This window comes from Candidatus Protochlamydia naegleriophila, from assembly GCF_001499655.1.
GTDB classification, from domain to species: Bacteria; Chlamydiota; Chlamydiia; order Chlamydiales; family Parachlamydiaceae; genus Protochlamydia; species Protochlamydia naegleriophila.
Genome location: NZ_LN879502.1, coordinates 1,960,825 through 2,076,167, shown reverse-complemented (window position 1 = coordinate 2,076,167; position 115,343 = coordinate 1,960,825). Strand labels below are relative to the sequence as shown.

The following is a 115,343-nucleotide window of genomic DNA, read 5'->3' as shown; positions in this document are numbered from 1 at the left end:
TCATAAGTGCCATAGGCAGACATTAAACAGGGGTAATCTTAGGTTAAATCTTTTTTTATATAACAAATTTCAAAGACACAGTCAATGGATGAGGTGTCTTCGGCAGGTTACTGAAAATTTAGGGAGATCTAGTTAAAATTTTAAGTTTAAAAAAATTGACAGTGTGCCAGCGTTACTGATATGAATATGAAGCTTAGATTTCAGGTACGATCGAAATGGCTTCAGTATAAATTGAATCGAAATTTTTGAAATGTTCATATGGAAGAGGATTAAGTGTCTGATTTTTTTCCGGTTCACGTTTACTTCGTTCTAACCCTTATTGTGACATTAGTCGTTTTGGGATTGTCAGGTCTTTTTCCTTCTAAAAAAACGAGTAAGACAAAATTCATGCCGTACGAATCCGGCATTCAAACTGAGACGCATCTTTTACAAAAACGTTTTCCATTGCGCCACTATTTAGTGGCATTGATGTTCTTGGTTTTTGATATCGAAGTCATTTTCCTTTATCCTTGGGCGGTGGTCGCCAAGCAGATTGGAGTATTTGCTTTTTACGAAATGGCTTTCTTTTTATTGGCTCTTTTAGTGGGATTCGCCTACGTATGGCGCAAGAGAGGTCTAGAATGGGAATGACACACCAGGAAAAAACACCGTTTTTAATCGCCCCACTCGAAAAATTAATCAATTGGGGGCGCAGCAATTCTCTTTGGCCTGCTCAATTTGGACTTGCTTGCTGCGCAATTGAAATGATGTCGACAGCTGCCAGTCGCTATGATATGGCTCGATTTGGAATGGAGGTCTTTCGTGCGTCCCCGCGTCAAAGCGATGTCATGATTGTAGCAGGCCGTGTGAGTCAAAAAATGGCACCGGTCCTGAAAACGATTTATGAGCAAATGTTGGAGCCTAAATGGGTTATTGCGATGGGGGATTGCGCCTCGTGCGGCGGCGTTTACAATAATTATGCCATTGTTCAAGGGGTTGATAAAATCGTACCTGTCGATGTTTATTTAGCAGGTTGTCCTCCCCGTCCGGAAGCTTTACTTGATGCTCTTATCGCACTGCAGAAAAAAATTAAAGAGGGAAGCTCCTTTACAGGTGGATATAGATGATCATGACAACTGCACAAGTCGTTCAACAGCTAAAAGAAAAGTTCGAAGGCGCTATCTTGGATGAAATCGTATTCAAAGGAGAAACAACTGTTGAGGTACACAAAGAAGAATTAAAGGACATTCTTGGCTTTCTAAGAGCCGGGGTGGACTCTAAGTATGATGTCCTCATGGATTTGACGGCGGTTGATTATCTTTTTCCCATCAAGCGCACTCAGATTCATTACTTCTTACATAATCCCACGAGTTTAGAGAGAATTCGCATCATTGTGTCAATTGAGCGATCAGAGCGGATCCCGTCTGTGGCCGATCTTTGGCGTGGAGCGAATTGGTTTGAGCGCGAGCTGTTTGATATGTTTGGTGTACACTTTGAGGGGCATCCAGACCTGAGTCGCATCCTAATGCCAGATGATTGGCGCGGCCATCCCATGCTTCGCGACTATGCTTTGACGGAAGAGCCTGTTCAATTCAAACATGATGTAAAACCAAAAGTACCTTCACAGATTATTTCATATGACAAAAGTAGACAAAGAGTATCTTAGACAGCTCGAGGAAACAGGCGATGTGATGGAGCTTAACCTGGGGCCCCAGCATCCCTCTACCCACGGCGTATTGCGGCTTAAGCTCAGGCTCGAAGGTGAAGTTGTTTTGTCCTGCGATCCCGTCATCGGCTATTTACATACTGGCGTTGAAAAAGAGTGCGAATCAAGGACCTATCATCAGGTCTTTACGCTGGTCGATCGCCTAGATTATTTATCTGGTCCGGCTGAAGAGCAGGCTTTTGCAGGTGCCGTTGAACGTATGATGCAAGTTGAAGTTCCTGAAAGAGCTCAAACGATTCGCATCATCTTGCTAGAGTTATCAAGGATTGCGAGCCACTTGATATGGGCAGGAACGAGTGCTTTAGAGCTCAATATGTCCTCTGTCTTCATGTACAGCTTTGCTGAAAGGGAAAAAATTCTCGACTTGTTTGAAGAGTTTTCAGGCGCGCGCATGTTTCCCTCTGTCTGGCGCATTGGTGGGCTTTCGCGCGATTTAGATCCTAATTTTGAGGCGAATTTAAGAGAGTTTATTAAAGGTTTTCCAAAAATCTGGAAAGAATTGGATAATCTTTTGACCAACAATTACGTTTGGTGCGAGCGTTTAAAAGGCGTTGCAGTCATTGATGAAGAGCTTTGCAAGCAATACATGTGCACTGGACCTGTTCTACGGGGAGCTGGCGTTGCTTACGACATTCGCAAGGCATATCCCTATTTGGGATATGAAACGTATCAATTCGACATTCCAACTTATCACGAAGCCGATTCCTATGCACGCTACTTGGTTCGCATGGAAGAGATGAGGCAAAGTCTTTCTATCATTGAACAGGCCCTAGGTCGCTTAAAGCCTGGCCCGGTTTTAACTAACGACCGCAAAGTGGCCCTCCCTCCGCGCCGCGAGCTTGCCCGCAGCATGGAAGCTGTGATCCATCAATTTAAATTGGTTTCTGAAGGCATCCATCCACCAGTTGGCGGAATGTATAACTGTGTTGAATCTGCTAGAGGAGAGCTGGGCCATTACCTGATTAGTGACGGGTCTCCAAAGCCTTATCGCCTTCGCGTGCGTTCACCTTCTTTTTCCCACATCGAGGTGTTGAAAGAGGTGCTACCGGGACATGTTATTTCTGATGTTGTCGTTGCAATTGCTAGTGTAGACCCTATTTTAGGAGATGTTGATCGCTAATGCTAAGTGAAGAAACAAGAAAAGCTATATTGGACTTACAGGCCTTATATCCTGAAAAACGCTCGGCGCTTATTCCAGCGCTTCATTTGGCCCAGGCCGAAATGGGGTATCTGCCACGAGAAATACAAAATGAAGTGGCCTCACTTTTTGAAATTGATCCTAATGAAGTCAATGCTGTCGTGACATTTTACGACATGTTTTTTGAAGAACCGCTTGGAAAACATGTGATTCATGTCTGCAAGAATGTTTCTTGCATGCTTAGGGGATCCGACGGTTTGCTTGCCCGGCTGTGCCAAAAACTGCGGGTTTCTCCTGGAGAAACGACTCAAGATGGCGTGTTTACAGTCATTGCCTCTGAATGCCTAGCAGCTTGCGACCGCGCACCCATGATGATTGTCGATGATAAGGTTATGGGCCCTGTAGAAGTGGGCGATCTTGACCGCATTGTTGACGAAGCCAAAAAAGGGCATGGACATCCATCTCCTATCTCTATCAAAGAGGTTGAACATGCCTGAAATGCGCGTTTTAACAGCCTTTATGCAAGATCCTGAGCAGTGCTGCATTGATACATATGAGAAAAATGGAGGGTATCAAGCCATCCGAAAAGCGATTCCTGGCACTGCACCCGAACAGTTAACTGACATGGTTAAACAATCTTGGCTGAGAGGCCGAGGAGGGGCAGGTTTTCAGACTGGATTGAAATGGAGTTTTATTCCTAAAGACCCAGCTCTTCCCAAATATCTTGTTTGCAACTGCGACGAAAGCGAGCCCGGAACTTTTAAAGACCGCTACATTATTGAACACGATCCTCACCAGCTCATTGAGGGAATCATATTAGCCTGCTACGCAATTGGGGCCAAACAAGCTTTCATCTACTGCCGCGGAGAGTTCTATGAAGGCAACAAAAAGCTTCGCAGGGCAATTCAAGAAGCTAAAAGTCGCGGCTTTTTAGGCACCCCTCTTTTTGGGTCGGATTTTTCTTTAAATATTGTCGTTCACCCAGGTGCTGGTGCCTACATTGCCGGAGAAGAAACCGCTCAGTTAAACTCATTAGAGGGATACCGTGCAACGCCTCGCTTGAAGCCTCCTTTTCCTGCGGTCTCGGGTCTCTACGGAAAGCCCACCATCGTGAACAATGTGGAAACGCTCTGTAACGTCGTCCACATCGTGAATAGAGGAGTGGAATGGTTTCAAAGCATTGGTAAACCGAAAAATACCGGTACCAAGATTTTTCAGGTAAGCGGCATGGTCCAAAAGCCTGGCTGCTTTGAATTTCCACTTGGAGTGCCATTAAGAGAGGTATTGGAAACTGCCGGCTGGATGCTCCCTGGCCGGTCATTTAAAGCGTGTTATCCAGGAGGATCTTCCTGCTCCCTCTTGACGCAAAGAGATCTTGATATCTCTATGGATTTTGATAGCGTTGCCGCAAAAAAATCGATGCTTGGTACAGCCTCTATCATTGTCATGGATGATTCTGTCGATATGGTTAAGGTGGCGGCTCGTTTGATGGAATTTTATCAAAATGAGTCATGCGGAAAATGCACACCTTGCCGAGAAGGCACCCGCTGGACCAAGCAGATTCTTTCTAGAATATTGTCTGGTGGAGGAACGATAGGCGATTTAAAGGTCATTGAACAGGTGTGCCATCAGATGGAAATGAACTCCTTTTGCCCATTGGCGCCAGGAGCGGCCCCTCCGGTCGTTAGCGCGATTCGTGAATTTAGAGAAGAGTTTGAAACGTATATTCGAAGAAATAGCAATGCCGATAAACGTCCCGAAATGAAAATATCTTATCCCTATGTGTAGACTATGACAGTAGAAACCAGCATGATCAATCTAACAATCGATGGAAAAGCAATCAGCGTTCCAAAAGGCACGACCGTTTATCAGGCGGCGAAGTTAATGGGCATCGATATCCCCATTTTCTGCTACCAAGATCGAATGCCTCCTTTTGGAGCTTGCCGGATGTGCCTGGTCGAAGTGGAAAAGATGAACAAACCTCAAACGTCTTGTACGTTGGAAGCTGCTGAAGGAATGGTTGTCAAGACCCAAAGTTCAACGGCGGTCGAAGCGCGAGAAGGAATTTTAGAGCTTTTGCTTATCAACCATCCTCTTGATTGCCCCATTTGCGATCGAGGAGGGGAATGTCCTTTGCAAGATCAAACTTTGAAGCACGGCCCGGGCGAGAGTCAATTTTTTGAAGATAAAAGACGCTTTGTCAAGCCTCTTCCTTTAGGCCCTGTTCTAATGCTCGACCGCGAGCGCTGCATTGTTTGCGCACGCTGCACCCGTTTCGGAGATCTAGTTGCTGGAGATCATGCCCTCGAGATGAAAGAGCGCGGTTTTAAAACGGAAGTGGGAACACCAGACAATCTGCCAGCAGAATCAAAATTCATCGGTAATACGATTTCTTTATGCCCGGTTGGCGCCTTGACGAGTCAGGTTTATCGATTCCGCGCCAGGCCATGGGATAACGATCCTTCACCTAGTACTTGTACACTGTGTCCTGTTGGCTGCAGCCTAACCCTTGACTCGCGCGATGGAGAAATCGTACGTACACGCTCAAGAGAAAATCGAGCTGTCAATGATATCTGGTTATGCGATAAGGGGTGGTTTGGTTACGAATACGTGACTGATCCAAGCCGCTTGCAAACGCCTTTAATACGCAAGTCTGGCGAGCTTCAGCCTGCTAGCTGGGAAGAAGCGCTTTCTTTGATCGCATCTAAAATGCAGATTGCTAAAGCCAAGCAAAAAATTGCAGGAATTGGGGGCAATCCACTGACGACCGAAGAAAATTATCTTTTTCAAGAGCTAATTCGCAAAGGAGCTGGGGTCAATCATATCGATCACAGAGTAGGAATGCCGATCATTAATCTCGAAGAAGAAATATTAGCCCCTGGCATGGAGCAATCAATCGGGGAGTGTGAATCCCTTTCTTTTGCCATCTTATTGGGAGTAGATTTAACAGAAGAGTTTCCTGTCATTTGGCTACGCCTCAAGCAGGCGATTAATCATGGTACTAAAGTACTCTTCATGGGTAATTTCGCTCCTGAAATGGCTCGTCACTTGACTAAAACAGTTTTGCATGCCCCAGGAAGAGAGTTGGAAGCCTTGAACCAGCACCTTTCTACGCTTAATGAATGGGCTCAAGGGGGTAAAAAAGGTGCCATCTTTGTGGGAAGTCAATATTTGGCAAACCCTAACCGTGCAGTCATCTTGAATAAGCTCCTAAATATGCGCCAGGGGTATCCGCATCTCACCTTGAATATTTTAGAAGGTAAGGGAAATAGCATGGGGGCTCGCCTTGCTGGTATGCGCCCAGATCTTGGGCCTCTTGGAAGCAAGATAGCAAATCCTGGATTGAATGCAGTACAGGTGCTGGAAACAGCAGCAGAGTCTGGCTGGGATTTTCTTTATGTAGCCGGAGCCAATCCCGCAAAGCGCTATCCAGAAAAGCTCTGGCAGCCGGCTCGAAAAAAAATGGGCTTCTTAGTTGTACAAGATCTGTTTTTGACGGAAACGGCAAGCCAGGCCGATGTCGTACTGCCCACTCTTTCGAGTTTGGAAAAGGCGGGAAGCTTTATTAATATCGAGCAGCGCATCCAAGCTCTTCATCCTGGTAAAGAAATTCCCCCTGATCGCTATAGCGATGCTGCCATTTTTCTTGCGATTGCCGAAAAGTTGGGACTGTATTTGACATTTGAGCCTGCCTTTTCTGCATTTATGGAACATACTCATCTGGCCATCAAGCACCAGGATACGAGTGCTGAAAAAATAGGAATCAAAGCTTCTGTGCAATCGTCTGGTGGATTGAAGGCTGTCTTTTCTACAGCGCTTTTCGATAATGGGGTTCGCATGAAGCATGATCCTCATTTGATTCAATTAGCCAAGGCTTCCCGCCTTCGCATGCATCCTAAGGAAGCTGAGAAAAAAGGGCTTCAAAATGGCGACATGGTGCTGCTCACGGCTAATGGGCAATCGATACGAGCTAAGATAAAGTATGATTCACAAGTGGCTGAAGAGACGGTTGTCATACCTCTTGGGTTTGATGAGATTCCAGCTCATGAACTGGGAGTCAATTTAATGAATGGCATGTCAATCGACATACAAAAAGAAGTATAGTTATGTTAGATGACTTAATTGTGATTCTCATTAAGAGTGGGCTCGTGATGCTTGTGCTTTTCACAGCAGCTGCCTACATGACATTTTTAGAGCGCATTGTCATGGCGCGTTTACAGCTACGCATGGGGCCTGTACGAGTTGGTCCGCTTGGATTATTTCAACCGCTTGCGGACGGAATCAAACTTTTGTGTAAAGAACGTTTCCAGCCAGCAGATGTCGAAACGTTTGTCTACTGGCTTGCACCCGGCATCTCCCTTTTTACAGCACTTTTCATCTTTGTTTTAATTCCCTTTGGAGGAGTTGTAGAGATTGGAGGGCGGGCCGTTAGTCTGCAGATTGCCGACCTCAATGTTGGTATTGTTTTTTTATTAGCCTTTGCATCTTTGGCAGTTTATGGGGTTGTATTAGCTGGATGGGCATCCAATAATCGCTATTCCCTCCTTGGAGGTTTGCGCGGAACGGCTCAAATGATTAGTTATGAAATTCCAATGGGCCTTTCGCTCTTGACAGTGGTTTTATCGACTGGAACATTGAGCCTGCGCGAGATTGTGGATGCTCAGCAGCACCATTGGCTTATTTGGACCAATCCGGTCAGCTTTTTGATTTATTTTATTACGGCTTTTGCTGAAACAAATCGCGCTCCTTTTGATTTACCTGAAGCCGAGCAGGAGCTGACGGCGGGTTATCACACAGAATACGGTGGAATGAAATTTGCCATTTTTTTCTTAGGCGAATATATCAACATCTTGGCTGTATCGTCCATTGCAGCCACACTTTTCTTTGGCGGATGGCATGGCCCAGGCAATATTCCAGTCCTATGGCTTCTTGTTAAAGTGGCTGTTTTTGTATTTATCTTCATGTGGGTGCGAGCCACGATGCCTCGCTTCCGCTACGATCAACTCATGAGCTTTGGCTGGAAAGTCCTGATTCCGCTTGCAATCGTCAACTTAATCGTAACTGCTTACTTTACGCTGGTGTAATAATGAGAGATACAATCCATAAAGTAACGATAATGATTAAAGGGCTGTTTATCGTGTTAAAGCATGCTTTTCAACGCCCCGTTACGATTCGTTATCCGGAGGAAAAGCGCATTTTGCCCACGCGTTCCCGAGGGCGCCATTATTTGACTAAATGGAATGACGGCCTTGAAAGATGCGTCGGCTGTGAACTGTGTGCCATTGTTTGCCCTGCACAAGCCATTTACGTTAAACCTGCGCAAAATGAGCCGGGTGACATGCATTCCCATGGGGAACGCTATGCATCCGATTTTCAAATTAACATGCTGCGCTGCATCTTTTGCGGCTACTGTGAAGAGGCATGCCCGACAGGCGCCATCATTTTAAGCAATGAATACGAGCTCGCAGGTTATACCCGGGAATCTTTGATTTATACAAAAGAGATGCTAACAGAGAAAGCTCCTGGTGATTCGGGACGTGACCCAAATAGGGAGATTTGATTAGACATGACCTCCTTCGCCACCCTCGACCAATGGATATTCGGCATTTTACTCATTCTCTCTTCTTTGGGAATTATCCTGACCAGCAAGCCTGTTCATGCAAGCTTATGCTTTCTTTTGACACTCCTTTCTCTTGCGGCACTATATTTGGAGTTGTCAGCTCAATTTATTGCAGTGATGCAGATTCTGATTTATGCAGGCGCAATTTTGGTGATTTTTATGTTTGTGATCGTTCTTTTTCAAGACGTCCACCAACAAATTCACAAATACCAGCCGCAAAGCAAAAAGGCAATTTTAGTTGGGGCAGCAGCAGCGTTTGCAGCAGCTTTCTTATTTCTTGGATTCCACCTCACTTCCCTACCTACTGCAACTCAAGCATTGCCGGCGGAATTTGGCTCGGCTCATTCACTCGGGCGCTTACTCTACCTCGACTTCTTTTTCCCTTTTGAAGCTGTCATTTTAATTTTTTTAGTCGCCGTCGTCGGCGCACTCTACATCGGACGAAAGGAGAGATAAATGGACATTTTATTTAGTGTGTTCATCAGCATGATCATGTTTATTCTTGGGATTATAGGCGTGCTCGTCAAGCGCAATGCCTTAATTATTTTCATGTCGGTCGAGCTCATGCTCAATGCTGCCAATCTTCTCTTTGTCGCCTTTGCACACCACTGGGGCAATGAAATCGGACTCATTTGGGTTTTCTTTGTCTTAGTCGTCGCAGCAGCCGAAGCCGCTGTTGGATTGGCAATTATCATTAATATGTTCCGCGCTAAACAAGTCGTCGATGTCGATCAGTACAATCTGTTGAGAGGATAAAATGCTAAATGCCATCAGCCTCGGACTCACCCTGCCTTTGTTGGGTTTTTTAACGTTATTAATGGCCTCAAACCGCATAGGTCGCCGCTTAGCGGGATTAATAGGTTGCGGGACTGTTTTGCTAGCCTTTGCTTGCTTTGCGGGTGTCCTTCCTTTCTATGTTCAAGGAGGAATGATCCCTCAAACTCTCCACTTGTTCAACTGGCTTTCCCTTCCAGGGATTGAGGTCAACTTCAGCCTTCATCTTGATTCGCTCTCTCTCTTAATGACCCTGATTGTGACGGGAGTCGGTTTTTTAATTCACATCTATTCCATCGGCTACATGGATCATGAGAGCGATTTTGCCCGCTATTTTGCCTGCCTTAATTTCTTTATTTTTGCCATGCTGCTCCTTGTGCTTGCTGGCGACCTGATCCTCCTTTTTATTGGCTGGGAAAGTGTGGGCTTGGCTTCCTATCTTCTCATCGGATTTTGGTATACTCGTCCGGCAGCGGCTCAGGCGGCCACCAAAGCCTTCGTTGTGAACCGTATCGGGGATTTGGGACTGTTGCTCGGACTCTTGCTAACCTTGCAGACATTTGGGACAACAGATATTACAGCTGTTTCACAAATGGCAATGAAAGGCTTTGCCATTGGGGCTCCAGTTTTGACGGCTATTACTTTATTGTATTTTTGGGGCGCCACAGGAAAGTCGGCACAATTGCCGCTCTATAATTGGCTGCCAGATGCGATGGAAGGCCCAACTCCAGTGTCTGCTCTTATCCATGCGGCTACCATGGTAACGGCTGGCGTGTATTTAGTCGTCCGCATGCATACACTCTTCAGCCTATCTCCAGAGACATTGCATGTGATTGGTATTGTTGGGGGAGCGACGGCTCTCTTCGCCTCCTTTTGTGCCCTGGCTCAAACGGATCTCAAGCGTGTATTAGCCTATTCGACAGTCAGCCAGCTCGGCTTGATGTTTTTAGCATGTGGTGTTGGAGCTTATTATGCGGCCATGTTCCACTTGACTATCCATGCCTTTGTCAAGGCTCTTCTTTTCCTTTCAGCAGGTAATGTTGTGCATATGATGCATGACACGACTTCCATGGACAAAATGGGGGGATTATCTAAGATTTTTACTAAAACGCACTGGCTATTTTTGTTAGGAGCATTGGCCTTGGCAGGCGTTCCTCCCTTTGCTGCTTTCTTCAGTAAAGATTTGATTTTAGAGCTGGAGCACTTGCAAGGATCAGATAGTCTCTTTTTTGTAGGCCTGGCAGCTTCTATTCTTACGGGTATTTACATGATCCGGGCCTATTGCCTGACCTTTACTGGTGAGCCTCGTGCCAGCAGAGAGCTGCTGAGAAATGTTAAGGAAGCGCCGCCTGTGATGCTAATGCCTCTTTCGATCTTGGCCATTCTTACACTCATTGGCGGTTTTCTCGGATTTGCATTCACTTCTATTCCACCACTCGAGTATTTCCTCGAAGAACTTGGAATTAGCTCGCATGAAAGAGAATTGAGTACAGGCCTGCACTTATCGCTCCAAGTGTGGATGGCTCTTCTTGGCTCCTTTTTGGGGGTTGGAGCTTCTGCCCTTATTTATACACGCTATTATCAACGACTCGGACAGCCCTGGGCCTTACTGCGCCATTCTTTTTATGTTGAAGACCTTTACGGAAGGCTAGTCGTGCGCCCTCTTAAATCGCTTGCTTCGCTAATCGTTGAGTTTTTTGAAGCCCGTATCTTTGAAAAGTCGATGACATTTTCGGCTAGAGCTGTGCAAAGCTTATCAAAGTGGATGCAGTTGATTCAAAGCGGGCAAGTTCGCTCTTACATCGCTTGGATTGTGACAGGAAGCGCCTTTTTGATCGTTTATTTCATTACAGAGGGATTTCATGCCTAACTTGATGTGGTTGTTTTTGATACCATTTATTGCTTCAGCGCTCCTCTTCATTTTTCCAATCGAAGCAAAAAGATTGTTGAAGGGAATATCTGCGACGCTAAGCCTCATTCCTCTTCTATTATTGCTGAGTAAACATGCCAATTGGATTGGATCATCTGTCGATTATGCCTGGTTTCCAGCTCTTTCGATTGCTTTTCATTTGCAGGTTGATGCCCTATCGTTGGTTTTTTTATATCTAACAGCACTGGTTATCCCGATTGTCCTGTTGGCTGTCAATAGTCAAACGCTGATGTTTCCACGTGCGTTTTATGGGCTCGTTTTGCTTTTGCAAGGATTGGTCATAGGCTTTTTTACGGCCCGCGATTTAGTTTTCTTTACTATCTTTTGGGAAGCCATGCTCCTGCCTCTTTACTTCCTGATCAATATGTGGGGCGGGGCGCAGCGCCACTCGGCGGCGATCAAATTTATCCTTTACATGTTTGCGGGCTCTGTTTTAATGACCGCGGCTGTTTTAGCCCTCTATTTTATTGCGCAAGCGAATGGGGCAGCGACATTTAATATGGAGCAACTAGCCTCTGTTACTAAAACAACGCCTTATGCAAGTGCACTGGCTTTGATTTTTTTATTAGCTTTTGCCGTCAAAACGCCTCTTTTCCCCTTTCATGCTTGGTTGCCAGATACCTATTATCAGGCTTCAACGAGTGCAACCATTTTGCTTTCAGCCCTCTTGTCAAAAGCTGGAATCTATGGGATTTTACGCATTGGCCTTGGGCTTTTTCCAGAGGTTTTAAAGGCCTGGAGTCCGTGGTTGCTTGGATTGGCCATTGCCGGAGTGTTCTATGGAGGATTAGCTGCTTGGCGTCAGAGCGATTTTAAGCGCTTACTTGCTTATTCAAGCTTTTCCCACGTGAATTTCATTTTAGTCGGCCTTTTTATCTGGAACCCTTTGGCCAAGGAAGGGGCGATTTTACAAGCTTTGAATCATGGCATTACCATTACGGCTCTTTTCCTTGCTGCCGGTTGGTTAGAAAGCCGTCTGCAGTCAACGGCCATTGGTTCGGCAAGCGGGCTTGCCAGATATTTGCCAAAGCTGTGCTGGCTAACCCTTTTCTTTGTGCTTTCTTCGGCGGCCCTCCCCGGAACCAATAATTTTGTTGGCGAACTGCTGATCTTCTTTGCCCTTTTTAGCGAACACCCCTGGTTAACTGGGTTCCTCGGACTCACGATCGTCTTGTCCGTCATTTATATGCTTCGCTGGATGCAAAAGGTCTATTTTGATGAGCCAAGTCCCTTTCGAAGCAACTGGATCGATCTATCGAATAAAGAAATGGCGCTTGCTATGCCGCTTGTTGCCTTGATTCTATGGATTGGTCTATATCCAATGGCAGTGCTCCAACACCTTGAACCGACCGCTGAAAACAACACAACCGTTGCTATGCAAGCAATTGCTGAGGAGATGTAATGAATACCTCTTTGAGTCTCGTTGATCTGGCTGCTGTTAGCCCATTACTGATTGTGTTATTCACAGCGTTTATCATCATTGTCATTGAAAGCTTTGCAGAAGAGTTTTCTGCAAAGTATGCGTATCTCATCGCAACCGCTGGCTTTGCCTTAGGCATTTTTCTAACTTTTATGGCTCCTGCAAGCGACAATCGGCTCCTCACTCCATGGATTCGATTCGATTCGCTTGCTAAGTTTTTCACCATTTTCTTCATGTCAGTCGGCATTGGAGCAGCCTTCTTAGCGGCCTCTTTTTTCCAGCGCTTTAAGGCCACGCACGGGGAATTCTTTTTCCTTCTTTTGTCAGCCGTCTTTGGCTTGATCCTGATTGGAGCGGCTGCCGACTTTCTAACTCTGTTTCTTGGTATTGAAACCCTCTCCATCTCGCTTTACATTTTATGCGGCTACATGAAGAAATGGGAGATTTCGCATGAGTCGTCGTTTAAGTATTTTTTAATGGGATCGATCGCCGCGGCATTTCTACTCTATGGAATTGCTCTGGTGTATGGAGCACTTGGGACGACCCGTTTAGATGTCTTACTGATAGGCTACCAAAACCTGACTGATAGGGCCGATAAAATCCTTTTCTTCAGTGGCATTGCCATGATTACTCTTGGGCTTGCTTTTGAAGCAGCCCTAGTTCCATTCCACTTGTGGGCTCCGGATGTCTATGAAGGAGCTTCTACCCCGGTAACGGCATTTATGGCTGTTGGGACAAAGGCGGGCGCCTTTGCAGCGTTTGCTCGTCTCTTTTTTGAGGCATTGCCGCACTTCGATCCGGCTTGGAATCAGGTCATTGACACGCTGGCTTATGCGACTCTTATTTATGCCAACGTCGTCGCCTTGCGTCAGCTGCAATTGCGCCGATTCTTTGCCTACTCGGGCATTTCTCATGCGGGATTCTTAATGATCCCAGTTGTTGTGGGAACGCCAGAAGCCCTTACTTCACTGGCTTTTTATCTGACCGTTTATGCAATTGCAACACTTGGCTCTTTTGCGGTGCTTGCTTTTCTCGATCATGACAGCAAGGGAGTCATGCTTCAGGACCTGCATGGCCTTTTTAGACGCTCTCCATGGCTTGCAGGAATGTTGGCTGTTTGTCTTCTGACTTTAGCAGGCATTCCGCCAACGGCTGGATTTCTTGCAAAATTCTATATTTTTAAAGTGGCATTCCAGGCCGGGTATTATAGCTTAGTCATTGTTGCTCTATTGACGACCATTCTTTCAGCCTATTACTATTTGAGAATCATTGCAGTCATGCTTGCAGAAGCGCCTGCTGCTGAAGAAAAGCTTGCAAAGCCTTGGCAAGCAGTTTTAGTGGGTGCAACTTCTTTCGTAGCCATTTTAGTTCTTTCTTGCTATCCAGCGCCACTTATTGACCTATTAAGCTTGATACAAGGATAAAGCAATTGACTTGCACAATTTATGTCCAGGCCCCTCCCGATTTTAAACCGAGAGTAGAGGTAGCTAGTTGCTATTGCACGTGGGAAGAAAAACTTCTTTTGCTTCAGAGGCATCCACTTAAATCGCATGGGAATACATGGGGAGTCCCAGCTGGTAAACTGGAAGAGAATGAAGACCCTCCGTCAGCCTTGGTGAGGGAAATGTGGGAAGAAATCGGCGTCGCAATCGAAAAAGAGCATTTAGAAGCGATTAAAACGCTTTATATCCGAGATTCACAAGATTTTATCTATCATATGTTTTATCTTTCCCTGGACACGGAGCCTGCAATCAATTTGGGATTGATGGAACATCAAGATTTTAGATGGGCGACAGTCGATCAAGCCTTGCAGATGCATTTAATGCCAGGCGAGCACGAAACGTTGGAATTTTACCGATCTTTTTTGCAAGGAAAGCAGCTACGGCTTTAAGAGCTGGCTTACTTTACAAGTTGCCGTGATCTAATACTTCACATTGACGAGCTGGTCCGTTGCTAGGAGCCCAAAAATTAGACAGTCTGAGAATTGTCCATTGCGGAAAAACGCGCCCCTCAACGTTCCTTCGTGTTTGAATCCAAGCTGTTTGGGGATGCTTTGGCTGCGCAGATTTGAAGCCTGGCACCGAATTTCGACGCGATGCAATTGAAGGTCTTGAAAACAAAACTTAATGAGTCGCTGACAACACTTTGTGATGATGCCTTTTCCTTGATGCTCCTCAGAAATCCAGTAACCAATTTCTGTCTTGCGGTCTAATCGATCGATATAATGAAGCCCGATCAGCCCTACAAGGCACTCTTTTTCCCAAATGCATAAATGGAGACTCTTTCCTTTTTCTGCCTGCTCCAAGCTGTGCTTAATGAAATGCTCCGAATCTTTGGCGGACAGTGTGTGGTCGACCCAGGGTAAATATTCGCTGAGGTATGCTCGATTGTGATCGACGAGCTGAAACAGGGAACCTGCCCATTCAATCCTTGGCAGTTTAATCGAATAGACGGTATCAATCGCTAATTCGAAGAAAGGAGAAATCTTAAATGGGATGACATTTTCATTCATGAGGCTATGTTGCTCGCTAAAAGATTTTAAATGAATCATAGCTTAAACGTATGCTCTTTTCAACCCCTTCGAAATTTTTTTATTCGGTTTTCAGACGGTTAACCAGCAGGCCTATTTTTTTGTAAAATTGCTCTAATACAACTCATTTAGTTTGAAAGTCTGGTTTAAAAAACATTAAATTTCTTGTTTTTTTATAAAATCTTAATAATAATTTATTATTATTTTTTATCTAAATTGTGAGCTGAATTGATACTCACCATTAATAAGCTTTAACAAGAAATTTTATACAAGAAGATAATATCATGGTAACGTCTGGTCATTTAAGTTCGCTTGAAAATTTTAGTTGTACGTTAAAAGTGACGGAGTGGCTTGCGTCTGTCAATCAACGCAACTATTTATATGCCGGATCTATCGTCGCGCGTGTTTCCGGGGCTGTATCTATTCCTTTTTCCTCTCTAATCGATGCGAGTGTTCACACGGCTTTATGCGGCGGAAAAATTGTAACGGGAATCCTTATTTTCCCATACAACTCGGTTGCGGTGGTTTGCTTTCCACAATGGGCGGCTTCTAAGGACTTGGAATTATCTTCTGCTTTTATTCACTTAATATGCGTCATCGAATGCGTTGTGACGGGAGCGCTTCTTCCCTTTGTATGCTTAATTACCCCTGGGCGTGCTCATGAATTCATGAATAGCAGGTATGTGAATCAGGCTTTTCAAAATACTGCTGAGAATGAGTTAAGAGAGTTTGCAATAGAAAAAGTTGCCTTTGAAGAAAGAGAGCAGGCTTTAAGAACTCAAAATGAAACACTCCAGGCGCGATTGAATGAGTTGGAAGCCACATATGCCAATCAAGGTACAGACCTCGCGGGTAAAGATGAGCAGCTGCGAAGGGCTACAGAAGCCAGAGATCAACTTCAAGAAAATGCTCTTACGCTCCAAGCAGCACGCGACTTATCAGAGCAAAAATCGCAAGCTGCGCGTCAAAAAGTTGATGAATTAGAATTGGACTTACAAGATTTTCAAAATCAATTGAGATTGGCGGAAGAGAAGGCTGATGGATCTAATCAAGAAGTTGTGGCCCTCAAAGAGGCCATTCAAGAGAAGCTTGCTCAGCATGAAGAATTGATAAGAATTGTAGAAGAAGCTCAAAGTCAAAAGGAAGAATTAGAGCTCAGAACGCAAGAGCTTGTAAATCGATTAAATGCCGAAGAAAATAAGGTGCAGCAGTCTGATCGAGAAATCGTTGACCACAAAGAGACTATTCAAAAGCAACAGGCTCAGCTTAAAGAATTGGCTCGAACAGCTAAAGAGGCTTGCAGCCAGAAGCAGGAGTTAGAGCTCAGAATACAAGAGCTTGAAAGTCAATTAAGTGCTGAAGAAAAAAAAGCACGACATGTCAATCAGGAGGTCATTGGTCTCAAAAAGACCATTCATGAGCAGACTAAAGCACATGCGCTGCTAGAAGAAGCGGCGGCAGACATTACACATGTAAAGGTTCAACTTGAATCGAGAGTGCGAGAACTCGAAAGTCTATTGATTGGCGAAGGAAAAAAGGGCAATATCTCGGAACAGCAAGTTGGCTTTCTCGTAAAAGAGGTCGAAAGCCAGAAAAAGGCATGTGTTTTAGCCGAAGAAAAGGCTGAAAAGCTTGCCCTGGACATGGCTCAATTAGAAGAGAGCTTGAAAGAGCTTCAAGTAAAATTGATCGAGAAAGAGGTGAAGTTGCAGCAGATGGACCATGGGATGGTTATGCTTAAAAAAGCTCTTGAGAAAGAAGAAGAGATACGTACTCTAGCCGAACAACAGGCTAAAGATCTTGCCTTAGAGAAGACTCAATTAGAAGAGAGCTTGAAAGAGCATAAAACACGGCTGCAAGATTTTTCAGTTAAGTATACTTCCGAACTCCAGGAAGCTTCTATTAAACACCAGGTTATTGTTAAAGAACACGATACCGCTCACAAAAAGCAGGAAGAAGTTATTCAGAAACATTTGACTGATAAAATTAGGCTGGAAAAAAGAGTTGATGAACTCGAGTACCTGCTTAAAGAAGCACAGAAAGAAATGCTAGAGATATCTTTAGCAGAGGGCGTGCTTTCGGACGATGAAGAAATCGATTTGTTCGAGGGGAATAGCCGTGAATTCTTTGGCACAAAATCTGGCTTTACAAGTGTCATGGAAAATGGAGATGAAGTCGAAAGTATCCTCGATTATTTACCTGAAAAGGAAGCTGAGTTTAGTGAACTCTCATCTAAGCCTTCATCGTTGACCGATTCCATTACGGAGCACGTTGCGAATGGGAAAGTGAAGGATGTATGGGTTAAAACAAACCGAGATCCTTCCATGGTATACTATACGGGGAAAGGATCCAGAGCGGAGGCAGAATTGAAAGAAGAGGTCTTAACAGCTCAAGCCATTCGAACTGCGCTTCAAAAACTGCATCCTGAGCAAGAAGAGTTCTACTTAGCGGTAGATATCAAGGAAACAGAAAAGGGAATCAAAGATCCGCGTACGGGCGCAAGGATGTACACCGTTGAGTGTAAAAAGGCCGATGGCGATCTGGAAAAAATCTTGACGAAGCGTAAAGTCCCACTTAATTTCGACCAACGATTGGATCTAGGAAGGCAAGCGTTAACAGGATTGAGCTACTTGCAAGAAGCGGGTTATGTGCAAGGCGATTTAAAGCCGGAAAATATCTTAGTCTACCTTAAAGATAAGGGTGGGATCTCAATTGGCATTTCCGATTTCGGTAAGTCCAAGCAGATGGGGCCGAATGAGGCGGAAACTATACGTGGAAACCCCCGTTTTGCTCCCCCCGAATTCAAAACAAGCCACCAGGGAGAAGTGTTTGGCGGGGCGATGATTCTCATTCGGATTTTAGAAGAGGAATTTTTAAATGATGAAAAGACCTGTCTATTGACACCCTATAGAATCAAGGCGACGTCAACTGCTCTTCGCCGCGGAGTTGAAAAGTTCCTTCTTGAAAACGCGAAGTGTAAACAAGTCGAAAATTGGGTGACCAGGCAGGGTATAGGTGTCGCTGCAACAGAATACTTGAATCTTTGGAATACCCCTAATCCAAAGGCAGAAATAGAGATTCATAAGTATGTAGATGAGTTGACTCGTTTGATGGCGGAAAAAATAGGAAAGCAAAAAGCTGAAAGCCTAAATACCCTTCTAAAAGCGATGACAATGACTGATCCAAATGCTAGGCCAACGATGGCCGAGGCGGTTGTTAAGTATACTAAATGCTTGGAGACCCAATCAGTCTAATCTCTTAGTTTATTAGAGAAAGCAAATCTTCATTGAAGATTTGCTTTTTTTTGTTTCAATATGGTTCTGATTGCTTTATCAGCTCGCCAAACTTTTGGAGTGTCAAGTTGAAGCGTTCCAGACGATAGGCATGAGGTGGCCGATTGTGGGCGACGAGGGCTGGTGCAAAGAGGAGGGTCAGGGTGAGTTGCTCATCAGCTTCGCTCCACTTTTGCTTAGCATCATGAAGCCGGTTATAGGCATAGAAAAGGCTTAACATGCTCGGCCCTCTATCGATGCTATGCTTGCAGGAAATATTGCAATAGGTGGGATTCTCCCTTTCGATTAGTGCTTCAATGAGTTTGACAAGCATGATTTCAACGAATTGCTGCCTCTCTAGCCTGGAGAGAGCGGGGCGCTCGCCAAAATAGTCGATGTGGATTGCGTTGAGCAATCGATAGAGAGTTTGTTTCCATTCGTCTAAGGGTATCTTGTTCGGCCATTTAAAAACAGCTCCATTCGGCGTGAGGAGATAGCGGAAAAATACCTTCTTAAATTCACTGGCCTTGGAAAGTGAGACATACTCATTTTTCTGCCAGTAGAATGAAGAGTTTTTGTCCAATGTAGCCACCGCAATGACTGATCCAAGTTCCGGATCTTCTTCTAATCGTTCTAAGATCTTCGACAAATGGCTTTCTTTCCCTTGCCTGTGCATTAAATTGATGTAAAGGTGGGTTTGTTGCTTCGACTTGAGGTAGGTTAAATAGGCCTTAAACTCAGGGGAAATGGAAACAGTCTTTTGCTTTTTATTTTCAATTAAAGGCCTAGAAAGGTGAAGCAGCGTGGTTTGCCCGATGCGATAGATAGCAGAGGGAAGCTGTCCATTGTAATGAGGGTCGGTTTCAGAGGATGAAAGAGGATGATAGCCGCTCAGATGGCCATTCTTTTTTATTTGTTGGTAATAAGCATCAACCTTGGCTGGAAAATGGGCTAAAACTCCCTGAATGGGGGGCATTTGCGTTGGCAAGGTATGAAGAAATTGCCAATATTCATTCAGCAAATAGGGTTGGGTATACATCCAAAAACAGAGGTGATTGACTGATTCAAGCTCATCGCGGGGTTGAGAAAAAAGCAAGACCCTAAGGCGGGTTAAAAAGGCTGTGTGAAACCCTCGTTTAGACAGCCCATCTTGCGGAGCTTCTGCCATAAAGAGTTGTCTGAGAGTAAAAAGAGGATGGCTGCTGTGGTCCATTTGTTCCTCTTTAGGCAAATCAGAAAGAGGCTTATCTGTTTGTATGAATGAACGTAGCTGTTTGTAGTAGTGATCAAAAATAGTCGATCGAAAGGTAGGTTCATATTCGGCTAAAGAGGGGCGTTCTTTTTTGGAAAGCCGTAGAAAATCAGCCTCAAGCTCGGTCTGTAAACCAAGTAAAGAGAGTATTGCCAAAAATAAACACGTGAGCTTCAACATATTAATCTTCAAATTCATAGTGCCAATAAGACTTACTTCGAATGCCATTTGATTATTGAGGTTAACAATTAAAAGGCTTTCGAAAGCAATCTATTGTAGCACGAAGCGTTTATCTTATATACAAACGCGTTGACTAAGCGATGGTTATCACGTTCTTATGCCATTTTTTTTAATGCTAATGTGATCGATTTCATACAGAAGGTTTAAGGCAATTTCCCAGGCATTTCTGCCTGGGAAAGAGTATGTAATGTTTTTTTGCTAATAGCCATAAAAGGCAGAGCGTTTAAAAATGTCTTGCAGATTCCTTCCCTCTGTAAGGTTGGGTCCAGGAGGATTCTCTTTTAAGTAAGCTGAAATTTTAGCGATGCGGTGCTCCGGGTAGGGATGAGTGAGCAGCATTTCAGGCTGACTTCCGCCTGGAGAGGCTTTTTCTAAAATGCGCATGACTTCTATCATGGCTCGGGGATCATATCCAGCCTCTTCCATTAGATCGAGACCCCATTGGTCGGCCTCTAACTCGTCTTTGCGCCCATAGCGGAGTTGCATCATTTGATTGACAACGCTTGCAATCATGGCTGCCTGATAGCCGCTATTTGAATCGCTATTGCCTACCCCCATTCCTGTTGCCATGATCAAAAGCTGCCCCAATTGTCCTTTGGCCATTTGCTGTGCCGAATGGCGCTGAATGACATGCCCCATTTCATGGGCAAGGACACCTGCGAGTTGTGCCTCTGTCTGCAATTTATTTAATAAGCCGAGAGTAATAAAAATTTGTCCGCCAGGCAAAGCGAATGCATTGACCGTTTTTGAATCGGCCAGGAGGTGAAATTTAAATTTCCAAGGTCCACGATTGGCTTTGCTGCGAGAGAGAATCTCTTGTCCAATCTGCTGGACTTCGCGTGAACGGGGATCGCTTGATGGCACCTCGCCGCCCATTTTAGCTGCCATTTGGGGGGCTGATTGTAAACCAAGCCTAATTTCTTGATCAGGAGTCAAGGCAACACGCTGCTTTTCACCAGTAATTGGATTCTGTTCGGTTTGTGTGAAATACATGAAAAAGGCCACTGTCGCAATGATTAAGGCCATCAAGAGGGAACCACCCCGTCTTTGACCAGGTCCGCTTGTGCCGAAATCTCCCATAAAAACTCCCTGTTCTGTCTTATTTCTTTCTGGCTTATTGTCTACCGAGCAACTGTTGAAGACTCTTTGGTATATAGCAGCCAAGATAATTTGTGCACAAAATATTTGAAAGTTTACGGGCGCTTCCGAATCTTGGTTTCGAAGAAGAGGTTGATCAATCATTAAAAAAATATTACATAAAATAAGGAGATCCTTAATGATGCGAATCATCTAATCGATTTAATATCTCCCCAGATAGGGGAGGTCCATTTATGGAGGTCTAGATGAAGAGTGCTCTTTTTTTATTGAGTGGTTTGTTGTGCACCGCCGCAACTTTGCCAGGGGATGTAGGCGCAGGCTTTCAGCGTCCAGACAGTAGAGGTCCAAGATGTAAATGCGGGTGCATGGCTGCTACTGATTGCGGCTGTACGAATCATAAATCATGGGATTGTCCTCCTGCAAAAAAACGCTAATTAAGACTTCAAATCTTTTTCTTTAATCTATGTAAGGTGAGGGGAGTAGGGGCTTTTTCTAGTGATTGAGAAAGTTTTTTTCTCATTGCCTGTCAGCGCATTTTGCCTTTATTGATGGCCGGTTCGCAAGAGAGATGCCTGGCTAATTTAAATTTAAATTTTGTCTTTTCAGTCAGATCTACTTGCAGATTTCTCGCTATTTTGCTATCCCTTAATTCTTTTATAAAAAAAACTTTGGGGTCTCGACAACCAGATGACCTGTTTTATCTGATTGGCCTAAGCGACATCGGATAGAACATCAAAGTTTAAAGTGGGATTTGGCAAATACCAATTTTTCAAATTAGCCTGGATATGAACATTATCAAGCGATGTGAGAGTATATATGATGCGCTATGCCAAACATTTTTGGATCTTTGTATTTAGTTTTAATTCATTATTGTTCGCAGACAATTTTGATAAAGACGATGCGCCTGCATGCGCAGATACGGCCACTACTGTCGAAGCCTCTCAAGAACTGGATAATTATCGAAGTGCTCACCCAGAAATCTACAATGAAAACTGCTGGGCGTCGGTAGAACCAGAAACAGATTGCGAGTATGCACGTTCCCATAACCTTTGGGGAATTTGGTTGCCTGAAGGGCCTCCCATGTTTCGTCCTTTTCTGGCAGATCCTCGCCAGTTGACCTATTCTGTGGGTTGGCGCTTTAATGACCGTGCATTGGTACAAAATGTCATTGATGTTTCATTCGGTGATACTCTCCCCATTTTCCGTTGGTGCGATATCTGGAGTTTCCGTGGCGATTTGCAATTAGAATTGGAAGGCGGAGTATGGGCGATTTTCGATCCACTACACTACTCTTCTCCTTTGATCGATGCCGATTATTATGTCGGCGTGCCCATCACCTATGCCTTTGGTAACTGGGCCATCCGCTTAAGGGGCTATCATATCTCTACTCATATTGGTGATGAGTTTTTAATCAACCACCCCCACTTTGATCGTCGCAATCCTAGTATCGAAGCCTTGGATTTATCCGTTTCCTGGCAAAACAGACAAGTGCGTTTATATGGCGTACTCGGTAATGTATGTTGCCAAGATGACTCGTTTAGAGTGGGTGAATTTTATATGGAAGCGGGCTTAGAGTTGCGCTTTCCACAGCTCGGATACCGCGATTATTGTAATAGACTTTACGGTGAGCCCTTCTTTGGGATGCACTTCCGCTATCAATCTCATTTTAAAAACCACATTAACCAAACCTATGCGATCGGCTGGGAATGGGGAAAAGTGTCTGGTATTCGCCGCAAGCTCCGCTTTTTCTTGGAATATCATGATGGCTATTCTTTAGATGGACAATTCTGTAAAAAAGCAACCCACTATGTTAGCATCAGAGGTTCATACGGATTTTAATTATGAACCCAGAAAGTTCCGGTCCATTTGATAAAGATACGATAGAGTCAAAAGCACCAGCGGCTGATCAGCCGCTGTCTGAAAAAGACTTTATTCAAGAATCACCAAGCCTTGGGTCAAGAGCCTTTCCTCTTTGGCTTTGGATCTTCCTCGCAACAGCACTTGTTGCGATGGTTTGGGGGTCGATGGGATGGTACCAGGGAGTTGTGCAACACGAAAAGAAAGCGGAACCTTTCTTGGATGTGACAAATCGCCAATTTTCAGTCTTCTTGTGGCAGTTTCCCTCTTTCTTGCGCTCGAATGTGTCTAAAAAGGCGGGCTATTTACCGGGATTTCAAACTGCTAAAGAAACGCTGGAATTGGGCGAGGCGGATGCCATTGTGACGGCTCCGCCAGATCTTCTTTTTTTGTACCACACATGGCATCGCTTGCTAGTTCCAGAACAGGTCGTTCGTTCTATTAAGCCCATTGAATTCATAGAATTTTTGAATCAGGTCGAAGAGTGGCAACCAAAGAACTGGCCTACGGCACCGCAAGACTATGTTAAGCTCATGGAGTCCAAGCAATTCGAACAAATGAATGACTTGCAATCGTTGCCAGAATCAAGCCTGCCAGTTCTTGTGAGGCAAGCCTTTTTAGGGTGGAAAAACTACTATCGGGAAGGGGCGGAAATTAATGCGCTCAATCCGTCGATTGCGCAAGTGCAAGCCTTTTTAGAGGCTCATCCCCATTATAAGCGTAACTATTGGCGCAATATTCAAGAAATAGCTGGCCAGCAAATCCTCAATGACGATTACCTTTATCTTTTGACTCAACGTGCTTTTAATCCTGAAGAGTCATTCCCAGCCAATCAGCTTGCACCTTTTTTAAAGGTAGCCCTTTTCAATGCCGAGCAGGCCGAGAAAGAGACGCGTGAACCTGCCAGAGGCTCTCAACAAGAGCCTTTACAAGACGATGGTCTAAATAATCGCTGATGTTAACGCTATAGGTTGCGATTCGATCAGCCGCTCTTCCGAGCATATAATAAAGCGCTTCATAGATGGATAGAGCAGGGGAGTCAATGGCTTATCATTTCCTCTGCGTCTCTCCGCCGTTCCATCTCCTTTGCGTTAAAATCTTGTTCTCTTCCTTGAGGATAACATAACGGCTCTTTGAATTTTGCCTAATCGACGACCTTAAATCCCTCTTCGTAGATCGGGCCATTCTTGCCGATCGGCAATTTGCCCATGAAATAGTCGCGGTATACTTTGATTCCTTGCTCCGCTTTTTGAATGCAATAGAAGCAATTGCTAATCCATTCAGATCCCTTGATCGTTCCTGAATGAAGATTGCATTCAAAGCGCGAAGTGATTTTTTTGCGCCAATAATCAGCCTCTCCAAACAATAGGATGGGTGTCGACTCGACAGAACCGACTTTGCGCCTAACCTCTTCTAAACAATATTCAAAATCTGTTCCAATGCCGCCCATCAAAAGGATGGGGAAATCGAGATGAAACTCGGCTTGCCTTTCAACAAGCTTGTCAAGGCGATAAGTCATTTTGGCTTCAACAAAAGGATTTTGTAATTGCTCATTGACCATGGCCCCGTCTTTGGCAGTAAAATCGACAATATTGGCACATGATAAGATGTGAAGATCTTTTGCAACGCGGTTGCCCACTTCCATGGCTCCTGGTCCGCCGCCTGTAACCAGGGCTAAGGGGGTATTTTTGCTAAGAAGCGGATGCTGCATTTCGCTGCGCATATCTAAGACACCCTGCAGTAAAACGCGCATTTCGTGCTCAAAATCCCCAGCCAGCAAATTGGATCCATAAATGCCAAAAACGGTCGACTTTAAAAAGGTGTCCACGCTATTAAGCGGAACAAAAAAGCCGGAATCTCTATCAGGCTTTTGAATGTATTGTAGGATTTGACGCGTCGCCTCATCCACCCAATAAACAGGAATGGCAAACTTTTCTAAGTCATGCAATAAAGCCCGGTCTTCCGCCGAGAAAAAATTCATGTGGGAAAGAGAGGGGTATTGGAAGTAAATGCCTTTTAGGCAACGCTGTACCTGATCGCTCAAAAGCATCCGCTTCATCAAAGGCGATGGGAAATAACGAGTCAGTAAAATCCCCTGGCTTGTGATCACACCGCTATCGATAGCTTTTAAGAATGGATAAGAGGGCTGCTGTTCAATATAGCGCTCGACCATGAGAGCTTGCCGGGTTCCATGGAAGGGACCTGGAAACTCATGAAGGCGCGTTTCACGCGTAATCCAATCATCTGGTTTCAATGACTTTAGCTGCTGTCCTTTAACGATAAAAACAGCTGCGCGATTTTCCGAAGGAAGCGGGGCTGTAGCAAAGGCTTCAAACAATGTTTTACTGTCTTCTAGGCATGTTTGCAATTGATCGCGATCCGAGAAAAAGACGTGTTCGCGATAAGGTTCCAAAGTGTAAAATTCGAGAGGAATATCTGTGATTTCGCGCTTGCTTTGACCGTACAGCTCGTAAATATCTCCTGAGGCAAATGTATCGGGTTGCAGGATTGATGCCGACGTGTGATGGTAACCAGGAGATAATAAGCTGTCGACAACGCGTCCAAAAACTGTTCGAATGTGGAGAGGAAGGGTTCGGACAAGCAGGATTTCATCTTCAGAGACATTGCGCGTCATCATGGGCTTCCATTCCTGATGCAGTCGCAAAATGTCGCGCATTTTGGTGTCTTTAACCAAAGCCTTCGCCAAAGTAGGTAAAAAACCATAAATGGATGAATCGTAAACGACGCGCCCATTTTGAAGAGTCAGGTAAGCAATGGTCCTGCCATCGACTCGGTCTAATATGAGATCATTGCTGCCGTGAAGCCCGCCAAGCGACAAAAGTGGTTTGCCCCAACGGTCGGAGCGCCCAAACATGCGGCTGAGATAATCAGGATCGCGCACGCGCCGGCGCTCATCGGCAGCAAAGAGCTTGCCAAGCGAGCTGCCAACTTGCAGGTATTTTAACATCTCAACGGCTATGGGTCCAATGGCATTAAGCTGGACTTGAACCTGAGCACATAGATTCTTCTGATCTAGTTCAAAGCTCAAGCCAATGCCGTCCAGCCCCAGCTGCGCTAACGTACTCTTAATATTAAATAAGACAAGTTGGGGATCAATTTGAAAACCGACAAAATAAGGGGAAATGTTTTGAATAAAAACGGTGGCCTCCGCTCTTTTGTCGTTCATACGCGTTAAATTAGTGACAGAGCCATCGGGAGTGGCTAGGTCGTAGTGGTAGAAATCGAGATGGCTTTCCATAATATCATTCCGTTTCGTTCGTAGAGATCAAATGATCCAACCGCTAATGCAATAAGCAGTCCAATGTGAAAAAAAGCAAAATACTTTATTCAATGTTTTTCAGCTAGCCCATAAATATTCTACCATCTTCAAAACTTGCCCTTTGCTTAGGCTGAATAGCTTCTTTTTTCTCTCTTTTTCATCACCCCTTTACAGAGGAAAAGGGAACCATTCCTTTCTGATGTACTCTTTTTGTTCGCCTATTTGAGGTTAAAGCCTTCACTTGAGCCATTAAAAATGTGGAAATGTTGTAGATACATTGTTCATAGATGGAGGATTTGGGGCTAGAAATGGCCAGATAGGAGGGGAGTCGAAAAAAAATGATGCTGTGTTCTATTTTCTTAACAAGTTGATTGTCAATTCATTGCGTTTCTGTGTGCGAGAGCTGAAGCGCTTCATGCGGGAGAAAAGTGGAGGGGGAAGAACAGAGTAGGAATTTGTTCATAAATCTGAACTATGAGGGAAAAAGTGGAGTAACATAGCGAAAACGATTATTCTTTAGCTAGGAAAAAAATGTTGGATTCAAAAAGAGGGAAAGAGAGGGTAAGAAGTTTAAATTTTAAATGCGCTTAAGTGATTGTAGATCAAACGTGAAGTTTGGTCAGGGTTATTTGTCACGAAAAGCTCTCTGGAAAATTAGGCCTTTTTCGTAAAAGATCATTCTGCCATAATTGCTTTTTATTATATTTTTGCTAGGGTCTTTATCTGTGTGAATTTGGCTTAATAATGAGTAAATTCTCTGAAGGGACGGGCTTATCGAGATGAATATAGACAAAACTCCGCGGAGCTGCGGAACCCACGATGGGACGTTTCATGCTGACGAGGTCACAGCATGTGCGCTGCTCATGCTTTTTGATTTGATTGACGAGGAAAGAATCGTCCGTACGCGCGATCTGCACGTTTTAGCCACGTGCGAATATGTATGCGATGTAGGCGGTGTTTACGATCCATCCCAAAAATTATTCGACCACCATCAAGTAGATTATCAAGGTCCCTTGAGTAGTGCTGGAATGATTCTTAAGTATCTTCAGACAATAGGGAAGTTGAAACCCAACGAGTATGAATTTTTCAATTCTTCTTTGGTCATGGGAATCGATGCGCACGACAACGGTAGGGATCCTCTCATTCCCGGTTATTGCTCATTTTCTCACGTCGTCTCCAACTACACTCCCATCCACTACGACTGTGCACCTGAAGAGCAAAACCAAGCCTTTCACCAAGCGCTGACGTTCGTCTTTGAGCATTTGCAAAGATTGTGGGATAGATTTAAATATACGCAGTCATGCCGAGAGATTGTGGCCGAATGCATGGCCAAGTCTCAAGAGTGTTTGCTCTTTGATCAGAATTTGCCTTGGCTAGAAATTTTCTTTGAGCTTAAAGGGGATGAACACCCGGCCTTATTTGTTATTATGCCTTCTGGTAACCACTGGAAGTTGCGTGGAATCCCTCCTTCTTACCAGGACCGTATGAAGGTTAGATTGCCGCAACCACAAGAATGGGCAGGATTGTTAGATGAAGATTTAAAGCGCATTTCTGGGATTTCTGGGGCCATTTTTTGCCACAAGGGACGCTTTATATCAGTTTGGGAAACACGCGAAGATGCGTTAAAAGCTTTAGAATATACTCTTAAACATGCGAAGGAGGCAGCATTTAATGGCGACGGTATTTGGAAAAATTATCAGGGGCGAGCTTCCATCTGAAAAAGTATTCGAGAATGAACGCATTCTTGCCATTAAAGATATCCACCCTGTGGCTCCCGTTCATCTTTTGATCATTCCTAAAAAAGAGATCGCCGATCTCCAATCGCTACAATCGGAAGACTTTGCTCTGTTGAGTGAAATCATCTCCGTTGCTCAGCAACTAGCCAAGCAATTTAAGATCGAAAAAGGATATCGCCTTTTGACGAATAATGGTTCGGAAGCGGGGCAAACGATTTTTCACCTGCACTTTCACTTGATTGGGGGACGTCAACTGGGGCCAATGGCTTAAAAAAGATCTGTGTCATGGCTTCTCGAAGTTTGATTCTCGAGTAGAGTTTTTAAAAATTAAATGTTTGAAAAGACTTTGCAATTACATCTCAGACTGCTTTCGAAACCTGCTTCAATTCTTTTAGTCAAAGCAAGTGCCGAAAGAGGTCTAATGACTCATTTAATGCTAAATTTCGAAAGGAGTGTGATGGCATGTTGCCCTTTACCTTAGAGCGTTCTCATACAGGTTTACTCATTATCGATGTACAAGATAAGGTATTTGCTTCGGTTGAGCGTGGTGCAGAAGTTTTGCAAGCCATTTTTAAGGTGGTGAAAGGATTTGAAACACTCCAACTTCCCATCTTTCTGTCCGAGCAGTATCCGCAAGGGTTGGGAGAAACATTAATTCCTTTAAAAACTCTTTTGGGAGATACCTACTGCCCTTGGACTAAAACGACTTTTTCCTGCATGGATGACAAAGCCTTGCGTGAACATATCCTCGCATTGCCTATTCAACAGTGGGTTTTGGTGGGTATCGAAGCTCATATTTGCGTATTGCAAACGGCAAAGGGGCTCGTCCAGGCTGGAAAGCAGGTAACTGTTTTGAATGATGCAATTGCTTCACGCTCAATATATGAGTTCTCAACAGGTATAGCTGAGATGCGCGATAGTGGCATCCGCATTAGCTGCGTTGAAACCATTTTATTTGAGCTCGTGAAGGATTCGCGTGCACAAGAATTTAAGTCCATTAGCCAACTGATTAAATCATGTTGCTGCGAATGTTGAAAATGCGTGCTGCCTTTAGCTGCTTAGCCTTCATTCTACCTCTTGCTGCCTGCGCCGAAGAGCAAGAGATTAACAAAAAAGCTAGGCATGTACAGGCGCATTTTTGCATCAAAGATTTTCAAACCGCTCATGAAGAAGCAAAAAATGCTCTTGCTCTCTATCCCCATTCTGCATCCCTGCATGAGGCTTACATACGCTCTTTAGCTCGTTTAGGGCGTGAAAAAGAGATGTTGAAGGCTTGGAAAAACTATCTCGCACTTTTTCCCGAACAAAATCAAAACCGAGAATTGATTGAAGAAATGGCTTGGGGAGTATTGGGAAAGGCCTCTCAGTCTCATTCCCTGATTACGAGGCAGCTGGCCCTTTTGGCTGCGTTTTTTTGCCAGGAAGGACGGGGAGTGGACATTATCTACCAGGCTATGCGCGATTCAAATTACGCCATCCGAGCGTTTGCGGTTAAATTGGGCGGGCACTTGCATGATGAAAAGTTAATTGTTGAAGTCAAGCGCCTCTTCCGCGAAGAGAAAATGCGTCCTGTCAGACACGAGGTGATCAAGGCAATTGGACAGATGAAAATCTTAGAATTGCAAGGAGATCTGGAGGCTTTGATCAGCTCTGAAAAAAGTTTGGCAGAAGAAAAAGCCTTAGCAATTGAATCTTTGCTCGCTCTGCTCGACTCGATTCAACGCAATGAGGTTGTGAGACTCGCTTCAAGCAATCGAGCTGGATTGCGCCTTCTGGCCTGTCAAGCAATTGCCCATTTCCACTCATTGCGTGACTTGGACCAGCTTTTGGATTTAACGCGTGATTACCGGCCCGATGTGAGGGCCGCGGCTTATCAGGCCATTGGCTTGATACGTCCGAAAGAATCCCAGGAAGCGGTTTTGGAAGCGGCCAGGAAAGGAGTGCAAGACGGCAATTTTAAAGCGGCGCTTTCAGCCGCCTGGCTCTTGACGCTGTATGTTCCGGATGAGGGTGCGGCGATCATTGAGCGCTATCTAATGAGCGACAAGCAAGACGTGCGCCTTGTGGCCTCGAGCGCTCTTGCTGCAACGGGACGCTATGGCGCAAGCGTGGCTTTGACTTTATTTGAAAGGCATGGAGATCCTTACGTTCGTCTTAACTTGGCTTTGGGATTAATTGGACAACGCCTAGCCACTGAGCGTGCTGCGCAAGTTGTCAAACAGGTCATGGTGTCTGAAAAAGATAAGTGGTGCGAAGTCGAATGCGGCATTTTTAATGCGCTCTCCAACCACCACTTCAACCGAGAAGAAGAGCCTTCATCTACTCCTGAGATGGATAACCAGCTCATTCGCTTGAAACTCTTCAATATTTTAGCGGTGTTAAAAGAGCCTGATACTCAAGGCGCTGTGCGCGAATTTTTGGCCGAACGGGTATGGGGAATTTCCGGAGCGGCCGCGGCCTTATTGTTGACTGAAGGGGATGAAGAAGCCGTAGACCTTGTTCAGCAACTGTTGCAAGATGAGCACCCAAAAGTGCGGATTCAAGCAGCGCTTGTGCTTTCTTTATGGTCTCATGAAGAGGCTCCGATTCAGGTTCTGGAACAAGGCTATGCAAATGGGGATAAGGAAACGAGAACAAAGATTTTAGAGGGGCTTGGGCGAATCGGTTCTATGACTTCCGTTCCTTTTTTAATTGAAACTTTAAATGAACCTTCACAAACGTTGCGTTTGATTGCTGCCATGGCATTGATCCAATGTTTAAATCACTAAAAGTATTGCATGAAAAATACGCTGTTAACTGTTTTGCTTCTGATGGGGCTCTTACTAGGTTGGGAATTATTCAGTTTCTTTAATCGCGACTACATATTTGTCTTGCCAGCCCCTTCTCAAGTGTTGATTCGCCTATGGCAAAAAGCAGATCGTTTCTGGTTTCATACGAGTGTGACGTTAAAAGAGATGATGTGCGGATTTGCCTTGGCAATCAGCGTCGCCTTTCCTCTAGCGTGGGTCATGGATCGCTTTTTAATGGCCCGTTCGCTTTTACAGCCCTTTTTCATTGTTATTCAATGCATCCCCATGTTTACCTTGGCTCCTATCATGATCGTCTGGTTTGGCTGGTCTTTTACGGCAATCGTGATCCCAACGGCGCTTATGATTTTCTTTCCTCTGACTATCACCATCTATCAAGGCCTCCGCTCGGTTCCTAAAGAACTTCAAGAATACTTTTTATTCAATCAGGCCACTGCTTGGCAGCTGTTTTATAAGCTGAAGCTGCCATGGGCTTTGCCTCATCTTTTTAGTGGATTTAGGCTCGCCGCAGCTCTTGCAGGGGTGGCAGCAGTCGCTGGTGAGTGGGCTGGGGGGCAGTCCGGGCTTGGAGTCTTAATGGTGGAAAGCCGCCGCGATACCGATTTGGAAACTAATTTTGCGGCTCTTCTGTGCCTGACACTGATCAGTTATACCCTGTACTGGATCACGTTGTATGGAGAGCGGCTTGTTTTGGAGCGAAGGCCCCTCAAAGTTTTAGTACGCAAATGGCTTCACTCAAGAGTTGTGTGGTCGCTTATTTGCTTTGTCACATTGGGAAGCGCAGTTTTGGGATGCCAGCGTAAGACAGATCAGGTGCGGTTAGTTTTGGATTGGCTGCCGAATCCCAATCATATTCCCTTATATGTAGGAATACATAAGGGATTTTTCCAGGACGAGGGGATCGATCTTTCCATACAAAAACTGCAAGAGCCCTGCCATGCGACTTCCTATTTGCTTTTAGATCAATGTGAATTGGCCGTGGCCTATATGCCCCATACCATCCGCGCCTTTCAAAAAAGTGGGCAGATCGAGCCTATCGGAATATTGATCCAGGAGCCTTTGAATGCCTTCATTTTTCGTGAAGGAGAAGGGATTGAGGAGCCAAAGGATTTAAATGGAAAGCATTTTGGATTTTGCACAGGTGGAAAAGAAGCTGTCTTTCTCAATGCCTTATTAAAGAGCAATCGGCTGATTTCTAAAGAGCAAGTGAATGTCGCTTGCGATCCTGTGACGGCACTCGCTACCAAAAAAGTCGATGTCCTCTATGGGGCTTATTGGAATATTGAGACGGAGCACATGCGCAGCCTTGGATTACCCACGCGTTTTTTTAAACTCTCGCAGTTTGGTATCCCGACTTACTATGAGCTCATCATCTTAGCTAAAAAGCAAACTCCGTACGTTGAAGAGGTGTTTGTTAGAAAGTTTAAAAAGGCCTTACAAAAAAGTATTGATTATTCTAGAGTGCATCCAGATGAGGCTTTTGCGTTATACACTCTTTATCAGCCAGATAAGAGTGACAAAACCAGAACGTGGGAGCAGGCGGCTTGGATGCAAACGTTGCCTGTTTTAGCCGATCAGCAAACGCTTTCACAAGAGGTTTGGCAAACATTTGAAGCGTGGATGAAAGCTCATCACTTGCTTTGAAACCCATGCCTTCATAGGCTAAGCTCAGTTTAAAATGACTTTTGTATCAGCCAAGGACATATATGGAATTCGAAAAGAAATTAAGCGAAGTTCAAAGCCTTTTAAAAGAACAGCGAATCGAAGGATGGCTTCTTTACGATTTTCGACGCAGCAATCCTTTAGTTTATACTTTTTTGGACATTCCTCCCGGTAAAATGCTCTCGCGCCGCTTTTTCTACTGGATTCCTCAAAAAGGAGAACCCATTAAAATTCTGCCTCAAATTGAGCCTCATACCTTAGATCATCTACCAGGAGTCAAATGGCTCTACAAGAGCTGGCAGGAATTAGAAAAACTTTTATTCTCTATTACAGTTGAAAATGCCAAAATTGCCATGGAGTATTCGCCCTACAATGCTCTGCCCATTATTTCTAAGGTTGATGCCGGCACAATTGAACTCATGCGGAAAAATGGGGCTGAGGTGGTCAGCTCAGCGAATCTGTTGCAGCGCTACACAAGTGTTTGGTCTGAAAGCCAACTGCAAGGACATTTAGCCGCTGCCGATGTGCTTAATGAGATCGTGGATCGTACCTGGGCATTTATCGAACTGTCGCTTCAAAAACAGCATTCGATTGATGAATACCAAGTGCAGCAATTTATGCTGGACCTCATGCATCAAAATAAATGCGTCACAGCAGACCCTCCAACCTGCGCTGTCAACGCTCATTCAGCCGATCCTCACTACGGTCCAACAAAGGACCATTCATCCCGCATTCATCCGGGTGATTTTATTTTACTAGACTTGTGGTGCAAGCAATATGTGCAAGGCTCTGTGTATGCCGATATCACGCGTGTTGGCGTGGCAGCACAGCAGGCTACTCCTCACCAGATTGAGATTTTCAATCATGTCAAGGCAGCACGCGACCGGGCGACTTTTTTTATTAAGGAAAATTATGAGAAAGGCCGGCCCATTCAAGGATGGGAAGTCGATCAAACGTGCCGAGATGTGATCATTGAAGCCGGCTATGGGGACTATTTTATTCATCGGACAGGGCATAACATTGGGGAAGATGTGCATGGCCCGGGAGCCAATTTAGATAATTTAGAGACGCATGACTTTCGAGAACTCATTCCGGGAACCTGTTTTTCGGTCGAACCTGGGATCTATTTGCCCCAGCAATTTGGGGTGCGCTTGGAGTACGATATCTATTTGCATCCTGCAGGCCGCATTGAAATTACAGGGGGGATTCAAGAAGAATTGGTCTGTTTAAATGTGTTTTAGCTTTTTCTTAAGTTGTTAATCTTTAGTTTTAATGCCTATCTTTAATGAACCAGCTCTTATAAAATCCAAGAGCCATTCACAACTATAATCGCATATCTTTTAATCAAAAAAAGAGTTGAAAGTTTGCTTACATGTAAGTTTTTTCTTGAATAGATAGTTGTTTTTCGAGAATGATCCTTAACCATGCGTCTCGTTGACTTTGTTTTTAATCTTAAAAAAAAGAGGCGAGCATGTCGTTTGATGAAAAAATGCTAAACTCTAAAAAAGCCGCATAAAAGGCTCCAGTGCCATTTCGAAGATCCATATTTTGGAAGGGGGTTGCAAAACACATATTTTTACCTGCTGCTAATTTATATATATAGAATGACCGAACCTAACGAAGGATTTTATTATGGATATACAGCCACGCCAATTGCCAAGTCCTCAGCCTTTAAATTGGATGGAGCTTAATCAGGAAAGAAAAGTCATAAAAGGCTTTTTAAAATCTTTGAGTCACGAGCTCATTCAGTCATCGATGGCTTTCAATGAAAAATTGTTTGTTTTGGAACCTCGTGGGTGGATTAAGCAAAAAGGGGGGCGCTTTACGGCAATTCAATCGGGATTTATTCAATTAGGCAAGAAAATCGAATCCCTCACTGTAGCGATCGAATCTTTTAATCCTACCTCTCTTCAAGAATGCCCTCGCGCTGTGTTAGCTTTCTTTCATGGTTTGCGAAAAATTCAAGTGATTGCCAAGCAAAAGGCCCGGCTTGGATTGGGCTCATTATGCACAAATTATAAAGACCAAAGTAAAGCTGACAAGGCGGAGTCATTAAAGGAATTGGGGGAGAGCGCATTTATGAAGCTCAATGCTGCCACTCAGCTTTTAAGAGGCAAGATTGCTCCCTATTTCAAAGAAGAATTGGCAATCGACAGCGAATTGCAAAAGCTTCTTTTACCTGTAGCGAGCCATATGAGAAAAAGTGGCGATTGCCTCATCCATTTAGACGAGGTGACCTGGAGCTTTGACACAGGTGTTTGTATTCCACGAGCATTAATTAAAGAGTGGTACCGGGATGCGCGCCTCAAGAGTAAATATCCGGAAGTTGTTACAGGAGCAGCCTATCTAAATGCTGCTAATCTCATTCAAGTCTCTGCAAGTGCACTGCCTATGCCAGTTCAAAATGGCACTGCGAGCTGGGTCCCTTTAAGGCCGTCTCGTCAAAATGGAGTGATTGTTTTGGCCGAAGAGAATGATGGAGTGACAGGGACCTATGAGAGGAAACTGGGTGCGAAGGATTTGTGCAATGTCTATTTCAGAACAACGGATGGTTGCATTAGTACAAGCGCGATCGATACTCCGTTGAAAGCAGCACAAATCAGCGCCGTTATTAAACACATACTAGACACGGTGGAGCATCCAAATGGAAGATGGATTTTGCACCAACTCAATTCTTTTTTTACAGAAACCCAGCTCATCAAGGATGTTCACGCGCAAATTCCCCATATCGAAGAGGAGTTAAGGCAAAAACAGCCTAATGTCACTCTTATGCATATTAACACCCCTTTTAATGCCGCTACTGCGCTTCCTTGGGAAAACGCTAAATCTGTCACTAAAATTAACATCGACAGTTTAGCACAAATGGCTCACTTTGTGATGGGGGATATTGACCAGTTATTAGATTTGAGCGGTAAACTTTTGCCTGAATGGGAAACATTTCAGGAAAGTGTTGCCGTGGTTTTAAAATTAGCCTTAAAAATTAAAGAGCTGAAGAGGGTGAAAGATGCCAGCCTCAATTCGCCTCAGAGTACGAGTCGATCAACGACTGGCTCAAGCTGCGAAGAAAGCATCCTCATAGAAGAAGATGCACAGCCAGAGGAGGAAATCAATGGATTGCCTCTTGTTGATGAAGAGTCCATAGAGGATAAAGAGCCTCCTTCTGATTTATCCAAGATGCAAGTTGAACTCAATGCAGCCCTTTGCACATTCCTCAAGCGTGTTGGAGGTTTAATAACGGCTTTGTCAATTGCAGAAGAAGACTTTATTGCAATGCATGCGGAAAGAACTCATTTAATCTTAGAAGTCTTTCAGGCGATCCTCGCTCTTCAGCTCGATGCTAAAGACAAGCCTACCTTATCTCGCTGTAGTGAAGTGGAGCTCTTTTTGCTGCTCGATCGCTTGCTGAATATTAAGCGCATCATCAGTTGCTACAGCGGCTTGGATCGAACCAATACAGTAGTAGCCATGGATGATTCTTTGGAATGTTTATTTGAAAGTTTTAAACATTTTCATTCAACGCAATTAATTGGCAATAAAAGAAGTAATAGTAAGTTGCTTGGCAGTAAAATAAATGAGGATGAAGTAAATACCGTTGCAGAAACAAGGGCTTATAGAAATCTCTTTCAGTTGATAGTCAATATCGATGGAAATCGCGCAAAATTAATTGAATTGGGAGATGCAAGCCTTAAGCAAGTCCCGGCTAATAGCGTCATGTCAACAATAGAAAAGAAAGAGATCGAAGAAATAAAGGATGGAGCCGATCTTCGCGAGATAATTATTCAAAAAATCGATCAGCTGCAGCTCCCCGATCATCAAGCTCTCAATCCCGATATCTTGAAATATACGCTTATCTACTTGGAATTAATGACTAAGCATCTTATTACAACGCAGAGAAAAACCTTTTCGAGTACGGGATTACTGGGTTATCGTTGGCATTGGGAAAATTGGGTGGTAGGAGCCAATCCACATCCTAAGCAACGATTGGTTCAGTTTATTGGTGCACAAGGACATTATCTGCAGTTAACGTACCGTGAAACATATTTTTACGATTCGGTGACAGCTGCTGCAATACAAATTTTTAGCCGTTTAAGTTATATGCGCAGTGTTTAGTTTACTGTTCTTTTAGGGTGACTAAGGGCTTAAATTCCGTTTTTTAGAGACAGAAGCTCAGATTTAAGTGTTTTAGTTTTTATTTTAAAATAGTAGGATGCTGATGACTGGCTAGCCATGTCGCATGGCTAGCCTTAGTTGCTTAAGTTGTTGAAGAGGTGTTAAATAAGAGTTCCTAAAGCAATTGGGAGCAATAAAATAGTTCATAGGAGTCGTATGCCAAGTCCAGCTTTTTTTAAGACAACTTATCGAAAGCTCATCCTGTTTTGGCTAGCTATTTTACTTACCTTTCTTGTCATTTACTTTTTCTTTCCTTCCTTATTCAATCAAATGAGAGAATCTTCGTATCAAGACACTCCCTATATCAACTTGCCAGGCAGCCCGGCTTAAACTAGGTGGCTGGAAAATTAATTGTTGGAAGAATAATTGAGAAGTTCTTGCATTTCTTGTTGTAGCAGGCCGACGTAGTTAAAGTCGGCTCTGGATAGATTTGAAAGCGTCCACTCTTTGTGGATACTCTGTTGGGCAAGAAGGAAGAGCCGGTCAGAAAGGGAAATGGCGTCGCGAAAATCATGCGTGACTAGAAGAATCGTTGTGCCGTACTTGTCCCGAATGCGATGCAGGAGGCGATAGAGATGCTCTCTTAACCCTACATCCAAGGCTCCGAAAGGCTCGTCTAATAGCAGGGCGGGTTTTTTAAGGAGAAGTGCGCGGGCAAGGGAAACGCGCTGCCTCATTCCTCCAGATAGTTCATCTGGATAGTAATTGACATAGCGGCTCAGTCCAATATCCTCCAAGAGCAAACAGGCCTCTTCTTTCACTTGGATCATGTCGACCATTTGTGGTCCGAGTTCAGCAATCAAAAGAACGTTATCCAAAACCGTACGCCATGGCAAAAGAAGGTCTTGTTGCGTCATATAGGCCAGATGCTGATAGGCTAAAGGGACAGAGTGATTCATGACTTGAACTGTGCCTTGCTGCAGGGGCAATAAGCCTGCAATCAGTTTGAAGAGCGTGGACTTTCCCGACCCCGATGATCCGATTAACGTCCCTATTTCACCCGATTCAAGGGTCAAAGAGACGCGACTCAAGATCGTATGGCCTGGATAAGAAAAGGATAGATTGTCAAGCCGTAATGACATGCATCGCTTGTATTTGAATGTTTTAGAAATCTAATGAAAAAAGTTTACCCTAAACCTGTGATTGTGCGCAAATCTAGTCTCTGGAGTTAAATAGTAATAAAATCAAACAACGGCTCTCTTCTTCGGAAAAAGCATTAAAGATGTTTGGGATAAGCGGCCATAATTAAATAAAAAACAGTCAGTTGTTTTTTGCGAATTAGCGGGCTTGTGCCCCACTTCCTGTCGAACTTGAGATAGCCATCCTTTGCATTCTATCTGAAATAGGGTAATGTATTCAATATGAGCTTTTTAAGATGTTTATTTTCATGCTCTTGTTAAAAGCTGCTTGCTCTTCAAAATCAAATCGTGAAATCAATTCGTTGGTTCTTCAATTTACTCTTTTCGCTTAACAGATAAAATTCTATAATTATACGGTATTTGATTTACAGAGTTTCACAAATCTTGAAAGAAGCTCTAAGCATTTGTTTAATGTATTCACGCTGGAGGACAAAAGGTGGAGGAAAAGGAGACAGCTTCCCAAAATGGAAGCTTAATATCTGCAATGTTTTTGGTTGCAGGAACCTGTACTGGCGGGGGAATGCTAGCATTACCTGTGGCCACAGGGATTAGTGGATTTGTTCCTTCTGCAGTAGTGATGGCGTGTTGCTGGTTCGCAATGACTGTGTCGGCTCTTTTATTGCTAGAGGTCAACCTTTGGATGAAAGAGGGTGCTCATGTCATTACAATGTCTTCCACCATTTTGGGCCCTATAGGACGAATCGTCAGCTGGATTGTTTATTTATTCATTTCTTATGCCTCTATTGTGGCTTATACGGCTGCTGGCGGCTCCTTGGTAGTAAATGGAGCAGCCAATTTAATGGGGTTTGAGTTGACCAAGGAATTGGGATGCTTACTTTTCATCGTTTGCTTTGGCAGTATTATCTACATAGGCAGTCGATTTGTTGGACGAGTTAACACAATCTTGTTTGTAGCCATGATCGTGGCCTATTTTGCACTGGTGAGCACGGGAGTATCTGAGGTTAAAACGGAATTGCTTAGTCACCGCCGCTGGACGACTTCCTTTCTTGCCATTCCATTGCTTTTAACTACATTCAGCTTTCAAACAATGCTGCCGAGCTTGACTCCTTATTTAAAGCGCAATGCAAATGCACTCCGTTGGGCGATCGTTGGCGGAACGACAATTACATTTGCTGTTTATCTGATTTGGCAATATATGGTTCTTGGGATCGTTCCAGTCGCTGGCCCAAATAGCTTATTGCACGCTTTAGAAGTGGGCGAGCCTGTCACTCAGTTTTTAAGAGAGCATGTCAAGAGTGAATGGGTCTCTCATTTTGCAGAGTATTTTGCTTTTTTTGCCTTGGTCACATCGTTTTTGGGTATGGCGCTTGGATTGATTGACTTTTTGTCGGATGGATTGAATATTAAAAAGACAGGGCTTGGCAAAGCCTTTTTAGGGTTCTTGATTGTGGTCCCGACCTACATTTTTGCAGCTTACTTCGAGAGGGTCTTTTTAGTGGCTCTGGATACATCAGGCGGTTTTGGCGATTCTATTTTAAATGGAATCATGCCTGTTTTAATGGTATGGGTTGGCCGCTATTACCTCAAATTTCCCAATGAAAATCGGGTTCCCGGTGGAAAGCCTCTTTTATTGATTGTGCTTGCATTCTTTGCCCTCTCTCTTGTTTTAGAGACGCTGATTCATACAGGATATATATGTTCAATCTTTGAAGCTTGCCAAATTATTTTGAATGAAAAGCAGCCAGATATTAGTTTTTAACATAGAAATGAAGGATTGATTAATGGGACTTGGATTAGCATTCAAAGCTTTTATGAAAGCGTTTAAAGATCCTCAAAAAGCCGAGGAATTTTTAAAGGACGAGGCTCCAAAACAAATCGAAGCGGTCGATCAATCACATTTGCGCATGTTGTATTACCTCCAGCAAGGCGGCCGTTTAATTGACTTTTTGAAAGAAGACATTAGTGCCTTCTCAGATGCGCAAGTGGGTGCAGCGGTGCGTAAAATCCATCAGGATTGCGCGCAGTCTATTGAGGATTTGGTGACCATTCGCCCTTTAAGAGAAGAACAAGAAGGGACGACCGTGCAAATTCCGAAGGGCTACAACCCATCTGAAATCAAGGTCGTTGGTAAAGTGAAAGGAGAACCTCCTTTTTCTGGCACATTGATTCATCGAGGATGGAAAGCACATAAGCGCTCTCTTCCTAAAAAAACAGGTGAGTTGGCAACCGACGTGATTTGCCCGGCTGAAATTGAAATTAAATAGGTTTGTTAATGAAAAATAAAGCCTCTTACATTATTGGAATCGATCTTGGAACGACCAATTGCACCTTAGCCTATACTCCTATTCAGGCGGAGGGGCATGCAGTCCCTTCTATTACTCAAGCTGAGCTGCCCCAGATTATTGGTGCCAATACTCAAGGGGCTCCTTTGTCGCTCCCTTCTTTTATTTATTATCCCTTAGAAGAAGAACTGTCAGCGCGCGTAGCCGCCATTGAGTGGGATTTAAGCCGTCCCTATGCGATTGGAGCCTTTGCACGCGACCGCGGTAGCGAGCTGCCGGCGCGTTTAGTGGCATCGGCTAAATCTTGGCTATGCCATACAGGTATTGACAGGCGTCAAGCGATTCTTCCTTTTGAATCTGAAGAGATTGCTAGTAAAATAAGCCCCTTAGAGGCTTGCTCAGAGATTTTACGGCACTTGCGCGAAGCATGGGACTTTAATAAATCCGAGGCTCCTTTTGTCGATCAGCACATTTTGATCACCGTTCCTGCTTCATTTGATCCAAATGCCCGCCAATTGGTTCAAGAGGCAGCTGAAAAGGCCGGATATCCTGAGATTGTCTTACTAGAAGAGCCGCAGGCTGCCTTTTATGCTTGGCTGCATGCCCATGCCAAGAATTGGCGGGAGGTGTTGAAAGTCGGAGACTGCGTCTTGGTGGTGGATATCGGAGGAGGCACAACCGATTTTAGCTTGATCGGCGTAGAAGAAATAGAAGGGAATTTGACGCTGAAACGCCTCGCTGTGGGCTCGCATCTGTTGCTTGGTGGAGACAACATCGACCTTGGACTTGCCTACTTAGCGAAGCAAAAACTAGAAGAGCAGGGTCACCTCATTGATGCTTGGCAGCTCCAGGCCCTTGTTCACCAGTGTCGCCAGGCAAAGGAAATGTTGATGGGCGAAAAGCCGCCTGCAAAGATTGACATAACAGTCCTAGGCAGGGGGAGCAAGCTCATCGGCAATACACTCAAGACTGAATTGACGCAAAAAGAAGCGCATCAATTTGTACTGGACGGCTTTATTCCGCTCATTGGTCCAGATGAGCGCTCTCCGGTTGAGAGAAGAACGGGGATTCAGCAAATTGGCCTGCCTTACGTTCAAGATCCGCGCATTTCTTGCCAATTAGCCAAATTTCTTTCGATGACGGGCGAGAGCGAAACGGCTGGCATGGATCAATTTATCATGCCAACGGCCGTCTTGTTCAATGGGGGAACGCTTAAAGCTGCAGCCTTGCGCAAACAGCTGATGGCACTGCTCAATCGCTGGGCGAAAGAGTTAAAAAAGCCGGCTGTGCAAGAGCTTCCAGACGCCGATTATGACTATGCAGTCAGCAGAGGCGCGGTCTATTATGGCGTGGCAAGGCTTGGACAAGCCATCCGCATTCGCGGCGGAACGAGCCGCAGCTATTTTGTCGGAGTAGAAGAAGCTGCGCCTGCCGTTCCAGGCATCAGCCCTCCCCTAAGAGCCATTTGCATCGTTCCATTTGGCATGGAAGAGGGGGAGGAGCGCGAGCTCGATAACCAGGAGTTTGCGTTGATTCTTGGCGAACAAGCAACTTTTCGCTTTTTCAGCCATGCAACGCCTAAGTTGTCAAATGGAGTCGAGCCAGAAGCCGGCACGATTGTGCGCAACTGGAAGCAAGAGCTGACGGAGCTTCATCCAATCGAAACGCTTTTGGATAAAAAAGAAGGGGATGGCAAAACGACCCGCGTTAAACTCAAGGCCAAAGTAACCGAACTCGGGGTCTTGGAACTGTGGTGTGTGGCTCCCGATGAAAGAAAGTGGAAGCTCGAGTTTGATACACGCGAAGATCGCTCCCTTGCAGCTAAGCCTTGAGCAAAGTTTTCTTGTGTATTGTTGAAAAATGCCTTTCTCTTTGGAGAAAGGCATTTTTTTTAAACTGCGAATGAAGTTAACTCGCGGATTAAAAATCAGTCAACTCTGATTCTGTCAGGCTCTTCAGGGTGCAAACTTGGTTAATGTGGTCATTAATAGACAATTGATGAGCTCGATGGGAAACGGTTTTAACGATTTCAGAATAGCAAGTGATGACGTGCGAAAGTTTCTGGATCGCCCTGGACGTTTTATGCATTTTGAATTGCTTGTAATCCTCTCGTGGCAATTCATCTTGCAAAAACATATCCCAGCAGGCAACAGAGCAAATGCCTTGATTTGGAAGCTTGAACCACTTTGTTGAAGGAGCTATTTTTCCATTGTGATTGTGAATCAGATGGTCTTGAACGGCTTGGTAAAACTCGACCATTTCTTCAGACTGGATGCTTACATTAAGTAACACCGATAGGAAGACAGGATTGTTCACAGCCTCTAGGGATAGCTCAGAGAGTTTGTAGGCTTGGGCGTAAACAGCCTCTTCTGTTGCGCGAGTCTTGTGAAATTTTTCGACATAGTCTCCAGGATTGTAAAGTGTAAAGGAGAAGTGCTCATTTGTTTCTTTCTTGATTTTGCATAACACGAGGTGATTAGAAGAGCCCATGGGATACAGAACCTGCTCACCTTCCTGTAAGTGCGAAATGTCGTGTCGCATGCCATGAAGAATATCTAAAAGAATCACACCTGGCGGAATCCAATTGTTGCGCGCGGCATGGGCATCCTGGCAAAGCATTAATAGAAAAGGCCAGTTAAAATCAGGAAACTTCTCCTTAGCCTTTGCTAAAAGCTCTTCATCATCTAGAAAGGCAAGATCGGTGAAGCCCGCCTCTTCCAATTGCAGAAGACAGGGAAATGCCTGTCCGATATGCCCATAATAGCTATTAATGCCCATTTGCTTTTGCTCTGAAGATTGATTGAGAAATAGCTCGTTGGCTCTATGATGTTTTTGCGCAAAAGTCAAAGAACGTTGAATAGCGGCTTCTAATTTGGGATAGTTAAAATCGGATTTGCTTTGCTGAGCATGATTCTCAAGCGCTTTTAAAATGCTGAAAGTTGCTCTTGGATTATTCCAGCCGGTTACATATTCGATAAAGTCTTCGGAAAAGCTGTCTGTTTCTCTAATAGAAAGATGGTGAAAGGCTTCTGTTAATTCTGTATGAAGCGACTTTTTGCTCGGATGATTGACTTCTTCTTCCCACTTTTGAATCGTTGCTGAGAACTGATTGCCGTGGCTAACTGGTAGCTTACCGTCGACTTGAAGTGCAATATAGGCAGCTATTTCATGCTTGTGGATATGAGCAAAAACTTTAGAAAATGTGTCGGATGTAATGCGGGCAGTGGAGAGCCCTAGTTGGGTTTGATTTAATACACGTTTCACTTGTTCTAATGTGTAAAAATACCCAGCATAATTAAAGTGCGAGCCATTCTTCTGAATCTCCTCTTTTTGAAGGTTCAAGAAGCCGGCTAGGTTTCTAAATGAGCTACGTATGGGAGTAAAAGAAACGGAATTTCTATCTTCTATTTGATAGTATTGAACAAGATTTTGCTCGAAAGAATTACTAAAACTTAAAAAGTTCATTATTAAACCAAATGTGTTAATTTAGTTTATATTTTAAATATTTTATTTAATGTTCTTTTTAAGAGTTTATAAAGTTTGTTTAAATAATTGAGTTGTAGTAAATAAATGGGTAGCACTGGCAGGATGAAGGCGTAGCAGCCAGTATGTTGTGCTCGATCTTAACAGCGAATAAGAGTTTAACGCAGAGATGGGGAGATAGAGAGGCGCAGAAGGAATGATTTTAAAGCCCACAGTGAGCGTCTAGCGAACTGTGGATAATGGAATAAAAAGGAGAGTAATATCCTCGATCAGCAGAATCGAGGGTTAAAAGGACTAGGCAGATTTATGACCTTCCATGAGCCACTTGAGTGCATCTTGTTTCATGCGCAAGTGAAGACTGTAAAGACCATTGGCGCGGCTTGGAGTTAAGCTCGCACTTATGCCGAGCTCATCTAAATAAGAGGGAGGGCATTTCAAGATGGTTTCAGGAGATTCTCCGCTATAAACCTGAACTAAGAGGGCGGCTAATCCGGCCGAAATAAGCGCATCAGCTTCGGTGCGAAATAGGACGTGTCCGCTCTCGTATTGCGAACATAGATACATTTGGCTCTGGCATCCCTTCACCAAATTTGCCGGGATTTTTTCAAGCTCTGATAGGGAGGATTGCTGGCGTCCTAGTTCAATAATTTTTTGATAGCGCGCTTCTTCTGAAGAACAGGTCGAAAATAACTCTTTAATTAAACGTTGCTTGTCTAGGCAGGATTCAAACATAATCTTCTAATTTTTAAGTAGTTGTGTTGTTATACTTCTATTTTAAAGGATTAAAACTTTTAAGAGGAGCAATAAATGGCTTCACTGAGGAAATTTTTGATCGATGGATTATGTTATGAATGAGAGCGCAAAAACTGTGAACCAGAGTTGGGGATCTGATTCACAGTAGAAGATGATAACCCTTGGTCTAAACAGTCCTTGGTCGAAGGTTGTCGAAATGAGTTAAGTCGTTGTCAATTTTTTTGAAGGCCGCAAGCAAGTTGGCGACGCTGAATTGGCCCAGATTGGGAACGGTTGGAATAGGGAGCTTATTGGAGTCGTTTGTCGTAAAGGTTAAGCCTTCTGCTCTTTGCTTCAAGTTGGCGATTTTATCGCGTAAAGCTTGTTGGGCATCCCTAATTTCAGGTGTCGTGGTCGTTTCTGGTTTAATGATGGGGCCATTGACTGTCCCTTGCGTTGCAGGTCCAAAGGTTTTACTGGCTTCTTCTAAGGCGCTGTGAAGCTCTTGGAAAATGGAGACGAGCTCTTGGTAACTTGCTTTATTGGCAGGATCTCGTTCCATGAGCCCTTGGTGGCCAATGATCAAGTTGGCAGGCTCTTCTGGTTTCCTGAAAGGATATTTTTCTGACCAGGCAGCTGTATAACCACTGACAATGCCTGATTGGAAATCGGATATGGTTTTATACTTCTCAATGTAGGCTAAGCTAGCAGCGTGGGGATCTGATGCATTGACCAAGGATTCTAAGTCGGGAAGTTGTTTCTCGATATTGGCTTTCAAATCTTTATTCTTTTTTAAATTGTAACCGGATAATTCCTCATGCAGAGCCTTCATATTCTGCATGTGATTCTTGATTGCTGCTTCTTTTTTCTCAATAGCTTTCTTAGATCCAATTTGCTGGTCAGGGGTGAGTTTATCAAGCCCGTCACGCGTTTTCTGGAGCATAGCCATTTCTTTTGTGTATTGTTTCATTTCGAAATTTGCTAAGTTAAGCTTCTTGTTAAGTTCTTCGTCAGGTATGAGTTTATGTTTTTGCATATAGGCTAAGCTGGCAGCATGGGGATCTGATGCTTTGACGAGAGAGTCTAAGTCAGGAAGATGTTTGTCGACCTTGGTTTTCAAATCTCCGTTTTCTTCCAAATTGTAGCGAGATAATTCTTTATGCAAGGCTTTCAAATTCGACATGTGATTTTTGACTGCTTTTTCCCTTTCTTTAATGGCTTCTTTAGCCTCTTTTTGTTTCTCACGAGGAAGTTTCGTAAGCCCATCACGTGCACTTTGAAGCATGGCCATTTTTGTTGTGTATTGCTTCATTTCCGAGCTTGCGAGCTTGAGTTTCTCGCTAAGTACTTCATTGGAAACGGTGTGTTTGCTCGACTTAATTCTTGCGGTCTCTATTTTATTGGTTTGTGTTAATCTGGATAAAAAGCCTTTCAATCTTGTGTTGAGTGAAGTTTTTGGATTGTGCTGCGCCTGAATCGTGCGTTGCTCAGCCTTCTCGAGTGCTTCGAACCTTTCTTGGCTAAATGCACCGTCGACTATGACCTTGCTGACTCCATACTTGTTAATGGCATTTAATACGTGTTGGTCTAGGCCTGTGGCATGGATAAATTGTTTTTCGAGGGCTTCCGCTTTACCTAGCGACTTTGGTTCTGTTTGCTGAATGGTTTTGGGCTCTGTTTGCTGAACGGGTTCGTCTGAAGAGGTAGGCGTCAGCCGCTCTTGCATAATGGTTTTCATGTCCTGATAGAGTTCTTTCGTTTGTGCCTGCTCGTGCGAAATGGAGCGCCCATCCTTGAGTTGAATGCCCTGATCGCCAACTTTGGCCCCTTGAAATTTTGGGTCTAAGAGGTCTTTGGAAAATAGCATATAGGCAAGCCTGGTAGCTACCTGAGTCATGGTGTCGGCATCGAGAGGGTGCTCGCCGTTCACGTTGACAAGTTTAACGGAGAATTGGCGTCCATTGGCCTCAATCATGCCCGCTTTGGATTCATGATTAACGCTGACCTTAATTCCCTGTTCGGCAAGCTTGCCTAACATCTCACTTTGACTTAAAGTCGCGCCCTGAGAAGTTAATGGAGAAAGATTGGGATTCATAAAAACCGATTTAATTGTTAATGAATAATATCTAAAATCAATTATTTATTTAATCTAACATTATTATAGCATTAGTTTTAGTTTTTAAATATTAAGAAGATATTAATTAAACAAGTTTGGAAAAGGTTTTTGGATTTTGGATAAGGGTAGTGAAGGTGTGAAAGGAAAAGTTTGGAGTAAAGAGCTTTTTTCTTGTATTTTTCCTTGACATTTATCTATAAAATGTTAACTTATTAGTCACTATTTCGAAGAGACTTCTTTTCTCATTTTTAAATGAGGAAAGGTGGGTTGGCTTCAAATTTTCGAGTAATTATTATAAGAGCAACATGGCTAAAGAAGATACAATAAAGATTGAAGGGACTGTGGAAGAATTGCTTCCTAATATGCATTTTCGCGTTTCTCTTCAAAATGGATTAAATGTAATTGCACATCTTTGCGGAAAGATGCGAATGAAGAATATTCGCGTTTTGGTGGGGGATGTGGTTACCGTAGAAATGTCGCCTTATGACTTGAGCAAGGCAAGAATTATTTTTCGACAGCGCTAGCGATAGATCGGCACAAAGAGTGTTGATTTTATTTAAGAGACTCTCTACACTCATTAACTTTTTGATCGCGATGTAGAAAGCGCTTAGGCAAGATTAGCTTGCCCAGATAGCTCAGTGGTAGAGCATTTGCATGGTAAGCAAAAGGTCGTAGGTTCAATTCCTATTCTGGGCAGACTTAACAATAACAAACAATGTGTTTCCATTTACTGGAGCTTAACGGAGGAATTAAAATGGCTAAAGAAACTTTTCAGCGGAAGAAGCCACACGTCAACGTTGGAACCATTGGTCACGTCGACCACGGTAAAACCACGTTAACTGCTGCTATCACGAAAGTACTTGCAGAAGCAGGTGGAGCTGAGTTTAGAGATTACGCTTCTATTGACAATACACCAGAAGAAAAAGCGCGTGGTATTACGATCAACTCAAGCCACGTTGAATATGAAACAGATGCTCGCCACTATGCACACGTAGACTGCCCAGGTCACGCCGACTACGTAAAGAACATGATTACTGGTGCTGCTCAGATGGACGGAGCAATCCTCGTCGTGGCTGCAACAGACGGTGCGATGCCTCAAACACGCGAACACATTTTGCTCGCTCGTCAGATGCAAGTTCCTGCAATCGTCGTCTTCCTAAACAAAGTCGACATGCTCGGTGAAGCTGATGCAGAACTTCTCGACCTAGTTGAGATGGAATTGCATGAATTGCTCGAGTCAAAAGGTTACAAAGATTGCCCAATCATCCGTGGTTCTGGCCTCCGTGCTTTGGAAGGAGATCCAAAATACGTCGAAGCTATTAAGCAATTGATGAAGACTGTTGACGAGCAGATCCCAACTCCACAGCGCGATACTGATAAGCCTTTCTTAATGCCTGTGGAAGACGTTTTCTCTATTTCTGGCCGCGGTACAGTAGCGACAGGTCGTGTAGAGCGTGGTGTTGTTAAGATCAACGATAAACTACAGCTCGTCGGTTTGGGTGATACACGTGATACAGTTGCAACTGGTCTCGAGATGTTCAACAAAGTGTTGGATGAAGCTCGTGCTGGTGAAAACGTTGGTATCCTTTTAAGAGGTTTGACAAAGAATGACATCGAGCGCGGAATGTGCCTCGTTGCTCCAGGAACTTGCACACCTCACACTGAGTTTAAAGGGCCTGTTTACGTGTTGACAAAAGAAGAAGGTGGACGTCATAAGCCATTCTTCACAGGATACCGTCCACAGCTTTATTTCCGTACAACTGACGTGACTGGAACTATCGAGCTACCAGCTGGAGTTGAGATGGTTATGCCTGGCGATAACGTAGAAATCACTGTTAAGTTGATTGCTCCTATCGCGATGGAAAAAGGTATGCGTTTCGCGATTCGTGAAGGCGGCCGTACGATCGGTGCTGGAACTGTTTCCGAGATCTTGAAGTAACCATCTTTCTGTAAGTGAATGACAAGGGTAGGGGGAAACCCCTACCCTTTTATAGTGCAAGTTTATAGTGCAAGTGTAATAGACCTTTATTTTTTGGGTGTGTAGCTCAGCCGGTAGAGCAACGGTCTCCAAAGCCGTCGGTCGGGGGTTCGAATCCCTCCGCACTCGATTCGAGAAGTTTTGCTTCTCATGACTGTTAAGCTGCTAATGGATTAGCAGCGATTTGTAAGCCTTAACTAGTGTATCATCGAATTTTTCTTGAAGGGTTACCAAGACTCTATAAAGTTGACGTAGGCAAGAGAGGTACAAACGTGGGTGCAGAAGTAAAGTCCATGGAAATGAAAAAACCACAATCATCATCTATAGAAAGTGCTTTGACAGCTAAAAAAGCGCGCCATTTTGTAGCTGATATTAAGAGTGAAATTCAGAAGATTAGTTGGACAAGCCGTGAAGAGCTGATTGTCTACACAAAGATTGTCGTTTTGGCGACTTTTCTATTCGGGATGTCTATCTATTTCTTAGATCTCCTGATTCAAGGAACATTGAGTGGGTTAGGCCTTTTGCTCCGCTTGATTAGCGGGTAATCGCCTTATAGGGTAAGAGAGCCAGCCAAACTCTTGGAATTTAAAGTTTCCTGAAATTGATTTTGGGATCTCTTGTCTATAATTCGTGATTCAGCGAGTGATGTGCAGGAATCGGACAAGTATAAGGTAATACATGTATAAATGGTATGTTGTACAAGTGCTATCCACGCACGAGAAAAAAGTTAAGAAAGCCTTAGAGGAACACCTCGAAGTTAAGGGGATGTCTGGCGAAATTGAGCAAATCTTACTTCCTACTGAAAATGTGTCTGAAGTGAAAAAAGGGCAGCAGCATATTGTTGAAAAGCGCCTTTGGCCCGGTTATTTGCTCATTAAAATGAACCTCAACGATGAATCTTGGCAATATGTCAAAAACACGAACGGGGTCATCGACTTTTTGGGTGGGGATAAGCCTACGCCTTTGACAGATGCGGAAGTGAATGAGATTTTAAGAGATCTGGAAGATAAGAAACAGAAGGTCACTCAAAAGCATAAGTTCGAGGTAGGCGACCGCGTCAAAATTACTGATGGTGTTTTCGTTAACTTCATTGGAACGGTTACCGAAGTGTTCCATGACAAAGGACGTTTAAGCGTATTGGTTTCCATCTTTGGACGCGATACGCGGGTAGATGATTTGGAATTCGTGCAAGTCGAAGAGATTTCGGAAGAAGCAGAAGCGACCTAATTTTCTACCGAATAAACAAGAATTGCAAGAAAATGTCTGTTAAGCAAGAAAACTCTAGAGTTTTCTTGTTTTTTCTTGTATACTCGATTTCCATTTCAAACGAGTGGAAAAGAAACAGATAAGACCTGTGAACAGATAGCACTGAGTGCCTCTATCCAAGTGTGAGTCGAAGACCAGGGTTTATCTCTAGATAAAACGTATAGAGGACAATATGTCAAAAAAAGTTGTAAAGGTTATCAAGCTGCAGATTCCTGCAGGTAAGGCCAATCCAGCTCCTCCAATCGGACCAGCATTGGGTGCCGCTGGCGTCAATATCATGGCTTTCTGTAAGGATTTTAACGCAAAAACACAGGCAATGGCTGGGGATATTCTTCCTACTGTCATTACCGTGTACCACGATAAATCATTTTCATTTATAACCAAAGCCCCTCCTGTTTCTGAATTGCTTAAGAAAGAAGTGGGTGTAGCTAAAGGTTCTGGCGTTCCAAACCGTGATAAAGTTGCTAAGATTACACGTGCGCAAGCGCGCAAAGTCGCTGAGAAAAAGATTCAGGACATGAATGCTGCGGACTTGGAAATGGCGACTAATATCGTATTAGGTACAGCTCGTTCAATGGGAATTGAACTCGTAACAGAGTAGTGAATAAATAAGGGTAGAATAATATATGGGTCGTCCAAGTAAGAGAACTCGGGAGATAGCCAAATCGGTGGATGCTACAAAGGCATACAGCGTTAAAGAGGCTGTCGATATTTTAAAGAAATGTCTGCCTGTCAAATTTGACCAGACAGTTGAAGTTTCTTTAAAGCTCGGCGTTGACCCTCGCAGATCGGATCAAAGCGTTCGCGGAACAGTTTCATTACCGAATGGAACTGGTAAAACGATGAAAATTCTCGTTTTCGCGAAAGGTGACAAGGTGCAAGAAGCCTTGAGTGCTGGAGCCGATTATGCAGGTCACGATGAACTTTTAGAGAAAGTTAACGGGGGTTGGACAGATTTCGATGCTGTCGTTGCAACGCCTGATATGATGCGTGAAGTAGGTAAATTGGGTAAGGTTCTCGGACCTCGCGGATTAATGCCGACTCCTAAAGCTGGAACAGTGACAACTGACATTGCAAAAGCAATTGAAGAGCTCAAAGCTGGTAAAATCGAGTTTAAGCTTGATCGTCACGGAGTGATCAATAACGGCGTAGGAAAGATTTCTTTCACTGATGAAAAACTGGTGGAGAATATCCGTGCCTTTTTGTTAGCTATTCAGCGCGCAAAGCCCGCTTCTGCTAAAGGTCACTATATGAAATCGCTGGTCATCTCTTCTACAATGGGACCTGGCCTAAAAATTGACCTACGCGAATCAGATTTAGCAGCTAAGGAGTCATAAGCTTATGAGAGAGGAAAAACAACTCCTTAAACAAGAGATTATTGATAAGATTCAGCGTTACCCTGCTTTTGTCATCATGCACTATGCCGGTTTGACAGCTAATCAAGCAAACGATTTTCGCCGCCAGATGGGTAAAATGGGTGGAGATGTCGAAGTCGTGCGCAAGCGCGTTTTGCTCAAAGCTGCTGATGATGCTGGAATTGAATTAGATCTCTCTTCTTTAAATGGCCATATTGGATTGGTGTTTTTAGGAGAAGATCCGATTGAAGCAACCAAAACGGTTTTCAAATTTAGCCAAGAACGTGAAAAAGTGATCCAGGTCCTCGGTGGCCGTTTTGAAGGAAAGCTTTATAGCGGTAGCGACGTTGAAAAACTCTCTAAGTTGCCAAGCAAAGACGAAATGCGAGCTCAATTCCTCAGTACTCTGGAAGCTCCAATGGCTCAAACCTTGGCCGTTGTTGAAGCCCTCCTTGCTAGTGTGGCATACTGTTTGGATAATAAAAGCAAGCAAGGAAGTGAACAACCCGAAAGTAGCGAAAGCGAAGGTTAGTCCATTCCGTTAAAATTATTAACAGAAGTTTAGAAAATTAAGAGGTAATACCGTGAGTAACAAAAAAACAGAAGATCTAGTCAATGCTCTGAGTGAATTGACAGTTTTAGAGATGGCTGAACTCAAGACTCTTCTCGAAGATAAGTGGGGCGTTAAAGCTGCTGCTCCTGTAGCTGTGGCTGCCGGCCCTGCTGCTGGTCCTGCTGCTGAGGCTGCTGTTGAGTCTACAGATTTCCTAGTAACTTTAACTGAAGCTCCAGCTGACAAGAAGATTGGAATCATTAAAGTTGTACGCGAAATCACAGGTCTTGGCTTGAAAGAAGCGAAAGAACTCGTAGAAGCTGCACCAAAAGAGTTAAAGCCAACAGCTCCTAAGGCTGAAGCTGAAGACATCAAGAAGAAAGTCGAAGCTGCCGGTGGAAAAGTCACATTGAAAGGACTTTAATCCTCTCTCAACTTTGAGTGATGTGAACCAAGAACAAGAGATTTTATCTCTTGTTCTTGGTATTGTATTATTTGAGACTTGATTTTTTTTAACTTTTAAGATATATTTACTATTAGGGTTCTAATAGATGCAGGTAGCGCCTTACAAATCAGTCCAATCCGTTTTTCTTCCGATTACTTTTTGTTTTTTTATTCGTTCTGTCACCCTTCTAGTGCGGTACAGAGACAGGCTTTTGGCTATTGAAAGTCCGACTGGTTCAGTCTTACTCTCAAAATTCAAAATCCTGAGTTTTATTAACCTGTGAATTTTTGCTGATAGAGTCTGCAGTCAACATATGTTGATGGATAGACGGTTGAAGACTTGGCAAAAATTTAACTAACGTCGGTATTTTTTATGAATCAAGCGCATAGCCATCTAGAAAAATATCGAGTCAATTATATCTATTCGTCTCAAGTAAAGCCATAGTAGGAGTCCTTCATAATGTTGCAAAGGCCGCCACAACGCGTGAGTTTTATTGATAAGGAAGAAATTATCGATCTTCCCAATCTGATAGAAATTCAGATTAAGTCATATAATCAATTTCTGCAAGCCGACAAGTTTCCTGATGAAAGGGAAAATATTGGTCTGCAAGAAGTTTTCACCGAAATTTTTCCAATTAAATCTTATGACGAAAAAACGATCTTGGAGTTTCTGTCATACAATTTAGGCGTTCCCAAATATAGTCCCGAAGAGTGTATTCGTCGCGGGATTACCTATAACGTAACCCTAAAAGTTAAATTCCGTCTAACAGACGAGACTGGAATTAAGGAAGAAGAAGTCTACATGGGGACTATCCCTGTGATGACGGACAAAGGAACATTTATCGTCAATGGAGCCGAGCGCGTTGTCGTATCTCAGCTTCATAGATCTCCTGGAATCTGCTTCGAACAAGAACGCCATTCACGTGGTAACGTCATCTACTCTTTCCGCATCATTCCTTACCGCGGTAGCTGGTTAGAGGGAGCTTTCGATACTAACGATTTGATTCACATCTATATCGATCGCAAAAAACGCCGCCGTAAAATTTTGGCGACAACGTTTATTCGTGCATTGGGTTATTCATCTAATAGCGACATTATCGAAGAGTTCTTTACCACACGTAAGTATAAGATTAAGAATGAAAAAGAATTTGCTAAATTAGTAGGTAAAATTCTTGCTCAAGATGTCATCGATGAAGAGTCTGGCTTAGTATTTGGTAAGGCTTCTGAAAAACTGACAACAGCGATGCTCAAGCGCATCATGGATGCTGGTATCGATGTCATCCGCATTGCCGAAGATGCTGACGAGACAAGCCCGATCATTAAGATGCTGGCGAAAGACGCAACCGATTCTTACGAATCTGCTCTTAAAGACTTCTATCGCAAAATTAGACCGGGTGAGCCTGCAACGCTTTCAAATGCGCGTTCAGCTATCATGCGTCTATTTTTCGATCCAAAGCGCTACAACTTGGGCCGCGTGGGCCGCTATAAACTCAATAGCAAATTGGGTTTTGATATCAATGACGAGACTCTCCAGACGGTTACATTGGACAAAGAAGATGTCATCGGCGCTCTCAAGTACCTGATCCAATTGAAAGGCGGCAGGGGGGAAGCTAATATCGATGATATTGATCACTTGGGCAATCGCCGCGTTCGTTCAGTGGGTGAATTGATCCAAAACCAATGCCGCATTGGCTTGGCTCGCATGGAGAAAATCATTCGTGAAAGAATGAACCTGTTCGACTTCTCTTCTGACACATTGACTCCAGGTAAGATTGTTTCTGCTAAAGGTTTGTCAGGCGTCTTAAAAGACTTCTTCGGAAGATCGCAGCTCTCTCAATTTATGGACCAAACGAACCCGATTGCGGAGCTGACTCACAAACGTCGCCTCTCATCTCTCGGACCTGGCGGTTTGAACAGAGATCGTGCCGGCTTCGAAGTTCGTGACGTTCATACAAGCCATTACGGACGTATTTGCCCGATTGAAACGCCTGAAGGACCAAACATCGGTTTGATCTCTTCTCTCTCTTCTTTTGCGAAGATCAACGAATTTGGCTTTATCGAAACGCCTTATCGCATTGTTCGCGAGGGAGTCGTCACAGATGAAATCGAATACATGACAGCCGATCAAGAAGAGCTTTGCGTCATCGCTCAGGCATCTGCTCCGCTCGACGAATTTAACATGTTCCAAGAGCCGATTTGCTGGGCCCGCTACAAGGGTGAGCAATTCGAAACCGATACGAAAAATGTCACGCACATGGACGTATCGCCAAAGCAGCTCGTTTCGATTGTAACGGGATTGATTCCGTTCTTGGAGCACGACGATGCGAACCGCGCTTTGATGGGTTCAAACATGCAGCGTCAAGGGGTTCCTCTGTTGAAGCCGACGGCTCCAATCGTTGGTACAGGACTGGAAGCTAGAGCTGCGCGCGACTCAGGAGCTGTTTTAATCGCTCATGAAGATGGCGTTGTCGACTACGTTGATGGCTTAAAAATTGTCATTTCTCCAGACGACAACCGTTTGGAAAAGAAAACCTACCTGTTGAAAAAGTTCATTCGCTCAAACGCTGGAACGTGTATCAACCAAAGACCGCTTTGCAATGTAGGTGATAAGATTAAAGCGGGTGATGTCATTGCGGATGGTCCTGCAACGGATAAAGGGGAAGTCGCTCTTGGACGTAACGTCCTCGTAGCCTTCATGCCTTGGTTCGGTTACAACTACGAAGATGCGATCATCATCTCCGAGAAGCTGCTACGCGAAGACTATTACACATCGCTTTACATCGAAGAGTTTGAACTGACAGCACGTGATACGAAGCTTGGAAAAGAAGAAATCACACGCGATATTCCAAATGTATCGGAAGAAACTCTACGCAACTTAGGCGATGATGGTATTATCCGCATCGGTGCCGAAGTCAAGCCTGGCGATACCTTAGTCGGTAAGATTACGCCTAAGTCTGAGACAGAACTTGCCCCTGAAGAGCGCTTACTCCGCGCCATCTTCGGTGACAAAGCCTCGGATGTGAAAGATGCCTCCTTGATTGCACCTCCAGGTACTGAAGGGGTTGTCATGGACGTTAAAGTCTTTAGCCGCCGCGACCGCCTGTCTAAGACCGATGATGAACTTGTTGAAGAAGCGTCGAAGTTGAAAGACATTCAGCGCGAATACAAGTCCAACCAAGCTGAACTGCGTACTGAAAAGCATGAGCGCGTAGGTGCCCTCCTCCTTAACGAGATGGCTCCTGGCAACATCATTCACCGCCGTACTGCTGAGATCATCATTGAAGAAGGCAGCTTGATTACTCAAGATCTCATCGAAGCATTGGAAAAAGAGAATGTTGAAGATCTCTTAATGCCAGAAAATGAAATCTACGACACATTGAAGCAAACGTTGCATGATTACGAAATTGCTTTGCAAACGGTTGAAACACAGTATAGAACTCAACTCGAGTTTATGCGTAAAGGAGACACAGACTTAGATCCAGGCGTCATTCGTCAGGTAAAAGTCTATGTCGCTTCCAAGCGTAAATTGCAAGTTGGGGATAAAATGGCTGGTCGCCACGGTAACAAAGGGGTTGTCTCCAAGATTGTACCAGAAGCCGATATGCCATTCCTTTCAACGGGGCAAACAATTGAAATCATCCTCAATCCATTGGGCGTACCTTCACGTATGAACATGGGTCAGCTATTTGAAACGCATTTGGGCATTGCCGCTAAACACACTGGAATCAATGTAAAGAGCCCTGTATTCGAAGGTTTCCCAGAAGATAAGATTTGGGAAATGATGAAGAAGGCCGGCCTTCCAGAAGACGGAAAATTCTTCCTTTACGATGGTTGCACAGGCGAACGCTTCGATAACAGCGTCGTGGTGGGCTACATCTACATGTTGAAGTTGAGCCACTTAGTTGCTGATAAGATCCACGCCCGCGCGGTTGGACCTTACTCGCTCGTGACTCAGCAGCCATTGGGTGGTAAGGCTCAAATGGGTGGTCAGCGTTTCGGGGAGATGGAAGTATGGGCAGCCGAAGCATACGGTGCTGCACACCTCCTGCAAGAATTGCTCACTGTTAAGTCGGACGACGTTGCCGGCCGTACACGCATCTACGAATCGATCGTTAAAGGGGAGAACCTGCTCAAGTCAGGAACGCCTGAATCCTTTAACGTCTTGATTAAAGAGATGCAAGGCCTCGGCTTGAACGTCTACACTTCAGCTGTTGACGACTCTTTGATTAAATAGACAACAGATCATCGAAATTGAAAGGAGAAGAAACAGATCCACTGGCTTAACTGCTTGAGGGCTGTTTCTTCTTTTCTGACCCTGAAATCGATGTCTATTTAATTTCTTAAAAATTTAAACAAATTGGTTAGGAGACATACATGTCTGAAAGAAATCAGCAAGATGGGCAATTTGATAAATTGACCATTAAAATTGCCTCTGACGATGTCATACGTAATGAGTGGTCCCGCGGAGAGATCAAAAAGCCGGAAACGATTAACTACCGAACCTTCAAGCCTGAAAAAGGCGGCCTTTTCTGCGAAAAAATCTTTGGACCAACGCGTGACTGGGAATGTGCTTGCGGTAAATACAAGAAAATCAAGCACAAAGGTATTGTGTGCGATCGCTGTGGCGTCGAAGTCACTTTATCTAAGGTTCGTCGCGAGCGCATGGCTCACATCGACCTCGCTGTACCTGTCGTCCACATTTGGTTCTTCAAAACAATGCCTTCTCGTATCGGTAATGTCCTCGGAATGACATCTGCCGACCTCGAGCGCGTCATCTATTATGAAGAATACGTGGTGATCAATGCGGGTCAAACAGATTTAGAAAGAAAACAACTCCTCAATGATACTGAATACCGCGAAGCCCAAGAGAAATGGGGCCGCGATGCTTTCGTTGCTAAAATGGGTGGTGAAGCGATTCGCGACCTGTTAGCCAGCGAAGACCTTCAGTCTCAGTTGGTCGAGTTAAAAGACAAATTGCGCAAAACAAAGTCTCAGCAAGCTCGTATGAAGCTGGCTAAGCGCTTAAAGATTATCGAAAGCTTTGTGTCGTCTGACAACAAGCCTGACTGGATGGTCATGTCTTGCGTTCCTGTCATTCCACCAGACCTTCGTCCTTTAGTGCCTCTCGATGGCGGCCGCTTTGCAACCTCTGACTTAAACGACCTCTACCGTCGCGTTATCAATCGTAACAATCGTTTGAAGGCGATCTTAAAGCTGAAGACTCCTGAAGTCATCGTCCGCAACGAAAAGCGCATGCTTCAAGAAGCGGTGGATGCCTTATTTGATAACGGCCGTCATGGCCATCCAGTCATGGGTGCCGGAAACCGTCCTCTCAAGTCGCTTTCTGAAATGCTGAAAGGTAAGCAAGGCCGCTTCCGTCAGAACTTGCTCGGTAAGCGTGTGGACTACTCGGGTCGTTCGGTCATCATCGTCGGTCCTGAATTGAAGTTTAATCAGTGCGGTCTGCCAAAATTAATGGCCCTTGAGCTATTCGAGCCATTTATTGTTAAGCGCCTTAAAGACTTGGGATACGTCTATACGATTCGTTCGGCGAAGAAGATGATTCAGCGCCATGCACCGGAAGTATGGGACGTCTTGGAAGACATCATTAAAGGCCACCCTGTCTTGCTAAACCGTGCGCCTACGTTGCACCGTTTGGGTATCCAGGCGTTCGAGCCTGTCTTGATTGAAGGTAAAGCGATCCGTATCCACCCGCTCGTTTGCTCGGCGTTCAACGCGGACTTCGACGGTGACCAGATGGCGGTTTACGTTCCTCTTTCAATCGAAGCTCAGCTCGAAGCGAAGCTCTTGATGATGGCGCCAGACAACATCTTCTTGCCATCGTCTGGTAAGCCTGTTGCTGTGCCTTCTCAGGATATGACCCTTGGATTGTACTACCTGATGCTCGATCCTCTCCACATTCGCGAAGATCATGGTCAAAAGACACGCGTCTTCCGCGACAGCCAAGAGGTTCTCTTAGCGTTGCAGGCGAGTGGTAGCTATAACTGGTTTGAACAAGGCTGTAAGAGTCCGAATGGGGAAAACCGTTGCGACTATGCGCGCGGCGTTCGCATTCACGAGAAGATCAAGTTGCGTACCGAGAACGGTATTATCGAAACAACACCTGGCCGTGTCGTCTTCAACCTGATCGTGCCAAAAGAATTGGGCTTCCAAAACTATAGTCTCCCTAAAAAGAAAATGGGCGAGCTTATCATGCAGTGCTACAAAAAAGCCGGCTTGGAAGCAACCGTTCGTTTCTTGGATAACTTGAAGAGCCTCGGATTCGCAGAAGCCACGAAGTCAGCCCTTTCCATGGGTGTTTGCGACGTGAAGATTCCTGCAATCAAGCAAAAGATCTTGCACGATGCGCATGAAAGAGTGGCCTTAGTTAAGAAGCAGTACGAAGATGGTATCATCACAGAGGGTGAGCGCTACTCTAAGACGATCAGCATTTGGACAGAAGTTTCTGACGTTCTTTCTGAACAGTTGTTTAAGCTCATCAGCGAAGTCAAAGATAGTGCGATGAATCCGCTCTACTTGATGATGGACTCTGGAGCGCGCGGTAACAAGTCTCAGATCAGACAGCTCGGTGCATTGCGCGGCTTGATGGCGAAACCGTCGGGAGATATTATCGAATCGCCGATTACCTCTAACTTTAGAGAAGGCTTATCGGTTATTGAATTCTCTATCTCTTCCCACGGTGCGCGTAAAGGTTTGGCGGATACGGCGCTTAAAACAGCTGACTCCGGTTACTTGACACGCCGTCTCGTTGACGTTGCCCAAGACGTGATCATTACAGAAGAAGATTGCGGAACCTTGAATGGTATCGACGTTTCTGCCATTAAGCAGGGTCAAGAAGAGCTTCTTCCTCTGAAAGATCGTATTTTCGGACGCACTGTGTGCGAAGATATCTATCAGCCAGGCGACAGCACGAAATTGCTTGCTAAGAGCGGCGATACGTTGACAGTGCTCCAAGCCGAAGCAATTGATGACTCGGGTATTGAAAGCATCCGTATCCGTTCGGTCTTGACTTGCGAAACACGTCGCGGTGTTTGCGCGAAGTGTTATGGAATCAACCTTGCCAATAGCCGTGCGGTCAGCATGGGTGAGGCGGTTGGTATCATCGCGGCTCAGTCGATTGGTGAACCGGGTACACAGTTAACGATGCGTACGTTCCACTTGGGCGGTATCGCGTCTGCAAGCTTGACACCTGAAATCGTTGCTGACGACAATGGTATCCTGGTTTACTCAGACCTCCGTACCGTGAAAACGGAAGAGGGCAACTGGGTTGCCTTGAACAAGAACGGCAGATTGAACATCGTTCGCGATGAAGGACGTTCATTAGACGAATATAAGAAGCTTCTGTCGACAAAATCGATCGAACCGCTTCAGTCTTTCAATGTCGAATTGGGAACGAAGATCTTGCTCCAAGATGGCACGAAAGTGAAGCCAGGCGTCCGTGTTGCAGAATGGGAACAGCACAGCATTCCTATTATTTGCGATCGCCCAGGTTATGTTCGCTACGAAGATCTGGTCGAAGGATTGTCCACTGAGCGCGATGTGAACAAGCAGACGGGCCAGGCCGAGCTCATCGTTAAGCAGCACCGTGGTGAATTGCATCCGCAAATCGCCATTTATGCAGACCAGGCTTGCGAAGAATTGGTTGGTACCTATCCATTGCCAGCAGGAGCGATCATCTCTGTTGAAGAGGGTGAATATGCGACGGCCGGTAAGATGCTTGCACGTCTTCCAAGAAGCGCGATCAAGACAAAGGATATCACTGGGGGTCTTCCACGCGTTGCCGAGTTATTCGAAGCGCGTAAGCCAAAAGATTCGGCAGAAATTGCCAAGATCGACGGCGTTGTGGACTTCCGCGGCGTTCAGAAGAACAAGCGTATTCTTGCCGTGCGTGACGAGATGACAGGCATGGAAGAGGAACACTTAATTCCTCATACTAAGCACTTAATCATTCAGCGCGGTGACCACGTTGTGAAAGGTCAGCAGTTGACAGACGGTTTGGTCATCCCGCACGAAATTCTCGACATTTGCGGTGTGCGCGAGCTTCAGAAGTACTTAGTTAACCAGGTACAAGAAGTATACCGTCTGCAGGGTGTGGACATCAATGACAAGCACATTGAAATCATCGTGCGCCAGATGCTGAAGAAAGTCCGCGTCATCGACCCAGGTGATACGAGCTTGCTCTACGGTGAAGAAGTGGATAAGAAAGAATTCGAACTCGAGAACGCGAAAGTGACGAAAGAGGGTGGTAAAGCGGCTCAAGCGACACCAGTCCTGCTTGGTATCACGAAAGCTTCCTTGAGCACTGAATCATTCATTTCGGCAGCTTCGTTCCAAGATACGACACGCGTCTTGACAGAAGCGGCTTGCGCTGGTAAGACCGACTACTTGGTTGGCTTTAAGGAGAACGTCATCATGGGACACATCATCCCTGGTGGTACGGGCTTCGAGCGGCATAAGCGCGTCAAGAAGTTCGTCGACAGCGAGCAAGAAGAAGAATTGGTATTCGACTTCGAAGAAGAATCGGCTGTTTCTGAATAAGTATTCTGATAAAAGCCCAGGCTGTACTAGCCTGGGCTTTTTTTATAGAAAGGTTTTTTATGACATCTCTTTCCATCCAATCATGTTCCGAATGCGGCAAGCCAAAAGATAAAGAAGAATGGCCGCCGAAGCATATTTAAGCTATCTAAGGCCTGTACGATGGCATAGAGCCAGCGCTATAGGATGACCTAATTTATTAACACAGGCTTAAGCGTAGGCTCAATCAGCTGGTGATAGCTGATAGATGCTCTTAAAGCCATCTAAGCGCTTACACTCTATTTTTTTTTGCTAGCCTCTTATTATATGCTTCGTAAGAACTGGATAAGCAATTCGGTATCTCCTCAAAGCATAACACCGAGATCGCAAGAGGGTAGTTGTTTTTCACTCTCATTTAGCCTTTGATGAATTGTTTTACCAATCTGGATCAGTTGCTCTCCGAGCTCTCATTATTTTTATCCCATTTATCTTCCTGGAGTCACAGTGGCCTTTAAAATAGGCCTCTAACCCGCGTTCGCTTTATTTTATAGACGTTAACAAAAAGAGCCGGTTTGAAGAATCAGATTCGACTGATTTCCATCCAGGAGCCCTAGCGTGGCTGCGAATGTTGTGAGGGGCCTTTAGGTCGACTGATTTTAAAGCCTATAGTGAGCGATTAGCGAGCTATGGGTATCGAACTAAAAAACAAATAAGAGCTCGGAGAGCAACTGATTAAGTACTGGTACATAACCATACAGAAAAAAGGCGGTTAAATCACTTGACCTACAAGCATGCTCTTCGAGTTTTTTACCAACTTCTAATGACCCGCTCATTGCTTTAAACGTTTTACGGCAGGCCCTGCAATCAGCCGGCCTGAGCAGGCTCAAGAATAAAAAATCACAGTTCAAAAAACTCTCCAAAGGCCTCAGTACTAGTGCTCTGTATTTTGGCAATGTGCTGATTCAGCAACTCATTTTGGGTCGTTAAACTGATGAGCGTTTTTTTTAATTCTTGATTGTCAACTTCGAGTTGATTCATACGCTCAACTAAGTAAATGTTCAATTCGAGTAATTTCTGAATGAAAGGTGCTGTATTCGGAGGTTCAGGGTAAAAGTGTTGGTGCACGATCAATGGTTTTTCTGCGGCTCTAGTATAGGCTGAATCGACAGATTGAGGGGGAGTGGAATTGACTTGAAAAGCGAGATGTTGTTCTGCTGTAAAATGAGGATAGGAGCTTGAATTTGAAGGCATACCATTCATAATATTTTTCTCTTGTTAATGGTTTATTTTTTGAATAAATAAATTGTTAAACGCTTTAACCATTATAAAACTTGGATCGAACGATCAGATGCTCAAACGAGTAAGGGAAATGAGGAAAATGAATACATGGTTGGGATATATCGTAAAAAAAGGAGTAAAGCAAGCAGATCTGTTAAAAAAATAATTTAACAGAGTGAAGAATCACGTTCTCTGTGGTGAATATTTTGTACGTTAAAACACAAGAGAATAGTCGCAAGGGATCTAGTGCAAAACTGGTTATTAAGGGCTTAAGAATCTTTTTAGTTTCAGTTGAGTTTATTAAGCATCATTGCTAATTTACCTCCCTCATTTAAATCATTAAATTTAAAGAAATAAGAGGAAAACATGCGTGTTACAAAGTCCTGTATGACCGTTATTGTAAAAGAGTTGGGAAAATCTTCCCCCCTATCGGCCCAAAAATCCTTTTTTAATTCTTTTCAGGCAAAATATTTGCAAGCCATGGCGACAGAATATGAAGGCGATGAACTCATGAATGCGGTTATTTCAAAAATTAATTCGATCGACCCAGCCATTCGAGCAAAGGTAGGGGATAATCAAAAGAGGTTAAAAATTGTTTTCGATAAAAAGCAAGTCGAATACAACCTATCGACTTGTTCTTGTGCGAATGTCGAAACTTTAGGTGATAATACCCGTTGCCAACTCAACCAGATTTTTAACCATTTTAGAGAGCTAAACCACAAACTGCATTCATAGGCATTTAGATTTGGGAGAAGAGGCATGCTCTTCTCTCTCGAATAATTAATAGTCAGCAGCTTGATAATCTTGCTCTAAATTTCCTTGGATAGCTCTTCTAAGCATTTTGTTGTTGTATTCAATTTTAGCGTATTCAAAAGCCTCTCGCTCAGAAGCGTTTGGATTGCTTCGCTTATAATTTTCTTCAAAGTGTTTGAACATCGTTTTTTTCGAGAACTCTTCAAATTTTTTTGTTACTACTGCACCGCTAATTACCCCAGTCAAGGTAGTAAGTGCGACTGCAGGTAAAGTTGTAAAACCAAATCCTGCAGCTGCGCCAAGACCAAGTGTCATGCCCATCCATCCACCGTAAGCACCTGATTCGGCTTCGCTCTGAAAGAATTCTTGGCGAAGTATTTCCACTCTCGCAACATCTTCCATTAGCTCTACTCGTCGGAGCAAGCCTTCATTTTCAGTTTGCAGTTGGTTAACGCGTTCAGTCAACACAAGATTATTATATCGTAATCCCTCTATTATTCTTGCTCCAAAAAAAACAGCTCGGCCTACAAGGCCCATTCGCTCATTAAGTGGTATGTCTGGATTTTCTATATGGTTGGCAATAAGAGCCAATTGATTTTCTTGAACACGTTGGCCATTGTCTGGTGCAAGTTGTTGAGGTTGGTAAGGTTGCGGAACGATTTGCATAATTATGCTCTCTTATAGTTAAGGATGATTTGATTGAGCTAAACTAATACTAATGAATTGTCAGTAAAAGTTTTGTAAATCTAATAAAATATTTACACTAAGCTTTTTTCACCTTGCTATATAAAATATTCATGGGAAAAGAAAATTTTTATGCTTTTTCTTAAATTACATGATGGATAAACTTATGACTCATCAAAGGAAAAATAATGCCTATATCCGTTAGCATTGATTCATTTGCCAGACTTTCAGTTCCCTTTTTTAAGGAACGAGTATTACCTTTTATAGCAGAACGTCAGCAAAAAATAATAACTATTGCAGTAGCGATTTTTGCCTGCTTGGCTGCCACATTCTTGGCTTATCAAATAATTAAAAAAATATTTAAAGCTACTGAAAGTCAACCTGAGAGAAATAATAGAAGTCGAGTCTTTGGAGGGGAGGTATATAAGGAAACCTTAAGCTCAGAAGCATCTAGATTGCACCTGGTTAATTTTTTTGGATTGCCAATCAATTTGTGCGTTGAAAATGAGGAAGTTGTTCTTGATCAAACAAGATTCGATTATAGCACGATTAACCTAAATTCCGAAATACTCTCAAATCATGCGGTGATTAATTATAAGAACACGTCTTGTGTAGAAGATGCCAGAGTCATTCTCATGGGCGAAGTCCACAGAATGCCAAAGCATCTAGATTTAGAAGTTGCAATTGTCAGCAATTTTGGAAAAGATGGAGATATTTTTCTCGTTGAGGGGGCAACACATGAAGAGTTTATTCCAAGCCCTGATAGTATTTATAATATTTATCAATCTATTTCAAAAAATGTCCGAATGTTGGGATGGGAAGAGAGTTTAAAAATAAATGAAGAAATGGGCGAGATTGGTTGGGAATTAGAAAAAAGGGGGGCACCTGAAATTCTCGAAAGGGTAAAAAATTTGGAAAAGAACTTCCCTCAACTAGCACAGAAATTATTCGATGAGACATTGGAATTATTTTATACGTATATAGAAAAAGGAAAGCAACGCAACGAATACCTTATTTCGTCCATTAAACGTGCACTAGAAGAATACCCCGAAAGTAAAATTTTTGCCATGGCAGGTCAACTTCATATCCAATTGCCTGGAGAATTTAATATACTCGATCATATGCCAGACGATGTAAAATGCGCCACTTTACTGTTTAAAGCCTAACGAATCTAAGTGTAATCGATTTGAAAATCTATTTATTCCATATCTTATCAATATCTTACCAATTCGTAAAATTTTATTAAAAAATTATACAATCTAGAATTAAACCACAAACTACATTCATAGGCATTTAGATTTACGCGAGGAGAAAGTTTCTATTCTCCCTCAAAGAATGGCTAATCTGTTACTCAGCGCATTGATTGCTAGGACTGAGGACATTGTAAGGAGGGAAAGTTAAAGTGAATGAGACTCTTTCAAAAGACGTTATTCGATGAGATCGATGAATTCTTCTATCCAACAGGGGATAAGTATCCATTGGAATTTCTTCAGCTTTGAGCTGATTTCTATTCTTTATTTACATTCATGATTCGACTTGTGAATAGATAAAAATGAAAAAACCAAGAAAGCCAGGTCTGCTGCTATCAAGAGATGTAATCATATGCTCGATCAATCGCTTCTCGAGCCCCATTTTTTCTCACAGCTCTAAAGCCCACCGTGAAAACGGTGGGTAAAAGAATTAAAAAATACAAGAGCTCGGAAGAGCGACTGATTGAGCATGACCAAGATTACCTATGTGTTTGTTTGGGATAGGCACTGGCTCTACCCCCGTTTGAAGGTAGAGTCAAGCAGGCTCAAGACTGTGAAAGGATCGCATGAGATGGCATCTTAATGGTGAGTCCCATCGTTTGTGCAATCATCAGAATTTCTTCTAATTGCTGGGCTGCTTCTGGTATTAATGGGTGATCGGGTAGGTCAACGACTAGTTCATAAGAGATGCTTAAGCAAGCTAGGTGGTCGATGGGCGCTTGAAAGCGGGAAATTGTCGTGAGCCTGCAGCCAGGATCGAGCTCTAAATTGCCAATCCTTTTAGCCATAAAAAATAGGCAGTGTTCTTTGAATTCAATCCGAATTTTTTTAGATAAGTGGTCTTCCAAGGTGCTGGACTTGATTGGGCACGATGAATGGTTATTTGTTAAATGCTTATGGAGTTCAATGATTTTACCCGTGATTCCTTTAAGGAATTCTTGATTGAATAAACCCAGTACGATACCTATTTTATACATGGGAAACTGATTGAGAAGGGTATCAAAGGCCTCAGGTTCCAACTCTGGAGCCATTTTTTCGCCCCATTCCTGATGCAAAGCCGCGTACTGTGCCGCAAATTCCTTCATCACACGCTCTTTGGTCAATGGCATTTGACTAGAGAGGGTGCCTGTGAACCAATTCTGATAGCCTGTTTTAACATCAACATCGGGGGTTAAGTGCCGACTAAAAAACCTGAGAAGGCTTCTAAGTTTTTTTCTTAGCAAGAGCGCATTTTGCCTCTGAATCGCGCTTCTTTGATCCCCTGTTTCTTTTAGATAGGCGGGAGTCAAAAGGATGCTCTTTTTCTTTTTAATGAGATGCAAATACTTCCCTTCAATGGCCCGTATCAAATTCGCTTCAAAGTGGCGGTCTGGTCTTTTGAATAGAATGTCATAGGCTTGATGGCAAAGTTGGGGATGGAGTCCTTGCATGGACTCCACAAAGGAGTAAAAATGAGTTTGAATTGCCTTGTCAAGGGCTTCAATGCTTTTATAGAGCAGTTGAATGCTATCTTGACGGTATTCAGTCATTAGGCTCTCCTTCTCTCCATTGGCCAGTTTGACCTCCTTAGACTGGCGTAGGCTGCCTAAAAAAGTGGCGACTAATTGTTGCTGACCCTTGGGAACATGGGTTGCGATGTCATGTGAAGGATGACTTAAAATGGCGACTAATTGCACTAGACTCTGCCGATATTTCACGAGAACGATAAAATCGGAGTCAGGCTTGGAAAGATCCAGTATTTTTAGCATCTGCTTCATGTTCGGCTTATCAGTCAGAGGCTTGCTCAAATCAATGAGACAGGCGCTCAATAAGGGATGAATGGCAGAACGGATGGCAGATTGCTTGGAGAGTGAGATTCCATCTTGTTTAAGCGACTCCTGCAAAGAGATTGAATAGGGGTCATGCAAATACTCTCCAAACATCGGTAAGCTAACGCTTCTTGGACGTGAAGTTAACTCATCACTCGAGCGGCTCGATAGTGTGGGAGAAAAGGGTTGTTCATCAAACAAGGCATTGACTTTGTCTACAACAATTAGCCACTGCTCTCGGCATTTGGATTTTAATGTCTGGATGAAGATTTCACTAATGCGCACTGTTTCTACAAGCGAGGTCTCTGGATCAAAACCAATCTCTTTTCTTCTCCAGGCGTTGATTGTTTGATAAAGGGCTTCAAAAGAAGCTAGAACTTCTTCAGACTGTTTCAAGAAAAGCTTTTTGTTTGATTGGATACTTCTATCTCTTGTGGAGGATGGTTCCGAATGGGGAGAGTTGATAGAACTAGGCTTTGGAGCGTAAAAAGAGGGTTGAGCTTCTAGACTCGTTTTATTCGTTTTGGAACTGTTCAATCTTGTTGCGACCTTTCTTTTAGAAGGTATCAGATCCTCCCTCAAAGGCAAATGGAAAGGCCTAGGAGAAGTGGGGCTTGTATGGTCATTTGTTGACAATTGAGGCGCTGAAAGTGCACTTAATTTTAGGAGAGGAAGAAGGTTATGTCCTGACTTGGAATTGGGTGAATATCCATTAGACGAAGAATGGTTAGGAGAGGCTAAAGCTTGTTTTTGAATTTGAGTGACTTGTAAGTGGATGGAACTAGCTTTGGAACTTTTTTTGGGCGAACTTAGTTTGCTTTCCTCCTCCGATAAAGCGAGATCTTCGAAATTGAGCTGAACGTATTCTTCTGAACCTGAATGTGAACAATCCAGTTGCATAAATTACCCATAAAAAATGTTGAAAATGTGGCTATCTTAAACTGCGGGACTTAAGGGTCGCTTTAATAAAATTGGCTTGGGCATAGTTGAAAGCTCGATCGGTTCAAATATATTGTATAAGAGCATCCTTCTGCTGATTTTGCTTAAAACTGATAAGACTCCAATGGTGAAATGAGCTTTCAATGAGTGGTTAGAAAATATTTTAAAATTGGAGCGACAAAAGACTTTGAAAACTTTATAGGGGTAGCTCTTTTTTGACAACGAAGTGTTGAAATTTATTTTTTATTTATTTTTAATAAGGCTTCATGACCATATGAAAGTGGTTTTTTTTGGTGCTTTTATATTGGTTTAAAAAAAAGGCTTATTGGTGTAGAAAAAGATTTTGCTATGTTCATTTTCAAAACGAAGAGGTGCAAACCTTGACTGGCAAAATTCTTTTTGACAGAGATGAAAGATAAAGAGGAACGTATGACTGTGGGTAAATGTGAGAGATCGGGATTTAAGCAAAGAGTGATCTATGTTTGTTTATTGGCATTAGCTTTTTCTTTCGAGCAGCCCGCGCCTCTTTATGCTTCTTGTGGGTGTGAATGCGATGAACAGGAGGTGCAGTATAATCGCGCTGCAGTTGCCGTAGCGGGAATCACCGTTGTCGGACTCATCGTCGGAGTGGGATGTCTAGCCTTTGGCACGCGTCACAAAAATCATCTATCGTCTCATCACCATCATCATTCCAGTGACTATTCTTATTCGTATTCGGATTATACTAATTATTCGTATGACAGTGATTCCTATTCATCCGACTACTCTCGTTCCAGCGACTATTCGAGTGATTATTCAGACTATCCTTTTTCGGATGAATCTGTCTTTCCGACAACAAGAAATACTCTCTCGGGGGTCTTCACGTTGAATGACAAGCTCAATCTGTTGGGAGAAGGAAGCGTCACTCCGATTATTGAGCTACCAGATGGCACTGTCAATCTGCTCGATCCTCTCTTTTTTTCGAATTCGGGCTCATCGACACCTTTTGGGCCATTTAATCAAAAAGGAAAGTATCGGTTTAGTATCCGCGTTGAGCCTGGCACGACCTTATCTAGCAAAACAGACGTTTGCGTGGTTCAGGTCAACGTCAATGGCGTGACGGACGAAGTGATCAAGCTTGAGCTCCCAGCTAGTCCACAAGCTAATTTTTCACCTTCGCCGGTCTCATTCAGATTGCGCTAATAGCTTAAAGTTTGCGTAATTTGTCAGTTTAGATTGCTGCATGACTGCTATTAGGCATCCGAAGGCCCGAAAGAAGGGGTGAGTAGGTATAAAACAAGAGAGAGTACTTTAGTGGTAAGTACACTCTCTCTTGTGAAAAGACTGGTTTAAAGGCAGGCCTGTTTCTTCAAAGCTGTCATGGAAGAATTAACCATTCAAAGAAGAATTTGAATTGTTTAAGACTTGCTTGGCCATGCGTAGAATGGCATCTCCCGTCAAAGGTTTATCATTTGAATGGCTTACAGGAGTTAAATTCAGCTGGAAGATAGAAGGCAAGCGCGGAGGTGGAATTGAAAAGTCTGGAACAGAATGCAAACGCTCCTCTCTATGACTATTGTCTCTTTCAATTGGCTGAAAAGAATGAGGAGCCTCTTCAGCGTGGCTATTAAAATAGCTTGTGGAAGAGTTTGCCATAGGAATGCGATTATCATAAATCTGGTTGCGTTGGCTAGCGCTAGAAGATGGCGCGGCGGATGCTGGCAAAATGAGCCCGTGTTTTAAGCCCTGCTCTTCCGTTTTAAAAGTTTTAAATTGTCTTGATAGTGAAAAACGAGATGGCCATCTTTTAATACCATTTTCTCTACAGAATTGTCGGAGTTTGCGCATACTGATCTTCAAAGTTTCTGCAGCCTCGTCTAAACTCAGGTGAAAAAGGGCTTCAATTTCACTCTTAGATGGAGCTGGAAAGCTATAATGCTGTCTTTTTTTCTTTGGTAAAACAGACTGGCTGTTAACTTGCTGGGTTTTTTGAGTGCTTGCTCTTGTCTTTATCTGCTTCTGAATTTTGTTGGTTGTCTGCACAGGAGATAGCCTGCCACTTAAATTGACATAAGGTATTTGAGCATTTGTCTGCCCAGGAAAATATTCTGGTCCAATTTGGCCAACTTTTGCGACGATAGATTGGGGGCTGGGGCCTGGAATTGCAGACGTAGAAGAAGAGGCGTTGTTTCCAGCTGGAAGTGCAGTATAGGAGCTATTAAATGGCTCTCTATAATTTAATGGAGTAAAGTCATGATTCATAATAGGTCTCAGTTAAGTTAATAATGTAATCAATTTATTAAACAAGGTGATTGTCAAGGCGCTGTAATTACAGCACCTTGACTTTTTTTATTTCAAAGGCAAGCCATTTATTTATTCTAAACATTGAGAATTTAATTTAATTCTTACAAAGAATCAAGCAAGAGAGAATGTGCTTGCAAGTACATTCTCTCTTGTGAAGAGGCGGGTTTAGGTTTGCTTATTCAAAGTTGTCATAGAAGGATTAACCATTTAAAGAAGGGTTTGAATGGTTTAATGCTTGCCTGGCCATGCGTAGGATGGCATCTCCCGTCAAAGACTTAGCATTTGATTGGCTTATTGGAGTTAAATTCAGTTGGGAGATAGAAGGCAAGCGCGGAGGTGGAATTGGAAAGTCTGGGACAGAATGCAAATGCTCCAGACCATGCGTATTGTCTCTTTCAATTGGGCGAAAAGAGTGAGAAGGTTCTTCGGCATGCCTGCCGGTGGAGGCGCCTTCAAAATTTGCCATACGAAATAGGCTATTTACTCTATAGTCCTGCCTGTCTTCTGTAGAAACAATGGAAGATGGCTGGGCAATGGCTGGCGAAACTAGACTATTTGCATAGTGGTTAATTAGTTTTCGCTTTATTGCGGATTGGGCTTTGTAAGGCCATTTTTTTAATCCGTAGTTTCTACACAGGTTTTGGAGTTTGCTATCACAGATATCTAAAGTTTTTGCTGCCTTTCGTAAAGGTAGGTGATAAAGGGCTTCAATTTCACTTTGAGATGGGATTGCACGGTTATACTTTCGTTTTCCTTTTGGTAAAGGGGATTGGCTAGAGACTTGCTGGGTTTTTTGAGCGCTTGCTCTTGTCTTTATCTGCTTCTGAATTTTGGTAGTTGTCTGCACAGGAGATAGCCTACCACTTAAATTGACGTAAGGCATTTGAGCATTTGCCTGTACGGGAAAATTTTCTTTTTCAATTCGTCCCACTCTCGAAAATGCAGATGGGCCAGGACCTGGAATTGAAGAAGCCGAAGAGGAAGCATTATTTTCCGTTTGAATTACAATAGGCTCGTTATTAAACGGTTGCCAATTAATTTGCGAATTAAATTGATTATTCATAGTACATATTAGATAAGGTTAATAATATAACAAATCAGCTAAAAAGCGCGATTACTATAACAGTGAAATGCAATCTTAGCAACATTAAAAACTTCATTATTAAAACAAATTTTATTGAGTTATTTTTGTTTTGTTGAATGTTTTTTTTTGTTTAAATTTTAATCAAACTGATAGGGATAAAAATAAAGACGTGTACGGTTAACAACGCATACTTTTGTTCGGTTTTTTACAAAGAATTGAGCAAGAGAGAATGGGCTTGCAAGCCCATTCTCTCTTGTGAAGAGGCGGGTTTAGGCCTGCTTCTTCAAAGTTTTTTTAATGCTTGCCTGGCCATGCGTAGAATGGCATCTCCTGTCAATGGCTTAGCATTTGATTTGGTTTTATTGGGGATAAATTTAGCTGGGAGATAGAAGGTAAAAGCGAATAAGTTAAAGGTTGAATTTGAAAGTCAGGGAAATAAGAATACAAACGCTCCTGGCTCTCTTCTCTTTCAGTTGGCCGAAAGGAATGAGGCTCTTCAGCATAGCTGTCAAAATGGCCAATAGAGGAATCTTCTACATTTATCTCAGAGGTTTGGTGATCTTCAGCATAGACCTGATTGTCTGCATTAGATCCACTGGAAGATGGCTGGTTAATAGCTGGCGAAACTAAACTATTTGAATGTTGGTCGAATGAGCGCTGCCCCAGCTCTTTCTCAATTTTCTCCCACAGCTGGTTTTGTGCGAATTGAGATGGCCATCTTCGAATTCCATATTCTCTACAATGCTTTTTGAGTTTGCTCACACTAATGTCAAACGTTGCTGCTGCGTCTTTTAAACTCAAGTAAAAAAGAGATTCAATTTCACTTTTGGCCGGGACTTTATGACTATTACTTTTTTGGTCTTTTTCTTTGATAAAACAGACTGGCTTACTTGCTGAGTTTGTTGAGCGGTTACTCGTGTTTTTCCCTGCTTCTGAATTTTATTGTTTGCCTCAGCAGAAGCCATTCCACCACTTAAATTGACATAAGGCATTTGAGCGTTTGCGTGCACAGGAAAATTTTCTTTTCCTATTTGGTCAGCTCTCGAGACCGCAGATTGTGGTCTAGGATCAAAAGTTGAAAATGCTGAAGAGGAAGCAGTGTTTTGCGCTTGAATTGCAATAGACTGGTTATTAAAAGGTTGCCAATTAATTCGCGAATTAAATTGATTATTCATAGTAAATATTATTTAAGGTTGGTAATATAACAAAAGCGTTAAAACGCACGATTACTATAACAATGTAGTGCAATTGGCACAATATTAAAAACATTCTTAAAACAAATAAGGCGACTATTTCTTTCACGCAAAATATTTTATTTGTTGTGAGTGTTAAAAAATTAAGGTGGTATGGATTGAAACGAAGCTCGACATTTCAAATTAACTTCAGGTACTGATTCTTGTTCGATTTTTACAAATAATCAAGCAAGAGAGAATGGGCTTGCAGGAAGTGACAAGTACATTCTCTCTTGTGAAGAGAGGGGCTAAAGAAAGGGCTATTTCTTCAAATTTGTCATGGAAGAATTAACCATTTAAAGAAGGATTTGAATGTTCTAGCGCTTGCCTGGCCCTACGTAGAATCGCATCACCTGTCAAAGGTTTATCATTTGATTGGCTTAGTGGAGTTAAGTTCAGCTGGGAGATAGAAGGTAACCGCGGAGACGATGCCTGATTCATACCTGGCGAAGCTAAATCATTTGAATGTTGGTCAAATAAGCGTTGCTCTACTTGTTTTAAAATGTCCTTATAGTGCTTGTCTAATGTAAAACGGTATGGCCACTTTTTAATTCCATATTTTCTGCAGTGTTTTCTAAATGCGTTTTCACTGATGTTCAAAGTTTCTGCCGCCTCTTTTGAACTCAGGTGATACAGAGCTTCAATTGCACTTTTAGACGGGACTTTACTACTATACTTTCGCTTTTCTTTTTGTACTGGCCAATGACTTGCTGAGTGTTTTGAGCACTAGCTCTTGTTTTGTCCTGCTTCTGAATACTATCGTTTAGTTTAGCCAGGAACATTCCACGGCTTAAATTGACATAAGGAATTTGAGCATTTGCATGCTCAGGAAAGTGTTCTTTTCCAATTCGATCAACTCTCGAGTCTGCAGAGTGGGAGCTAGGAGTAGTCATTGAAGAAGCTGAAGAGGAAGCATTGTTTTGTGTTTGAATTGCGAGTTGATGGTTATTAACCGGTTGATAATTGAGTATTAAATTAAAATGATTGTTCATAGTTTGTGCCGGGTAAAGTTGATAATATAAGTAATTTGCTATAGCTGCGTAATTGCAATTAAATTGTAATATGATTGTTGTGTCTTATTTTTGATTTTTACAAATCGCAGGAGAGAATTCACTTGCAGTAAATGACAAGTCTACTCTCTCTCTTGCGAATCAGTTAATTCAAGAAGGCTTGCTTCTTCAAAGTTGTCAGGAAAGGATTAACCATGCAAAGAAGGGGTGGAATTTTTTAATGCCTGCCTGGCCATGCGTAGAATGGCATCTCCCGTCAAAGGTTTATCCTCATTTGATAGTCTTAATGGAGTTAAATTCAGCTGGGATATAGGAGGCAAAAGTGGAGTTAAAGGTGAAATTTGAAACTCAGGGACATGAGAATACAAAAACCTCTGGCTGTCTTCACTTTCAATAATGGGTCGAAATGTATGAGGAGGCTCTTGAGCATCGCAGTTAGCATATTCGCTGGAGGAATCTTCAACATCGGCCTGATTGCCTGCACTAGATCCACTGGAAGATGACTGATGAATAGTTGATGAAACGGAACTATTTGAATTCTGGGCAAACGAGCAACGCAGCTCTTGCTCAATTCTGTTTAGTTGTTTTCGCGTTGACCGATAGGGCCATTTTTCAATCCCATGTTCTCTGCAGTGTTTTTTGAGTTTACTCTGACTCATTTCCAAAACTGCTGCCGCATCTTTTAAACTCATGTGATAAAGGGCTTCAATTTCACTTTGAGAAGGGGCAGTACGGTTATAATTTTTTTTTACTTCTCTTAAAACAGACTGGCATGAGACTTGGGTTTTTTGAGCGCTTGCTCTTGTTTTTTTCTGCTTTTGAATGCTAGAGTTTGCCTGAGCAGGAGATATTTCCCAGCTTAAATTGACATAAGGCATTTGAGCATTTGCGTGCATAGGAAAATTTTCTTTTCCAATTTGGTCAACTCTCGAAAATGCAGATTGTGGGTTAGAATTAAGAGCTGAAGATGCTGAAGAGGAAGCATTGTTTTGCACTTGAATTGCAAGTTGATGGTTATTAAAAGGTTGCCAATTAATTTGTGGATTAAAATGATGATTCATAGTACGTGTCAGTTAAAGTTAATAATACAAAAGTTGTTAAAAACAACGCAGTTAAGATAACGCAATAATATGATTGCAGCAACATTAATTTCTTAATTTTTTAAAGGGGTTTTACTGCAATATTTATTGTGAGGGCGAATGTTTTATTTAACCGTCACGCATTTATGGGTAGTTTTAAATCTTATTACCACCTTCAACAGTTAATTTAATTGTGTTAATTTCTAATCACCTGCCTTAAAGGCAGGTAGCAAATAAGCCTTTGGGTACTGCGCTTCTATTGCATTGACTGCTTTGCAACAGGCAATTTTAGCACGCATCAACCTAACGGACTTGGTAATTTCAACTTTTAATTAAAAATGATAACACCTTGATTTTGATCAAATTGATATTTAAGTGTTTGTTTAGTTTTAGGTTTGCATTCAATTATAAACCCAGATGCTTAACCGCATTCGGGAAGAAAAATTAAATCCACTAAATTGGTCACTTTTTGGACGAGATTCTATATTTAATGATGGCTCTGATAAAATCCTTACATATTGATTTGGGCAAGAGTGTGTTGGGATGGGTTATAACTCCAACATCAGGCTACACGAATTCATCAGATTAAAAATATCCAGTATCGATACAATTATAGTTTAAGATCTTACTGCTAGATAAGGCACAGTTTTAGTTGCGCTGGAATTGGGGGCATATCCAATTTCAGCTAGAAGGGTATCTCGCATAAGGATTGAGGTATCTTGGCATGAAACTTAATGTTTAGAAGATTGCTTGCTGCATCAGTTTAAGTTGATGAGAGTCGTTCCTTGAATCTGATCTGATAGCTCTTCTATGAAATGATGGGCTATGATTAATTGTGCCGGTTCATGAGGAAGTTTTTGAATTCTTTTCATGATTTCGATTTGATCTTTGATGCTATGTTGACCCAAATGAGCCAAGGGCTCATCGTGAATGACTAGTTGTAAGTTAGGGTGTGTTCTAGCGTGCTCAAAAGCTAAAAGGCATGTCATTCTTCTTTTTTCTCCGGCAGAGAGAGAAGCAAAATTCCTTGCAGGATATACCTGCAGCGCGGATAGATTTCCTTGAGCTTCTTTAAGCTAATTGGTAATAAGTTCATTTCGTTTCTGACGCATGTCCAGCAGTAAAGGCTCCATCTTTTTTGGGACAATCGGATGCAGGCCTTCGATAGCAAATTTGGTGTCTTGTCATAACATTTAATCGACGTTTAGGGTGCTGGTAAGGACCTAAACAGGCCATGCTGATCAGCCGTTCTTCCGAGCTCTGTTCATTCTTCACTTGATCGTGGGAAAAAACAAGTCGATTTATTCTGTTAATTTTTTAACTTCTAAGTTGGCCACCGATGCGCTATTAAAAATAACCAATATTAGTGGTATTATGACCAAAAAAGGTGGTTAATATGTTAGAGTGTCTATTTGGCAATGCTGTTATTGAAAAAATATTATTCTATCTTGTGGTCAATGAGGAGTGCTATCCATCGCAGCTTAAAGAAGTTTTTCAGATGCCACTATTCAGTTTTCAAAGGGGATTAGCAAGACTGGAAAAGGGGGGTATCATAGTAAGTCAACGAAAAGGCAAGACCTTGTTATACCAATTAAATCCACGCTATCCCTTCATCAAAGAATTAAAACTATTTTTAGAAAAAGCCTATGATGGATTTCCTCAAGATATCCGCGATAAATACTATGAGCAGATAATCAGAAAGTGCCCAAGATACAAAGGAAAGCCATTATGATTGGGAAAATATTAGCCTCAAAGCATTCGCCGGTTATGTATCAGAGGAGCTGAGAAAGCGAGGTATTGACGTTATTCTTGTTGGCGGAGCTTGCGTGACCATTTATTCAGAAAACCGCTATCAATCGTACGACTTGGATTGTGTAACGTATGAAGACATGAAGAAAGTCAAGAAAGCCTTATTAGATATAGGATTCATTGAAAAAGTGCGGTATTTTCAATATCCGAAGTGTCCTTGGTTTGTTGAATTTGTGTCTCCGCCGGCAGCTGTAGGAAATGAGTATGTGCGTGATTTCGGAAGTGTCGAAACACGCTTTGGTAAATTAAATTGTTGCGCCCTGTAGATAGCGTGAAAGATCGATTAGGAGCATTCTATCATTGGGATGATCGACAAGGATTAGAACAGACTATCAATATATGTTTGGAACAAGCTATTAATCTTTCTGAAGTTGAGCGTTGGTCCGATTCTGAAGGCTTTTCAGAAGAATACGAGATATTTTTAAAGCGCCTCAAGAACGCTAAATAAGAAGATTAAGATGTTAAACAATTTATTTTGGCGATATTCGTCTTTGTCTGGCCACGAATTGAACATGTAGACATCTTGCAAGAATACCTTGCAAAGTGGGATAGTTTTCTAAAAACTCTTTAAGAGCTTTTGTGAAGTGCTTAGAGAATGTGGGTCTTAGAACGAATGCCCTCTTAAAGGGTCTTTTGTAAAAATGTGTTCGAACAGATTTTTAAATCGTAGATAGCCCTTCTCATCTAGCTGTCCCGCTTCGCAGAGTTATTTCCAGCGCGTTTCAAAAAATGAAATGGCCTTAATTTGACTCAAGGCTAATCTTGGGGTTACCTGAATCTAGTGCGATCGCTTTCCTTAAAGTCAATAAGCAGCTTTGAATCACACCCATGTCAAGGCATGTGATGCCATGTGATGTATTGATAAGCTCTAAAGACAGGATGCAAGCTAAGCTCCAGAGTGAAAAATAAGCAGCCTTTTTTGCCTTCTCCAATGGCAAGTGAGCATGTTTTCATACTAATTGGCGAATTTCTTATAGGAAACAAACAGCAAATCACGAATGCATTCTGATAGATAGAGGCATCTGTCTGAGCCCTCTCCAATTCTAAAATGCGGTCCCAAAGTATCCCTGCAACTTTATAGAGATTTTCTCAGATATGTCAGAGGGAACAAGGGAGAAATGAAGGTATTTGCCTTTGAAACGTTTTCAGGTGGCTATTTTCGTGATTGTTTTTGTTTGAAGCGAAGAAAAAAGGGGAAAACCGCTTCCATAATAACCTGAGGAAGGGGGGGGCTTTTCTGGCAGATTCTTACGATTTTAATTGGATGGTTCATTTGTTGGATTTGAACCCTTCCTTGTATTCACAACCACTTTTCTTTGTGCTTTATAGATTCTTAAAAAGCAGCAAACTTTAATTTTAGCTTGTTTTTTGTGAGAGTTTTTTTGACATAGGGTTGATATAAATTAAATAGCTTAAAAGTATTTGTGAGTTATTAGGATGCTCGAAATAAGCTAATTAGATTTGGGTTTTTAGAGTTTATTAAGAGCGATTTATTTCTTCGTTTTCACTGTATAATAAGCGATGCAATTTGGTTTTGGCTTGTTTTTAATGTTGCGTTTTTTTAGAGATTGTATAAGAAAAACCTAAACAGCTAATTGTTAATTAAGCGCGGCTTCATGGACTCTAGTTTTAAAAGAATTTATAGCAATTTAAGTTGTGTGGCAAATGAGTGAATTTAAGGTAAGATAAAATTTTATTTTTAAGGCGTTTGTTTTGTTAATCAGACCTGCATTTAAAATTTTACTGTTGATAATTATTTTTTCTTGACTTCTATCAAGAATTTCTCAAAATGTATAAGCAAAATTAAAATTTAACTCTTACTAAGGTGAACTAAAATGATGGCTGTACAGCTAATTACTTCGGCATGGGCTTGGTTATCTTCTAATGCATCGACATGCACTCAGTCGCAAGCAAAAGATCCACAGGTGAATTTTGACAACTCATCCACAGAAACGGTTAAAAGCCAGTCGCTAGTGGTACAGTTATTTAAACAGAGTGTTTCTCATACGCTTATGCTTTTGGGAGATGAAGCAGAGGTGAAAGGCGCTAAAGCATGGATGGTACTTAGAAGGAGTGCAGTCCGTGAATGTTACGACTTTGCATTACGCTTTTTTACTTTTCATTTCACACAGGATTCGACTTTAGTGACAAATGAAAAGAAATGGTCGGAAATTTTTAGTAAAATTGAAGGCATTATTGATAGGAGTATTAAGGAGATTGTGACGTGTAGCGACGATGTCTTTCGAGGCTATTACGTTACAGAAGGCATGCCTCTAAGCTTGGCTAAAGAAAAGGGAGAATCTCCTATTCCTTTTGTCAATATGAGTGAAAATGTAGCTATTAGTAAGGCAGGAAATTATACAGAGTTTTTATGCGAGGTGTCTTGTGATAGAACCCCATATTTTTCCAAGATGAAAGATCTTGATAGTACAATCATGTGCACAATAGTTAAGAATGGGGTATTTTATGAACTCCCAGATCAAGTAGAAGAGTTTATCCAAGGTAAAATGAAGAAAATTTGCGATAAATATTGAAGAACACTTGAAGTCTTAGAAAAAACTTGAAAAATATCCATTACAACGATTAAAAAAAATAGTCGATAAAAAAATATGGTGGCTTTGTGATTTCTTTAGAAAGGTACGACTTTAATTTAAACATCCTTCCTCCTTTAAACTTTGATGAAAATAAAGATGTAGTTTCAAGTGAAGAGAAAGAGGAATTTCATTTCATTCATCAGCAAAATGTAGAGATAAACACCCCTACTCCTTCCGATTTAAATCAACCGTCTTTAAACTCGGGTGAAGGCGGCGACGTTTTCTTTAGTGAAGAAGAACAATTTGAGATAACCAGAAGCTACCATTTTGATCCCTCTCCATCTTTAAGCGTCATTGAAAAGTACGATGCAATTTTAAACCAAAAGAAAAAACTTTTTATTTTAAATCACAAAAAAGAATTTGAAGATACTACTTTTTCCTTGGAACTTGCCAGGCTTGGCATCAATTTTGATGTAGATGAGTGGATAAATAACATGTTTGATCGCAAAAAAAGGATTCGATTGATAGATGTGGAAAAGATGGTAGACTCTGAGAGAATGTCTGAGAGAAGGAGGAAGGAATCTGAGTATGAAAGGTGGCTGTCTGAACAAAAAGAAAAATTTCCTAATCCACTCAGCATGCGGCTTCCAGCGCTTAAATGTATTAAAATTTATAAAAATTATGTGAAAGAGAAGCGGATTAACCGATTAATGGATATGTGTTCTTCTTTATTAGATATAAGGAAGCTTATTTCTACTGGTTTGAAAATAAAAAAACGCTGGAAGGAATTTGTTGAAATGCTTACTAGCTGTAAGCCTTTTTTATACGGAGCTGCTGGTTTTATTTTGAAAGGGTGCAAAGGGTACAGTTTTGGATTAATTAATCCTACTCTTAATTTGAGTGGAACATTAAACATTGGGGCAAATGAAGCTAAAATAAAGGAAATCTTTCAATCCCTCACACAAGCTATAAACACTCTTCACGAAAAAGTTTCTAAGCTCAATGAAAAAAATCAGACAGGTCTTCAAGAGGATGCTGAAAGTTACAGAGATAAGTATTTTGCTGCTTTGGAAGAGAATAATGCGCTTTTGAAGAAGACTAATGCTGCGCAAGACAAGCTTATTGCCGAACAAGAAGAAGGAAAAGCATTAAGAGATAGAAATATTGAACTATTAGAAGATGCAAAAAAAAAATAAAGACTATTTTAGAAAAGCACATTGAACTTCAGGCTCAGAAGGCAAATGCCATTAAAGAGAAGCTTCTCTCAGCTGCCTCATCTGTCGTTTCCAACACGGGATATGAAAGAGAAAAAACTTTCAGAGGAAGAAAACGGGCTTATTCCCATCCTCACTTAGGAACGCCTATATTAGCTTACTAGATCGTTCTCCTACCTTCCTCACAGGATAGGTTTTAAGGTTATTTCAGCCTAGTAGTTTAATACATGGGATAAAGCTAACTTTCGTAAGAAATTTGCAATCAGTCGCTTTCCGAGCTCTGATTATTTTTTTATTCCGTTACCCATAGTTCGCTCGAACACTCACTATGAGCTTTAAAATCAGTCGGCCTAAAGGCCTCTCACAACATTCCGTATCCAAAGCACGGGCTGCTAGTTTCAATCGAATCTGATTCTTTTTATCCAAGCCCACCTTTTTGTTACGTCTATAAACTAAAGCGAACGCGCGCGTTAGAGGTCGGTAGACCGACTGATTTCAGAGTCAACAGTGACGTGATGGACATAATGAGTTGGAGATAAATGGGATAAAAACAATCAGAGCTCGGAGAGCGAGGATCAGATTGGTCACACAATAAAGGCCGAATGAGAGTGAACAACAAAAACTGTATGTGATTATGGAAACTCTTAAAACAAGCCATGAGGCACTATCTGTTTCTCATAGCTTGTTTTAAATAGAGAAAAATTTATTTTCCGTCTTGTTTGCTTTGTTGTGTGGTTGAGACGGAGGCAGGCCTTTCGGTTTCTTGATGGTGGATCGTTTCATTCAGAATGTCATGCTGCCGCTTGCCTTGCTTGATTTCATCGTGTTTGTAACCTTCATGTCTAATTTCTCGGCGCTCTTCTTGTTCATCGATGAGTTTTTTCTTCGCCTCTTGAGCGCGTTCTTGATTCATTTTCTTGGCTTCTAACAGGGATTCGGCTTCAAGAACGTTTTTGAGGATGACTTTGGGGTTTTCGGATAAAAGCTTGCTCGTATCGTTGGATTGCTCATCCTTGTTCTTGTTTTCGACGATTTTTGGGTTGTATTCATATCTTGTAGGTTGAGGAGGGGTATGGGATGTAGGTTTTTCATCCACTTCTTTTTTCTCGTGTTCTTTTTCTTTTTCCCTTGGAGCTAAATTGGGGGTGATATGGGTCGCAACAAAATCGTCTAAAATGTTTTTCAATTGATCACTGATTTCAGGATCAATAATTACGATACCGTACTGTTGAATTTGCCCGTTAGCATCTGTATAAGTGTGGGCTTGATTACGCACATGTTCAGCTTGATCTGCTTCAACGGCTAATGCAAGTCTTCCATCTTCTTGTTCAAAGATTGCATATACAGGCCCAATTTCGCTTGGATCCGCATTTATCAATTCAGGAGAGTTTGCTGGAACAAGTTTATCAATATACATGACCCCAGTTCTCTCTTTCGATATCCCAAATTGTCTCATGCGCTCGAATTGTTCATTCATGTGAGGATTGCTAAGAATCGTTTGAGTCTTAACTGAAGCTATGGCGGGATTGGTTTTTAAGGAGGTTGCTTTTAGAGATTCTGCTTCAATTGAAGATTGATTTTTAGAGGGGATTTTAACTACTTGATTGTTTGTAGAATTAGCGGATTTGGCTAAATCTGTATTATGCGTTGCCACATCAATTACAAAGGCTGTCCTACCTTGGATTGTGCCTTGCTCGTTCTGTTTAGCACCTTGTTGGAGTGGCTTTAAATCGTACGAACTTGTTGGGATATGTTTGTCATTAACATGCATATATCCTCGAATTTTTAGATTGAATATGTTTTACATGTTAGCCTAATTATAAAATATATTTGATAATTTAGTCGATAACTAATTTCTAATGATTGTTCGTTTAGTTATGAATTTGATATGTATCGAGATTGGAAATAATCGATATAAGAATTTATTTGTTAAGTCTGGGATATGAATAAATACCCCAGGCTCAATGTAAATTTTATTTTCTTATAAATGGATCTTGTGGATCAATCTTGTAACAATAGACAGGCTCACTGCGGCCTGTAACAACTCCTTTAGCAAACATCAAGGCACCTTTGCCATTAACCAATGTCTTATCTTCAAGGAAGGCTTTTGCTAGCTCGGATCCATCGGCTTCGTCACTAAGATAAACTTGCACTTTGGGATGTTTAAGCATAAAATCTTTGATAAGCTTGGCTGCTGTGGAAGTAATAACAGGCTCTTCTACGAGAAGATTAATGCTCTGTGTTAAAGGGCTCGCTTCAGCATCAGATAATGTTAATTTTAAATTTTGAAGATTATAAGTCCCATCCCTTAAGCGAATAGTTCCAGCTTCAGGATACCTAGAAAGGAAGTCATTTACAGAGGCGAGGTGGGGGTATTTTTTTAGTAAGATCTCAGGAGCATCCTTAACTTTTTTAAAGAGTTCAGGATTCTTCATGAATTCATCCTTGAAGGGCTCCTCAGTCAAGACTTGCTTTAGATTTTGATTGAGGAGGTTATACATTTCTTCATCGATTTGTCCTTCCTCTTTTAGCTCTTTCCAGCGCATTGCAAAGAACTCAGCGGCTTGGTCTAACTCTATGCTTAGCTTTTGGTTATCAGGAGTGAGTGCAATAGCTCTTCTTAAAGAAAGTAAATTGTCTCTAATCACGTTCATGTCTAAACAGGTGATGCCGTGATATCCATCCAATAAATACTTGGCAAAGTGAGAGCCGGAATGAAAGTACTTACTGAGTAGAAAACTATCGACGGCTGTTTTTACGGAGTCAATTAGTTTTCCTTCTTCTTCAAGCTGCTTTGTCTGGTGGCAAATTCTGGCTAATGCAAGAGAGTGAAGAGTATATAATGTGCGCGGGTTCATATCGAGGGGTTTTTCTTCTATCTCTGACCAACAGCGCTTTCTTGATGTGACAACCTTTGTGATAATAGTCTGTAAAGGTTTTGAGTTTGGCGGAAAATAGGGAAGCTTGGGTGAAAAAAATGTATTGGGGCTTTCAGGTTTTTTAAGGGAATCTGTTTTAGAAACTTTCTTGGTTTCGAGTGGAGAGGAAGGTGTCGGCTGGTTTTCTAAAACTTTTTTAGCTAAGTGAGAGTTTCCACCATTTGTGGGTAGCTCTCCGTGGCTTGATGGCCAATTGGGCTGCAGTGGGACACTGATGGGTCCATGAATGCTCATTGTATAACCTCTATTTAATGTTAACTTTATGAAAGTTTAACAAAAGATTAATTTCTCATGGTTTTTTTGACAAGTTTTTACTCAGTCTGAATAAGTTATACTATCTTCTAAGATCATTTTAACGTTGATTTTATTTAAACTTCAAATTTATTTTAGTGTTTTAAGAAAGATTGGTTTGCATATTGCCTGTTCTTCACTATGTAATTCTATTATTATAGATATAAAATTTCTTCTTAATGAATACATACAAGGAACTTTCTATTTAAGGCAAGATTTTTTGTTTTACACGCACTAACTTTGCTTTTTAACTCTTAAGCATTTGAGTATGCCCGGCTAAGGGGTTCACTTAACGCCGAAAAAGAGATATAAATCATTAGTTCTAAAACGATAATTTCAAACTCTTCTTCTTTACTTTTTGATTTTCCAAAAAGGTAGATGTTTTTGACGATAATTTCCTGTAATTTTATCGACTTTTTCGTGTACTTCTCGATCAATGATAATGATGTCATACTCCTGAGCTGTACTATTTTCATCTATAGCTGCGGTCTATATTCATAACGGCTTCAAAATCACACTCTTTAACGCCTAATGCTTTTTTGCCATTTTCTCTATCGAAAATCATAAATATGTGGCCATCGGTCAATTTGGGAGTGCCTTTTAAAGAGCCTGAAACAGATCCTGGTTGCCCTTGTAGTAATGGTTGGCTTTGTAAGGGAGTCGTTTTTGTACTTTCTAGAATTTGCTTTTTTATTTGGCTTTTAGAATTAATGCCAAATAGAATAAGGCCTTCAATTTCTATTTGATTGCGCCTTGCAAGAAATGTCTTTTCATCAAAAGCTATTGTTTTATCGTCATGAAAAGCTAATGTTAGAGTAACTAGATCATCTGCATTTCCCAACAACACTCTTAGATCCTGTCTTTCGACAATAAGATTTTTTATTAGGTAAACATTGAATATGAATAGATACCCCAGTCCCAATGGAAATTTTATTTTCTTATAAATGGATCTTGAGGATCAATCTGGTAACAATAGACTGGTCTATTATGGCCTGTAACAACTTCTTGGCAAACATCAAGGCACCTTTGCCATTAACCAAAGTCTTATCTTCAAGGAAGCTTTTACTAGCTTTTGAAAAAAAATAACTCTTTATAGCTTTTTTGCCAAATTTTGGCACAACAAAAGCAAACTGCAGTTTTAATATTGATTTTATTTGAATGCTGAATTTGATTTTTGTAATATTTATTTGTGTTTTGTTATATTGTTAATATATAATTATATTAGGAAATATAAAGATTATTTATTCTCTCGAGGGGGATATATGTCATTAGTAGGAAGTCATCAACCTATTCAGCCGCAACCTTTCATAGAAATAACGGAAGTGAGTCAGCCGATATCGACTACTCAACCGATATCGACGGAAGGCCTCCTAAATAATCATACGATTGTCATAACGGAAGAACCTAACCGTACAGATGCTAATGCAAGCCTTATTTCAAGTCAGCTACTTGGAACTGAAATGGGTGAGAGTCTGGTTGAAATGAGCGATATTCATGCCACTACTTTAGATGGTGGGAGCCACCTTGTTGATAAAAGAATGGATCAAATTGTAAGTGGACGTTTTCAAGGCACCTTTGTAGTCGATGAAGAATTTGATTACCGTTCTGATGATGATGGGTATGAATCAGATGTTGATAGTTACGAACACCTTTCTTATTCTAGCGACTCTGAAGATACCGATGTGGATAATCCAGAAAATGTAGATAATCTGTCATTTAGTTTTGTGGATCCAAATAGCATTTATGATCGCCACGGGGAGAGTGGAGAAGGAAATCTACTTGAAGGAGGAAATCGACTCGAAGGTGAAAATCCAAAGCCTGAAAGCAATGAACGCCTGGAAGGTGGAGGAGAGCGAGTTCAAGAACGAAATCTGGATGAAGTGAATCCAGGTCAGGTTGAATTGGGCTTAAGACAGGCGAATGCGGTGCCTTTGAAAGTAGGTGAAGGCGAAGTTAATGATATTGGCCAGCGAAATGATATTGATAGTGATGTAAAGGTACCTCCACAAAAAATTTTAAGAAACGCGATTGCTTTAGCCAAGCAGACACCAGGCTTTGAGAATGCAACCGTTAAGGTTAAATCGAGCTTGGATCAAGAACTGCGTAGCGATGATGCAACCTTTAAGGTAGAAACTGCAGTAAACGATAAGGGGGTCTTGCTCTATAAGGTCAGCGTCGACTATACGATTGAATTGAAGGGAGACAATGACGAAGTCATGACCATGACTTTAAACCGCGTCTTTTATAGCAACGCCGCCAATGAAAAAGAGGCTCTTTTGGCGATCTATAACGTTGCCAAGTCAGTTAAGCAGCAAGCTACAGCCGACAATTTGCCCGATGGCTCTTTGGAACAAGGAGTCTTTAACATTTCCCTGGCGCGCGATCCTAAAACCAAGGCGATAACAGGTATAAGAAGCATTAAGAGTGAGAACGGCATTGATTTCACACCACGTACCTCTGGAAAGACAACTTTTGGTCGCGACATCGATGAAAGGGGACAAGTGAGACTGAGATCGGCTAAGGAAGGCGAAGTAGAAGAGGGACATGCTTTGTCAAAGCAGACTCGCTTACTCAGAGCAAACATTCAATTCACCGATGTACCTATCCTTGATCGCCTCAAAAAACAAAAAATAGACACTAAGAGATATATCGACGATCAAGCCGATCGTACACGTCATTTAAACGATCAATTCAGTACATTAAAAGAACAGTTAGTCAAAGATGACCTTTTAAAATGGATTGTGAAGAATAAAAAGAATTTCAATACGCAAGTCGACAATATCCTGGCTGGAAAGGTTGATCCAAAAGGCCTGCCTCTTTCTGAAAAGATGCAGGAGTATCTCTCGCTAAGACAGCAGCATGTTAAAATTAAGCCCCTTGTCGAAGAGTTTACTGGCAATCGCGAAGCGCAAGAATCGTTGAAGCAGATGAGAGAAGATTTAAGGGCAGGCCGTGAATTAAAGCCTGAAGACAGGGATCTCATTAACTCTATCAAGAATAAGTTGGGTGTGAGTTTGGAGACTCCTTCCGATGCCGCTGCAATCAGGGCCTTGATGGATGGTGTAGAGGCCAAACAAAACGCTCTTCGCCGACAAATTGGAAGCCCTAATCCTGAAGGCAAGCTTGTGGAACTCGAGGCGGCTTATGCGGAGGCGAGGGTAGGGGCTCTTAAAGAGCATCAAGGCTTATTTGCGAACTTGGGTCAAATGCAAGATATTCAAAGAGAGTTGAAGGACAAAAAAAGTAAACTCGAAGAGCTGCGTGCAGCCATCAAGGCTGATGGTAACATGCCTACAGATGTTGCTCAATGGAGATTGGCGATGATTGAGGAGACGGTGGGCAAAATTGATGAGCAACTCGAGGCCAATGCGAAAGTTCTCAATGTAGAGAGCCATTTAGGCAAGCTCTTTGAGCAGGAAGTTGTTTCTACCCCGGTGCGTCAAACAGTCGTATCGTCCGCGCCAGATCAGATTGAATAGGTCTGGTCGCCTAACCGTTGGTTTGAAGATCGTTCTGTAAGGAATACGAGTGTTCAGGCTAACGGTTTTTTCATGCGTTAAAATGGGCTATCAATCAACAAGACTAGATGCCGATGGAAGGGGGCGCCAAAAGAAACCTTGGCAAAAAGCTGAAAAAGCCTATAGGATTGATCCGGCTAATCAAATTTGATCCTGAAAAATCATTCACATAAAACTAAGGGCTACAATGATATCATTAGAGAGGACAGATATTTTTTCTTTTTTTGGCAATTCGTATGAAGCTCTCACACAAGAATTACCTATTCCGCTACCGCGTGAAATATTCACAATCTGCCTTTCTTTTTTAGAAAAAGATTTAAATAATGTTAAATTATCTTGTCGCTCTTTCTATGTTCTTGCCCAAAATCCCCACTTACCCTTTTACAGTTGGATCCTGACTTCTCAGACGATTCGTCAAAAGGAGCTGGCTAAAGAGAAGCCCCTCATTACTTATGGGATGAATGGAGCTTCCGTTTCGCCTGAATACCATGTTGCGGTGATGAGAGCCTACGCCTGCAATCATTTGCGCAAGGCTGAGGGGTATTGCATCGTAGAAGACAAAAAAGCACTGCCAAAGGTGGAAAAGCGATCATTTCTTAAGATTAACCTTTCTTTTCTTAAAAAGAAAAGCAAAGGAGAGGCTCAACCTATCAAAATCAGGCAGGAGCAACCTTTGCTTGTGAAGGAGGCCTTCGTTGAGCATTTACTCTTAGCTTTAGATCAAGGCTATTCTCGTGCTCGTGATTTTGAGGAAAAAGCAGGCGTATGCGAGGAAGTTGAGAAAATATGTGTAGAGGGATTTGTTGTGCATAGTGGCTGGATTGAAGAAAATGGCGAGCATTATTTGAGTATCTTTAATCAAAGCCTTTCTATGTTGTTAAAGCAATTGAATCTTACGCGTGAAGACTTGCTCTCAACTATCCGGACAAAGAATCTATCTAAGCAGTTTTAAGTCTATACCATTTAAAAGATTTATTCTTTGCGTTCGTGTTTCAATCGAGAAATGGACAAGTTCAAATAGCAAATGTTAAACCGCATTGAAATTAATCACGTATAAGCAAATGATATTTATATTTAAAAGATTTGAGAGATGCATATATGAATTGTTTAATGACTTCAGGTAATACCTTTGAGAGAGCTTGGCTTAGTATAGGGCCATTTTAAGCAGCAGGTTATTGCATATCAAAGGGAATTGAAAATTTACAAGGATGCTTGGTTTCTGAATCTTCTGTAACGCTTTTAAAAATAGCGGCTTTGCAATTTCCCATTGCTGGTGCTATATCGGTCGTAACAGGAAAAATATTTGATTCATTTGAATGGCAGCCAAGTGAAAATCGCTCTTTTGCGATCAGAACATTTTCGTCCATAAGCACAATGCTGCTTATGCCTATTATTGCTGTCCGTTTTGGATTAACAACATCTTCAGATATAGGCTTAATGGTTCCTTTAATTACAGCACAATTCATGTTAGGAGCTGCCTGTGTGGTAATGGGAGTAAAGAATGTCTTCTTTAATGACAATCAGAGACCACCCGTCCTAAGATTTTAGGTTATTTTAGAACAACGATTAGTCGCTCTCCGAGCTCTGATTATTTTTTATTCTGTTACCCATAGTTCGCTAATCACTCACTATGGGTTTTAAAATCAGTCGGCCTGCCGGCCTCTCGCGGAAATTATCTGTAGGCACATCATGCAAAATTTGAGTATGTTATTATCCCTGTGATTGGAATAAATGTTAACTCAGTCGGCCTTGTGTGATCCTGTGATGGATTACATTGTTAATGCTATTGCAAAGAATGGCTCTTTTGTTCTTTATGATAATGGTCGGCCTCAATGTTGAGGCATGTGAACTGAGGAGAAGGAACGGCTGATTTTACTGCAGGGTACAAGGCTAGGCGATGTCACATAGCTGTATCGAAAATTATTTACACATTATTTTTTCTACAAAAAATCGGCAACCTTTCATTGTTCCTGAAATTGAGGCACGCCTTCATTCTTATATTGTGGGAATTTCAAAAATGCAAAAGGTTCCCGTCTTAAAGATCAATGGAATGGAAGATCACATCCATATTTTGTTGAAACTCCATCCATCAGTTGCTCTTGCCACACTCATTAAGGAATTTAAGGTCTATAGTACAGCATGGATGAAAAGATCTGGATATCCTGGTTTTGCTTGGCAAGAAGGATATGGAGGATTTTCTTATTCTAAATCCATGCTTGATTCTGTCATTCACTATATTGAAAATCAAAAGCGCCACCATCGCCAGATAAGTTTTAAAGATGAAATCGAGCTCCTCAAGAAAAAATGGGGTGTGGAGTGAGAGGTTTAATCAGTCGCTCTTCCGAGCTCTACTCCATTTTTTATTCCTTTTCCCACAGTTGGCACTGTGGGCTTTAAGATCAGTCGGCCTGCCGGCCTCTCTCGCGGCAATTATCTGTAGCTACGATCTTGCAAAATTTGGGTAAATTATCCCTATGTTTTGATAACGTGCTACCTATGAGCTTGTTTGGAGAAGATCAATTGGCTTATAGTCCTTACTGCAACTAGAAGCATTGAGATTGACTTCTGTAGATTTTTAGCCATGTTTCAGAAATGACACGCCTCATATCTTGATAGCGTCCCTAAAGGGGATTCTTGCTAGAGGCCGGCAGGCCGACTGATTTTAAAGCCCACAGTGCAAACTGTGGGACAGGGATAAAAAGGAAAATAGAGCTCGGAGAGCGACTGATTAGGGTTTAGCCGGGAAATTTTCTACGGATCATTCAAAAATCGGAGGGTATCTCACTATCCATTGGTTGGAGAAGATCAGTTGGCTTACAGTCCTTACTGCAACTAGAAGTATTAAGATCGACTTCTGTAGATTTCTAGCCATTTTTCAGAAATGGCATGCCTCATTCCTATATTGTGAGATTCCTGTGCAAAGACTGAAAGCCCAGGCAGTGAGCCTGAGCTATTCCTTTATTTGACTTGGCCGATACTTGCTTGGGAAGAGTTTGTGAATCAACACACTCTCTCATCCATCAATCGCTTATCCTAAGGACCCGTTTAGCGTGGCGAAGAGCGTCAGTCTTTTTCCCTTGAGGATTCTCTTCTAAATAGGCGTTCATTTCCCTTTCTAGCTGCCTGACGCGAAGTGAGATTGTTGTCTTTTCAAAGAGAGCGCAAGCTCCTACAAGGAGTAAATTGACTGGAGCTGAAACTGGATTGAAAATAGTCATATAGACCGCCGGTCCCAGCACGATCGCATTCAAAGCTAGGGCGGTTTTCTCCCAACCTTTGATAAGAGCATCCTTATCTTTTTCGGCAGTCAGATGATCTAATTGTACTTCAAGATTGTCAACGTGTGCTGTAAGATTGGTTAAGGATTGCTCAAGATTGGTATTGTCATTTTTTAACTGGGTTACGGTTATAGCCGTGCATTTTCCCTGAAGGGCAACAATATAGGCAACTTCAGTTAATGCACTACTCAATAAAGCCACTCTTTGTTCTATGGGAATGGCCTGATCCTGCGCGGCTTCGTTGACTTGTCGAATTCGATCGAGAACTGATGCGGGGGGAGTTAGCGGGGTAATAGCATTCATAAATTTTTTCTCTTTATTAGTTTGAAGGAATGACTAAATTCAAAATAAATTAGCATTTCCGCTCTAGTCCCAAAGAAAATAGTGGATTTGCAAAAAAACGACAAGCTTAAACTTTAAACTTTAATCTTAAATTGATCGTAAATCGCTAATTTTAAAAAGGTTGAGGGTGTTTTATCGGCTTTTAAAAAATAATCGCAGAAAAAGCTTGATTTTAGCTTAAGGCTGGATCGAATAGTGATGGTTTTATCTAGCCGGCTTGGCAGTTGTTGAGCAACAGCCTTTTGATGGAAAAGCAGGATTTGAATGTTCAAATCCTGCTAAAGGAAAGATGGATTAGCCGATTTTATAGGTCGAGCGAATCATTTTTTCCAGCTTCACAGCATCCTTGGCGAAGTTGCGTATGCCTTCGGATAGCTTTTCGGTTGCCATTGCGTCGTCATTTAGCATGAGCCTAAAGGTTTTTTCGTCCATCTTAATGCGCGGGATGTCCATGGCTTCGGCTTTGGCAGCGTCGAGTTTGCGCTCGAGTTCACCTTCAGCTTCATGCAACTCTTTCAAGAATTGGGGAGAAATGGTCAAGAGATCGCAGCCGGCGAGCTCTATAATCTCTTCTTTATTGCGGAAGCTTGCACCCATCACTTGCGTTGGGTAGCCAAACTTCTTGAAGTAGTAATAAATGGATGTGACTGAAATGACGCCCGGATCTTCGGCTGGGGCATAGCCTGCCACGTTGTCATGTTTTTTATACCAGTCTAAAATGCGCCCAACGAATGGAGAAATGAGAGTTGCTTTTGCTTCAGCGCAGTGAATGGCTTGCGGCATGCTGAAAAGAAGCGTCATGTTGCAGCGGATGCCCATTTTTTCGAGTTCTTTTGCTGCCAGGCCCCCTTCCCATGTTGAGGCGAGTTTGATTAAAATGCGCTCACGTGGCACGCCCATTTCTTTGTACAGGGCGATGAGAGACTGGGCCTTATGGATGCTTCCCTCGACGTCAAATGAGAGGCGCGCATCTACTTCGGTAGAGACCCTACCAGGAACGAGTTTGAGAATTTCTGTTCCCACATTGACGAATAGCTTGTCCATCATTAGGGAAAGCTGTTCTTCGCCGGTTTTGGCTTTTTTGCTGTAATTGTAGGCATCATCCATCAAAGGTTTATAGACAGGTTTTTCAACTGCGGAGAGAATGAGAGAGGGATTGGTTGTAGCGTCGGTTGGGGCATATTGCTTGATGGCCTCAATATCACCCGTATCGATGACAACCGTCGTCATGCTTTTCAGCTGATCCAATTTATTTTTTTTCATGAATGAGCTCCTTCAATCGTGGCTTGTTCGCTCTTAATCTTAGAGAATTTTTGAATAATGGTCTAATGATGGCATATCTTTTGTTGGCTCGATGCGAAAGGTAATGGTCAGGGGGCGTTCGCCTACCATTAAATCGAGTGTCGAGTTCAACCGAGTTAAAAGAATCTTATAGGGAATCTTGATTTCGCGGTCACCAACATAAATACCAACCGAGGTATTAGATAAGATTTCTTCGGATAGGTGAATTTGGCGGCACAGATTCTCAAACTTGCGCAGCTGCCTCAGCAGCGCTTCATCACTAAAATCATACATGATCCCACAATCTGGACAATTGACGCCCCCAACGACATTTTTTTCCACGTCAAATACAGAAAATTGAATGGGTTGCTGACAGCATTGACAACTAAATTGAAGCAGATGCCCTTTTTGCATAAAAACTTAAGACCTTAAATGTTGTAAGGGATGTTCAGCGAATTGACAACAGAATAATACGACAGGAAAAGTGCCTAAAGACAATCGGTTGAATTCAGAGAACTCCTCTAAATGGGTGTAACTTTCCCTTGTATCTTAACAGGTTTTAAATGAAGGGGCAACAGCTTTTTCGCGTCGGAAAAAGGATGAAAAATGACCGATTAAAAATGCTTGCTCAAGAATCTCCATTTTTTAATCGAGCCAGGTTTCTATAGAACTCTTTGTATGCCTTCTATTTTTAATCATTTTTTAGATCTGCAGTAAAAAATGAGGGGGGAGGATGCGTGGTTTGCTTGCAATTTATTAAAAATAAACACGTTGTGGATTTAAATGGATGTTTGTGTCAATAGTTTTTTATAAAGAGCAAATTTGTTAAAATAGGGATAGAATACCCACACAGATTCTACTTGTGTGAAAGGAGAGGTTTATGAGTTGGCGCTCGATTGATTTTCGCGGTTTAAGCGACTTGGACCAAAAAATTGTAGATCAGCTTGAGCAATACTTGCATCAGAAGGAAACGCGGCTTGCTCATCAAATTCTCAACAGCATTCAGCCTACGGTGCTTGAGACGTTCTCGCCGCTCCTTCCATTTGGCGGGGGGCATTTAAAGTTATCGGAGGCGGTGGAAGGATTTACTAAGAAGGTGCGCTTGCTTGTGCAAGGGGGGATCAACGATATACCCAAAGACAATGGAGAGCGAGTCGTCAAGGAATTGAATGAGGCGCTGTGGGAATTCACCGAGGTGTTGGAGGGGAGCGTAGTAGAGCTTTTCCAGCAGATCAAGCAAGTGAGCGTCGACAGATGGCATCTGTCCATTTCGCGAGCCGTGCATGCAATCAAAAACATGCTGATTCACTACATCGAAGATGTAATGTGGGCGATCAGGCGCTTGGAGAAGCCGCTGCGGGATTATTGTGCTAGGTTTCAGCCCAAAGGCGGCATGCTGCAAAGATTGGGCTCGTATTGGCGCTCTTATGTGGATCCAACTTTGCTTAAGAATTTAAATCAGAGCGAGGCCTTTTTAAAGCAGCAGTATGAGGCTTTTGATAAGCGTTATCTCGATTACATGCACATCAGTGTCAAGGTCGAAGATGCGCTGCAAAAAATGAAAAATTATCCCATTCTTGCCCTGCTGGATGTTCCGGAACAAAATCTTTACGTGGATGTTTTCCGCCTATTGAAGGCGCTTGAAATTAATCACCAACCAAAAGGGACGTTGGCTCAAGAAACCATCCGCTCTTTAAAGCATTTGGCGAGCATCGATAGCGTTGTCAAGGTATTGCGCGTCTATTACCGCGAGCTCAAAGATGCCTTTTTCAACAGCAGTTTAGAGTTGAAGGGATTGGATAAGGACCCGGCCGTCTTTAAAGAGTCATTGGAGAAGCTAAAGGCGAAGGTGCGAGACTATCACTACGAGCTTCAGCAATTGATTTCGACGATGGGGCATTACCGCACTTTTTTGCTTAAGACAGATCCCAACCCTTATGTACGAACCAGGTGGGGGTTTTCAGAATGGGTGGTAGGCCCAGAGCCTGTCAAGGCCAAGAAAGTGCTCAATTTGATTTATTCCGGCGAGGAATTGAGTGGAGGGTATGCCCGCTTTTTCAAGTCTTTAGATCGGGATTTGATTACTCAGCAACGGCATGAGGATCAGGCTCATCAGGAAATTGAAAAGCTTCTGCACGAGATGGGGCAGCCCTTGATTTCCCGCTTCATGATGCGCAACCGTGCTGAGCGTCTGCTGGAGCAGCTGCGCGAGTGCGATGAGATAGGCAGCGCCCGCTTTGATACGATTTACTACGTCGAAGAAGTCTTGTCAAAGGCCATGCGCGAGGATTGGAAATATCATGTGTTGCATGAGTTTCCAGCCTTTCACGAACTATATAGGCAGCATCAAGGCCTTTCAGACTACATCGAAGACCCTGCGCACGCATTCCGCATGGACAGGTTCCGCTTACTCTTTGATCAGATTGAAGAGTGGATCAGCAAAGGGGATATTTATGCGCATGTGCATGAGATCGAGCTTGATGTCAATGATATGAAAACCTACCTGCAGGACTTTCTGGCTACGGTCCAACGGGCAGTCAAGGAAAAATCTTCGGATCCTTTCCTGGATGAAACCATTTACAAATTCAAACAAGAGCTGCTTGAATATCGCTACTTGTTTGGACAATTTTTCTTTGTCCTTTTAGCGAAGGATGGGAATGGGCAACTGCGCAATCAGTTTTTGTTTGTGGATCAGTACTTTGAATCGATTGAGAACTTGCTTTTTGATTTGAAGGCGACCTGGGAAGGAAAACGATAAGCTTAGTAAAAAGATTTAAAACCCTTTTACTAAGCTTATATAATTTATTAGAAGCTTGAACTTCCGTAGTGCGCATGTGCGTGCGAGCTTGAGCTACTTGAACTGCTTGAGCTGCTGTGGTGGTGGTGACGATCTGTTGTCGCAATGATGATTGCAGCAACAGCTAATGCGCCGATTGGAAGAAGAGCTGACATTGTAGATGCTCTGCTGCTGTCATCGTAAGCTGCGCTGTCACTATAGTATTCTTGGCCTTGCACTTGACCAGCCAGCAATGTCATCACTGTTGTCAAAGCAAAAAATTTATGCTAATTTTTTCATATTTTTTATTCCTTTTGATACGTGTCACGTTGAGGTTGTGATCCTACATTAATAGACATAGTGGCTATTACGGTAGGAAAAGAACCTCTAAAAGCTTTACATTTTTAATTTATGGCTTAAAATTAAAATTCTCGCAATTAAATTTTTTAACCTATCGCTAATTTTTTCCTCAGTGACTATAGCCTGTCCCATAAGAGTAGCTCGAATAGTCTGAACTGCTGTAACCTTCCATCGGGCCTAAGCCGTGATGACTACCCGAGCGGGAACTGGCGTGGCTGCTGTGGTGGCTCGAATGGTGTTTATCTGCAATTGCCCAAAAAACTCCGGCTGCCAACAGGGCGGCGATGGGAACATAAGCCGACCAGTGGGCGGAATAGCAGCTCTGCGTGTAGGCAGAATTACTATAGTCATCGTACTCATATTCCTGACTGTAAGAGGGTTGTCCATAAACGGAATGGGTTGCGAGTACAAAGAAAAGCGTTAAGGTTACACATGTTCGAATGATTTGCATAATCGATCCTTTTCTATCTGTCGTTGTAAAATACGTTTCTTTATCCATAAAAAAATAAATTTTATCAATCATTTTTGTTTTCCCTGCATTTCTTGCGAGGATCGCCATCCGAGCTGGCTGATTTTAGAGAGCATGAAGGGTGAATAAACGCAGGAGGTGAATCAGGTCCTTGTCTAAGGCAAGGAGTGACCCGTTTATTTTGCATGAAAAAGATGCTTAGGGCGGTGTTAGGGCTCTTCGCAGGGAGAATCGCTTAGGCACTCTTCGATGGGTAGGGACATTAATTCATCGTAGCTTGCTTCAAATCGATCGGGGATGATTGCGAGTTCGTGGCGTCCGATCTTGATAGTGAAGGAGTTGCCATCTAAGAGGGTTTGAATGAGTAGATTGGCATCTTCTCCATCAATCAGGAGGCGCTGTCCTCCTTGAAGAATGAAGGGATAAATGGGACGCGTGCTGTCTTCGAAGATGACTTCGATTTTGGTGCGGGAGGGGTCTTCTTTGCACTGCGGGGCTTTTAGAAAAAGAATATTCAAATAGAGGCGCGTTCCAGAGCTTGTCCGCATCATTTCGAGCTCCAGTCGAGGATTGTCGCAGTCTGGGGGTAAAAAGAGCCTTGCCGAGTTAAAACGCGGATAGCAAGCAACTATTTTCTGACATTGCCATTGACGGCAAGGTGTCGAACAAGAGGCTAGATTAAAACATGCACAAAGGATCGCAATCCTTTGTGCATGGGTGATCAGTCTGCGCAGCATTAGTAGTGACTATAGGATCCATATGAGGAGTAGCAGTCTGAGCTAAAGTGGGCATGGCTGCTTGAGCTAGAAGAAGATGAGCTGTCATGTGAGTTTTGGACGGCAATCGCGATAATAGCAACGATTGCAACGGTTCCAAGAGCAATGGCTGGGGCTAGGTTTGTTGCTGCGCGCGATTCATCGTATGCGTAGCCGCCGGTGTCGGTCACGTAGGTTACAGCTTCTAGTTGCTGTGTGGAAGCGCCGGTCATAGCGATAGCAGCAGCTAGCGCAATCATCTTCTTAAAACTTTTCATAATTTCTCCTTCAATCTCGTATTGTATTCACAAATAGTTTAAATAAGTTTTCGTTATACACAAGCATTCAATGGGCCATAGCTGAATTTTAGGTGTTTTGGCCTTGATTGATGCGGAGCTCGAAGAGCTCGTCTTCTATTTTAGTTAATAGAAGCGCTTGCCATTCTTTGCCCATGTCGCTGTATTTTTGGTTAAGCATGTCTTTGAAAGGGGTCCAAAGAGTCGTTTGGAAGCTTTCACTGTTGAAGACTTGCTCTTTTAGGGTTTCGATAGCAATATCTGGGCGCTCTCTATGCTGCTGCTCTACCATTTTTTGCCACTGCTGACCAAGCTTTTGGACAGCATTTTTCAGTTGGGTGCGCTGCTGCGTATTGACAATCATCTCAAATGCATCCTTGGCAACTCTTAGAGAGCGCATGGAGGCAAAAAATTCCTTATAAAATTGAGAGAATTCATCTTTCAAAGCAGAGGCTGTTAAAATGTAAATGGTTCCATTTTTCAGTAAGATCACGTGCATGAGGCGAACATTGCCCCATTCTGTCTTTGTATCGACTTGTGAGAGGCTTGCTGTACCAGCTTCGGTTCTAATGGTGCCTAAGTCCTTCCATTCGAAGCCTTGGGCATCGTTCATGTTTTTGATGATTTTCAGATACTCTTTTAAAGAGCCTGAATAGGGCTCTAGGCTTAAATTCATGGAAGGAGGAAAGGCTGAGGGGCCTTGTCCAACGACCATTAAGCGAACCCGTTCAGGAAGCAGTTTAGAATCTGCCATGCGCCATCCAGGCGGTGGAGTGAACAAGACAATACCGCTGTCCAATGACTCAGAGGAGCGCATCTTTGAAGGGGGATTTGGTGCGGCAGATAAGAACGGGGCGGATAATAAGCATCCGGTGCATACAGCTGAAAAAAAGAATTTTTTCATGATCGACTCCATACCTTAATTTTATAACACATCAATTTGCATTGGATGAGTTGATAATGGGAATGCCAGAGAATATAAGGACAAGGATTTTTTTTGCGATCTTTTTCTAGCAAAGAGCTAATGCGGATTAAGAATAGAAAGTTTATTGGTAGGCACAACTGATTATTGAATTCGGTAAATAAAAACCTTTTAAAAAAATAAAGGATAAATTTATAAGCTTTTTTCTTTGTTTTTTTCTTTTAGGAATTAATTTTTTAACTGATCGAAGTGGACTTCTCTCTCTATTACCAATGGACTAGTTCATTTTATTAATAAGGATAAAGGATGAATAGCATAAAAAACGGTTGTTACTGGCTGATGAGAGGTCTTTGGTTTTGCAGAGAGGTAGGAGATTTAGCTGATGACGTTCAAAAGTTGCAAGAGAATTATCAAGATCAGGTGGTTAATGCTTCTGATGTGGTAAAAGTAGCTTGCCAAATAGGAACAGTGGCTTTCGATTTTTATGTAACGAAAAAAGATTGGGAGGCTCCTGATCTCGAGCATAAAATACAAATTAAGCAGGGGGATGTCGAGAAGATTCAAAAAGAACTGGAGAAAAATAAAGCTACGTCTGCAAGGCTTCAAGCGATGGCTCTTGGTACTTCTATTTTACATGATCAATTGGAAGAAGGTAAAAGCACGTGGAATCAATGTACAATTGCGCGATTGATTGGTTTTGTCAGGAAGAATGGCGAAGTCCCCATAGAGCAAAGGATGATTGGATCTGTGGCCTGTTTACCTGTCATGACAGTAGGAGCGCTTACAGTTGATGCCTGTGTAAGAGGTTTTGATGCATGGTACGAAATATATGGGCAACATGCGAATCACATCTCATTCGAAGTAAACTATGAAGGAATTCCCGAAGCTCATCGCGACAATGCTGTTTTTGGACGCTATACGTGCGATTTAACTGGAAGGCCCATGCGTTTTCCTGTAACAGCTCCGAATCACAATGGAGAGAGAAATCATCATTTTGAAAGGAGCGCCATTATAGAATGGCTTCGTGGGCATCGAACAAATCCAGTCAATGGAGTGCCTCTTCGTCTCCATGAGCTACGTGAAAACTTACAAATGCGTCAGCTAATCGAACAAGAAATGACAAACGTGGGCATTTTATAGTTTTTGGTCACTTAAGTTTGGGAATATGATTGCAGTAGTTATTTAATTTATTTGGGAAATGGTGAGCTATGAATTATCTTTGTGCGGGTATTGATGTAGTTTCTAATGCCTGTTCGTTGGCAAAAGACATTCCTAAATTAAAACAAACAATTAGTGATTATTGGCATAAGGACAATGTAACTGCGGATGATCGTTTTAATTTAGGATTTCAAGCGACGGGTGTTGTGCTTAAAAGTACTTCCATTGTCTTAATTGTTCAGAGAATGCTTGCATCAGCAGGTTCTGAAAGTTTAAGCGTACAACAAAAAGAGAAATTAAAAGCTCTTTTGCAAAAAGAGCTCACTGCACGCATTTTATTGTTTTCGAATAAGATATTCCAAAACTACAGAGAGCGGACCGATTTTTCTCTAAAAGAAATCCTTTTTGAGGCCTCTCATCTAGTTGTTAATGGCTTGCAAGTATCTGACCTAGTAGGTATTGAAAAATCTCAATACATAGCCGCAGTTATAGATTTTTGTGAAGAGTTGCCGGCTATTATGAAATGCTTGCAACATCCGCATATCCTAAGGGAAGGAATCAAGGATTTTTGCTTTTTCCAGTATGATTACTTTTTCTCTGCTTATCGGTTAGACACCATTCCTCTTGATTTGAGCCCAATACTCACGCACAAGGGATATCGTCTTATTCCTGAGGAACATAAGAGAAATCACGTATTCAGGCATTTTAAGTGCCGATTGAGTCGATATCCTATTAGATATCCTGTTATCGTCGTTGATGATGATGGAAATCCCATGCAGCCTATGAAACTTTTTGAACGTAGCATGCTAGTGGATTGTCTAACAAGGGATATTTTTAACTATCCCAATACACAGATAGCAGTGGAGTTTGACCAGGTTAGAGAGCATTTGGGTATAAGACGGATTATTGAACTAGAAATGCAACGATTGCAAATAGAATAATGATGGAGATTACAAGATGAATTTTATAGGTATAACGGCCCGGCTTCCTATCATTCACGATATTCCCGTTCAAGATCTATGGAAACCGCCAATCTATGCTCTGACGGCTTATTTAGGGACTGTTCTCTTAAGGAAAATAGTTCCTTTAGAGCCAGAAGCTGATCGAAGGCCTATATTGCCTAAATATTTTCGAATGATTCATCTTGATTTTAACTCTATTAAAAGGCAATGCCGAAATTTCTATACACAGAGTCAGATTTTTTTAGAATACAATCTACCCATAGCAGTTTTTATTGTAGCAATCAAAACTTTGAAAAGCAGAAATATTGTAGTAAAAGAGGAGGTTTCATTGGCAATTCTGTTATTAGCCTACTGTACCTTTTCCGCTTTCATGCGTATCTCAATAGGTGCTGCTCTGATAATACTTGCAAGCTTTTTGCCAAGACATAATGCGTATTTAACAAAAGTAGCTCAGTTGAGTGAAAAAGTTGCTTGTTTAATGGATAGAGAATTTAGAAAATGTGTACCAACGGTCCGCGTAGGAGGTATTGATGCATGGCGCGAAATAAATCGACCAGCGGATCTGCTTTCATTCCAAATAGACTATGAAGGAATTCCGGAAGCTCATCGCGGCAATGCTGTTTTTGCATGCTATACGTGTGATTTAACTGGAATGCCCATGCGTTTTCCTGTAACGGCTCCGAATCGCAATGGAGAGAGAAAGTATCAGTTTGAAAGGAGCGCCATTATAGAATGGCTTCGCGGACATCGAACAAATCCTGTCAATGGAGAGCTTCTTCGCCTCCATGAGGTACGCGAAAACTTACAAATGCGCCAACTGATTGAACAAGAAATGAGAAACGTTGGCCTTTTATAGGTTTTCTAATGGTTACTTAACTTTAGGAATATGATTGCACTATAGAAAAGAGAATTGCAAACCTTTTAACAGAGAGGGATTTGCTTTCATCTGAGAATCATAATTTAAGAGAAGTTATTACAAAAAGAAGCTTCAGAATGTTCCAGTCTATCTAAAAAAAAGCAATTAGATCAATTAGTGGAGCGAATCGGATATGGGTATTTTATTCGTTCTGAAGAGGAATATCTAAGATAAATACAGAAAGAATTGAGGAGAAGGAAATGACTACTTATATATCCAATCACCGTTCGGTGTTATTGTTTGAACTCCAGCAAATTGTTGATGACGCTTTGAATGACTCACGAACTCTACAATCAGAAGACTGTGCAATCGGAGAAAAAGCGCCTGTTTATACTTTTCCTGATCGTGCACCATCTCAAGAGTTGCCTCTTATGCAGCGTATATGGGAGGGGATAACCCAAGTATCTCAAATTAATTTTTCAAATGGGGAAGAAGATTTAGATGACACAGGCTCAGCTGAAGCTTTAAGAATCATTCGCCAGCGTTTTGGCGATGAAATTCTTCCGTTTTCTGAAGAGAAATCAAAAACTTTTCAAAATGGAATTAAAATAGTGCAGTTAGAGGAGGCCATTCAAATAGATGAAACAGCTGATCAAGTTCAGAGTGAAACTCCTAATAGCAATGAAAGCTTATTTTTAATTCCTGATCCTAATTTAGAGGATCAATTGTTACCTCAAAATCGCAATGATAGGCTTCTTGAAATTCGAAGGGAAGATAATTTATTTATGCAGCATTATAATGAAGTGATGCAAAGAAGCGAGCAAGTCATTCTCGACTTAGAGAAACAGCAAGGTGAATTACGTGCTGATATTGAATTAGCTCAAGCGCAAGTACAAGATATAACTGAGAATTTGACGAGTATTAATCAACAGGTAGCTTCAATAATTCAAGTCGATGAGGCAATAGAAGAACAGATAGAGGATATAAGACTTAGTCTTTCTCAGGTTCAATTGGAGCAAGTTGAACTTGTTCATGAGTTAACCGATCGGCTATTAGATGTAGAGCGAACATACGAAGGCATAAAATCCCAGGAACAATTGGAATATCCGCATCTGTATGTAATATCCAATTTAGAAAATGGGTTAACTGAGGTTTCATCTAATTTTAACACAAAAGTTCAAGAAACACTTCATAGTGTAAGCGAAACATATGGAGGAATACTATCTCTCCAAAAGATGCGAGAAACTATTTCAACTTTTCAAGGACAACTTAAGGGATTGCCTTCTCTAATCAAAGCTACAATTATGGGCACTATTAAAGAGTCTATTAAAGAAGCATCCACTTTTATTTGGGAAAACTTCACCAACCTAGGTTGGAAAACCATTGAAGCTATTTCGAATATTGGGAAGAGCATTCTTCAATTTCCAAGGGTTGCTTGCTCTTATGTTTTTCGAAACGTATCTGTTCTTTTTGATCGAATCAATCTAGAATTAGCTGCATTATCCATTCTTTCAGGATGTGCATTGGTAATGACGGGAATTCCTTTTACTTTTGTGGCGACTTCTGTGGCCGGCTATTTATTCATAAGAAGAATGTTATAATCCAATAATTAATCGCTCTGCCTTGAAAAGGCAGAGTGATTAGCGCCTTAATGACAAGAGAGACTAGCCTATCAAATCTATAGCCTCTATAATCAACCAAAGTTAATCTGAGATAGCTCGAATGTTATCGTCTTTCTTGAAATTAGAGTGAGAGCGATTTGCGTATTCCTTGAATACTATCTGCTGAAAGATGATCGTAAACCGATTGATCGCTAATCCTCTTTCCGAGCTCACGTCTGTTTTTTTTGATTTTTCCTGATGTTTTTTACTTTTCGCTTGTCACTGCAGGCTTTAAGATCAGCCAAGTAGCCCTTTAGTCAAGCTAAAGGGCTACTTTTGCTAGATTATCCTTGTTCGAGTTCTTTTTCGTAGTGGCTATTGTCATCTTCATCGAAACAGGCTTCTTCCTCTGCCGAAAGACGAGGTCCATGATGAGGTGTCGGACCGAAGTGAATGGCAGAAAGAGGGGATGCAAAAATCAACGCACAACATAGCATAAATGAATAGTGTCGCATGTCTTCTCCAGTGTTTGATAACTTCTATTGCAAAGTATACGAAGCTTTGAGTAAAACACTATTCTTTTTTTAAAAAAAAGGGCGAGCTATGTTTACATCTATTCGGAATTATTTTGGATATCAATCTCACCAGCCATTGGAAGCGATCTATATAAGCGATGACTCACCGACCCCGCATAGAACAATCAGTACGACAGAAAAAGTGAGGGCTTGGGCTGCCAGTTGCTGGAACTCATGCGTAGAGGCTACGATTGCTTTTTTTAGGCCGCCCCAAGTTGAAAATGAGTCGCCTACATGCCAGTCTCGGACTGGCTGGGCTTGCCGCCGAGCCGTTCAAATGGTTGTCTTGCCAGGCACTGCAGTCGCAAGCTGTGTCGCGATGGGCGTTTTTGCCGGCTCCTCTTCGGAGCAAATTCTTTATCCTTTGGGAGCCATTGGGTTGGGAAGTGCCCTTTCCTTTTGGCCAGAGCTTAGTTTGCCAACCAAATTTGTTAATTTTGTCAACCAGTTGCTCGTGGGTTATTCCCTCGAAATATACTGGGGCCTAACTCAAGTGACATTGAATCTAAATGATGACGATGTGGCCGCTCATAAATCGATGGAGGCTATTTTCGTTTCACTGTCCGCTTACTATATGGCTCACCGTATCACTGAAACATTCAGAAACCAGCAGCTGGACGAGGAAAAATTGTTTCCAATCGTTCGAGGCACGAATAACGAGTTAAGAGGCAGAAATTATGGCACATCGCCATCGGTCAATGTAGAGGTTGCACGAGAGAGGCGCATAAGGCACCACAAACTGCCTCTCACCCCTTTTTTGCAAGGCTCCTTGTCCAATAAAGTAACGACTATCTTGAGTCAGCTTGCAAAAGCTTCGGCTTCTTGTAGTTTATTAATCATTGCTTACAACAGCCACAATAAGAGCTTTGAGGTTTTTAAAGATCTTGGTTGGTTTTTCGGAGGGCATCTTTTGGGAAGCCTTGCAACCCGAAAGTTATTTACAACTTGGGAAAACCTGGTGGTTAAGAACCATCGCAGGATTCCTCCTGTGTCTTTAAAAGTGATTCGATTGGCTGCCAACTTGAGCAACATTGCCCATCCTCTTGTGTCAGCACTGCCTCTCATTGTTTTCCATCCGGCAACGTATGCGCTGACTGGCGCCGCACAAGGCTATAAAGCCTTTTTAGAACAATGGAAATTTGAAGTGCTTCCCTACATTTCTGAGGATCGAAGTGCATTCCACGTCGATTTGGAGACGGAGCAAATTCAGATTGTGGGGCGCAATCAGCTAGAAGAAATCAGAGGTGTTTCATTCGATCTCCATCATCGGCTCGCCTTGGCAACAAAAGTGCGCAGAGTGGCAAACGTATTTTGGGCTGCCGGATTTTATGCCTGGTTTTCTGCCGCCATTTTAACAACTAGTCATCCGGCGGAGCATGGGGCTCTTCTCAGTCTTTTTGGATCGGTTTTAGCTGGCCGTTATATAGGAAGATTGGCCGACAACTATTTTTCGCCTGCGCTTCGGTATCAGCATGCGCTAGACCGGATTGAAAATCCTCTTAATCGAACCTACCGAAAGCTTCATATGCGCGCCATCAATACCTTTTACTTTTATCTTCATCAATACCCCGACTGGTCTATGCTGACATTCCAGTATATCATTAATAAGATTGCCATTGATGATCAGTCGCTTGTCAAAAATGACGAGTTGAAGTTGTTTTTTAGTTATTTGGCTTATGGAACCTTAGGATTTTCAATAGGTGCCAACGGGATCTACAATGACTCGACGAGGAAAAGACCGGGAACGACAATTGCTGAAAGGAATTGGGCATTGATGTTGTTTTCCGGGGATACGTATAACTATTTAGCCGAAGCTGTGCAAGGGATGAAAATGGCATAGCTGGCTTGAAAGGTTTAAATATGGCTTACCTCTAGCCCTTATAAAGGGCTAGAAATCAGGCTTATTTACATGCCATATGCGCGCAGTTGGCGCTCTTTGCGCACCAGTGCTACAATGTTAATTAAGGCCAAAGTTCCAAATACAGCTGTTCCGCGATTAGCTATAATATTGAAATGTCTGAATGCAGTGATTGCAACCACATTGCCAGCAACGCTTGCAACCATTCTAACTATGCGTGTAAATCGTGGAGCATCTCTTAAGATGGGAAAGTTAGAAAGGTTTAGCATTATATGGCTGTAAATTGTTTTAATCACAACAGCCTTCGCAACCAGGGCCGGATTTAATTCGTAGATTTTAGCGTAAGCCAAGCTTAAGCTTGCATTAACAGCTACGTTGATAGTTGCATGTTTTAATGGCCCTAACATTTAGAAATTCCTTATATTTGTGAATTGTGAGACTTGTATTATTAGTAATTACTAATTAAATGGCAATGATTGGGTTTTGTATGCGCCTATACCCTTGCTCTTGATAGATGGAACTCATGCGGCTCGCGAAGACGATGAAGTTGAGAATGGTAAATCCTGCAATGCCAATTGGCCGAAGCGCATTGAGCTGATGCAGTGCAACCGAAGTTGCCAACGAAACGGCGAAATTCATGCCTGTATAAATCCACTCGCTTGTTCGCCTATTCTGGGAACGATTAAAAGTCAGATTGACCATCTGAAATAAAATATTGTCGGCAATAATCTGAACTAAGAAAATTTTTGCAAAGTTAAAAGAAGAGGGAAGCTTATGGATGAAATAGCCGGCTCCTGCCGTGAGAATGAGCGTCGTTGATAAATCATCGATCTTTGGAATATAGATGTTTGTCATAGCCATCCTGCTAAAAGGTTTTAAATATTACCGCTTTAGTTAATTGAATAGTCTAACAAATATATTTATTTAGTTATAGATTGAATTTTCTTGTTTTTATTTTTCAATTGGGCGTTTGAAATTTTTATGTGTATAAAACTAGCCTAGGGCAAGGGGAGGGGATGTATTAGTTTTCAAAGGTGCTGGGCTTTGGCTCATAAAAGGCTTGTAAATTACCCACTCTGCAGGCTAGAGTAACTAAGATAATTCGAAAGTTGCCCTCTGAAGAACCTGAACTTTGGGATTATTTGTCCGCAATTTAGGCCTCTAACGCTTAGCTGAAAGAAGCGAGTAGTGAAAAAACGCCCTAAAAATGCGCTCTGAAGTTTTTTTTTGCGGTTCGAGCTGTGCACTAAATTTTAGGTAGATAAGCTTAAAGTTCCGGTCGAGAGGGAATAATCCGAATCGTTTTGATTCGGCCTTTAAAAATCATTCTTATAACCCTTTTTTTGGTTAGGTCAGATGAAATCATTGGAGAAAGGACAAGATAAAATTCAGCGCATTTGCGATAAGATTCGTCACGAAACGATCGAGCCAGCAAAAGTAGAGGCGCAAGATGTGATTGCGGCTGCGCATGAACGGGCAAAAGACATTATTGCGGAAGCTGAGCGCCACGCCGAGCAGTTGATCAAGCAAGCAAGAGGCCAAATCGAGCAGGAGCGAAACGTGTTCCACTCTTCACTGCAGCAAGCGTCAAAGCAGGCGTTGGAGGCTTTACGCCAAGAAATTGAGCATCACCTCTTCAACGAAGAGCTGCAGGTGGCCTTAGACAAGCAGCTTGCCGATCCCAAATTAATTGCCGATTTAATCAACGGCTTGGTGAAGGCAATTGAGAAAGAAGGCTTGAGCACGGATTTGAGCGCTGTGATTCCTCGCCAGGTATCGGCCGACGATGTGAGTGCCTTGCTGCTCGATGGAGTACGCAAGCGTTTGAAGGGCAAAGCATTGGAGATAGGTGGTTTTGCAGGTGGCGCACAATTGAGACTTCATGGCAAGAAGATGACGCTTGACTTAAGCGATCAAGCGCTAAAAGAGCTGCTTGCAAACTATGTACGCAAAGATTTCCGTCAATTGATCTTTAGTCATTAATGAAGGAATCAGATGGCAAACTATTACTATATAGGAACGTATCTTCCGCCGCTTTCATTCGATGCTCCACCAGAGATTTCGTTTACTGAATTTAAGAAGCTATTGAAAGACAATCTTTCTGAAGACGATTATCGCAAGACAAAGATCATCAGGCGCTATTATGATATTTTGAATTTGCGATCGCTTTGGTTAAGAGAGGAGCTCGATCCACACGGAGAATTGGACGAGTTGGAGCTTGAAGAGGCGCTTGCGACCCAAGTTGGCCTGCCTTCTTACGTGTATGATTTCATTGCGACTCACGAAAAGACAGAAGAGCGAATTCGCCATTTTCCTTTGCTTTTGGCTAGGTTTTTTCAGAGTGCAGCGAGCGAACAGGATCCCCTTTTACGCAAATTCTTAAATTTCGAAAGAGAGCTCCGCCTTGTTTGGACGGGGTATCGGGCGGCAAAATTGGGCCGGGACTTAAGTGTAGAGCTTCAGTATGAGGATCCAGAAGAAGATTTAATAGCTCAGTTGTTGGCTCAAAAAAACTCTAAGGTCTTTGAGCCGCCTGAGAAATATCAGGAATTAAAAATTATATTTGAAAAATACGAGGAAGACCCTCTTGCACTGCAGCGGGCGATTGATCAATACCGCGTGGCTTATATAGAAAGCTTGGTCGGCATGGCCGATACTTTTTCTATCGAACGCATTCTCGCTTACATGATACAGCTTATTATCATTGAAAAGTGGTTTGAGTTAGACAAGGATAAAGGGAAAGAAATCGTCGACACGATTGTGAGGGAGACACATTAATATGGGACAAGTTTTGGAAATTGAAAAAGAAAAACGTGCCAAGGGCAAAGTTGTCAAAGCGTTTGGAAATCTTTTACAGGTCCGCTTTGAAGGCAATATTCGGCAGGGCGAAGTGGCAATGGTGCATGTCGAAGATGTCTTGCTCAAAGCCGAGGTTATTGAAATCATTGGCAATGAAGCAAAAATTCAAGTGTTTGAAGACACGAAAGGCGTGCGATTAGACAGCCCTGTCTCTTTCACTGGCGATCTGCTAGAGGCCGAGCTCGGGCCTGGTTTATTGAGTTCCATTTTTGATGGATTGCAGAATCCTCTAGTCGAAGTAGCTGACCTGTCCGGCTTCTTCTTGCCAAAAGGGGTTTATCTTCCAGCTCTTGACCGCAAGCACCGCTGGGACTATGAACCATCGGCCAAAGTTGGCGATGTGCTGGTCCGTGGCGATACGCTTGGATCGACAAGGGAAGGGCGCTTTCAGCACCGCATCATGATTCCATTTACGTTGTTTGGCAAGTATCGCTTGACATGGGTCATTGGGCCTGGTTCTTACAATGTTGACACGGTTGTTGCAAAAGCTGTTGATGAAGCTGGCCAAGAGCATGCTTTTACTATGGTTCAGAAATGGCCTGTTAAGAATGCCATGCTGCAAGGGGAGAAAATCAAGCCTACTAAAATGATGGATACGGGTGAGCGAATCATCGATACGCAGTTTCCTCTCATGAAAGGAGGAACCTTTTGTACGCCGGGGCCGTTTGGGGCCGGCAAGACTGTTTTACAGCACCATCTTTCCAAGTATGCCGATGTGGATATTGTGTTGTTTGTTGCATGCGGAGAGCGCGCTGGCGAGGTGGTTGAGGTCTTGAGAGAGTTTCCTCACCTGATCGATCCTCATACTGGCGAAACGTTAATGAAGCGCACAGTTATCATTTGCAATACGTCTTCGATGCCAGTTGCTGCGCGTGAATCGTCCATTTACATGGGGATTACTATTGCTGAATATTACAGGCAGATGGGGTTGGATGTTTTGGTGTTGGCTGACTCGACGTCCCGTTGGGCACAGGCGCTTCGTGAAATGTCTGGGCGCTTGGAAGAGATTCCAGGTGAAGAGGCTTTTCCAGCCTATCTGGCTTCCCGCATTGCCGAGTTTTATGAGCGTTCAGGCGTCGTCGCCTTGCGCCATGGCAAGCCTGGTTCTATTACCATTGGAGGCGCTGTTTCCCCAGCTGGCGGAAACTTTGAAGAGCCTGTAACCCAGGCGACATTAGCGGTTGTAGGAGCCTTTTTAGGGCTTTCCCGTTCCAGATCAGATTCTAGACGTTATCCTGCGATTGATCCATTGATGTCGTGGTCTAAATACGTTGATGCTGTCGGGCAGGAACTGAGCCACCAAGTCGAAGGGTGGGATAAAATGGTTAAGCGTGCCCGCCGCATTTTATTTGAGGGTAATGACATTGGAAAGAGGATGGAGGTCGTGGGCGAAGAGGGGATTGCCATGGGTGACATGCTGACCTATCTTAAGGCCGAGCTTTATGATTTTAGCTATCTTCAGCAAAACGCGTTTGATAAAGAGGATGCGTATTGCCCTTTAAAGCGGCAGATTGCTCTTTTTGAGTTGATCAATCACATTTTCGAGACTGATTTTAAATTTCACACGCATGATCAGGCGCGCGAATTTTTCTTGGAATTGCAAAACCGTATTAAAAATATGAACTTTGTTCCATTCGAATCGGAAGAATACCGCAAAGCTTTTGCTCATATTAAAGGCTTCATAGAACAAGCTCACAAATAACTAGGCAACCAGAGAGTCTCAAGAGATGAAAATTGTTTACGATCGAATCAATAATATGCGCGGCAACTTGATCACAGTCACAGCCGAAGGGGTGGGTCTTGGGGAGCTTGCACGTGTAGATTTAAAAGATGGACGCAGCATCTACGCCTCTGTGTTGCGCATTGATGGCGACCAAGTGACGCTGCAGGTTTTTCAAAGCACGCGTGGAATTTCCACAGGTGACCGGGTCACCTTTTTGAACCGTCAAATGCAGGCCATTTATGGGGATGCTTTGCTAGGAAGGCGTTTGAGTGGCGCAGGAGCGCCGGTTGACGGCGGCCCGCAAGTTGTTGGAGAGTCTATTGATATCGGAACGACCTCTTTCAATCCTGTTAAAAGGATTGTTCCGCGCGATATGGTTCGTACAAATATTCCGATGATCGATGTCTTTAACTGCTTAGTCAGATCGCAAAAGATTCCAATTTTCTCAGTTCCCGGCGAACCTTACAATGCGTTGCTCATGCGTATTGCCAATCAGACCGATGCCGATGTCGTCGTCATTGGTGGAATGGGGCTCACATTTAAAGAGTATCAGGCCTTTATCGACAATGCAGAGGCTGCTGGAACGATGAATAAGACGGTGATGTTTATTCATCGTGCGACAGATCCGGCCGTCGAATGCCTCCTCGTGCCTGATATGGCGCTTGCTTGTGCAGAGCGCTTTGCGACGGATGGTAAGAACGTCTTGGTCTTATTGACCGACATGACTGCTTTTGCCGATGCGATTAAAGAGATTGCCATTACGATGGACCAGGTTCCATCGAACCGCGGCTATCCGGGATCGCTTTACTCGGACTTAGCTTCCCGCTATGAAAAGGCGGTATCGATCGAAGGAAGCGGCTCGATTACGGTCATTGGTGTGACAACAATGCCTGGAGATGATGTCACGCACCCGGTTCCTGATAATACGGGCTACATCACGGAAGGGCAGTTTTACTTGCATCATGGACGGATTGATCCTTTTGGATCGCTGTCCCGTTTAAAGCAATTGGTCATCGGTAAAGTCACGCGTGAAGACCATGGAGAGCTTGCGAATGCCATGATTCGCTTATATGCAGAATCTAAAAAAGCGCGTGAAAGACAAGCGATGGGATTTAAGCTCTCTCGCTGGGATGAAAAGCTGCTCGCTTACTCTCATCTTTTTGAAGATCGGATGATGAATCTCGAAGTGAATTATACCTTAGAACAGGCTTTGGACTTAGGGTGGGAAACATTGGCTGAGTGCTTTCAGCCAAATGAAGTTGGAATTAAGCAGGCCGTTGTTTCTAAATATTGGCCACAGGCTATTCAAACAGTCTAAGAAAGGGAAATTCTAAATTCGCATGGGGAGTCATCTGTGGCAGAAGTGAAGTTAACAAAAAATGAATTGCGCGATCAGCAGACTCGCTTGGCGCAGCTCGAAAAGTACTTGCCGACTTTGCAGCTTAAAAAAGCGATGCTGCAAGCGGAGGTGCAAGAGGTACGCCTGGAAATTCATCGGCTTGAGCAACTGCTCGAAAAAAAGCAGAAAGAGGTCAATGTCTTTAGCAGCCTGCTTGCGACTAAAACAAGCATTGATCCTATGCAGGCCGTGCGTATAAAGAGCGTTGCGAAGCGCTATGAGAACATTGCCGGAGTCGAAGTGCCATATTTTGAAGGGATTGAGTTCGAAGATTTTACCTACAGTCTGTTTGAGACTTCCCCTTGGGTTGACTCGGCTATTTTGGGATTGCGTTCGCTTGTGGAAGTGTGTGAGCATATTAAAATTGCAAATGAACAAAAGCAGGCGCTTGAAAAAGAGTGGCGCGAAGTGTCCATTCGGGTCAATCTCTTTGAGAAAATTTTGATTCCCCGGGCTATCGAAAATATTCGCACCATTAAGGTGTTTTTAGGCGATCAGCAGCTGGCGGCCGTGTCGCGTGCTAAAGTAGCCAAGGCAAAGATTGAAGCTAGCAAGCAAGCTCGTTCTGCAGTGCAACAGGAAGGAATCTAGATGCGTAAAGATGTTAAGAAATTCTTGTTTTTGGGTCCTGAAGACGAGAAAAAGCAATTTTTTAAGCAAGCTCAGGCGCTTGGGGTTATTCATTTCATCGATCCCCATCAAAGCTCTTCTAAGGATATTCCAGAGGACGTGCAGCGGCTGACCTCTGCGATTAAAGTTCTGCGTGGCTTGCCTATCATGGAACAGGAGGAAAACTTTCAAGGCCTTCATGACGATGCCATTGTCGAACGCATTTTGACTCTTCACCGCGACAATGAAAAGTTACAAGAAGAAATGAGGGTCTTGAGGCTGGAGATTGCCCGCATTGAGGTATTTGGCGATTTTTCATTGAGAGATCTGACAGAGGTTGAAAAAGAGGGGAAGCGAAGGATTCAGTTCTTTGTGGCTCGCCCAAATCTGTTCCAGAATGCTGAATTGCCCGAGGAATTGATTTATGTGGCGTCGGATCACAATCTCGACTATTACGTAGCGATTAATGAGCGTCCCGTGGCCTATGACAAGATGATTGAGATCAAGATTGAACGCTCGCTTGGCGATTTGCGCAAGCGGATGGTTGGAGCAAAGGCAGAGCAGCATGCCATCGATCAGCAACTTAAATCATATGCCAAGTACAATGAGTTTTTGCATCAGGCATTGGTCGACAAACTGAATCGGTATCATCTCAATAATGCTCAAACGTATGTACAGCAGGCCATGGACGGTTTGCTGTTTGCCGTTGAGGGGTGGGTACCTGCGACTAAGGTCGATCAAGTGGAAGCATTGATACAGAAGCTCAACGTCTATGCTGACGAAGTCGCCATTGAGCCTGCCGACGTGGTGCCAACCTACTTGGAAAATAGTGGTTTTGGCCGTTTGGGCGAAGATTTGGTGCATGTGTACGATACTCCCTCAGCTTCAGACAAAGACCCCTCAAAATGGGTCCTTTGGTGCTTTACGCTCTTTTTTGCTTTCATCATCGGGGATGCCGGCTATGGCCTCGTTTACCTGGCGCTAGCGCTTTTCTTGCGCTATAAGTATCCCAATTTAAAAGGAGTAGGCAAAAGGGTTTTGAATCTTTTTACCGTTCTTTGCGTTGGATGCATTGTCTGGGGGACTCTCATGACGTCTTTCTTTGGCATGCAGATTGACATTAACAACCCCATTAGAAAGATTTCGCTTGTCCAGTGGTTGGCGGAAAAAAAGGTGGCGTATCATATCGCCCATAAAGATGCCAGTTATGAGCATTGGGTAAAGGAGTATCCTGAACTTGGGAATGAAAAAGATGCCTATCAATTTGTTTCATTCGTCCCCAATTGGGAACCGAGTCGGGGGCCTGTCGTTTTGAGCAAGGTAAGCGATTCGATCATGTTTGAGTTGGCACTCTTTATTGGTGTTGTGCACTTGCTCTTATCTTTACTCCGCTATGGTTGGCGCAACATTCCCAATTTGGGATGGGCACTCTTTCTGATTGGAGCGTATCTTTATTTTCCCTCTTATCTTCAAACGCCTAGCTTTCTCAACTTTATTGGGGGGTGGGATTTGACAGAAGGGGGCAAGCTTGGTTTGCAATTGATGATTGGCGGAATAGCTTTTGCTTGGCTCTCATCCATTTGGAAAAATGGCTGGACAGGCATCTTTGAGATTACTGTCTTGATTCAAGTTTTTGCCGATGTCCTGTCTTATTTGCGCCTTTATGCATTAGGGCTCGCTGGTGCGGTAGTTGGTGCCACCGTCAATGAGATTGCAAGCGGACTTCCACTTTTAGCCTCTTTATTTTTGGTTATGGTTGCACACTTCGTCAATCTGTTGCTTGGAACCATGGGAGGCGTTATTCACGGCTTGAGACTTAACTTTTTGGAATGGTATCACTACTCCTTTGAAGGAGGAGGCAAAAAGTTTCAGCCGCTCAAATTATTAAAAATCGAATAAATCAATGAGGAGATCACAATGGATTTCAATATGGTAGGTCCTGCAATGGCTTTGGGCTTGAGTAGTATCGGATGTAGCATTGGCTGCTGGATTGCAGGCTCTGCATCGCATGCTGCCATGAGTCGTACTGAGGAAGGGCATGGAAAGTTTATTGGTATGGCAGCAGCGCCTTCTTCGCAGGTTATTTACGGGTTTTTGTTGATGCTGCAAATGAGCCGAGCGATTCAAGCGGGAACGCTTTCACCTGTATCTGCCATTGCTATCGGCATATTCTCTGGCTTGGCAATCGGCATTTCTTCCATTTATCAAGGCAAGGTGTGTGCAACGGGTATTCAGGCGAGCTTGAAGCAGCCTTCAGTGTATGGTAAGTGCTTTGCCGCGATTGGTATTATCGAGTCGTTCGCACTTTTCGCCTTCGTTTTTGCCCTCTTGATCATCTAAGCTTTTAGCTGGGGGCATTATCGAATGCCTTACAGATGATCATTCCTAATATAAAACCCAGGCTTGGCCTGGGTTTTATATTAAATCATTTGCTTTGTTACATCTCGCTTAATAAAGCTCTCTTTTTGAACTCTTCATCGCTCAATTTTCAGCCTATATTCACTTGTGCTATCGTTAAAAGATGCGGCTTGCTTTAGCTTTGATTTGCAACTAAAAATTTTTTCCTACATGTAAAATTTATTTATTTTAAAATAATAGTTTATTTTATGGTTTTTTAGGAAAAACTAAAGCTGTGGATTTTTTAATAAGAACATTATTTTTTCATTATAAAGGATGGATAGGATGAGTATTGAGAGCGGGATTGCAAGGGCGTGGCCTTTCGTAGTGGCTGGTTACTGTGTTGCGCATGGAATTGGAAATATAAACACATACTTAGTTAGTCATTCACCTGCTAGTCTTCTAAAAATAGGAGCTTTGCAATTCCCATTAGCATTGGTAATAGGAGGAGTGGCGGTAAAGGTGTTCGATTCTATTGGATGGGGACCAAGTGAAGTTCGCACTTTAACTGTTTTGGCTTTAACTGCAGCGAGTACAACCCTGCTTACTGCAGCAGTATCTGTGCATGTAGGTTTCACCACGTCTTCTGATGCCGGTCTTTTAGTTTCTCTGGCAACTTCTCAATTGATTTGTGGAGCTGCTTGCGTATCGATGGGGGTCAAAAATATTCTGTATGGCGACAATCAGAGTCCACCCCGGGTCATTTATTAGGGCTCTATTTGAACTCGTGATGACATTCGGCTATCAGATGATTGTCCGCAAGTGGTATCTCCTATTGCCGTACGGGCTATCGTATGGCAAGGCATTCAGCACGAGCGTCAGCATATATTGTTGCCTCCTTCAGATAAAAAACTTGGCTTCGTCTAGAAAATGCGCATCAGTATTAGAATCATCCTAACAGGCGTAACTTGGGTGAGCGTGAAAGTTAGGTTAATGATTTGTGTTAATTAGAAAATATTTTAATTAGTTGATCGAAAGATCTTATTCTACTGATTTTTCTTTAGGGTAATATCATTTCTATTGTTTTAAGTTCTTTATTTAGATCCTTTTCTAACAGATTGAGCCTCTCGGAGTGATTTTTTTCTAAATAGCGCTTAACTTAATATTAGCTTTTGTTATACTTGTCATCTATTCGCAATCCAATTTTCACAGAGAGAGAAAAGGAGCGGCAGTTGACTGACAAACAAGAAGATCCAGATCGCGACTCTAACGAGGATATCGATAAGTGGAAACAGGTCGGGGTATATTTAACCATTCCCTTCGTTTTGGCTGTTTCGCCTATCGTTGGATGGTTAATTGGAAGTTGGTTGGATCGTAAGTTAGGCATGGCCCCCTATTTCATGTATTTAGGAGTCTTGCTTGGGTTTATAGCAGGCTTTCGCGAGTTGTATCGAATTATTAAGCAGTTTGGTGATGGAAAATAACTTTATTTCTCGAGTCATTAATGTGACGGCTGTATTGGCTATCATCGGTTGCGTGGCGGCTTACCTTTATTGGGATTTACTGGCTGCGATTGGTCTTGGGGTAGGTGCTGTTTGGGGATGCTTGAATCTGTATTTCCTCAAAAAACTATTGGAAGAATATTTGAGATTGAATTCCAAAGATGCCTTGAAATGCTACACATGGATCGGGATTAAATTCCCATTGCTTTACGTGGTTGGCTATGGGCTGTTGAAGGTGTTTTCAATTTTAAGCTTAGTATGTGGATTTTCCTTCATTTTTATTGCGATTTTTCTTTTGGGAATCGGGAAATTACTTTCTGATAAATTTCAGGCTAACATGGAGTCTCATACATGATTGGTGGACAAGTCGGATTATTGACAATGGTGGCAAGCAGTCAGCCTGATGCTGGCAGCGGAGTTCCTGAGTTACCAAACTTTATAACGCTCCTTTATCACCGTTTTCAGCACACCGACTGGGCGCCATTTTTGCATCACTGGGAAAATATCATATTCTCTGTGATCATTGGATGTTTGCTTTCTTGGGTTGCTTATATGGGAACGCGCAAGAAAGAGATGATTCCATCGGGCCTTCAAAATTTCTTAGAGTTGGGCATCGAAAAGTTCCGTCATCTAATCATCGGTGTTTTAGGGCCGCAAGGCGAGGCATATGTCCCTTTTCTTGGAACGCTATTCATCTATATTTTTGTGATGAATATCTTCGGGATGGTCCCATTGATGAAATCGCCCTCGTCTAGTTTAAACATTACGGCTGGGCTCGCCATATGCGTTTTTTGCCTCGTGCAGTACTTAAACATACGCAACATGGGTCTGTTTGGCTTTTTGTATCATTTAGCTGGGTCTCCAAAGAATCTCGTTGGATGGCTGTTAGCTCCTCTTATGCTGTCATTGGAGCTCATTTCACAAGTCGCTCGTCCCATTACCTTGTCCCTTCGTTTATTTGGTAACGTGCTTGGTGAGGATATCTTGATCGGGGCCTTTGCCTTGATGGGGGTGGTCATGCTTTCTTCGATCCAATCTCCCGTTGGCATACCGCTTCAGATCCCATTTATGTTCCTTGCCTTGCTGACGAGTTTGATGCAAGCTTTAGTCTTTACTTTATTAAGTACGGTCTATATTTTATTGTCTATACCTAGTTCAGAAAAGCATTCACATTAAAAAATTAACTAAAGAGGAAATCATGAATATTGGAACAGCTTTAGCTCTTTCTGCTCCTTTAGCTGTAGGTCTTGCAGCCTTAGGATCTGGTATTGGCCTGGGTCGTGCTGTTGGTAGCGCTATGGAAGCCATTGGCCGTCAACCTGAAGCGTCTGGAAAGATCCTCACTAACATGATTATCGGCGCTGCGTTGATTGAAGCCTTGACGA

The 115,343-nt window shown here is 42.7% G+C and carries 104 protein-coding genes, 2 tRNA genes and 1 pseudogene (2 of these 107 only partly in view); 71 read left to right on the top strand and 36 right to left on the bottom strand.

Annotation, left to right across the window (positions count from 1 at the left end):
• Positions 1–4 carry the 5' end (the start) of a hypothetical protein gene (locus PNK_RS08720; protein WP_158021768.1) on the bottom strand. It extends 1,568 nt beyond the left edge of the window, so the window shows 4 of its 1,572 coding nt (coding positions 1–4); the start codon lies at positions 2–4; the stop codon falls past the left edge of the window.
• A gap of 269 nt (positions 5–273) precedes the next feature.
• Between PNK_RS08720 and PNK_RS08715 the strand changes: the two genes are divergently transcribed.
• The 15 genes and pseudogenes from PNK_RS08715 to PNK_RS08645 all read left to right on the top strand — a co-directional run bounded on the left by PNK_RS08715 (position 274) and on the right by PNK_RS08645 (position 14,478).
• Positions 274–630 carry an NADH-quinone oxidoreductase subunit A gene (locus tag PNK_RS08715; protein ID WP_032124076.1) on the top strand — a complete coding sequence of 119 codons (357 nt, stop codon included), beginning with the start codon at positions 274–276 and terminating at the stop codon, positions 628–630.
• Positions 627–1,082 (top strand): annotated as a pseudogene (locus tag PNK_RS08710) (NADH-quinone oxidoreductase subunit B); the annotation flags it as partial. The gene PNK_RS08715 and the pseudogene PNK_RS08710, both read left to right, overlap by 4 nt.
• A gap of 26 nt (positions 1,083–1,108) precedes the next feature.
• Complete coding sequence (locus PNK_RS08705) at positions 1,109–1,645, top strand: NADH-quinone oxidoreductase subunit C (RefSeq protein ID WP_059062405.1); 537 nt, start codon at positions 1,109–1,111, stop codon at positions 1,643–1,645.
• Positions 1,617–2,825, top strand: a complete 1,209-nt coding sequence (locus PNK_RS08700; protein ID WP_059061526.1) for an NADH-quinone oxidoreductase subunit D — start codon at positions 1,617–1,619, stop codon at positions 2,823–2,825. Before PNK_RS08705 ends, PNK_RS08700 begins: the two co-directional genes overlap by 29 nt.
• Positions 2,825–3,340 carry an NADH-quinone oxidoreductase subunit NuoE gene (gene nuoE, locus PNK_RS08695; RefSeq protein ID WP_059061524.1) on the top strand — a complete coding sequence of 172 codons (516 nt, stop codon included), beginning with the start codon at positions 2,825–2,827 and terminating at the stop codon, positions 3,338–3,340. The genes PNK_RS08700 and nuoE overlap by 1 nt, the downstream gene beginning before the upstream one ends.
• The gene (gene nuoF / locus PNK_RS08690; RefSeq protein ID WP_059061522.1) at positions 3,333–4,631 is read left to right on the top strand and encodes an NADH-quinone oxidoreductase subunit NuoF; all 1,299 of its coding nucleotides are present in this window, start codon (positions 3,333–3,335) and stop codon (positions 4,629–4,631) included. Before nuoE ends, nuoF begins: the two co-directional genes overlap by 8 nt.
• Before the next feature lie 3 nt (positions 4,632–4,634).
• Positions 4,635–6,947 carry an NADH-quinone oxidoreductase subunit NuoG gene (gene nuoG / locus PNK_RS08685; protein ID WP_059061520.1) on the top strand — a complete coding sequence of 771 codons (2,313 nt, stop codon included), beginning with the start codon at positions 4,635–4,637 and terminating at the stop codon, positions 6,945–6,947.
• A 2-nt stretch (positions 6,948–6,949) separates the two neighbouring features.
• The gene (gene nuoH / locus PNK_RS08680) at positions 6,950–7,927 is read left to right on the top strand and encodes an NADH-quinone oxidoreductase subunit NuoH (RefSeq protein WP_032124082.1); all 978 of its coding nucleotides are present in this window, start codon (positions 6,950–6,952) and stop codon (positions 7,925–7,927) included.
• 2 nt (positions 7,928–7,929) lie between these two features.
• Positions 7,930–8,403: an NADH-quinone oxidoreductase subunit NuoI gene (gene nuoI, locus PNK_RS08675; RefSeq protein WP_051981679.1), complete on the top strand. Its 474-nt coding sequence runs from the start codon at positions 7,930–7,932 to the stop codon at positions 8,401–8,403.
• Between the two features lie 6 nt (positions 8,404–8,409).
• The gene (locus PNK_RS08670) at positions 8,410–8,919 is read left to right on the top strand and encodes an NADH-quinone oxidoreductase subunit J family protein (protein ID WP_032124084.1); all 510 of its coding nucleotides are present in this window, start codon (positions 8,410–8,412) and stop codon (positions 8,917–8,919) included.
• Entirely contained in the window at positions 8,920–9,219 is a 300-nt protein-coding gene (gene nuoK, locus PNK_RS08665; RefSeq protein ID WP_032124085.1) for an NADH-quinone oxidoreductase subunit NuoK, read from the top strand.
• Between the two features lies 1 nt (position 9,220).
• Positions 9,221–11,107, top strand: coding sequence for an NADH-quinone oxidoreductase subunit L (gene nuoL, locus PNK_RS08660; RefSeq protein ID WP_059061518.1), 1,887 nt, complete (start codon positions 9,221–9,223; stop codon positions 11,105–11,107).
• Entirely contained in the window at positions 11,100–12,569 is a 1,470-nt protein-coding gene (locus PNK_RS08655; protein WP_059061516.1) for a complex I subunit 4 family protein, read from the top strand. The genes nuoL and PNK_RS08655 overlap by 8 nt, the downstream gene beginning before the upstream one ends.
• Positions 12,569–14,011 carry an NADH-quinone oxidoreductase subunit N gene (locus tag PNK_RS08650; protein WP_059061514.1) on the top strand — a complete coding sequence of 481 codons (1,443 nt, stop codon included), beginning with the start codon at positions 12,569–12,571 and terminating at the stop codon, positions 14,009–14,011. Before PNK_RS08655 ends, PNK_RS08650 begins: the two co-directional genes overlap by 1 nt.
• 5 nt (positions 14,012–14,016) lie before the next feature.
• Positions 14,017–14,478 (top strand): NUDIX hydrolase, encoded by a 462-nt coding sequence (locus tag PNK_RS08645; RefSeq protein ID WP_059061512.1) that lies wholly within the window; start codon positions 14,017–14,019, stop codon positions 14,476–14,478.
• A gap of 30 nt (positions 14,479–14,508) precedes the next feature.
• On the opposite strand, the gene PNK_RS08640 is transcribed toward PNK_RS08645, so the two are convergent.
• Complete coding sequence (locus PNK_RS08640) at positions 14,509–15,138, bottom strand: GNAT family N-acetyltransferase (RefSeq protein WP_059061510.1); 630 nt, start codon at positions 15,136–15,138, stop codon at positions 14,509–14,511.
• 263 nt (positions 15,139–15,401) lie between these two features.
• Here PNK_RS08640 and PNK_RS08635 point away from each other — a divergent pair, with 263 nt between their 5' ends.
• A complete protein-coding gene (locus PNK_RS08635; RefSeq protein ID WP_059061507.1) occupies positions 15,402–18,371 on the top strand; it encodes a protein kinase domain-containing protein in 2,970 nt (989 codons plus the stop codon).
• A gap of 55 nt (positions 18,372–18,426) precedes the next feature.
• On the opposite strand, the gene PNK_RS08630 is transcribed toward PNK_RS08635, so the two are convergent.
• The 3 genes from PNK_RS08630 to PNK_RS13910 form a co-directional block, all read right to left on the bottom strand.
• On the bottom strand, positions 18,427–19,821 hold the full coding sequence (locus tag PNK_RS08630; RefSeq protein ID WP_059061506.1) for a hypothetical protein: 1,395 nt from the start codon (positions 19,819–19,821) through the stop codon (positions 18,427–18,429).
• 258 nt (positions 19,822–20,079) lie between these two features.
• Positions 20,080–20,961 (bottom strand): M48 family metallopeptidase, encoded by an 882-nt coding sequence (locus tag PNK_RS08625; RefSeq protein ID WP_059062403.1) that lies wholly within the window; start codon positions 20,959–20,961, stop codon positions 20,080–20,082.
• Between the two features lie 281 nt (positions 20,962–21,242).
• Positions 21,243–21,377, bottom strand: coding sequence for a hypothetical protein (locus tag PNK_RS13910; protein ID WP_269446514.1), 135 nt, complete (start codon positions 21,375–21,377; stop codon positions 21,243–21,245).
• 418 nt (positions 21,378–21,795) lie between these two features.
• Between PNK_RS13910 and PNK_RS08620 the strand changes: the two genes are divergently transcribed.
• Together PNK_RS08620 and PNK_RS08615 are read left to right on the top strand one after the other, a co-directional pair.
• Positions 21,796–22,818, top strand: a complete 1,023-nt coding sequence (locus tag PNK_RS08620) for a DUF1207 domain-containing protein (protein WP_032124090.1) — start codon at positions 21,796–21,798, stop codon at positions 22,816–22,818.
• A gap of 2 nt (positions 22,819–22,820) precedes the next feature.
• Positions 22,821–23,792, top strand: coding sequence for a hypothetical protein (locus PNK_RS08615; RefSeq protein ID WP_051981683.1), 972 nt, complete (start codon positions 22,821–22,823; stop codon positions 23,790–23,792).
• Positions 23,793–23,980: 188 nt separating this feature from the next.
• Here the strand turns inward: PNK_RS08615 and PNK_RS08610 are convergent, their stop codons facing one another.
• On the bottom strand, positions 23,981–26,095 hold the full coding sequence (locus PNK_RS08610; protein ID WP_032124091.1) for an LOG family protein: 2,115 nt from the start codon (positions 26,093–26,095) through the stop codon (positions 23,981–23,983).
• 800 nt (positions 26,096–26,895) lie between these two features.
• On the opposite strand from PNK_RS08610, the gene PNK_RS08605 reads away from it, so the two are divergent.
• The 8 genes from PNK_RS08605 to PNK_RS13485 all read left to right on the top strand — a co-directional run bounded on the left by PNK_RS08605 (position 26,896) and on the right by PNK_RS13485 (position 36,821).
• Entirely contained in the window at positions 26,896–27,834 is a 939-nt protein-coding gene (locus tag PNK_RS08605) for an MYG1 family protein (RefSeq protein WP_051981684.1), read from the top strand.
• Positions 27,788–28,123 (top strand): histidine triad nucleotide-binding protein, encoded by a 336-nt coding sequence (locus PNK_RS08600; protein ID WP_059061504.1) that lies wholly within the window; start codon positions 27,788–27,790, stop codon positions 28,121–28,123. The genes PNK_RS08605 and PNK_RS08600 overlap by 47 nt, the downstream gene beginning before the upstream one ends.
• Positions 28,124–28,314: 191 nt before the next feature.
• A complete protein-coding gene (locus PNK_RS08595) occupies positions 28,315–28,887 on the top strand; it encodes an isochorismatase family protein (RefSeq protein WP_032124093.1) in 573 nt (190 codons plus the stop codon).
• Positions 28,881–30,620, top strand: coding sequence for a HEAT repeat domain-containing protein (locus tag PNK_RS08590; RefSeq protein ID WP_158021767.1), 1,740 nt, complete (start codon positions 28,881–28,883; stop codon positions 30,618–30,620). The genes PNK_RS08595 and PNK_RS08590 overlap by 7 nt, the downstream gene beginning before the upstream one ends.
• A 9-nt stretch (positions 30,621–30,629) precedes the next feature.
• Complete coding sequence (locus PNK_RS08585; protein WP_059061499.1) at positions 30,630–32,303, top strand: ABC transporter substrate-binding protein; 1,674 nt, start codon at positions 30,630–30,632, stop codon at positions 32,301–32,303.
• Positions 32,304–32,365: 62 nt separating this feature from the next.
• Entirely contained in the window at positions 32,366–33,562 is a 1,197-nt protein-coding gene (locus tag PNK_RS08580) for a M24 family metallopeptidase (protein ID WP_059061497.1), read from the top strand.
• Positions 33,563–33,953: 391 nt separating this feature from the next.
• On the top strand, positions 33,954–36,431 hold the full coding sequence (locus PNK_RS08575) for a hypothetical protein (RefSeq protein WP_059061495.1): 2,478 nt from the start codon (positions 33,954–33,956) through the stop codon (positions 36,429–36,431).
• Between the two features lie 216 nt (positions 36,432–36,647).
• Positions 36,648–36,821: a hypothetical protein gene (locus PNK_RS13485; protein WP_158021766.1), complete on the top strand. Its 174-nt coding sequence runs from the start codon at positions 36,648–36,650 to the stop codon at positions 36,819–36,821.
• Between the two features lie 17 nt (positions 36,822–36,838).
• On the opposite strand, the gene PNK_RS08570 is transcribed toward PNK_RS13485, so the two are convergent.
• Positions 36,839–37,573: an ABC transporter ATP-binding protein gene (locus PNK_RS08570; RefSeq protein WP_059061493.1), complete on the bottom strand. Its 735-nt coding sequence runs from the start codon at positions 37,571–37,573 to the stop codon at positions 36,839–36,841.
• Positions 37,574–38,066: 493 nt separating this feature from the next.
• Here PNK_RS08570 and PNK_RS08565 point away from each other — a divergent pair, with 493 nt between their 5' ends.
• The 3 genes from PNK_RS08565 to PNK_RS08555 are packed head-to-tail and all read left to right on the top strand — an operon-like array spanning position 38,067 to position 41,705.
• Complete coding sequence (locus tag PNK_RS08565; protein WP_051981685.1) at positions 38,067–39,350, top strand: amino acid permease; 1,284 nt, start codon at positions 38,067–38,069, stop codon at positions 39,348–39,350.
• Positions 39,351–39,372: 22 nt separating this feature from the next.
• Positions 39,373–39,855 carry a DUF2760 domain-containing protein gene (locus PNK_RS08560; RefSeq protein WP_059061491.1) on the top strand — a complete coding sequence of 161 codons (483 nt, stop codon included), beginning with the start codon at positions 39,373–39,375 and terminating at the stop codon, positions 39,853–39,855.
• 8 nt (positions 39,856–39,863) lie between these two features.
• Entirely contained in the window at positions 39,864–41,705 is a 1,842-nt protein-coding gene (locus tag PNK_RS08555) for an Hsp70 family protein (protein WP_032124101.1), read from the top strand.
• Between the two features lie 88 nt (positions 41,706–41,793).
• Here PNK_RS08555 and PNK_RS08550 read toward each other — a convergent pair whose 3' ends face one another.
• The 3 genes from PNK_RS08550 to PNK_RS08540 all read right to left on the bottom strand — a co-directional run bounded on the left by PNK_RS08550 (position 41,794) and on the right by PNK_RS08540 (position 46,183).
• On the bottom strand, positions 41,794–43,338 hold the full coding sequence (locus PNK_RS08550) for a hypothetical protein (protein WP_059061489.1): 1,545 nt from the start codon (positions 43,336–43,338) through the stop codon (positions 41,794–41,796).
• A gap of 312 nt (positions 43,339–43,650) precedes the next feature.
• The gene (locus PNK_RS08545) at positions 43,651–44,088 is read right to left on the bottom strand and encodes a SufE family protein (protein WP_059061487.1); all 438 of its coding nucleotides are present in this window, start codon (positions 44,086–44,088) and stop codon (positions 43,651–43,653) included.
• 187 nt (positions 44,089–44,275) lie between these two features.
• The gene (locus PNK_RS08540) at positions 44,276–46,183 is read right to left on the bottom strand and encodes a hypothetical protein (protein ID WP_059061485.1); all 1,908 of its coding nucleotides are present in this window, start codon (positions 46,181–46,183) and stop codon (positions 44,276–44,278) included.
• A gap of 326 nt (positions 46,184–46,509) precedes the next feature.
• On the opposite strand from PNK_RS08540, the gene infA reads away from it, so the two are divergent.
• The 12 genes from infA to rpoC all read left to right on the top strand — a co-directional run bounded on the left by infA (position 46,510) and on the right by rpoC (position 60,359).
• Positions 46,510–46,728 carry a translation initiation factor IF-1 gene (infA, locus tag PNK_RS08535; RefSeq protein WP_032124105.1) on the top strand — a complete coding sequence of 73 codons (219 nt, stop codon included), beginning with the start codon at positions 46,510–46,512 and terminating at the stop codon, positions 46,726–46,728.
• Between the two features lie 100 nt (positions 46,729–46,828).
• Positions 46,829–46,900: transfer RNA gene (locus tag PNK_RS08530), tRNA-Thr, on the top strand.
• Positions 46,901–46,958: 58 nt separating this feature from the next.
• Entirely contained in the window at positions 46,959–48,143 is a 1,185-nt protein-coding gene (gene tuf / locus PNK_RS08525; protein WP_032124106.1) for an elongation factor Tu, read from the top strand.
• A gap of 95 nt (positions 48,144–48,238) precedes the next feature.
• Positions 48,239–48,311: transfer RNA gene (locus PNK_RS08520), tRNA-Trp, on the top strand.
• A gap of 170 nt (positions 48,312–48,481) precedes the next feature.
• Positions 48,482–48,727, top strand: coding sequence for a preprotein translocase subunit SecE (gene secE / locus PNK_RS08515; RefSeq protein ID WP_231909239.1), 246 nt, complete (start codon positions 48,482–48,484; stop codon positions 48,725–48,727).
• A gap of 133 nt (positions 48,728–48,860) precedes the next feature.
• Positions 48,861–49,409, top strand: coding sequence for a transcription termination/antitermination protein NusG (nusG, locus tag PNK_RS08510; protein WP_032124108.1), 549 nt, complete (start codon positions 48,861–48,863; stop codon positions 49,407–49,409).
• Positions 49,410–49,620: 211 nt separating this feature from the next.
• Entirely contained in the window at positions 49,621–50,049 is a 429-nt protein-coding gene (gene rplK, locus PNK_RS08505; RefSeq protein ID WP_032124109.1) for a 50S ribosomal protein L11, read from the top strand.
• A 25-nt stretch (positions 50,050–50,074) separates the two neighbouring features.
• On the top strand, positions 50,075–50,785 hold the full coding sequence (rplA, locus tag PNK_RS08500) for a 50S ribosomal protein L1 (protein WP_032124110.1): 711 nt from the start codon (positions 50,075–50,077) through the stop codon (positions 50,783–50,785).
• A 4-nt stretch (positions 50,786–50,789) separates the two neighbouring features.
• Entirely contained in the window at positions 50,790–51,335 is a 546-nt protein-coding gene (rplJ, locus tag PNK_RS08495) for a 50S ribosomal protein L10 (protein WP_032124111.1), read from the top strand.
• 52 nt (positions 51,336–51,387) lie between these two features.
• Positions 51,388–51,780: a 50S ribosomal protein L7/L12 gene (rplL, locus tag PNK_RS08490; RefSeq protein WP_032124112.1), complete on the top strand. Its 393-nt coding sequence runs from the start codon at positions 51,388–51,390 to the stop codon at positions 51,778–51,780.
• Positions 51,781–52,260: 480 nt separating this feature from the next.
• Complete coding sequence (gene rpoB, locus PNK_RS08485) at positions 52,261–56,034, top strand: DNA-directed RNA polymerase subunit beta (RefSeq protein WP_197560204.1); 3,774 nt, start codon at positions 52,261–52,263, stop codon at positions 56,032–56,034.
• Positions 56,035–56,174: 140 nt separating this feature from the next.
• Positions 56,175–60,359, top strand: coding sequence for a DNA-directed RNA polymerase subunit beta' (gene rpoC, locus PNK_RS08480; protein WP_059061482.1), 4,185 nt, complete (start codon positions 56,175–56,177; stop codon positions 60,357–60,359).
• Positions 60,360–61,232: 873 nt separating this feature from the next.
• Here the strand turns inward: rpoC and PNK_RS08475 are convergent.
• The gene (locus PNK_RS08475; protein ID WP_032124114.1) at positions 61,233–61,595 is read right to left on the bottom strand and encodes a hypothetical protein; all 363 of its coding nucleotides are present in this window, start codon (positions 61,593–61,595) and stop codon (positions 61,233–61,235) included.
• A 384-nt stretch (positions 61,596–61,979) separates the two neighbouring features.
• Here PNK_RS08475 and PNK_RS08470 point away from each other — a divergent pair, with 384 nt between their 5' ends.
• Positions 61,980–62,348: a hypothetical protein gene (locus PNK_RS08470; protein WP_059061480.1), complete on the top strand. Its 369-nt coding sequence runs from the start codon at positions 61,980–61,982 to the stop codon at positions 62,346–62,348.
• Positions 62,349–62,393: 45 nt separating this feature from the next.
• Here PNK_RS08470 and PNK_RS08465 read toward each other — a convergent pair whose 3' ends face one another.
• Positions 62,394–63,032, bottom strand: coding sequence for a hypothetical protein (locus tag PNK_RS08465; RefSeq protein ID WP_032124116.1), 639 nt, complete (start codon positions 63,030–63,032; stop codon positions 62,394–62,396).
• A gap of 206 nt (positions 63,033–63,238) precedes the next feature.
• On the opposite strand from PNK_RS08465, the gene PNK_RS08460 reads away from it, so the two are divergent.
• Positions 63,239–64,216 (top strand): hypothetical protein, encoded by a 978-nt coding sequence (locus PNK_RS08460; protein WP_059061477.1) that lies wholly within the window; start codon positions 63,239–63,241, stop codon positions 64,214–64,216.
• A 629-nt stretch (positions 64,217–64,845) separates the two neighbouring features.
• Here the strand turns inward: PNK_RS08460 and PNK_RS08455 are convergent.
• Positions 64,846–67,008, bottom strand: a complete 2,163-nt coding sequence (locus PNK_RS08455) for a hypothetical protein (RefSeq protein WP_059061475.1) — start codon at positions 67,006–67,008, stop codon at positions 64,846–64,848.
• 468 nt (positions 67,009–67,476) lie between these two features.
• On the opposite strand from PNK_RS08455, the gene PNK_RS08450 reads away from it, so the two are divergent.
• A complete protein-coding gene (locus tag PNK_RS08450; protein ID WP_032124119.1) occupies positions 67,477–68,229 on the top strand; it encodes a hypothetical protein in 753 nt (250 codons plus the stop codon).
• A gap of 186 nt (positions 68,230–68,415) precedes the next feature.
• On the opposite strand, the gene PNK_RS08445 is transcribed toward PNK_RS08450, so the two are convergent.
• The 8 genes from PNK_RS08445 to PNK_RS08415 form a co-directional block, all read right to left on the bottom strand.
• Positions 68,416–69,288 (bottom strand): RWP-RK domain-containing protein, encoded by an 873-nt coding sequence (locus PNK_RS08445; RefSeq protein ID WP_059061472.1) that lies wholly within the window; start codon positions 69,286–69,288, stop codon positions 68,416–68,418.
• 241 nt (positions 69,289–69,529) lie between these two features.
• Complete coding sequence (locus tag PNK_RS08440; protein ID WP_059061469.1) at positions 69,530–70,393, bottom strand: RWP-RK domain-containing protein; 864 nt, start codon at positions 70,391–70,393, stop codon at positions 69,530–69,532.
• Between the two features lie 354 nt (positions 70,394–70,747).
• Complete coding sequence (locus tag PNK_RS08435) at positions 70,748–71,176, bottom strand: RWP-RK domain-containing protein (RefSeq protein WP_231909238.1); 429 nt, start codon at positions 71,174–71,176, stop codon at positions 70,748–70,750.
• Positions 71,177–71,211: 35 nt separating this feature from the next.
• A complete protein-coding gene (locus PNK_RS08430) occupies positions 71,212–71,589 on the bottom strand; it encodes a hypothetical protein (RefSeq protein WP_059061465.1) in 378 nt (125 codons plus the stop codon).
• Between the two features lie 345 nt (positions 71,590–71,934).
• Positions 71,935–72,246, bottom strand: coding sequence for an RWP-RK domain-containing protein (locus PNK_RS13175; protein ID WP_231909237.1), 312 nt, complete (start codon positions 72,244–72,246; stop codon positions 71,935–71,937).
• A gap of 23 nt (positions 72,247–72,269) precedes the next feature.
• Complete coding sequence (locus tag PNK_RS08425) at positions 72,270–72,638, bottom strand: hypothetical protein (RefSeq protein ID WP_059061463.1); 369 nt, start codon at positions 72,636–72,638, stop codon at positions 72,270–72,272.
• A 206-nt stretch (positions 72,639–72,844) separates the two neighbouring features.
• Entirely contained in the window at positions 72,845–73,552 is a 708-nt protein-coding gene (locus PNK_RS08420) for an RWP-RK domain-containing protein (protein WP_158021765.1), read from the bottom strand.
• Positions 73,553–74,493: 941 nt separating this feature from the next.
• Entirely contained in the window at positions 74,494–74,724 is a 231-nt protein-coding gene (locus tag PNK_RS08415) for a hypothetical protein (RefSeq protein ID WP_059061459.1), read from the bottom strand.
• A gap of 407 nt (positions 74,725–75,131) precedes the next feature.
• Between PNK_RS08415 and PNK_RS08410 the strand changes: the two genes are divergently transcribed.
• The 5 genes from PNK_RS08410 (at position 75,132) to PNK_RS08395 (ending at position 79,274) form a co-directional block, all read left to right on the top strand.
• Positions 75,132–75,467 (top strand): winged helix-turn-helix domain-containing protein, encoded by a 336-nt coding sequence (locus PNK_RS08410; protein WP_032124126.1) that lies wholly within the window; start codon positions 75,132–75,134, stop codon positions 75,465–75,467.
• A gap of 94 nt (positions 75,468–75,561) precedes the next feature.
• Complete coding sequence (locus PNK_RS08405; RefSeq protein ID WP_059061457.1) at positions 75,562–75,810, top strand: hypothetical protein; 249 nt, start codon at positions 75,562–75,564, stop codon at positions 75,808–75,810.
• A 5-nt stretch (positions 75,811–75,815) separates the two neighbouring features.
• The gene (locus PNK_RS13480) at positions 75,816–75,992 is read left to right on the top strand and encodes a hypothetical protein (RefSeq protein WP_158021764.1); all 177 of its coding nucleotides are present in this window, start codon (positions 75,816–75,818) and stop codon (positions 75,990–75,992) included.
• 1,387 nt (positions 75,993–77,379) lie between these two features.
• Positions 77,380–78,078 carry a hypothetical protein gene (locus PNK_RS08400; RefSeq protein ID WP_059061455.1) on the top strand — a complete coding sequence of 233 codons (699 nt, stop codon included), beginning with the start codon at positions 77,380–77,382 and terminating at the stop codon, positions 78,076–78,078.
• Positions 78,079–78,164: 86 nt separating this feature from the next.
• Positions 78,165–79,274: a hypothetical protein gene (locus PNK_RS08395; protein WP_059061454.1), complete on the top strand. Its 1,110-nt coding sequence runs from the start codon at positions 78,165–78,167 to the stop codon at positions 79,272–79,274.
• 721 nt (positions 79,275–79,995) lie between these two features.
• On the opposite strand, the gene PNK_RS08390 is transcribed toward PNK_RS08395, so the two are convergent.
• The 3 genes from PNK_RS08390 to PNK_RS08375 form a co-directional block, all read right to left on the bottom strand.
• Positions 79,996–81,063: a hypothetical protein gene (locus PNK_RS08390; protein ID WP_059061452.1), complete on the bottom strand. Its 1,068-nt coding sequence runs from the start codon at positions 81,061–81,063 to the stop codon at positions 79,996–79,998.
• Positions 81,064–81,265: 202 nt separating this feature from the next.
• Positions 81,266–82,465, bottom strand: a complete 1,200-nt coding sequence (locus PNK_RS08385; protein ID WP_059061450.1) for a hypothetical protein — start codon at positions 82,463–82,465, stop codon at positions 81,266–81,268.
• 529 nt (positions 82,466–82,994) lie between these two features.
• Positions 82,995–83,369: a hypothetical protein gene (locus PNK_RS08375; protein ID WP_059061447.1), complete on the bottom strand. Its 375-nt coding sequence runs from the start codon at positions 83,367–83,369 to the stop codon at positions 82,995–82,997.
• Between the two features lie 415 nt (positions 83,370–83,784).
• On the opposite strand from PNK_RS08375, the gene PNK_RS08370 reads away from it, so the two are divergent.
• Positions 83,785–86,001, top strand: coding sequence for a hypothetical protein (locus tag PNK_RS08370; RefSeq protein ID WP_032124134.1), 2,217 nt, complete (start codon positions 83,785–83,787; stop codon positions 85,999–86,001).
• 226 nt (positions 86,002–86,227) lie between these two features.
• A complete protein-coding gene (locus tag PNK_RS08365) occupies positions 86,228–86,992 on the top strand; it encodes a hypothetical protein (RefSeq protein WP_059061445.1) in 765 nt (254 codons plus the stop codon).
• 220 nt (positions 86,993–87,212) lie between these two features.
• Here the strand turns inward: PNK_RS08365 and PNK_RS08360 are convergent, their stop codons facing one another.
• Positions 87,213–87,506: a hypothetical protein gene (locus PNK_RS08360; protein ID WP_059061443.1), complete on the bottom strand. Its 294-nt coding sequence runs from the start codon at positions 87,504–87,506 to the stop codon at positions 87,213–87,215.
• A gap of 431 nt (positions 87,507–87,937) precedes the next feature.
• Between PNK_RS08360 and tnpA the strand changes: the two genes are divergently transcribed.
• Entirely contained in the window at positions 87,938–88,360 is a 423-nt protein-coding gene (gene tnpA, locus PNK_RS08355; protein WP_032124137.1) for an IS200/IS605 family transposase, read from the top strand.
• 700 nt (positions 88,361–89,060) lie between these two features.
• On the opposite strand, the gene PNK_RS08350 is transcribed toward tnpA, so the two are convergent.
• From PNK_RS08350 to PNK_RS08335, 3 genes are all read right to left on the bottom strand, one after another.
• Entirely contained in the window at positions 89,061–89,621 is a 561-nt protein-coding gene (locus PNK_RS08350) for a hypothetical protein (protein ID WP_059061441.1), read from the bottom strand.
• Positions 89,622–89,954: 333 nt separating this feature from the next.
• The gene (gene tal / locus PNK_RS08340; RefSeq protein ID WP_059061439.1) at positions 89,955–90,923 is read right to left on the bottom strand and encodes a transaldolase; all 969 of its coding nucleotides are present in this window, start codon (positions 90,921–90,923) and stop codon (positions 89,955–89,957) included.
• A 39-nt stretch (positions 90,924–90,962) separates the two neighbouring features.
• Positions 90,963–91,355 (bottom strand): hypothetical protein, encoded by a 393-nt coding sequence (locus PNK_RS08335; protein WP_032124141.1) that lies wholly within the window; start codon positions 91,353–91,355, stop codon positions 90,963–90,965.
• Between the two features lie 466 nt (positions 91,356–91,821).
• Between PNK_RS08335 and PNK_RS08330 the strand changes: the two genes are divergently transcribed.
• Positions 91,822–93,699: a hypothetical protein gene (locus tag PNK_RS08330; protein ID WP_059061437.1), complete on the top strand. Its 1,878-nt coding sequence runs from the start codon at positions 91,822–91,824 to the stop codon at positions 93,697–93,699.
• 47 nt (positions 93,700–93,746) lie between these two features.
• On the opposite strand, the gene PNK_RS13475 is transcribed toward PNK_RS08330, so the two are convergent.
• The 5 genes from PNK_RS13475 to PNK_RS13465 form a co-directional block, all read right to left on the bottom strand.
• Positions 93,747–93,977, bottom strand: a complete 231-nt coding sequence (locus tag PNK_RS13475; protein ID WP_162264041.1) for a hypothetical protein — start codon at positions 93,975–93,977, stop codon at positions 93,747–93,749.
• A gap of 209 nt (positions 93,978–94,186) precedes the next feature.
• Positions 94,187–94,600, bottom strand: coding sequence for a hypothetical protein (locus PNK_RS08325; RefSeq protein ID WP_032124144.1), 414 nt, complete (start codon positions 94,598–94,600; stop codon positions 94,187–94,189).
• Between the two features lie 155 nt (positions 94,601–94,755).
• Positions 94,756–95,097: a hypothetical protein gene (locus tag PNK_RS13470; protein WP_158021762.1), complete on the bottom strand. Its 342-nt coding sequence runs from the start codon at positions 95,095–95,097 to the stop codon at positions 94,756–94,758.
• Between the two features lie 185 nt (positions 95,098–95,282).
• Positions 95,283–95,579 (bottom strand): hypothetical protein, encoded by a 297-nt coding sequence (locus PNK_RS08315; protein ID WP_197560203.1) that lies wholly within the window; start codon positions 95,577–95,579, stop codon positions 95,283–95,285.
• Positions 95,580–95,667: 88 nt separating this feature from the next.
• Complete coding sequence (locus PNK_RS13465) at positions 95,668–96,351, bottom strand: hypothetical protein (RefSeq protein ID WP_096030661.1); 684 nt, start codon at positions 96,349–96,351, stop codon at positions 95,668–95,670.
• Here PNK_RS13465 and PNK_RS13460 point away from each other — a divergent pair.
• The 5 genes from PNK_RS13460 to PNK_RS08290 all read left to right on the top strand — a co-directional run bounded on the left by PNK_RS13460 (position 96,350) and on the right by PNK_RS08290 (position 101,096).
• Complete coding sequence (locus PNK_RS13460) at positions 96,350–96,520, top strand: hypothetical protein (RefSeq protein WP_158021761.1); 171 nt, start codon at positions 96,350–96,352, stop codon at positions 96,518–96,520. The genes PNK_RS13465 and PNK_RS13460 overlap by 2 nt on opposite strands.
• Before the next feature lie 305 nt (positions 96,521–96,825).
• Positions 96,826–97,659, top strand: a complete 834-nt coding sequence (locus tag PNK_RS08305) for a U-box domain-containing protein (RefSeq protein ID WP_032124146.1) — start codon at positions 96,826–96,828, stop codon at positions 97,657–97,659.
• Positions 97,660–97,727: 68 nt separating this feature from the next.
• A complete protein-coding gene (locus PNK_RS08300) occupies positions 97,728–98,618 on the top strand; it encodes a hypothetical protein (RefSeq protein ID WP_059061433.1) in 891 nt (296 codons plus the stop codon).
• Between the two features lie 16 nt (positions 98,619–98,634).
• On the top strand, positions 98,635–99,495 hold the full coding sequence (locus tag PNK_RS08295) for a U-box domain-containing protein (RefSeq protein WP_059061432.1): 861 nt from the start codon (positions 98,635–98,637) through the stop codon (positions 99,493–99,495).
• A gap of 260 nt (positions 99,496–99,755) precedes the next feature.
• Positions 99,756–101,096 carry a GumC domain-containing protein gene (locus tag PNK_RS08290; RefSeq protein ID WP_059061430.1) on the top strand — a complete coding sequence of 447 codons (1,341 nt, stop codon included), beginning with the start codon at positions 99,756–99,758 and terminating at the stop codon, positions 101,094–101,096.
• A gap of 344 nt (positions 101,097–101,440) precedes the next feature.
• Here the strand turns inward: PNK_RS08290 and PNK_RS13455 are convergent, their stop codons facing one another.
• The gene (locus PNK_RS13455; protein ID WP_158021760.1) at positions 101,441–101,611 is read right to left on the bottom strand and encodes a hypothetical protein; all 171 of its coding nucleotides are present in this window, start codon (positions 101,609–101,611) and stop codon (positions 101,441–101,443) included.
• Positions 101,612–101,699: 88 nt separating this feature from the next.
• Between PNK_RS13455 and PNK_RS08285 the strand changes: the two genes are divergently transcribed.
• Positions 101,700–103,511, top strand: a complete 1,812-nt coding sequence (locus tag PNK_RS08285; protein ID WP_059061428.1) for a hypothetical protein — start codon at positions 101,700–101,702, stop codon at positions 103,509–103,511.
• A 65-nt stretch (positions 103,512–103,576) separates the two neighbouring features.
• On the opposite strand, the gene PNK_RS08280 is transcribed toward PNK_RS08285, so the two are convergent.
• Together PNK_RS08280 and PNK_RS08275 are read right to left on the bottom strand one after the other, a co-directional pair.
• Complete coding sequence (locus tag PNK_RS08280; RefSeq protein ID WP_059061425.1) at positions 103,577–103,936, bottom strand: hypothetical protein; 360 nt, start codon at positions 103,934–103,936, stop codon at positions 103,577–103,579.
• Positions 103,937–103,991: 55 nt separating this feature from the next.
• Entirely contained in the window at positions 103,992–104,384 is a 393-nt protein-coding gene (locus PNK_RS08275) for a hypothetical protein (protein ID WP_032124152.1), read from the bottom strand.
• Between the two features lie 501 nt (positions 104,385–104,885).
• Between PNK_RS08275 and PNK_RS08270 the strand changes: the two genes are divergently transcribed.
• The 12 genes from PNK_RS08270 to atpE all read left to right on the top strand — a co-directional run.
• Entirely contained in the window at positions 104,886–105,512 is a 627-nt protein-coding gene (locus PNK_RS08270) for a V-type ATP synthase subunit E (protein WP_059061424.1), read from the top strand.
• A gap of 12 nt (positions 105,513–105,524) precedes the next feature.
• Positions 105,525–106,307 carry a DUF2764 family protein gene (locus PNK_RS08265; RefSeq protein ID WP_059061423.1) on the top strand — a complete coding sequence of 261 codons (783 nt, stop codon included), beginning with the start codon at positions 105,525–105,527 and terminating at the stop codon, positions 106,305–106,307.
• A gap of 1 nt (position 106,308) precedes the next feature.
• Positions 106,309–108,090 carry a V-type ATP synthase subunit A gene (locus PNK_RS08260; protein WP_059061422.1) on the top strand — a complete coding sequence of 594 codons (1,782 nt, stop codon included), beginning with the start codon at positions 106,309–106,311 and terminating at the stop codon, positions 108,088–108,090.
• 25 nt (positions 108,091–108,115) lie between these two features.
• Entirely contained in the window at positions 108,116–109,429 is a 1,314-nt protein-coding gene (locus PNK_RS08255; protein WP_059061421.1) for a V-type ATP synthase subunit B, read from the top strand.
• A gap of 36 nt (positions 109,430–109,465) precedes the next feature.
• Entirely contained in the window at positions 109,466–110,101 is a 636-nt protein-coding gene (locus PNK_RS08250; protein WP_059061420.1) for a V-type ATP synthase subunit D, read from the top strand.
• Entirely contained in the window at positions 110,102–112,018 is a 1,917-nt protein-coding gene (locus PNK_RS08245) for a V-type ATP synthase subunit I (protein WP_059061419.1), read from the top strand.
• A gap of 18 nt (positions 112,019–112,036) precedes the next feature.
• Positions 112,037–112,459, top strand: a complete 423-nt coding sequence (locus PNK_RS08240) for an ATP synthase subunit C (protein WP_032124159.1) — start codon at positions 112,037–112,039, stop codon at positions 112,457–112,459.
• Positions 112,460–112,801: 342 nt separating this feature from the next.
• Complete coding sequence (locus PNK_RS08235) at positions 112,802–113,227, top strand: hypothetical protein (RefSeq protein ID WP_059061418.1); 426 nt, start codon at positions 112,802–112,804, stop codon at positions 113,225–113,227.
• Positions 113,228–113,688: 461 nt separating this feature from the next.
• On the top strand, positions 113,689–113,940 hold the full coding sequence (locus PNK_RS08230) for an AtpZ/AtpI family protein (RefSeq protein WP_032124161.1): 252 nt from the start codon (positions 113,689–113,691) through the stop codon (positions 113,938–113,940).
• Complete coding sequence (locus tag PNK_RS08225) at positions 113,930–114,313, top strand: hypothetical protein (RefSeq protein ID WP_059061417.1); 384 nt, start codon at positions 113,930–113,932, stop codon at positions 114,311–114,313. The genes PNK_RS08230 and PNK_RS08225 overlap by 11 nt, the downstream gene beginning before the upstream one ends.
• A complete protein-coding gene (gene atpB, locus PNK_RS08220) occupies positions 114,310–115,134 on the top strand; it encodes a F0F1 ATP synthase subunit A (protein WP_079992880.1) in 825 nt (274 codons plus the stop codon). The genes PNK_RS08225 and atpB overlap by 4 nt, the downstream gene beginning before the upstream one ends.
• Before the next feature lie 22 nt (positions 115,135–115,156).
• Positions 115,157–115,343, top strand: partial view of an ATP synthase F0 subunit C gene (gene atpE / locus PNK_RS08215; protein ID WP_032124162.1) — the 5' portion only. 47 nt of this gene lie beyond the right edge of the window; only the first 187 of its 234 coding nucleotides appear in the window; it begins with the start codon at positions 115,157–115,159; its stop codon lies beyond the right edge, outside the window.

Coding starts and splice junctions, on each gene's coding strand:
- PNK_RS08705 (WP_059062405.1), top strand. CDS start 1,109: ATGACAACTGCACAAGTCGTTCAACAGCTAAAAGAAAAGTTCGAAGGC.
- PNK_RS08700 (WP_059061526.1), top strand. CDS start 1,617: ATGACAAAAGTAGACAAAGAGTATCTTAGACAGCTCGAGGAAACAGGC.
- nuoE (WP_059061524.1), top strand. CDS start 2,825: ATGCTAAGTGAAGAAACAAGAAAAGCTATATTGGACTTACAGGCCTTA.
- nuoF (WP_059061522.1), top strand. CDS start 3,333: ATGCCTGAAATGCGCGTTTTAACAGCCTTTATGCAAGATCCTGAGCAG.
- nuoG (WP_059061520.1), top strand. CDS start 4,635: ATGACAGTAGAAACCAGCATGATCAATCTAACAATCGATGGAAAAGCA.
- nuoH (WP_032124082.1), top strand. CDS start 6,950: ATGTTAGATGACTTAATTGTGATTCTCATTAAGAGTGGGCTCGTGATG.
- nuoI (WP_051981679.1), top strand. CDS start 7,930: ATGAGAGATACAATCCATAAAGTAACGATAATGATTAAAGGGCTGTTT.
- PNK_RS08670 (WP_032124084.1), top strand. CDS start 8,410: ATGACCTCCTTCGCCACCCTCGACCAATGGATATTCGGCATTTTACTC.
- nuoK (WP_032124085.1), top strand. CDS start 8,920: ATGGACATTTTATTTAGTGTGTTCATCAGCATGATCATGTTTATTCTT.
- nuoL (WP_059061518.1), top strand. CDS start 9,221: ATGCTAAATGCCATCAGCCTCGGACTCACCCTGCCTTTGTTGGGTTTT.
- PNK_RS08655 (WP_059061516.1), top strand. CDS start 11,100: ATGCCTAACTTGATGTGGTTGTTTTTGATACCATTTATTGCTTCAGCG.
- PNK_RS08650 (WP_059061514.1), top strand. CDS start 12,569: ATGAATACCTCTTTGAGTCTCGTTGATCTGGCTGCTGTTAGCCCATTA.
- PNK_RS08640 (WP_059061510.1), bottom strand. CDS start 15,138: ATGATTCATTTAAAATCTTTTAGCGAGCAACATAGCCTCATGAATGAA.
- PNK_RS08635 (WP_059061507.1), top strand. CDS start 15,402: ATGGTAACGTCTGGTCATTTAAGTTCGCTTGAAAATTTTAGTTGTACG.
- PNK_RS08630 (WP_059061506.1), bottom strand. CDS start 19,821: ATGTTGAAGCTCACGTGTTTATTTTTGGCAATACTCTCTTTACTTGGT.
- PNK_RS08625 (WP_059062403.1), bottom strand. CDS start 20,961: ATGGGAGATTTCGGCACAAGCGGACCTGGTCAAAGACGGGGTGGTTCC.
- PNK_RS13910 (WP_269446514.1), bottom strand. CDS start 21,377: ATGATTCGTACAGCCGCAATCAGTAGCAGCCATGCACCCGCATTTACA.
- PNK_RS08620 (WP_032124090.1), top strand. CDS start 21,796: ATGATGCGCTATGCCAAACATTTTTGGATCTTTGTATTTAGTTTTAAT.
- PNK_RS08615 (WP_051981683.1), top strand. CDS start 22,821: ATGAACCCAGAAAGTTCCGGTCCATTTGATAAAGATACGATAGAGTCA.
- PNK_RS08610 (WP_032124091.1), bottom strand. CDS start 26,095: ATGGAAAGCCATCTCGATTTCTACCACTACGACCTAGCCACTCCCGAT.
- PNK_RS08605 (WP_051981684.1), top strand. CDS start 26,896: ATGAATATAGACAAAACTCCGCGGAGCTGCGGAACCCACGATGGGACG.
- PNK_RS08600 (WP_059061504.1), top strand. CDS start 27,788: ATGGCGACGGTATTTGGAAAAATTATCAGGGGCGAGCTTCCATCTGAA.
- PNK_RS08595 (WP_032124093.1), top strand. CDS start 28,315: ATGTTGCCCTTTACCTTAGAGCGTTCTCATACAGGTTTACTCATTATC.
- PNK_RS08590 (WP_158021767.1), top strand. CDS start 28,881: ATGTTGAAAATGCGTGCTGCCTTTAGCTGCTTAGCCTTCATTCTACCT.
- PNK_RS08585 (WP_059061499.1), top strand. CDS start 30,630: ATGAAAAATACGCTGTTAACTGTTTTGCTTCTGATGGGGCTCTTACTA.
- PNK_RS08580 (WP_059061497.1), top strand. CDS start 32,366: ATGGAATTCGAAAAGAAATTAAGCGAAGTTCAAAGCCTTTTAAAAGAA.
- PNK_RS08575 (WP_059061495.1), top strand. CDS start 33,954: ATGGATATACAGCCACGCCAATTGCCAAGTCCTCAGCCTTTAAATTGG.
- PNK_RS13485 (WP_158021766.1), top strand. CDS start 36,648: ATGCCAAGTCCAGCTTTTTTTAAGACAACTTATCGAAAGCTCATCCTG.
- PNK_RS08570 (WP_059061493.1), bottom strand. CDS start 37,573: ATGTCATTACGGCTTGACAATCTATCCTTTTCTTATCCAGGCCATACG.
- PNK_RS08560 (WP_059061491.1), top strand. CDS start 39,373: ATGGGACTTGGATTAGCATTCAAAGCTTTTATGAAAGCGTTTAAAGAT.
- PNK_RS08555 (WP_032124101.1), top strand. CDS start 39,864: ATGAAAAATAAAGCCTCTTACATTATTGGAATCGATCTTGGAACGACC.
- PNK_RS08550 (WP_059061489.1), bottom strand. CDS start 43,338: ATGAACTTTTTAAGTTTTAGTAATTCTTTCGAGCAAAATCTTGTTCAA.
- PNK_RS08545 (WP_059061487.1), bottom strand. CDS start 44,088: ATGTTTGAATCCTGCCTAGACAAGCAACGTTTAATTAAAGAGTTATTT.
- PNK_RS08540 (WP_059061485.1), bottom strand. CDS start 46,183: ATGAATCCCAATCTTTCTCCATTAACTTCTCAGGGCGCGACTTTAAGT.
- infA (WP_032124105.1), top strand. CDS start 46,510: ATGGCTAAAGAAGATACAATAAAGATTGAAGGGACTGTGGAAGAATTG.
- tuf (WP_032124106.1), top strand. CDS start 46,959: ATGGCTAAAGAAACTTTTCAGCGGAAGAAGCCACACGTCAACGTTGGA.
- secE (WP_231909239.1), top strand. CDS start 48,482: ATGAAAAAACCACAATCATCATCTATAGAAAGTGCTTTGACAGCTAAA.
- nusG (WP_032124108.1), top strand. CDS start 48,861: ATGTATAAATGGTATGTTGTACAAGTGCTATCCACGCACGAGAAAAAA.
- rplK (WP_032124109.1), top strand. CDS start 49,621: ATGTCAAAAAAAGTTGTAAAGGTTATCAAGCTGCAGATTCCTGCAGGT.
- rplA (WP_032124110.1), top strand. CDS start 50,075: ATGGGTCGTCCAAGTAAGAGAACTCGGGAGATAGCCAAATCGGTGGAT.
- rplJ (WP_032124111.1), top strand. CDS start 50,790: ATGAGAGAGGAAAAACAACTCCTTAAACAAGAGATTATTGATAAGATT.
- rpoB (WP_197560204.1), top strand. CDS start 52,261: ATGTTGCAAAGGCCGCCACAACGCGTGAGTTTTATTGATAAGGAAGAA.
- rpoC (WP_059061482.1), top strand. CDS start 56,175: ATGTCTGAAAGAAATCAGCAAGATGGGCAATTTGATAAATTGACCATT.
- PNK_RS08475 (WP_032124114.1), bottom strand. CDS start 61,595: ATGAATGGTATGCCTTCAAATTCAAGCTCCTATCCTCATTTTACAGCA.
- PNK_RS08470 (WP_059061480.1), top strand. CDS start 61,980: ATGCGTGTTACAAAGTCCTGTATGACCGTTATTGTAAAAGAGTTGGGA.
- PNK_RS08465 (WP_032124116.1), bottom strand. CDS start 63,032: ATGCAAATCGTTCCGCAACCTTACCAACCTCAACAACTTGCACCAGAC.
- PNK_RS08460 (WP_059061477.1), top strand. CDS start 63,239: ATGCCTATATCCGTTAGCATTGATTCATTTGCCAGACTTTCAGTTCCC.
- PNK_RS08455 (WP_059061475.1), bottom strand. CDS start 67,008: ATGCAACTGGATTGTTCACATTCAGGTTCAGAAGAATACGTTCAGCTC.
- PNK_RS08450 (WP_032124119.1), top strand. CDS start 67,477: ATGACTGTGGGTAAATGTGAGAGATCGGGATTTAAGCAAAGAGTGATC.
- PNK_RS08445 (WP_059061472.1), bottom strand. CDS start 69,288: ATGAATCATGACTTTACTCCATTAAATTATAGAGAGCCATTTAATAGC.
- PNK_RS08440 (WP_059061469.1), bottom strand. CDS start 70,393: ATGAATAATCAATTTAATTCGCAAATTAATTGGCAACCGTTTAATAAC.
- PNK_RS08430 (WP_059061465.1), bottom strand. CDS start 71,589: ATGAATAATCAATTTAATTCGCGAATTAATTGGCAACCTTTTAATAAC.
- PNK_RS08425 (WP_059061463.1), bottom strand. CDS start 72,638: ATGAACAATCATTTTAATTTAATACTCAATTATCAACCGGTTAATAAC.
- PNK_RS08420 (WP_158021765.1), bottom strand. CDS start 73,552: ATGCACGCAAATGCTCAAATGCCTTATGTCAATTTAAGCTGGGAAATA.
- PNK_RS08415 (WP_059061459.1), bottom strand. CDS start 74,724: ATGACATGCCTTTTAGCTTTTGAGCACGCTAGAACACACCCTAACTTA.
- PNK_RS08410 (WP_032124126.1), top strand. CDS start 75,132: ATGTTAGAGTGTCTATTTGGCAATGCTGTTATTGAAAAAATATTATTC.
- PNK_RS08400 (WP_059061455.1), top strand. CDS start 77,380: ATGATGGCTGTACAGCTAATTACTTCGGCATGGGCTTGGTTATCTTCT.
- PNK_RS08390 (WP_059061452.1), bottom strand. CDS start 81,063: ATGCATGTTAATGACAAACATATCCCAACAAGTTCGTACGATTTAAAG.
- PNK_RS08385 (WP_059061450.1), bottom strand. CDS start 82,465: ATGAGCATTCATGGACCCATCAGTGTCCCACTGCAGCCCAATTGGCCA.
- PNK_RS08370 (WP_032124134.1), top strand. CDS start 83,785: ATGTCATTAGTAGGAAGTCATCAACCTATTCAGCCGCAACCTTTCATA.
- PNK_RS08365 (WP_059061445.1), top strand. CDS start 86,228: ATGATATCATTAGAGAGGACAGATATTTTTTCTTTTTTTGGCAATTCG.
- PNK_RS08360 (WP_059061443.1), bottom strand. CDS start 87,506: ATGAATTGTGCTGTAATTAAAGGAACCATTAAGCCTATATCTGAAGAT.
- tnpA (WP_032124137.1), top strand. CDS start 87,938: ATGTCACATAGCTGTATCGAAAATTATTTACACATTATTTTTTCTACA.
- PNK_RS08350 (WP_059061441.1), bottom strand. CDS start 89,621: ATGAATGCTATTACCCCGCTAACTCCCCCCGCATCAGTTCTCGATCGA.
- tal (WP_059061439.1), bottom strand. CDS start 90,923: ATGAAAAAAAATAAATTGGATCAGCTGAAAAGCATGACGACGGTTGTC.
- PNK_RS08335 (WP_032124141.1), bottom strand. CDS start 91,355: ATGCAAAAAGGGCATCTGCTTCAATTTAGTTGTCAATGCTGTCAGCAA.
- PNK_RS08330 (WP_059061437.1), top strand. CDS start 91,822: ATGAGTTGGCGCTCGATTGATTTTCGCGGTTTAAGCGACTTGGACCAA.
- PNK_RS13475 (WP_162264041.1), bottom strand. CDS start 93,977: ATGACATTGCTGGCTGGTCAAGTGCAAGGCCAAGAATACTATAGTGAC.
- PNK_RS08325 (WP_032124144.1), bottom strand. CDS start 94,600: ATGATTGATAAAATTTATTTTTTTATGGATAAAGAAACGTATTTTACA.
- PNK_RS13470 (WP_158021762.1), bottom strand. CDS start 95,097: ATGATGCGGACAAGCTCTGGAACGCGCCTCTATTTGAATATTCTTTTT.
- PNK_RS08315 (WP_197560203.1), bottom strand. CDS start 95,579: ATGAAAAGTTTTAAGAAGATGATTGCGCTAGCTGCTGCTATCGCTATG.
- PNK_RS13460 (WP_158021761.1), top strand. CDS start 96,350: ATGCGCCATCCAGGCGGTGGAGTGAACAAGACAATACCGCTGTCCAAT.
- PNK_RS13465 (WP_096030661.1), bottom strand. CDS start 96,351: ATGGCAGATTCTAAACTGCTTCCTGAACGGGTTCGCTTAATGGTCGTT.
- PNK_RS08305 (WP_032124146.1), top strand. CDS start 96,826: ATGAATAGCATAAAAAACGGTTGTTACTGGCTGATGAGAGGTCTTTGG.
- PNK_RS08300 (WP_059061433.1), top strand. CDS start 97,728: ATGAATTATCTTTGTGCGGGTATTGATGTAGTTTCTAATGCCTGTTCG.
- PNK_RS08295 (WP_059061432.1), top strand. CDS start 98,635: ATGAATTTTATAGGTATAACGGCCCGGCTTCCTATCATTCACGATATT.
- PNK_RS08290 (WP_059061430.1), top strand. CDS start 99,756: ATGACTACTTATATATCCAATCACCGTTCGGTGTTATTGTTTGAACTC.
- PNK_RS13455 (WP_158021760.1), bottom strand. CDS start 101,611: ATGCGACACTATTCATTTATGCTATGTTGTGCGTTGATTTTTGCATCC.
- PNK_RS08285 (WP_059061428.1), top strand. CDS start 101,700: ATGTTTACATCTATTCGGAATTATTTTGGATATCAATCTCACCAGCCA.
- PNK_RS08280 (WP_059061425.1), bottom strand. CDS start 103,936: ATGTTAGGGCCATTAAAACATGCAACTATCAACGTAGCTGTTAATGCA.
- PNK_RS08275 (WP_032124152.1), bottom strand. CDS start 104,384: ATGACAAACATCTATATTCCAAAGATCGATGATTTATCAACGACGCTC.
- PNK_RS08270 (WP_059061424.1), top strand. CDS start 104,886: ATGAAATCATTGGAGAAAGGACAAGATAAAATTCAGCGCATTTGCGAT.
- PNK_RS08265 (WP_059061423.1), top strand. CDS start 105,525: ATGGCAAACTATTACTATATAGGAACGTATCTTCCGCCGCTTTCATTC.
- PNK_RS08260 (WP_059061422.1), top strand. CDS start 106,309: ATGGGACAAGTTTTGGAAATTGAAAAAGAAAAACGTGCCAAGGGCAAA.
- PNK_RS08255 (WP_059061421.1), top strand. CDS start 108,116: ATGAAAATTGTTTACGATCGAATCAATAATATGCGCGGCAACTTGATC.
- PNK_RS08245 (WP_059061419.1), top strand. CDS start 110,102: ATGCGTAAAGATGTTAAGAAATTCTTGTTTTTGGGTCCTGAAGACGAG.
- PNK_RS08240 (WP_032124159.1), top strand. CDS start 112,037: ATGGATTTCAATATGGTAGGTCCTGCAATGGCTTTGGGCTTGAGTAGT.
- PNK_RS08235 (WP_059061418.1), top strand. CDS start 112,802: ATGAGTATTGAGAGCGGGATTGCAAGGGCGTGGCCTTTCGTAGTGGCT.
- PNK_RS08225 (WP_059061417.1), top strand. CDS start 113,930: ATGGAAAATAACTTTATTTCTCGAGTCATTAATGTGACGGCTGTATTG.
- atpB (WP_079992880.1), top strand. CDS start 114,310: ATGATTGGTGGACAAGTCGGATTATTGACAATGGTGGCAAGCAGTCAG.